We start from the raw sequence: 113926 nt of genomic DNA, 5'->3' as shown, positions 1-113926 counted from the left end.
CGGGAACCGCTTCAATGGTGCGGATCTCTATGCCATGCTTTTCAACGGCTCGGACGTAGCCCCGCATCTTGGAGATTGCCGCCGGATTCTGGCTGTCCTGAACATAGACAAGGTTTCGGCGGCCAAGACCCACGAGATGGTCGACTGCCATCTCAATGCCGGCAGCATCGTCGCTCAAGACGGAGTAGATGCGGTCACCGTCAACCTTTCCGTTAAGAATGGCGATGGGCGTCGTTTTCGCTGCCTTCTGCACATAAGGGTTGTCTCCCCGGGCAAATGCTGACCCGGCGAGAATAATGCCGTCAACCCGTTTCTCAACCAACGTCCGCAACCGGGCGGTCTGGTCCTTCTTGTCATCCCGGGCAAAGCCGACTTGGATGTCGTAACCGCGACGTCGTGCATAGCTTTCGATGCTTTGAACCGCTGCCGAGAAGTAGATATCTGAGATATCTACGGTGAGTACAGCCAGAACCTTCATCGAATTTGATTGAAGACTCCTCGCGAAAACGTTCGGCGTGAACCCCAAGTCGTTCATGACTGACTGCACGTGGATGACAGTCTCGGGTTTAACCTTCGGACTGCCGTTGATCACACGCGAAACCGTCGCCGAAGATACTCCCGCGACTTTTGCGACATCGTAAATGTTCACTGTGTTCTTTGCTCGTTTTGTATTCATTTGCGTGCGGTGGCCGGGTTCTCCCATCTGCGCTCCTCCGCTCTACTCGAAAGCGTAACTCACGCCGTGCAGCGGACAAGCTACACCACCGTGGCAGTCCGGGAGGGTGTTCCCAGCATGGAGGATGTCCCCTTTTCACTTCCCAGGAAGCTGTTTCGTAGCAGTTGCGTCAGCCTTTGATCCGACGGACAGTGTCGTTTGCGGCGGCACTGAGGATGGTTGCATCCGAGCCGATTGCGATCAGGGTGAATCCATCGTCGGCGTATTTGAGTGCCGCTTCGGGCGTGGATGCGAGGATCCCGGCCGCGATGCCGGCTGCGGTTGTCGTCTCTACTATGGTCCGAAGCGCTTGGACATAGTCTGGATGATCGAACTGGCCCGGCACGCCTAGTGCGGCCGTGAGGTCTCCTGGCCCTACAAACAAGGAGTCAACCCCGTCGGTGCGTGCTATCTTTTCCGCGTTCGCCAGTGCTGCCAAAGATTCGATCTGGACTATGCCGGCAATTCGGTCATTGGCCTCGCTGAATGAACGAGGAGGCTGTCCGAAACCTCGGGAGCGGTTGTAGGACGCCACTCCCCTGTCGCCGCGCGGAGGGTAGGCGAGGCCGGCGATAGCGGTTTCAACTTGCTCCAGGGTGTCGAGGCGGGGAAAAACGACAGCTTCTGCGCCGAGGTCAAGAACTCGCCCGGTCCGGATGCGGGCGGGTGTTTCCACCCTGACGGCCACGGGAATGTTGTGGGCCTGCCCGATCAGGAGGTGTTCGATGAGCTCCCGCTCTCCGCCTCCACCGTGCTCCAAATCCGCGAATAACCAGTCGAATCCTGCGTTGGCCATGATTTCAGCAGTAAAAGGGTTGGCCAGGCTGAGGAAAGTTCCGAAGATTGGTTGTCCAGCGACGAGCTTTTCTTTGAGTGTTGTGGTCATGGTGTTCCTTAGGTGCGTGTTTTCGGCGGCTACAGACTTGCCTTGACTCCGAGACCTTCCACAGCGTTCCTGGATACCCAGCCCTCATCCACTTCGACACCCAGTCCAGGAGCGGTGGGAATACTGACCACGCCGTTGAGCTGGCGGATGGGTTCTGCAAGGACACCTTCGCGCTGGGGGTTGTCCCCCCGGTCAAATTCAAAGATGTGGTGATGACCGCTAGCGGGTGATGCGGCAGCCAGCAATTGCAGGGTCGCAGCCTGCAGGATCCCGGTGCCCCAACAGTGGGGGGAAATGCCGACGTGCCAGGTGTTGGCCATGGTGAGAATCGCTTGGCCTTCGGTCAACCCACCGCAGGCGGCCAGGTCTGGTTGGATGATGTCCATCCTTTTGTTGACCACGAGATCCTTGAACGCAAAGCGAGTGCAGAGGGATTCGCCGCCTGTTAGGTTGTGTCCGCCGGAACGGAGAGCTTCCCAGCCTTTGACGTCTTCGGGCGGCAGTGGCTCCTCGATCCAGTAGGGGTTGAATTCACTGATGAGGTCCAGGGATCTGCGAATGGAGGCGAGAGTTCCACTGGTGTTGTAGTCGACCATGAGTTTCCGGTCAGGCCCGAGGATCTCCCGGGCAACTTTTACGCGGTCGTAGTCGTCTTGCGGGGACAAGCCGATGCGGATCTTCGCAGCATTGAAGCCATCGTTGACGGCAGACTCCAGTTCGCGGCGGAATTGGGCCGTTCCGCCCGTCTTCGTGACGTAGCCGGTGGACGCGTAGGCTTCGATGCTTTCGCGGACTGATCCGCCCATCATCTCGTATATGGGCACCCCAAGGGTCCGGCCGAAGGCGTCCCAGAGTGCCGTATCGATGCCGCTCATGGCAAAAACGTGGGCGCCTCCGTTGGTGAGGTGGTAGCTCGCGGACAGATGTCCCAGTATTCTGCTTTCCCGCACGGACACGGGCTGCCCGATAACGCTTTGGGCCTGCGCAGCCAGCGCAGGTGCTACCAGCCGGATCGGTCCAAACGCCTCCCCCCACCCAGCGACGCCGTCGGTTGTTGTTACCTTGACAAGCGTGGATGCTCGGCTGGAGGCGAGAAACTTGGCGCAACCGTATTCCTGCTCCGTTAACTGGTATTCCAGTGGGAAAGTCTCTACTGACGCTACTGCTGGGGTGCCCATTGCACTCCTTCTGCTGTTGGGGCCATGGCGCGGTGACGTTGGTGTGTCGTGGACGCCGCCAAGGTCTAGTGCTGTGGGTGGAATCCGGCGGCTGTTCCGTCGAAGTCAGGGATGCAGAAGGCTCCGCCCAGGAAATGTGAGCCGTAATGACCGTTTTGGACATTTGTCGGATCAAGGTTGCCGAGGACTTCTTCGGCATAGTCCTCTGCGTTGTCTACGGACTTGTAGCCAATGGACTCAGCCTCGTCCAAGCTCATCCATCGCCGGGTGTTATCCGAAACGCCCCACACGATCCTGTATCCCGGATCCACGGCGCTGAGTGCGGCTTCGACCAGCCCCAGACAGTCAGTTGGGGAAAGCCAGTGACCGAGTTGCCGATTATCTGAAGGAACCGGCTGGTATGAGGCAATGCGAAGGCAGATGACATCGAGGCCGTAGCGGTCGTGATACAGGCTTCCCAGCGCCTCTCCGGCCACCTTCGTAACACCGTAGAAGCTGTCGGGGCGCGGGTACATGTAGTCCGGAGCTGAGGCGCCTTCATACTTGGGGTGGAAACCCACAGCGTGATGGCTGCTGGCCAGCACGACGCGCCGGACACCGGAAAGCCTTGCAGCCTCAAGGACGGTGCGTGTGCCATTGATGTTTACCTCGAGATAGTTCTCCCACGTGTGGTTGTCCAGGAGACTGGCCATATGGATGACAGCGTCGGCACCGGCGCAGACGTCCTGCATGAAGGCACCGTCGGTGATGGAACCCTGGTGGATTTCCACGTTCTCATCGGCCTCGGCCGCAGGAAGGTCCTGAACGTCGACAAGCCGAAGGGTTCTGCCGTCGCGGGCGAGAGCGGTCCGGAGCATGCGTCCGATTTCGCCGGCGGCTCCCGTCAGCACGATGGTTTGAGCATTCACATTGACTCCTAGGAAGTCGGAAGTTGATTGGTTGGATCGCCGTGGACAAGGGATGCACGGCGTTGGATGTGTAAGGGGTGAATCCAGACCTGATAACCGGAGCCCTTGTCAAAAAGCGCCCGGCCGGTAATGCCTTCACCAGCTATCCATACATGGGAGCCATCCAAGGTGGCGTCTTCAACCACGCCCCTTCGAACAAACTCTCCGTCTTTTCTGACGTCTACGACCATGCCGATCAGGTTGATCCATTCGTCATGGCGGCGGGACCGGCTAATACCGTCATCGAAAAGAAGGACTGGACCCATCGCGGAGTCGTTCATAGCTCGGCCAGCTTTCCGTGCAGTTGGTCACGGTTGGAGGTTAACCGGTGGGATCAATCTTCAAGTTTCACTATGAAACAAATTACATGTGACGCAGATCAACGTCAAGGGACAAAGATTCGCGGCTACCAGATGGTTCTCTGAGCGCCGGCGCCATGTCTACCAGCCGCGCTCGGCGAGGCGGTGTGGCTGGGGGATTTCGTCGACGTTGATGCCGACCATGGCCTCACCCAGACCGCGGGAGGCCTTGGCGATGACGTCCGGGTCGTCGAAGAAGGTGGTGGCCTTCACGACGGCGGCCGCACGCTGGGCCGGGTTGCCGGACTTGAAGATGCCGGACCCGACGAACACGCCGTCAGCGCCGAGCTGCATCATCATCGCGGCGTCCGCCGGGGTGGCGATCCCGCCGGCGGTGAACAGCACCACCGGGAGCTTGCCGGTGGCGGCAACTTCCTTGACCAGTTCGTACGGGGCCTGCAGTTCCTTGGCCGCGACGTACAGCTCGTCCTCGGGCAGTGCCGCGAGCTTGGCGATCTCGGCGCGGATCTGGCGCATGTGCCCGGTGGCGTTGGAAACGTCGCCGGTGCCGGCCTCGCCCTTGGAGCGGATCATGGCCGCACCCTCGTTGATGCGGCGCAGCGCCTCACCGAGATTGGTGGAACCGCAGACAAAAGGAACGGTGAAGTTCCACTTGTCGATGTGGTTGACGTAGTCGGCCGGGGTCAGGACCTCGGACTCGTCGATGTAGTCGACGCCGAGGGACTGCAGGACCTGGGCCTCGACGAAGTGGCCGATGCGGGCCTTGGCCATGACCGGGATGGACACGGCATCGATGATCGCCTCGATCATGTCCGGATCGGACATGCGGGACACGCCGCCCTCGGCGCGGATGTCGGCCGGGACGCGCTCGAGCGCCATAACGGCAACGGCACCGGCATCTTCGGCGATGCGGGCCTGCTCGACGTTGACGACGTCCATGATGACGCCGCCCTTGAGCATCTCGGCCATGCCGCGCTTCACACGGCTGCTGCCCGTGAGGCTTTCATTTCTTTGGTTCATTGGTGTTTCCCTTTCCACAGCTTCGAGGCAGCTTCCACGGCACACTCCTGTGCCGCAATGCTCCAACGCTAAGTGACCACAGCAGAATTAGCTATTGACTTTGAGAAATTCCTCACTTCAAATGTTACTAGTTACATTCTGACGATCAGCCACTCACCCCACTCAGCAGGAGGCACTGCACTATGCCAGCCACACCCCCAATCACCGTTGATCTTTCGGGGAAGGTAGCCGTGGTCACCGGAGGCACGGGCGTTCTCGGCTCCGAGTTCTCCCGCGCCTTGGCTGCGAACGGTGCTGCCGTAGCCGTTATCGGGCGAAATCAGGCCAAAGCCGACGCTATCGCCAAGGACATCGCGAACGCCGGCGGCAGTGCGATCGCCATCAAGTGCGATGTGCTGGACAAGGAAGCCCTCCGGTCTGCACACGAACGCATCCGTTCCGAGCTCGGCCCGTGCGACATCCTCGTCAACGGCGCCGGCGGAAACCACCCGAAAGGCACCACATCGGGCGAGTACCTGACCGACATGGACCTGCAACCACACGGGCCCGAGCACGTAAGCTTCTTCGATCTTGAAGCCGACGGCATCCGCCACGTACTGGATTTGAACTTCCTCGGCGCGCTGCTGACGACCCAGGAGTTCGCCAAAGACATGGTTGATCGTCCCGGCGGATCGGTTCTGAACATCTCATCAATGAACGCATTCACCCCGCTGACCAAAATCCCGGCCTACAGCGCTGCCAAGGCCGCTGTCACCAACCTGACGCAGTGGCTGGCCGTGCACTTCGCCCCTGTCGGAGTCAGGGTCAATGCCATTGCACCGGGATTCTTCGCCACCGAACAGAACCAGAAACTTCTCTTCGAAGACGATGGCGAGCTCACTGCCAGATCCCGCAAGATCCTGTCGGCAACCCCGATGAGGCGGTTTGGTGAGCCCTCCGAACTCCTTGGAGCACTGCTGTTCCTGGCCTCTGACAACGCCGCCGGCTTTGTCAGCGGGGTAACCGTCCCCGTCGATGGCGCATTCTCCGCCTACTCCGGCGTATAGCACCACAAACATCACAAATGCCCTTACGGCATACACCCATCAGAAAGGGGAAGGACATGAGCAGGCTTGTTAAAGCCCGCCCTGACACCGGCTATCAGGATTTGGTTGGCGAGGACAACGGTTACACCAAATTCCTGCGTTTCGGCCTGATCAAGCTTGCGGCCGGCCAGACGCACACGGCCCGGACCGAAGGATTCGAGGCGGTCGCCGTCATTCTCACGGGGACCGCCACGGTCACCGTTGACAACCAGACCTGGGACAACCTTGGCGGTCGTCAGAGTGTCTTCGACGGCAGCCCCACCTCCGTATATGTTCCAGCGTTCGCCGGCTATGAGGTCGTCGCCGAGACTGATGTCGAGATCGCTCTCTGCATCGCGGCCACTGACGAGAAACGGACCCCGTTCGTTGTCAGCCCCGATGAGGTCCAGGTCGCAGAGCGCGGAGAGAAGAACTGGAAGCGCACGATCCGGGACATCCTCACCACCTCCGGCGAGGGCCGCGTCAGCGCCATCGTCATCGGTGAAACCATCAACGACCCCGGACACTGGTCCAGTTACCCGCCGCACAAGCACGATGGAGAGTTCGCCCCCCACGAGCCGAACTTCGAGGAGATCTACCACTACCGCGTCGATCCGGCCGGCGGCTTCGGGGTCCAGCTGCACTACACCAAATCCCGCGACATCGACGAGGCTCACACCGTCCGTGACGGCGACACCTACGTTATCGAACGCGGCTACCACCCCCTCGCCGCCGCGGGTGAGCACTCCCTCTATTACCTGTGGGTCATGGCCGGTGACACCGGCCGGAAGCTCAACCCTTACATCGACCCCGATTTCACCTGGCTCATCTAGGCCCAGGCCCCAGAACGCAAGCAGCGAAAGGCAAGCACCATGGCAATCCAGCCCTACGAGGATCTCCTCAACAAGCTCGAAGCGGACCAGTCAGTCACGCCCAAGAACCGTGAGGCACTGAACGACTTCCTCACCTACGAAACCCCCGGATCCTGCCTCTACACCAAGTGGACGAACCCGCCGATCATCGAATCCGGCAAAGGCAACAAGGTCACCGACGTCGACGGCCGCGAATACATCGACTGCATCACCGGCATGTCCAGCATGAACATCGGACACGGCGACGAGCGCGTCGCCCAGGTCATGCAGGAGCAGTACATGAAGCTCAGCCACTGGTTCGATTTCCCCACCCCCGAACGCCTGAAACTGGTCAAGCGGCTGTGCGAAATTACCCCCGGCGACTTCGACAAGCGCGTCTGGCTGGGCCTCAGCGGCGCAGACGCCATCGACGCGATCCTGCGCCTGGTCCGCGTCCACACCGGCAAGTCCCAGATCATCTCCTTCTATGGCGGCTACCACGGCCAGAACATCGGCACGATGAGCCTGACCACTAAGGCCGGCATGCACCGCTGGTACTCCCCCGTCCCGCCCGCCGACAACGGCGTCAACAGGTTCCCCTACCCGTACGCCTACCGCTGCGCCTACAACACCACCAGCGAAGCCGAAAGCGCCAAGGCCGCCGTCGAAGCTATCGACCGCATCCTCATGAGCGGCGAAAACACCATGGCCAATTACGCCGCCGGCATCAACAATGTCGCCGCCATCATCGTTGAACCCATGCAGTGCTCGGCCGGCTACATCAAGCCGCACAACGACTTCCTGCGCCGCCTGCGAGAACTCGCCGACAAGCACGGCATCCTGCTGGTCTTCGACGAGATCCAGACCGGCATGGGCCGCACCGGAAAAATGTGGGGCAGCGAGCACTCCGGGGTCGTCCCCGACCTGATGGCTGTCGGAAAGGCCCTCGGCGGCGGGGTGCCCATGAGCGCCGTCGTCGGCCGCGCCGAGATCTTCGAAAAGCTCGGCCCGGGCATGTCCTCGAACACCTACGCCGGCTACGCCCTCGGCTGCGCCGTGGCCAACAAGGTCCTGGACATCTTCGAAGAAGACAACTTGGTCGAGCGCTGCGCCCAGGTCGGTGAATACATGGCAGGTGTCCTGGCCGAGTACTTCGAGAAGCACCCCCTGGTCGGCAGCTACGACCAGACCGGAGTGTTCCTGGGCATCGAATACGTCAAGGACCGCGACACCAAGGAACCTGCCCTGCAGGAAACCATCGTGCTCTGCGATGCCCTGCGCGACGCAGGCCTGCTCGCCCAGCGCAACGGATACTACGGAAACCGGATGTCCTTCATCCCGCCCATCAACATCACCCGCGACGACGTCGACGAGATGTTCCGCATCCTTGACGAAGTCACAACCAAGGTCGAAGAGCAGTTCTCCATCGGCAAGCCCGAGGTCACCAGCGAGGTCGAGGCACAGGTCGCCGCCGAGCACCAGCCGGAACTTGTTCAGAGCTCCATGTAACGTCCGTTCACCGGTGGGGGCGGCAGCCTAAAATGCTGCCCCCACCTCCCATTTTTCGCCGTGGCCGCCCAACGCCGATGGCATCGACTAGACCAGGAATGAGGTACACCCGTGCATATCGGCGTGCCCAAGGAAGTAAAGAACAACGAAAACCGCGTCGGCCTCACGCCGGCCAGTGTCGTCGCCTACATTGCCGCCGGCCACAGGGTCAACGTTGAAACCGGCGCCGGCACCGGCAGCGGCTTCACTGACGCCGACTACGTGGCTGCAGGCGCTACCATCGTGGCCGACGCCGCCGATGCCTGGGCTGCGGACATGGTCATCAAGGTCAAAGAACCGCTCCCCCAGGAATACGGTCATTTCCGCAGGGGCCTGATCCTGTACACCTACCTCCACCTCGCGGCCGAGATCGGCCTGACCCAGGCGCTCCAAGACAGCGGGGTCACCGCCATCGCCTACGAAACCATGCAGGCGCCGGACCGGTCGCTGCCCCTGCTGACCCCCATGAGCGAAGTCGCCGGCCGCAAGGCACTGCAAATCGGCGCACAGTACCTGGAAAGCTTCTACGGCGGACGCGGTGTTCTCCTCGGCGGTGTCCCCGGCGTCCTGCCCGCCGAAGTCGTGATCATCGGCGGCGGTGTCGTGGGAACCAACGCTGCCAAGATGGCGGTCGGCGCAGGCGCCAGCGTCACGATCCTGGACATCAGCCCGGACCGGCTGCGCTACCTTGACGACATCTTCGGCGGACGCCTCAAAACCCAGATGTCCAACCCCTACAACATCGCCGATGCAGTACAGAAGGCTGACCTGCTCATCGGCGCCGTCCTCATCCCCGGCGCCCGAGCCCCCCAGCTGGTTTCCGAGACCATGGTCAAGTCAATGCAGCCCGGAAGCGTCATCGTCGACGTCGCCATCGACCAGGGCGGATCCATCGAAACGGTCGACCGGGTCACCACCCACGACAACCCGACCTACGTCCGCCACGACGTCCTGCACTACTCAGTCGCCAACATGCCAGGGGCCGTGCCGCGCACTTCAACCATCGCGCTGAACAACGCCACCCTTCCCTACGGCCTCCAGATCGCCGGACAGGGCTACCAGCGGGCGGCCATGAACAACACCACCATCGCCAACGGCATCAACATTCACTTGGGGGAAGTCACCTACGAGGCCGTCGCACGCGCCCACGGCATCGAACACCGCAAGCTGGACAAGGCCTTCGCCACCGTCTGAGTCGCAGAGGTGCCGGGCGCCGCCGTCCGGCACCCGCCCACACGTCATACCCCTGAGCAGTAAAGGAAAACCCATGAAAATCATTGCCGCGGAAGTCTTCGTGACCAGCCCGTCCCGTAACTTCGTGACGTTGAGGATCACCACCGAGGACGGCGTTACCGGCATCGGTGACGCCACCCTGAACGGTCGCGAGCTCGCCGTGGCCGCATACCTGAAGGAGCACGTGGCGCAGCTGCTGATCGGGAAGGACCCGCACCGGATCGAGGACACCTGGCAGTTCCTGTACCGGTCCTCGTACTGGCGCCGCGGCCCGGTGACCATGGCTGCGATCGCCGCGGTGGACATGGCCCTGTGGGACATCAAGGGCAAGCTGGCCGGCATGCCCGTGTACCAGCTGCTCGGCGGGGCATCCCGGAACGGGCTGCGCGCCTACGGCCACGCGTCCGGCTCCGACATCCCGTCCCTGTTCGATTCCGTCCGCGAACACCTGGAACTCGGCTACAAGTCCGTGCGGATCCAGACCGCAGTGCCCGGGATCAAGGCCGTGTACGGAGTGGCGGCCCAAGCGCAGGCGTCGGGGGAGCGGTACGACTACGAACCCGCCGGCCGAGGCGCGTTCCCGGTGGAGGAGGACTGGGACACCCGGGCCTACCTCCGCCACCTGCCCACGGTGTTCGAGGCGGTCCGGAGCGAGTTCGGCCCGGAACTGCCGCTGCTGCACGACGGGCACCACCGGATGACCCCGATCCAAGCCGCGAAGCTGGGCAAGGCCCTGGAGCCGTACGACCTGTTCTGGCTTGAGGACTGCACCCCGGCCGAGAACCAGGAAGCACTGCGACTGGTCCGCTCGCACACCACCACGCCGCTGGCCATCGGTGAAATCTTCAACACTGTGTATGACTACCAGACCATCATCAAGGAACAGCTGATCGACTACGTCCGCGCAGCCTCCACCCACTTCGGCGGCATCTCGCCGTTGAAGAAGGTCATGGACTTCGCCGCGCAGTACCAGATCAAGTCCGGCTTCCACGGACCCACCGATATCTCCCCGGTCGGGTTCGCCGCGCAGCTGCACGTGGGCCTGGCCATCCACAACTACGGCATCCAGGAATACATGCAGCACTCGGACAAGACCAACGAGGTCTTCGAACAGTCCATGACATTCACCGACGGTTACCTGCACCCCGGCGACAAGCCCGGCATCGGCGTCGAATTCAACGAGGAAGCCGCGGCCGCCTACCCCTACCAGCAGGCCTATCTGCCCTACAACCGCCTCGTCGACGGCACCGTCCATGACTGGTGAGGCAGCATTCGCCAGCAACACACGGCACCACATCGTACTGATGGGCGTGGCCGGCTGCGGTAAGAGCACCGTTGGTGATGCCCTCGCCCACAGCCTCGGCGCGGAATTCATCGACGGCGATGCCCTGCACCCCCAATCGAACATCGACAAGATGGCAGCAGGCACCCCGCTAATGACGACGACCGGGCGCCGTGGCTTGCTGAAATCGGCAGACGCTTCCAGACATCCGGCACGCCCCTGGTGATCGCATGCAGCGCACTTAGAAGCTCCTACCGTGACATCATCCGCACGGCCGATCCTTCCGTGGTGTTCGTCCATCTGCACGGAAGCCGCGCCGTGCTTCGTGACCGCATGAACGGGCGACCCGGCCACTTCATGCCGGCGTCGCTGCTTGATTCGCAACTGGCAACCCTGGAGCCACTGCAGGGTGGTGAAACCGGCTTCGTCGTAGATATCTCCCAACCGGTGGAAGACATCGTCGATGCAGTTCTGCGGCAGCTTTCCCCATCCGAAAAAGCTCCTCTTGTGACACTGGACACAGGCGCGTGATCGCGGTAACCTTCCTATAAGTTTCACTCTGAAACAAAAAATTCTTCTCTTGCATCATCCCCCACATCCCATTTCGAAAGCTTGCTCCATCAGCTGGAGCTGCACTGATCCAAAGGAGAGCAGCATGTTCCCCACCACCCGCAAAGCAGCGGTTGCGCTGGCCGTCGTTCTGTCCGCCGGTTTGGCCCTGACGGGCTGCAGCGGATCCGCGCCGGCCGCGCCGGCGGCAGGCCAATCGTCACAGGCGACCGTTGACCTGCTGCCCAAAGACGATGCCCTGGCCGCCCTGGTGCCCGACAGTGTCCGAAGCAAGGGAACCTTGGTGTTCGCCACCGACGCCACCGCCCCGCCGAACCAGTTCATCGACACCGACGGCAAGACCATCATCGGCAACGAGGTCGACTTCGCAAACCAGATCGGCTCCATCCTCGGCCTCAAGGTCGAATGGGTCAACACGAGCTTTGACTCGATCATCGCCGGACTTCAAGCAGGTCGCTACGACCTTTCGATTTCCGGATTCAGGGACACCAAGGAGCGCGAAAAGCTCGTCGACTTCGTCACGTACGCCAAGGCCGGTCCGCAGATCTTTACCAAGGCGGAGAACAAAGACAAGTTCAAAACCCTTGACGATGTCTGCGGCCACAGCTTCGCTGTCCAGTCAGCTACCGTCCAGGAATCGGTGGCTGAGGAACAGTCCAAGAAGTGCACCGCCGGTGGCAAGCAGGCCATCGACATCCGCGTTTTCAAAACCCAGACCGATCAGATCCAGGCGGTTTCGAGCGGCCAGGTCGAAGCCGGCGCACAGAACGCCCCGAACAATTCCTACCTCGCCACCCAGACCAACGGAGCGCTCATCGGCGTCGGCGACGCTTTCGCTGAAGGCCCCTGGGGCATGCCCATTCCCAAGGAAACCGGCCTGACCAAAGCAATCCATGGCGCGACCGAAAAACTTCTGGCCAGCCCGCAGTACAAGGACATCCTGAAGAAGTGGGGCGTAGAAGTACAGGCCATCGATAAATCCGTCATCAATGGCGCTATCAGCTAGGTAATTGCAATGTCTTCAACATCTACCCTCAACACAGATTCCAGACAGGATGACGTGCATCTTGGCGAAGCCAAAGTCGTCCGGCTAAAGCATCCCGGCCGGTGGCTGGCAGTGGCAGTGATTATGCTGATCATTGCCATGGTCGTCGAAACCATGCTCACCAATCCGCGGTTCCGGTGGGATATTGTTTTCAGCTTCTTTTTGGCCCCCCAGATTCTCGACGGACTCAGAGTTACCGTCACACTCACTGTGATCGCCATGATCATTGGCCTTGTTCTGGGCACGATCGTTGCCCTGATGCGGCTTTCGGCCAATCCCGTCCTGAAATCCGCCGGTTTTGCCTTCGTATGGCTGGTGCGGGGCGTCCCCCTCCTGGTCCAGCTGATCTTCTGGTACAACATCTCGGCCCTGTTCCCGGTTATCAATATCGGCATCCCGTTCGGTGGGCCGGTGTTCGCGAGCTTCAATGCCAACACCATTATGACCGCATACACTGCAGCCATCCTCGGGCTGGGCCTGAACCAGGCCGCCTACATGGCCGAGATCATCCGAGGAGGCATTGAATCGGTCGATGAAGGGCAACTCGAAGCGGCAGCCACATTGGGCCTCGGCCGGATCACCACGATCGGTCGGATTGTGCTTCCGCAAGCCATGAGGGTGATCATCCCGCCGACTGGCAACGAAACCATCACCATGTTCAAAACCACCTCGCTCGTCAGCGTCGTCGCCGTTGCTGATCTCCTGTACTCCACACAGCTGATCTACGCCCGGAACTTCCAGACGATACCGCTGCTGATCATGGCGAGCCTGTGGTACCTGATCCTGATCTCCGCCCTGAGCGTGGGACAGAGTTACCTGGAGCGCTACTACGCAAGGGGAACCAAACGGAACACTCCCCTGACGATGCGGCACCACATCGGCCGTCACTTCGGCAATGTCCGGCGCCTGCTGGTTCAGGGTCGAAGCTTCCCGGGAGAGCGGACATGACGACCATCCAGCCGCTCATCCGAGAAGATGCAGACGCCAGAAAAGAGAATGCCAACATGTCACAGACCGCCATGGTCCGGTTCAGCCGCGTCAGCAAGAGCTTCGGCGACCACCAGGTTCTCAAGGACATCACGTTCAATGTAGAGCCCAACAAGGTCCTGGTTCTCCTCGGCCCCTCGGGAAGCGGAAAATCGACCCTGCTGCGATGTGTCAACCAACTTGAGACCATCGACGGCGGCCGCATCGAAGTCAACGGCGAGCTCATCGGGTACAAGGAAAAGGCCGGCAAGCTCCACCAGCTGCACGAACGCGAGGTTCTCCGGCAGCGCATGCAGACAGGCATGGTGTTTCAGAACTTCAACCTCTTCCCCCACCTGACAGCTCTGGAAAACGTCTGCATCGGCCCGGTCAGGGCCAGGAAACAAGACAAGGCCATCGTCAAGCAGCGCGCGCAGGCTCTGCTTGAACGCGTGGGACTGGGGCACCGGACCTCGGCATACCCGCGGCAGATGTCAGGGGGCCAACAGCAGCGAGTGGCCATTGCCCGCGCACTCGCGATGGAACCGGAGCTGATGCTCTTTGACGAGCCGACCAGCGCCCTGGATCCCGAGTTGGTTGGTGAGGTCCTTGATGTCATGAAAGGCCTCGCGGCCGAAGGCATGACCATGATCGTGGTGACCCATGAGATCGGTTTCGCCCGGGAAGTGGCCGACAACGTCGTCTTCATGGACCAGGGCGTGATCGTGGAGTCGGGCTCACCGGACGAAGTGTTCAACAACACCCGCCACCAGCGCACCCGTGACTTCCTGGCGAAAGTCCTGTGAAAGAAGTAATGGAAAAGAAGACAGATCCACATACCACCCTCCTCACCGCCACCGACGAATTGACGGCAGAAGCTGCCAAGGACTTGCTGCAGAATGCCTACGGGCTCTCCTGCGAGTCCGCAAAGCGCCTCGCCGGTGAACGCGATGACAACTTCAAGATGGTCACAACGACAGGGACATACTTCCTGAAAGTTGCGCACTCCGCCGAGGACGCAGAAATAACATCCTTCCAAACCGACGTGCTCCGTCACCTGGAACTCCATGCCCCTGACCTGCCTGTTCCGCGTGTCATTCCCACACTGGCGGGGTTGCCTGAATTCACAATCACAGACTCCGGAACACTCCGGCGTGGCCGGCTGAGTACCTTCATGCCAGGCGAACCCTTTGATGGGCTGGACACCACCGCCAGTCTTCGCAGCAGTATCGGAGAATCGCTGGCAAAGCTGTCTCTGGCGCTGGCAACCTTCTCCCACCCGGCAGCAGAACATCAGGACCTCCTTTGGGACATCGGGCGGGCATCATCGCTGCGGGGCATCGTGGAAACTTTGCATGACCAAGCGATGAAGGGCACCCTGCTCGACGGAATCGATGACTTTGATTCCCGCGTCCTTCCCCGCCTTCAGCCCTTGCGCCAGCAAATCGTGCACGGCGACTTTACCGCCAACAACCTCATGCGGAATCCTGCCGGAGACAGCGTTACGGCCATACTCGACTTCGGCGACATGACCCGAAGCCAGACAGTCAATGATCTCGTGGTAGCAGCCGCCTACGAACTGAGACCATCAGGGAATCTCCTTGCCCCGGCCCTGGACGTCATCACCGGTTACCACAGGGTACGGCCCCTGCTGCCGGAAGAAATCGATGTTCTCTTCGATCTGATCGTCACCCGCACCGTGCTGCGGCTCGCCATCACCGAGTGGCGCGCCGAACGCTTCCCGGAGAACCGCGACTACGTGCTGCGCAACAACCCACGTACCTGGCAGGTCCTGGACCGGCTCCGGAATATCTCCAGAGAACAGGCCCAGGAAGAAATCTTCAACGCATGTAAGGCGGCTTAAAGTGGCAACAACGAAATCGCAGTTCATGGTCAACGCATTCGACGTCTCGACGACCGACGCCCTGGACCCGGCCATCCAGGCGATCGTCCGTCGCCGGGCGCGTGTCCTCGGACCCGGCTACAAGCTCTTCTACAAGACCCCGCTGGAGCTTGTCAGGGGCGAGGGCGTCTACATGTATGACGCCCAAGGAAACCGGTACCTGGACGCCTACAACAACGTCCCCTCCGCCGGGCATTGCCACCCCCATGTGGTCAAGGCCGTCTCCGACCAGATGGCCAAGCTCAACACCCACACCCGTTACGCGGCTGAACCAATTCTGGACTACTCCGAGCGTCTGCTGGCCACGTTCCCCGCAGAGATGGACAACGTCATGTTCACCTGCACCGGCAGCGAGGCAGTTGACCTGGCCCTTCGGATCAGCAGGTTTTACACACAGGGCACAGGCGTCATCGTCACTGCAAACGCCTACCACGGACTGACAACGGCCGCGGCAGAAATCTCCCCGCAACTCGGAGCCAACGTCCCGGTGGGCCAGCACGTCTGGACCGTCGCCGCGCCCCAACCCGACCGGACCGACGGGGTGGACCCCGGCGAAGCCTTCGCTGCCGGGGTAGCGGAGGCCATCGCGGATATGCAGCGCCATGGCGTCGGGTTCGCCGCCTTCATCGCTGATTCCCTGTTCTCAACCGATGGGATTCTGCCTGATCCGGCCGGGTTCCTGCAGCCAACAGTGAATGTCGTCCACGCCGCCGGAGGGCTGTACATTGCCGACGAAGTCCAGCCAGGTTTCGCCCGGACTGGCGACACGATGTGGGGCTTTCAACGCCACGGCATCGTTCCCGATATTGCCGTCATGGGCAAGCCCATGGGCAACGGCATGCCCATCGCCGGCGTGGTCGTGAAGTCCGCAATCCTGGACGAATTCGGCACCAAAGTACGCTACTTCAACACCTTCGGCGGGAACTCCGTCAGCATCGCCGCCGCAGCAGCTGTGCTGGACGTCATTGAAAACGAAGGACTTCAGGAAAACTCACAAAAAATCGGGCGCTACCTGAAAGAAGAACTCGAGCAACTGGCCTCCGGCAGTGACAACGTGTCCGCCGTCCGCGGGGCAGGGCTGTACCTGGCCGTCGATTTCGTCGACGAAGCCGGGCTTCCGGCCGCTGACGCAGCAAGCGACGTCATCAACGGCCTCCGGCAACGCGGGGTTCTGATCGGCGGCACCGGAATGTACGGCAACACCCTCAAAATCCGTCCGCTGCTGCCCTTTACGCACGCCCACGCCAATGAGTTCCTTCACGCCTTCGACGACACTCTTGCAGCCATGGGTAGAAACCGTCCGGCAAGCGTCGCCGCCCGAGGCCGGTAGGCTAGGTTTGGATCGATGGACACACACAATCTGCGCGATCGAAGCCGCGTCAACGTCTTGGAGACCGTCCTTCAGGACGCGCCGGTCACTCGCGACCGTGTCATTACGAAAACAGGCCTTAGCAAGGCAACTGTTTCCCGTGTAGTTGAGGAACTCCGCATCGACGGATACCTTTCAGACGGAACCGTGAGGGAGCATGCCGGAAGAGGCCGTCGCTCCACCTATCTGGATCTCGCGGAAGGCCTCGGCTATGTGGTGGGCATCGATCTCGGTGCGAACTCGACCCGGATGGTCGCCGGGGACTTAAGAGGCCGGCATCTGGGCACTCTGCGGACAACAACACCTGGTGGCCTGTCCACCGAGGAGGCCGTCCGGTGGGTAGCCGAACAATTGGCACGCCTCACCGGCGATCTCGACTTCCACGGAGACCTGACCGGTGTGGCCGTTGCGGTTCCAGGGCGGGTGATGGGCACTCAGCTCACCCGTCCGGCCCCTTCCGCGCATCAACTGGCGGGCACGGAGTTTCACTCGCTATTGGAGCGAAAACTGGGTGTTCGGGTGTACCTGGACAATGACGCCAACCTGGCACTCCTCTCAGAGATTACCGACGGCACAGTGGCTGGCAGGTCCGACGTTGCCTTGCTGAGTGTGAGCACCACTTTCGGTGCCTCCATCGCCGTCCAGGGAAGCATCCTGAAGGGGCGAAGCATTGCTCTCGGAGAACTGGGGGTCCTCGGTGCCGGTCCTAACGGAGCTCCGCTGGACCGGTTCCTCAGCGTCAACGGCCTTATGGAGACGGCTGCACAACGCGGGCTCCGTCTCGACGCGATCGAAGACCTCTGGGAAAAGCCAGCCACCGGCGGCCTCGCAGAGCTCATCAATGACTTCACCGCAGCCCTCACGTCCGCTTCCGCCGTGTTCTCTGTAACTTTCGATCCGGAAGCGATCGTCTACAACGGCCGGCTCCGCCCACTCATGCAGACCCAGATGGCCGAGGTGGAGTCCGGACTGGTTCGGCTTCTGGCCACCTCGCCCCAACTGCATGTCACCCCGCAGGACGGATACTCCGTCGCCAAGGGGGCCTTGGAAGCCGCTATCCAAGAGGGGCGCGCTGCCGCCCTGCAGCGCGTACTCGAACGCAGGGCTGAAACCGCCAGCTAGCTAGATCAACCAGACCCCTCTTATTACCGAATCACATACTTTTTTAGTTTCAAAGTGAAACAATTTTAGAAAGGCAAGAATATGAGTGAACAGACCGGCACGCTCCTAAGGACTCTTGGTCATTACGTTGACGGGGCGCCATTTGAAGGAAGCGGCGCGCAGGTTCAGCCCGTTTACAACCCGGCCACCGGCGAAATCAGCAAATACGTGGCACTGGCTGAGGAAAGCGACGTCAACGCCGCCGTCGCAGCCGCCAAGGAAGCCTTTGGCCGGTGGGGGCAGATATCCCTTGCGCGGCGGACGGCGATCCTTTTCTCCTTCCGGGAGCTACTTGCAGCCAATCTCGACGAACTTGCCGCCATCATCACCTCCGAGCACGGAAAAGTCCTCTCGGACGCGAAAGGTGAGCTCCAACGCGGTCTTGAGGTCGTGGAAATGGCATGCGGTATCGGCCAGCTACTCAAGGGCGAATTTTCGGACCAGGTCTCCACCGGGATAGATGTTCACTCCTTCCGGCAGCCGCTGGGCGTCGTTGCGGGCATCACCCCGTTCAATTTTCCGGCCATGGTTCCGCTGTGGATGGCTCCGATAGCCATTGCCACGGGCAACACCTTCGTGCTGAAGCCCTCCGAGCGTGACCCCTCCGCCGCCAACCGCATCGCCGAACTCTGGACCGAGGCCGGCCTGCCCAAGGGGGTCTTCAACGTGGTCCACGGCGGAAAGAGCGCGGTGGACACCCTGCTGACCCACCCCGATGTTAGCGCCGTATCATTCGTCGGTTCGACTCCCATCGCAAAATATGTCCACGCCACCGCGACGGCGCACGGTAAGCGTGTGCAGGCTCTCGGCGGTGCGAAGAACCATGCGGTGGTCCTGCCGGATGCGGACATTGACTATGTAGCCGAACACCTGGCCGCTGCGGCCTTCGGCTCCGCAGGCCAGCGATGCATGGCGATCTCCGCCGCCGTTGCCGTGGGTGACGCAGCCGACCGCCTGGTCCAAGCTGTAGCCGGCAAGGCACGGACCATCGTGGTGGGCAATGGTGCCGACCCGGCCAGTGAAATGGGGCCGGTTATCACCCCGGAATCACAGGACCGCATCATCAGCGCGATCAGCGGCGCCCAAGCCAATGGAGCAGACGTTGTGGTCGACGGGCGGGACCTCAAGGTCAGCGGTCACGAAGGCGGCTTCTTCGTCGGCCCAACGCTGATCGACAAGGTTGCCCTTGACGATCCTGCCTACACAACAGAACTCTTTGGCCCCGTGCTGGTCGTTATACGGGTCCCCGATCTGGAAGCCGCCATCGACCTGGTCAACTCCAGCCCCTTCGGCAACGGTACAGCTATCTTCACAGCATCCGGCGAGGCTGCACGAACGTTCCAGCGTGCGGTGACAGTCGGCATGATCGGAGTCAACGTTCCACTTCCCGTCCCGGTCGCGAACTACTCCTTCGGCGGATGGAAGGATTCGCTTTTCGGCGACAAGCACATCTACGGTCCCGAAGGCGTGTCGTTCTACACCCGGGCCAAAGTGGTTACCAGCCGCTGGCCGCACCAGGAAAAGTGGCAGGAACAAGGCTCAGGAGCCTCATACGACTTCCCGAGCTCGGAGTAACACCCCGTGGGAGCGCCGGGCTACCGCCGTGGTCCGGCGCCTCCCTACACACACTCATAGTCTTCAGTTTTGGATAACTCCTCAATGACGCAGGGAAGAGCCGGAAAGTGTTTATTGTCGCGCTCCTATGCGCCTGCCTGATCATCGCACCGCTCGGCGTTCTCTGTGTCGGATACTTCAGCCGACGGGCCGACGCATTCGAGCAGGTCCGCTACTCGCCGTGGCTGGCGAACTTCGAAGAATACTCCCGCCATGCCCTTGAAGAAGGCTTTCGTCCCATCAAACCGGATGAGGATCGCACCATATACATCCGATTCGTCGAACACCAGCGCGATCGGAACGCTGGCCCGCCCAGGTAAAGCTCTATTAAGTCGTCGCCTATGACGGTCCCCCAGCGCGACACCTCGGGCTGACTTCCCAATGCCAGGCTTCGGCGTAAATCGCCGGCTCTCGAAAAGGCGTATGCTCCGCCTGCAATTAAGCCACCTCACCATGCCCTAAGCGCGACAGCCTCGAGGCAGAAGCGAGTTGGCCTAAGTTTGCTCGTGCCCTCTCAGGAAGCGGCGACTACTGGCCTGGACATTGATGTACACCCCACCCTGACGTCGGGGCGTCTGGTCAGGGAGGATTCGCCTGCCCCGAGCTCGGTCTCTCGTTCTAGGACTCCGCTGAGGAGTAAGTAGGCCAGACGTGTCCTCATTAGTTCATGTTTCGTTGGTCTAGGTCGATGTTTATCGAGCCAACACACCGGTTCTCGTCCCTCCCTCTGTCAGGATGACATCTGTCAGCAAAACGGTGTTCGACGCTATTCTGACGGCGAAGAGTACGCCGAAATTTTCCTCCTGACGGTTTGCTCTGGAAGCCCTGCGAGGGCGTTTTTATCCCGTTGGCACCGCGACCTCGCTGGTCGCCCCTGCGTTGTCGAATCGTGTGCGGTTTTCTTGAATCTCATCGTGGTTGCTGCCGGCCCAGTCGATCAATGTGGTGATGGCGGTGAGCAGGGTGGCACCGAGATCGGTCAGCGCATACTCGACCCGTGGAGGCACCTCGGCATAGGCGGTTCGGGTGATGAGACCGTCGCGTTGCAGTTGGCGAAGGGTGTGGGTGAGCATGCGCTGGGAGATGCCAGGGATGGAGCGCAGCAGATCTGTGTAGCGCAGGGGTCCGCTCTGCAGCGAACTGACCACAAGCACGGCCCACTTGTTGCCTGCCCGTTCGATGATCTGCCGGATGGTTTCTCCGTGTTCCGCTGGCCACCGGGAGCAGGGTCCTGACAGGGCCTGGGCTTGCCCTGCGAGGGATTCAGGTTCCATGGGGCACATGTCCTTCCGGTTTCGCACACGCGTGTGCCTTTTGTAACGAATCCAATACTGCCTCATCGTGGGGTTACACACTATTAGTAACCAGAGGCGGGATTCCCGGCCTGCACGTCAGCAGCGCCGCCCGTCCCGGAAGGAAGATCATGTTCATGCGTGCCGTCACCGTTTCCCGCTTCGGCGGACCCGAGGCGATTGAAATCACAGAGGTTCCGGTGCCCAGGCCGGGCGTTGGACAGGTGCGGGTCAAGGTGGGGGCCGCTGCATTGAATCCGGTGGACGCGGCCATCCGTTCCGGAGTTTTCGGCGGCGAGGGAGAACGGCTCGGTTTGGGCTGGGACGTCGCAGGAACGATCGCTGCAGTAGGGGCCGGAGCGGACTGGGAGGTCGGCGTACGGGTGATAGGGCTGGCGACGGGCCACCGTGAGCCACTGGGTACGCATGCTGACTACGTCGTGCTCGACGCGGACAGTGTTGCCCCGGCCCCTGATTCGCTCGGCGATGTCTACGCCGCGACCCTGCCACTGAACACGTTGTCCGCCGTTCAGGCGCTGGAGATACTGGCGTTGCGTCCGGGGCAGAACCTGCTGGTCACAGGAGCGGCCGGCGCCGTCGGAGGGCATGCGGTGGAGTTGGCACACCGGCAGGGGCTGGAGATTACCGCAATGGCCTCCCCGGGCGACCAGCCCTTCCTTCTATCCCGAGGAACTGATCATTTCCTCTCCCGAGGGGCAAACCCCGCAGATGCCAGCTTCGACGGGGTGCTCGACGCTGCGGGTCTGGGGCACCGCGCGATCGCCGCGGTTCGTGACGGGGGCTCCTACGTCGGCCTATGGCCGGGACAGGAACCGGAGTCCGAACGCGGTATCCGTGTCGGTGCGCTGGATGTGCAAGCCAACGGCGCTCAGCTCACCGAGCTTTCACGCCTCGCCGACCAGGGTGAGCTCGTGGCACGTGTCGCACGGACCTACCCGCTCGAGGACGCAGCGGCAGCACACGCCCGGCTGGCCGAAGGCCGCCTGCGGGGCCGGCTCGTACTCGTCCCCTGACACAGCAAGCCTGCATCCAGCGGACCAGAAGGCGTCTTCGAATCGCGCTAGTCGCGTTTGTGGAACTGCCGGTGCAGTTGTTTGTCGGTCATCCGGTACCGCATATTCCCATCGAGCAGACGCGGTTCAACCCACACCTCATAGTTGTCGGCTGCCGAAAATAGCTCGCGTCCTTGCACGCCATCTGCCGCTACCCAGAGCAGACTGCGGTCCTGCATTGCGTCTTCAACGATGCCGGCACGGATGAGGGTGCCCCGCCTTGTTATTTCCACAGGGGCTCCGATCAGTAGGTTCCATTCCTTCATCAGGTACTTGACCGTTCGTCTCGTTGGCATGTATTCACGAAACCCGTCTTTTGTCCGCCCTGAATGGGCGGTTCGAGTGGATGTCTGGGCTATGCCCGGGATGCCTCGACGAACGCCAGCACGCGCGCTGGGCTAGCTGTGCCGCCCACAATCGGCAGCGGGGTGACGACGATGAAGGCGCCGGTTGCTGGCAGTTGGCTAACGTTTTTCAGCGACGTTACCCCGTATTTGTCGTTCCCGAGGAGGTAGTGATGCATCGGGAAAGGCGGCTCCAGACCGAATCCTGCTCCGGCATCAATGCCGACGGTCTCGACACCGAACCCCGCGATTTCCGTCTCTTCAGCCAGCCAGCGCGCGCAATCCGCTGAGACGCCAGGGGTGTGTGGCCCTGTTTCATCTGCGTTGAGGAACAGGGCTTCGTCGTGCCCATATTGGTCCCATCCTGTGCGGTAGAGCAGCCATGCACCCTTGGGTAGCTTCCCATGGGCGTCTTCCCACGCCTTAACATGGTGGATCTCGAGCAGGAAGTCCGGGTTTGCGGCGACTTCGGAGCTCACATCGATCACGACGGCGGGCCCGACGAGTCTTTCTACGGGCAGTTGGGATACGTCCCGGCCTGCCCGTCCGCTGATCCAGTGGATCGGAGCATCGACGTGGGTGCCGAAGTGCTCTCCGACATGGATGTTGTTATGAGCCCACATGGGACCGCGTTCATCGTAGGCGGCAACCTCCTCGAGGTTGAGATCGATCACATTGGCCAGCGGTTCGGGCAAGCGCAAAGCGGGAGTCAACGGCGTCAGCGGTGTGGTGAGGTCGATGACCTGGATGTGTCGCTGTGCCAGGCCTTCGAGCAGGCCCGCAAGCGTACCGGCTCCTGCGGTCGGTGCTGTCTCGGTCATGGTCGTTCTTGCCTCTCGTTCTCTGATGCATGCCGGATAGGTGTGTGTTGCAGGGGTTCGTTGGCCCTCCTAGTGGCCTTTGAACGCTTCCTCAAGCCACCATGAGGCAAAGCTGACGGTCTTCGCGTCGATCAGCAGGGGGGTGTCACGAGGTCCAGCGAGCCAGTGACGGACGGGATCGAGGTCTTCGGGTGTCCTGACGGTGGCGGCTGTGAACCCGTACCCACGGGCGATAGCCGCAAAGTCAGTGTCGGGGAACGTAATGAGCCCCATTGCGTGGTCGCTTTCACCGAAATGATGGACCTCGGCCCCATAGGCGGAGTCGTTGTAGACGATGACTACCATCGGAATGCCCAGACGGACGACCGACTCCATCTCGGCCGACGCCATCAGCGCACCGCCGTCGCCGGTACCAAGAACCGGAAGGCGGTCCGGCTGGGCGTACGCGGCGCCAATAGCACTAGCTAGGCCGAGGCCGACACACTGGAAAGCTTGGCTGAAGACGAGTCCGTTTTCGTCGGGGATATCGAGGAAAGCGCTCGGGTAGCCGAGAAAGTTACCCGAATCGACAGCGACCACGCGTTCCTTATCGAGCAGGCGGTCCAGGGCGATGGTCAGCGTGCGGGGGTCTATGCGCTCACCGTCACCGAGATCCTCGTACGGAACGTCCTGCCAGCGGCCCTCACACTTGATAGCCTCCGCCATTTCTTCCGTGCGGTAGCCAACCCTCGACAAACCACGCTTTTTCAACTCGTTTGTCACTGCGGCCGCCGTGGCAGCGGAGTCACCGAGTACGCCGAAGTTGATAGGACGGTGCTTACCAGGTGCCAGTGGATCTACATCGACCTGTACCACGGTAGCTTCGGGACCGATGAGTGTGCCGTGACGCATCGTCCACATATTCAGAGCTGAACCGAACGAGATGATCAGGTCAGCGCCCTGGATGCTGCGCGCCGCCAACGGCGTACTGAAGCCGCCGGAGATATCGAGGTAAAAAGGGTCATCGTTGAACAGTCCCCGGGCGACGGCGGAGGTTGCCAACAGAGCGCCCGACGCCCGGGCAAGTTCCCGCAATTCGGGACCGGCAGTGCGGCCGCCCCGGCCGGCAATAACAACCGGGCGTTCGGACCGCTCGATAAGGTCCGCCAAGCGGGTAACGTCTCCGGTTGCGGGTGCCACCGATGGGCTCAGGGCGGTCAAACCGGGCAGGGATGGCAGAAACTCTTCAGTGGTCTCAGCGCTTTGGACGTCAAGGGGCAGATTGACCAGCACAGGGATGCGCCGTGTGACGGCGGTCCGATAGGCAAGGGCAACATCGCGGGCTGCGGTTTCTCGGGTGATGCGGAAGCTGGCAGCCCCTACCGATTCGACCAGGCGGTCCTGCTCGATGCGGAAGTTGGAGTGAATCGCCGAAGCGGCAACCTCCGCTGTCAGAATCAGCATGGGAGAACCCGACTTTGCGGCCTCTGTTATGCCTGTTATCGCGTTTGTAAGGCCGCATCCCTGGTGCAGGGAGATGGCAGGAACGGAGTCACCAACCCGCGCGAAAGCATCAGCCATGGAAGCTGCACCACCCTCGTGGCGGGCTGCGACGTAGGTCGCCCCGCGCTCGACAAGGGCTTTCGTAATGTCATAGTTGCCGCTGCCAACGACGCCGAAGACCTGCCGAACGCCGAGGCCAATAAGGGTTTCGGCCACTTTCTCGAATACACGCATCTGAATTCTTACCTCGAATTATGGGTAGGGGTGGTTTGCCGCAGGGTTTTGATAAACATGCTTCCTTGCCGGGGACAGATATGGCTAATGCCTATTTGGGTCCCCTGGGTTCCCATTAGGGCATACCTGGGGTGCCCACGGGGCGGGTTTGTTTGCGGATAGCGGCAGGAAGTGTTTTGCGGATGTCGGTGGCCACCTTCTCGATGCATTGCAGCATCAGTGCGACGGCGGGGCTCGGCAGTCTGTCCGGCAAGGTCGTCACGCCAACGGTCTGTCCGATGCCCTTGATCCGTGCATCCACAATGCGCAGCAGCGGGTCGGCGGCGCCGATGGTGTGCGGTTGAAGAGCAAGGAAGTCGGTTTCCGCCACGATGGCACGAAGAGTCAACGTCGAGGAGCAGTCCACCTGCTGTTCGGGCAGTTCGAGGCCGTCACGCGCGAAAGCACGCTCCAGCTCTCCGCGTAGCGCGGTCTGCGCGATGGGCATGACCCAAGGGTAATTCCGCAGGTCGGCCAGAGTCGTGGGGCCGAGGTCAAGAACAGGGTGTCCAACCCGCGCAACTACCTCCATGGGCTCGTGGTAGAGAGCGGCCTGCTGCAGCTCCGGCTCGCCGTGCTGGGCCGTGAGGCGTCCTACAACCACATCAATTTCGCCGGTGACGAGTCCGTTGACTAACCGGTCGGGGGTTGCCTCGTGGACATGGATACTCACATGCGGGCGTTGCTGTTTGAGCAGTGCAATTGCTTTCGGTACCAGCAGGTTCCCGCCCGCTACGTAAGTGCCGATCGTAACCGATCCAGCAGTTGCGTCAGCAAGCTCGGCTATGTGCTGTGTCGCCTGCTTAAGGTGTCCCACGACAGCTCGGGCATGGTCGACGAAAACTTCGGCATAGGGTGTGAGGCGAACACCCCGCGCCCCCCTTTCAAAAAGCGGGGCTCCCAGAGCCTCTTCGACCTCGCGCAGTCCCCGACTGACCACTGGCTGGGTTATGTAGAGATGTCTCGCAGCACTGACGATGCTGCCCTGTTCCGCAATTGTCAGCACCAGGACGAGGTGGCGAATTTTAAGTGGCCCGTTCAGCAGCGATCTGATGTCCATGCCAAGATGATATGCCCATTTAGACATGGGCGGTTTGGGAATAAGCATTCGACGGACATGGATGTGGCGAGGAGACTGGGTGATGTAACCCACATCGACAACCCGGGAGAAGTGTCCACTATGGCGATTCCTACCCTGCGTAACTTCGTCGGCGGAGCCTTCATTGACGCGACCGCTGCCACGTTTGAAAAAATCAGCCCGGTGGACGGCAGCGTGGTCTCTTACGTTGCAGAAGCCGACCGCGGCACCATCGACATGGCAGTGAAGGCGGGCCGCGGTGCCCTGCAGGGCCGCTGGGGCCGTTCAACTGTCAATGAGCGGGCCGCGCTGCTGCGCCGCATCGCCGACCGTATTGAGGCACGTTTTGATGAGCTGCTGGCGGCGGAAATCGCGGACACCGGCAAGCCGGAGCCGCTGGCCCGGGACCTTGATGTCGCCCGTGCGGCCGCGAATTTTCGGGCCTTTGCCGACATTATTTCTGCCGAGGGCCTCGACTCCTTCCTGACCGAACTGCCCGATGGACGGCGTGCTCTTAATTACGCGCTTCGCCGGCCGCTGGGCGTCGTTGCCGTAGTGGTTCCGTGGAATCTGCCGCTGCTGTTGCTGACTTGGAAGGTTGCCCCGGCGATCGCGTGCGGGAACGTCGTCATTGTGAAGCCATCGGAGGAAACACCGTCTTCGGCCACGGTGCTTGCGGAGATCATGGCCGAGGCGGGCGTGCCCGATGGCGTGTTCAACTTGGTCCACGGCTTTGGGCCGAACTCCGCGGGAGAATTCCTCACCACGCATGAGGGCATCGATGGGATCACTTTCACAGGCGAATCGTCAACCGGTTCGGCCATCATGCATGCCGCCGCAGCCAACGTGCGTCCCGTTTCCTTTGAACTCGGCGGCAAAAACGCGGCACTCGTCTTCGCCGATACCGATATCGAACGCGCCATTGACGGACTCACCCGGTCCATCTTCACAAATACTGGCCAGGTGTGCCTTTGCACCGAACGTGTGTACATCCAGCGCCCCATTTTCGATGAGGTTGTCCAGGGGCTCGTCGAACGCGCGAAGGGCTTGACGCTGGGCAGGCCCCGGGACGCCAGCACCACGACGGGTCCGCTTATTTCGCTGAACCATCGGCAGAAAGTGCTTTCATACCTGGAACGGGCTCAGCAGCAGGGCGGGGAAGCCATTGTGGGTGGCGGCATCCCGAACCTTGGTCAGGAGCTCAGCGGCGGTGCCTGGATCGAACCGACGTTGTGGACCGGACTGAGCCACGACGCGCCCGTCATGCGTGAAGAGATTTTCGGTCCCGTCGCCGGTCTTATCCCCTTTGACGACGAGGAAGAAGCAATACGCCTGGCCAACGATACAAAGTACGGACTCGCCGCCTCCGTTTGGACCAGCGATCTGGACCGCGGTCACCGCGTGGCCGGACGCATGAATACGGGCATTACATGGGTCAACACATGGTTCCTGCGTGACCTTCGCTCCCCGTTCGGCGGCGCCGGGCTGTCCGGCATCGGCCGCGAAGGCGGCACCCACTCCCTGCATTTCTACACCGAGCCCACAAACGTGTGCGTGAACCTCAGCGAGGCCTGATCCTAATGACCACTACACAGTCAGCCACCCACGACGCCACGGCAATTGCCCGCCAGCTCGACCAAGCAGAGCGTGAGGGCAACGCCATCGCCCAATTCGGTGACATGCTCTCTCTTGAGCAGGCCTACCAGGTACAGTCCGAACTGCTCGCGCTTCGCTTAGCCCGGGGGGAGAGCATTGCCGGTGCCAAACTCGGCTTCACGAGCGAGGCAAAAATGGTGCAAATGGGCGTGCATGAAGTAATCGTCGGATTCCTGACCGCGGACATGCACGTGGACGGAGGCTCCGCCCTCAAGCTTGACGGGCTCGTTCACCCGCGCATTGAACCCGAGGTCGCCTTCCGCTTTGGGCAGGCTATACCGCCTGGGGCATCGGAGGAGCAGATCATTGCCAGCGTTGACGCTGTCGCTCCCGCACTTGAGGTCATTGATTCGCGCTATCGGGACTTCTCCTTCAGCCTCGCCGACGTCGTCGCGGACAATACGTCGGCAAGCCGCTATGTCTTGGGGGAATGGACCGAATTCACAGACGATCTTGCCGGCCGCGCCGTAACCCTGCTTGTCGACGGAACAATCACTGAAACGGGAAACACTTCAGCGATCCTCGGCGATCCCATGAATGCACTCAAAGCGTTCGCACGCATGAACTCGCGCTACGGGGCCGGGCTGCCTGCCGGCGCTGTGCTTCTGGCGGGCGCGGCGACCGCCGCGGTCGCTCTGGCCCCGGGACGGACAATCACGGCTATTGTCGCCGGCGTCGGCACTGTCGAACTGAAGACCGCCGGAGCTGCAGCATGACCGGCGCTAGGCTCATTGAGCACTTGGCAAAGCCCCGGGGCCGCTTTCCTCACGTCAAGGTCGCGGGTGACTTCATCTATGTGTCCGGAACCAGCAGCAGGCGCCCGGACAACACCTTCGCCGGCGTAGAAGCGGACGAACTGGGCACAACAAGCCTCGATATCCGCGCTCAGACTGAGGCGGTCATCGAGAACATCGGCGAAATCCTGCGCAACGTCGGCGCCTCCCTCGACGATCTCATCCAGGTCACGACGTTCCTGGTGAGCATGAACGACTTCGGCGGCTACAACGAAGTGTACGCACGGTACTTCGACGAAAACGGTCCCGCGCGTACTACCGTCGCAGTCCACCAGCTGCCCCACCCGCACCTCCTAATTGAGATTCAAGCCGTGGCACACAAGCGGTAACACTGACCACCACCATCACCACCAACGGAATAACAAGGAGCAAGGCAATGACCGAAAGCAAGAACAAGACAAATGTCCTGCCCGTCTTCAACTTCCAGCAATGGCTGGCCGAGAACGAGGCCTCACTGAAGCCCCCGGTAAACAACAAGGCCATGTGGACCCAGGTAGACGACTTCATCGTGCAGGTCGTGGGCGGCCCGAACCAGCGCACCGACTTCCACGTTGACCCCTATGAAGAATGGTTCTACCAGGTCAAAGGCAACATGCACGTCAACATCGTTACCGATGAAGGCGTAAAGCGCGTCGATATCCGCGAGGGCGAAATGTGGCTGCTCTCCGGGAACATCCCCCACTCGCCCCAGCGACCGGAAGCCGGCTCAATCGGCATCGTCATCGAACGGATCCGCGAGGAAGGCACCACCGAGAAATTCCAGTGGTACTGCCTCGAATGCTCACACCTCGTTCACGAGGTCGAACTGCAGGTCCGGGACATCGTCGCTGACCTGCCGCCGGTATTCGAGCAGTTCTACGCCAGCGACGCGGCCGCCCGCACCTGCAGCAACTGCGGCTCCGTTCACCCCGGCCGGGGCTGACCCTCACCCTCCGGCTCGACAAGACACGAGGAAAAGAACACGTGGACACCGTTCAAGCAACTATAGACATCCATACCCACTACGTGCCCAAGGGCTGGCCGGATCTCGAGAGGGAAACCGGCGGCAGCGGCCCCTGGCCCTGGCTGCGCAGCGATTCGGAGCGGGAGGCGATGCTTATGCTTGGCTCCACCGAGTACCGTCCCCTCCGGGCCGCGGCATGGGCCGCCGAAGAGCGGCTGGCTGCAATGGATGCTGACGGAGTTGACGTGCAGGTGGTCTCACCCACTCCACTGTTCTTCTCCTACGCCCGTGAAACCACGGAGGCCATAAAGGTCAGCCGCATCTTCAACGACCTCGCCCTGGAAGTCTGTGATCCAGCGCCTCAACGACTGATCCCGTTCTGCCAGGTCCCGTTACAGGACACAGACGCAGCCTGCAGGGAACTCGACCGCTGCCTGGAAAACGGACACGTCGGCGTTGAGATCGGGAACCATGTGGGGGACCGCGACCTCGATGACGAAGGCATCATCGCATTCCTTCAGCACTGCGCGGATCGCAATGCAGCCGTCTTTGTGCATCCCTGGGACATGCCCAGCTCGCCACGACTGGAGCGCTGGATGGCCCGCTGGCTAGTGGGCATGCCCGGGGAAACACACCTTTCGATTCTCTCGCTCATCCTGGGCGGCGGCTTCGACAGGCTCCCCCCACATTTGCGCCTGTGCTTCGCCCACGGCGGCGGGTCCTTTCCCTACTGGGTCGGCCGCATGGACAACGCCTGGCACCAGCGGCCCGACCTCATCGCAACATCCGAGTTTCCCCCGTCACACTATCTGAACCGGTTCAGCGTTGACTCCGCGGTTTTCAACCACGCCTCATTGCGGCTCCTTGTGGACGTAATGGGCAGCGACCACATCATGCTTGGTTCAGACTTCCCGTACCCCTTGGGCGAACGCCCAGCCGGACACCTCATCAGGCAAGCGGAATTCCTCACAAAGGAACAACAACAGCAGATGCTGGGCGGCAACGCCCAACAATTTCTCGGAACTGATTCCGGAGTCACCATGCTGGCGGAAGAACAGGCTGCCAGCTGATACCTCATCGGCACGATCCCCACTGTCGTGGATCCTCACCGAAAACCCTTTTCCAACAGGAGACGCTCATGTCACAGAAAGCACCTGGCGCTATTAGCGCCAAAAGTCCAGGAATCAGGCGTTACGTTATAGCTTCCCTCGTCGGGAATTCTTTGGAATGGTACGACTTCTTCCTATATGCAACGGCCGCGGCCATCGTATTCGGGAAACTTTTCTTCCCGGCCGGCACTGATCCCCTCGTGGGAACGCTGGGTGCCTTTGTAGGGTTTGCAGTCGGATTCGCGGCCCGCCCCTTGGGTGGTATTCTCTTCGGTCACATCGGTGACCGGGTTAGCCGGAAATCAGCCTTGGTTCTGACCCTGAGCATCATGGGTATCGCCACCTTCCTCATGGGGCTGCTCCCCACCTATCAGCAGGTAGGAATCTGGGCTCCTATCCTGCTGGTCATCCTGCGGATTTTTCAAGGCATTGCTGCCGGTGGTGAATGGGGCGGCGGAGTTCTGATCATCAGTGAGAACTCCTCCGATCAGCGCCGGGGACTATTCTCTGCGTTCAGTCAGGGAGGAGTCACCCTCGGGTTTGTCCTCGCTTCGGCGGCGTTCTATCTGGTCCAACTGCTCCCGGAGGATCAGTTCATGGCCTGGGGTTGGCGTTTGCCCTTCCTTCTGAGCGTGCTGCTCTTTGGCGTCGGCATGTACATCAGGTTCCGTTTACCGGAGACGAAAGAGTTCGAGCAGGTGAAAAAGACCGGCGAACGGGCATCGGTGCCGGTTTTGGCGGCACTTCGGACTCATCCCAAGGAAATTCTGGTCGCAATGGGCCTGAGGGTGGCGGAAAACGGCGGGTCCTACTTGTTGCTGTCATTCTCCCTGGTTTACGGTGTGCACGTCGGAGTCGAAAGAGGAACACTGCTCCTGGGCGTGATGCTTTCCATGCTGTTCGCCTTCTGCACCATCGTCTTTTTCGGACACCTGTCGGACAAAATCGGCCGGCGGAAGGTTTACGCTTTCGGCGCCTCAGCTCTGGCACTCATGGCATTCCCATTCTTTTGGCTCATCGATTCAAACTCGTCTGCCCTGATCATCCTTGCCTACTTCATCGGTAACGGAATCTGCCATGCGGCAATGATTGGGGCTCAGCCGGCATTTTTCCACGAACTGTTCAGCCCCGAAGTCCGCTACTCCGGTATGGCGTTGGGCCATGAGCTTGCCGCAGTTTTTGCCGGAGGACTGGCGCCCTTCATTGCCACCGCACTGCTGCTCACATACGACAGCTCCACGCCCGTATCGCTGTACGCCATTGGGCTGGCCGCGATTACCTTGACGGCGCTGGCCTTCTCTAAGAACCTGGGCCGGCAGCACAGCTCACCAACGGATGAGCAGACAGGTGTCTCTGCGCTCAAAACAGCACAGCACTAGAAGCTTCAGGTGCACATCCGTTAGTGGCAGGAACGCACTGGCAGTTCCTGCCACTGACGGCGGACAATACTGGAAGAGAAAAGAAATCAGTCATGGCAGTTTCCATCATCGGCGCCGGCGAGTCACCCTACACGCGACATCCTCAACCGGGAACCACCACATCACGCACGCTCGCTGACGCAATCGGCCGTGCCCTCAAGGATGCAGGGCTCACTCCGGGCGACGTCGACGGCTTCGCCGTCTCGAGCTTCACCCTGGAGCCGGACCACGCAATAGACCTGGCCTGGAAGATGGGATTTGAGCTGTCCTGGCTCATGCAGGACACCAACGGCGGTGCCAGCGCCGGAAACATGCTCCAGCACGCAGTCCATGCAATTACGGCCGGCGACGCCTCCGTGATCGTGATCGCAGCGGGAGACGTGATGGATCACACAGCCTTCGCCAAGCTGGTGGCCAGGTACAACAGCGCCACAGAGAACCACCTCACGCCGTTGCCCCTGGCCGGTCCCAACGCTCTGTTTGCCATGTTAACAAGCCGGCAGATGGAAAAGTTTGGCCTGGTGCGTGAGGATTACGGCCGGATCGCCGTGGCCCAGCGCCAGTGGGCAGCAGGAAACCCGGGGGCGGTCTACCGCACCCCGCTGACGCTGGACGACTATCTTGGTGCACCCATGGTTGCCGAACCCTTGGGCCGTTTCGACTGCGTTCCCCCGGTCACGGGTGCCGACGCGGTCGTCATAGTCGCTGATGAGAGAGCCGACGGGAAGCGGAGGGCCAAAGTACTCTCAGTTACCGCGTCCTACAACGCCGACAACCAGGTCGGGGACGGCCTCCAGACCGGACTGCGGAAGTGTGCGCCGCTGGCATGGGAGCGGGCGGGTGTCTCACCGGAAGATGTCGACATCATTAGCGTGTATGACGACTACCCGGCGATGGTGGTGGCGCAGTTGATGGACATCGGGGTCCTCGCCGACGGTGCAGACATCGCAGAATTTATTGATACCCGAATTCATTCCCGGGATCTGGCGCTTAACACCTCGGGGGGCCAGCTCTCAGCCGGTCAGGCAGGATCGGCCGGTGGCCTGCACGGTCTCGTCGAAGCGGCGCGGCAATTGCGCGGGCAGGCAGGAGACCGACAAGTGCACGCAAAGACTGCCGCGGTCAGCGGATACGGCATGGTGCTGTACCGGCACGGCTCTTGCGCAAACCTGACAGTGCTGGAGGCCGCCCGATGAGCGCACTTATCCAGACCTGCACCAACTGCTCGGCATCATATTTCCCGGCCCGACTCATCTGTTGCCGCTGCCATGGGACAGAGTTCGCGGACGACAAGGCCGACACAGGAGTAGTTGAGACAACAACCCGACTCTCCAATGGCTTTCAAATAGCCACAGTCACCTGCCCAGGTGACGTCTACTTCATCGCCCGCATCATTGGTGGAACTGCCGATGCCGGCGATCGGATCAGGCTGACCAACGATCCCAGCGACGATACCGAAGTGGCTGCATTTGTGCCTCTACACGGAACGGAACTTTAGGAAAATCATGAGAGAAATCGCCACTACCAATCCAGGACCCGGCGCGATGACCGTGTCCGGCATGTTGCTCAAAAGGGCACAGGAAGCACCCACCACGCCCCTCCTGCGCTGCGCTTCCATCCGCCGCAACGGACAACAGATGGTTCAAGCGGTTGCACGCGCTGGCGATGTCTTGCTCAAGCACGGAATCCGCGCAGGCGATCACGTTGCTTTGATGTCGGCCAACCGGATCGAACTGCTTGACTTCATCCTCGGCTGTGCCTGGATTGGAGCCGTTGCCGTTCCAATCAATACCGCGGCCCGCGGAGAGCAGCTCCATCACATTCTCTCCAACTCCAAGTCATCCCTTCTCATCACCGAGACCCCTCTGCTGGAGCATGTAATTCGCCTTCCCCAGCTTCCGGAACTTCGCCAAATCTGGGTCGTCGACGAGGCTGACGTCCCTGTCGAAACCGGTTATCCGGTTTCTGCCCTACCCACCTCAACTAAGGAAGCGGAACCCGTCGACGTTGCTCCCGGCGACACCGCAGCAATCCTCTACACCTCCGGCACGACCGGCGTATCAAAGGGCGTCCAATGCCCCCACGGACAGTTCTACTGGTGGGGAACAAATGTAAGCCGGCAGCTTGAAATCTCAGCTGAAGACGTCCTTTACACCTGCCTGCCGCTCTTCCACACGAACGCCCTCAACGCATTCACCCAGGCCCTCGTCAGCGGAGCCGAATATGTCCTTGGACCGCGCTTCTCCGCTTCACGTTTCTGGTCAGACGCCCAGGAAGCGGGAGCAACGTTTACCTACCTGCTCGGCGCCATGGTCAGTATCCTTGCCAGCAAGCCGCCTGCTCCCGGGGACCGAACTCACGGCATTACCGCTGCTTTGGCCCCTGCAACCCCCGCTGGATTGCTGGAAGACTTCCGGGACCGTTTCGGAGTGACGCTGATAGACGGCTACGGCTCCACCGAAACGAATTCGATCGTGGCTGCAAGCAGATCTGAGCAGCGCCCTGGCTACATGGGAAAGATCCAGCCCGGTTTCACTGCCCGCGTAGTGGATGAATACGGCTTGGAAGTCCCGGCGGGTGAACCCGGCGAACTATTGCTGCGCAGCGACCAGCCCCATGCGTTCGCAACCGGTTACTACCAGATGCCCGAAGCTACCGTCCAGGCATGGAAGGACCTTTGGTTCCACACCGGCGACCGCGTCGTGATAGAGCCCGACGGATGGCTGCGGTTCGTCGACAGAATCAAGGACGTCATCCGGCGCAGGGGCGAGAACATCTCCTCCGCTGAGGTCGAACAGGTCCTGCTGGAGCACCCCTCCATCAGCGAAGTAGCGGTGTACGCCGTGGACTCCGAACTCGGAGAAGACGAGGTTATGGCGGCCATTGTTCCCAAAGGCCCGGTAGATTTCAGCGAAATCACAGAATTCTGTGAACCGCGGCTCGCGAAGTACGCCATCCCCCGCTTCATGCTGGTCCGCGATACTCTGCCGCGCACCGAAAACGGGAAAGTGCGCAAGTCAGTCCTGAGGGACGAGGGTAAAGAAGCCGCTCAGTGGGACAGGGAACTGGACAAAACCCGCGAACAGACACCCGTACCCAGCACACCGGTACTCACATAAGAACGCAAGAGCTGGGCACCGTCTGCGCGATTCAAGCCAGACAAACGTACCGACGTGGAAGCATCTAAAGAAACAACCTCACAGGACTACCGGTTCTTGGGCGTTTCTTCACAGGCGGCTGCTCCTAAACCAAGCACAAGCCTTCTTCATCCAAAAATGCCATCGCTCGTCTTTCCACAATCAGTCCTACGCAACCGCACACCAACTGCCGGGTTACCCACCTTCGACCAAGTACGGGGGGTGACGGCAGGACCTGAACACAGATGGGAGCAAGAAATGCAGACCACTCATACCCCTTCCCGTGAAGCCATCCTGAATGGGTTTGCCGAGGAACTCATGACTGCCGGCTCAACACGCGTACCCGTGGCGCCACTGCGGGACCGGGTCACGGCCATGACCGTTCAGGACGCCTATGAGGTCCAGGAAGCCCAGCTGCGCCGGCACCTCAGTACCGGCCGTGTACTTGCCGGTAGGAAGGTTGGATTGACCTCTCTGGCCATGCAGTCCCAGCTCGGCGTCGATGCCCCGGACTTTGGATTCTTCTTCGAAGACATGGTCCACCACGAAGGTGCACGGATCCCCACGGATGGCTTTATCGCCCCGAAGGTCGAACCCGAGTTCGGATTCATGCTCAAGAATTCGCTGCAGGGCCCGGGCGTAACCTACCAGCAAGCTGCAGCCGCGATCGGAGCGGTCTACCCCGCGATCGAGATCATCGACTCCCGGATTGCGGACTGGGACATCCGTTTAGTGGACACAGTGGCGGACAACGCCTCCTGCGGAGCCATCGCGGTGGGGCAAAGCCCGCTGGACGTCCCTCTAGACCGGCTGACCGAGGTCGAATGCGTACTGCGCATCGATAACCACCCGGCCGAGACCGGCACCGGTAAAGCCGTGATGGGCGATCCCATCGAAGCGTTGGTTTGGCTGGCCAACGTCCTCGGAGAACAAGGAGTCGCTTTGGCAGCCGGCCAGCTCATCCTTCCGGGATCCTTCACGAAGGCTCTTCCGGTCGTGGCGGACAGCAGTGCAACAGCTGACTTTGGGGCCCTCGGGTCCCTGACCATCCACTTTATCTAGCCCGGCGGCACGTGCAGCCGGAAACAATCAAAGGAACCCAGATGGCTAAAAAGACTGCCGCGATCGTCGGCTCCGGCAACATCGGCACCGACCTGATGTTCAAGATCATGCGCCGTAGCACCAACCTCGAGATTAAGTACATGATCGGCGTGGATCCGGCCTCGGACGGGCTCGCCCGCGCGGCCCGTCTCGGCGTCACCACCTCGGCGGAGGGCGTTGACTGGCTCCTGGCCCAGGATGAACTGCCCGACTTCGTCTTTGAATGCACCTCGGCCAAGGCCCATGAAGCTAACGCCCCAAAGTACAAGGCCGCGGGGATCCATGCAATCGACCTGACTCCTGCCGCCGTCGGTCCTTACCTGTGCCCGGTGGTGAACCTGGACGCCCTCGAGGATGTCCTGAACGTCAACATGATCACCTGCGCCGGGCAGGCCACTACGCCGATTGTCGCCGCGATTTCCTCGGTGGTGCCCGTGGACTACGCCGAGATCGTCGCCTCCATCGCCTCCAAGTCGGCCGGTCCGGGAACCCGTGCCAACGTTGACGAGTTCACCGAAACCACCGCCAAAGCACTGGAAGAAGTGGGCGGGGCAAAGCGGGGCAAGGCCATCATCATCATCAACCCCGTGGAACCACCCATGATCATGCGCAACACCATCTACGCCGCGATCCCCGCCCAGGCGGCCGAACCCGGCGACCTGCAGGACAAGATCCGTGCCGCGATCAACGAAGCGGTGGCCAGGATCCAGGACTATGTTCCCGGATACTCGCTGCGGGTGGAGCCCCAGTTCGACGCCGCCCGCGACGACTGGAACGGCAACGGCCGCGTCGGCGTCTGGGTCCAGGTCAAGGGTGCCGCGGACTACCTGCCCGAGTACGCCGGCAACCTGGACATCATCACCGCCGCCGCCACCCGGACAGCGGACCTGCTGGCCGAACGCATGGACGCCGCCGTCCCTTCAACACCCGTAGGAGCATAACCATGACAGCAACCAACGACCTCAGTGTCCGGCTGACGGACACCACCCTGCGGGACGGCTCCCACGCCATGAGCCACAAGTTCACCGAAGAACACGTTCGCTCCGTGGTCCGTGCCCTCGACGACGCTAAAGTCGAAGTCATCGAGGTCACCCACGGCGACGGACTCGGCGGGTCCTCCTTCAACTACGGGTTCTCACTCACCCCGGAACTGGACCTGGTTCGCGCCGCCGTGGACGAAGCGAAAAACGCCCGGATCGCCGTTCTCTTGCTCCCAGGCCTGGGCACCATCCACGACCTGAACCAGGCCCACGACGCCGGCGCCTCAGTCGCCCGCATCGCCACTCATAGCACCGAAGCCGACGTCTCCATCCAGCACTTCCAGCACGCCCGCAAACTCGGCATGGAAACCGTCGGCTTCCTGATGCTCTCCCACCGCACCACCCCCGAGAACCTGGCCAAGCAGGCCCGAATCATGGCCGACGCCGGCTGCCAGTGCGTCTACGTCGTCGATTCAGCCGGAGCCCTGATCCTCGAAGACGTCTCCGACCGCGTCTCCGCCCTCGTCACCGAACTCGGGGATGACGCCCAGGTAGGCTTCCACGGCCATCAGAACCTAAGCTTCGGCGTCGCCAACTCCGTCTACGCAGCCCGCGCCGGCGCCAAACAGATCGACGGCACCCTCGTCGCCCTCGGCGCCGGAGCCGGCAACTCGCCCACCGAAGTGCTCGCCGCCGCGTTCGACCGCCTGGGTATCAAGACCGGCGTCGACGTCCAGGGACTCATGGCTGCAGCTGAAGACATCGTCAAGCCCATCATCACCCGCATGCCCGTCATGGACCGGGCCTCCATCATGCAGGGCTATGCAGGGGTCTACTCCTCCTTCCTCATCCACGCCGAACGTGCAGCGGAACGCTACGGCGTGCCAGCCTGGAAAATTCTGGAGGAAGTTGGAAAGGCGGGGTACGTCGGGGGCCAAGAAGACATGATCGTCGATGTCGCCGTAAACCTGATGGCCGGCAGCAGGTAAGACACCCAACAACAACCCTTTCCAGCAACACCAACGCTTCGTCGTTAGTCGAGTTCAACGAGGGCCCGTTCGGGCACCGGGCCCCCGAGGCAGGTGTGGCTGCGCCCTAACACCGTCGCCAGATTTTGCTGCTGCGAAATGAAAAGAAAGTTGCTTGCAGATGACACAGGAATTGGTCGAGCATTACCACCACCCTTCGGACCGAAAATTTGACCGGCTAACGCGTCAGGGGGCGCCGGCAGGTAATAAAGCCTTCATCGAAATGCACCAGGCCGCCTTCGATCCCGCGGGGGAGATCCCGCTGAAGTTCAAGGAGTTGATGTCTTTGGCCATCGCCCTCACCACGCAATGCGCCTGGTGCATCGAAGCCCATAGCAAGGGCGCCAAAACACAGGGCGCTACCCACGAGGAAATCGCCGAGACCATCACCTTGACGGCAACCATGCGCGCCTCCGCCGCAATGGCACACGGCAGGATGGCCTGGAAGTTCTTCACCTCAGAGGACTAAACAACATCACCCCGGAGGCTGCAGCGTCGGATACAGCTACACCCCAACCTGACGTCAGGCAACTGCCTAGAAGGGCGTCAGAGTAGAGTTCGGTTTCGTTTTAGCTGACGCATCCTGGCGAAGGTCTTAGATCTCAACCTGACACATCTAGTTGCGATGACTGCCTACAATGGCGGGATTTTTCGCAGCGCTAGATGTCGGCCCAGTACTCGAAACCGATTGCTTAGTGCTTCTGGACAGCTTGGCACATCGACACCTCACGCATGCTTGAACCGCGAGGCTATCGACTCGCGGATCCTCGCCACATCAACGTCGCCGGCTGTCTGCTCCACAAGCATTTTGGCCAGCCGTTTCGGCCAGAGCACGTGTACGCTGCGTGTCGAGAACGCGCCCCCGATCAGGGGCCAGTCTGCTTCGATGAAGCACAGCGCCCCGGTGACCGGAACATCCCCGACGAGGTCGCGCACGACGTCGACCTGGTTGAGCACCCCATCGACCAGTTTCGTGCAATCACGCCGCCCAACGAGGAGCTTCTCGGCGCGTGGGCGAAGGATCCCACCCTCGATCTTCAGTTCAGGCCGTCCCTTGTACCGCTTGGCATCGATCACCCAGATTCCACCGGGGGTGATAGCGATGTGGTCGATGTTGGCCTTCGAACCAGGGATGCGTCGGTCATGAAGGACAGCCAGGCCATCGGCGGCCAGGGCATTTAGCCGAGCGCCGAGGCGTTCCTCACCGATTGCGCCTCGATCCCAGGACTTGGTGTGCGGCCGCTCGTCAGAGAGGGCGACGGCGAGGCCGCCGAAAGGACCCCACTTCTCGCGGAGTTTTTCCTCGTCCTTCGCCTTGCGGCGTTCATATTCGCGTCGGGCGGACGACCCTGCAACTCCAGGCTCGGTAGTCAACGGTTCATCGGAAGCTGGTTCCAGGTCGGGGGATATGGATTCCGCAGCCTCGATGCCACACTCTAAGCAGCGGATGGTCTTCGTCTCGCTGTCATAGATCGCTTCTGTTCCGGCCGGAAGTGAGGAACCGCAGAGCCGACACGCTCCGGCGTAGCGGAGTCTCATCTGCTTCATGAGGATGCACTTTCGATCACTGCACGGACCTCGTCTGCTCATAGATAGATCACGGCGGTCAGGCCGCGGATGCGCTTTGCTATGACCCAATCCTCGCCCACGGCAGGAACTTTTGCGGGTGTGCCGCGCGTAGCGGCACCCAAAGCCCCTCGCGAACTGTCTGGGTGCAGGATCCTCCAACGCGTAGAACCCTGCGTTCTCATCAGGTGAATCGTTCCGGCAACCTGCGGACGAACCTGTCCGCCGTGTTTTTCCTCCTGATGGAGGAGTGCTCGTCGACTGGTGACTGCCCACTCGCCGGCGTGGCAGAACTTCTATCGGCTTGCGTGTGAGGTCATATATTCGCGCAGTCCCGGGATGGCGAAGTCGACGAGTCCGTATCCGGCCGGTTCTATGAGGCCGGCGTCCAAGAGACGCGTCCGATAGTTGCCTACGGCGTTTGGTCTCATCCCGGTGCGCCTGCCAATATCCATGGTGGAGGACGGGCCTGAATCTTCGGCCATCGCCCGGAGGAAGTCCTGGTCCCTTCCCGATGTTGTCGACAGGGCTGCCTCGATGACCACTCGTTCGTTTCTGCGGCGGGCGGCGGAGACGGCCCGTTCCACGGCGTCCGGATCCAAACTGTCGGGGTTCCGTTCCGCTTCCTGCCAAAGGAAGTAGCCGACGAGCTGAATCAGGAACGGGTATCCACCGGTGGCTTCCGCCGCGTCCCTTGCGAGCTCCCCGCTTAGGGGCACGCCGGCGCTGGCAAAGGTTTCCGTGAAGGAGCGTTCAACCTCGGTGATCGAAGCTGCGTGCAGGTCGATGCGGTCCGCCCGACGCAGGAAGGTGGCCACGCCTTCATTGAGGAGGTCCGAGACGGCGGCCGGCAGCCCAGCGAAGATGAGGCCGATGGGAAGCCCGTCACGGATGAAGTGCTGGACGTCCGCGGCGAGCTGGGCCAATTCACTCCGGTCAGCAGCATGGATTTCATCGACGGTGATGATCAGCCCGGTTCCCCGTTCAGCGAGGAGGCGCAGGAGGGCAACGCCGCGGGCACGCCAGTCGACCTGTTCCTCAGGCGCCAACTGCGTGGTGACGGAGAAGCCAGCCACGGACACCGCGGTCACACGGCGGCCGGTCGGCCCCTCCCCCAGATCGTTGGCCAGTCGGCGCATCGCTTCACCGATACGGCCTAGAAATCCTGGAGTCGCGGTCTCGGACACTACTGCCCACCCGTCTTGCAGGGCCAGGTCCTCTGCTGCGCCGAGCATGACGGTCTTGCCGATGCCTCTGGCGCCGGTGAAGATGGTGAGAAGGCCCGGTGCCCCTGAACCGATCCTTAGTCCATAGGCGAACTCGTCGAGCACTCCGCCGCGGCCAACCAGGTCAGGCGGTGTCGCTCCAGCGGTCGGGCGGAAGGGGTTCTCCATTGGACTCGGGCTCCTGTGAACGTCTGTGAATCTTGTGTATCTTGTGAATCTTCAGCTTAGCCCCCGGGCGAAGGAAGTGCGGGCGCCTTTAGAGACTCGAGGAACACCGACGCACCGGACAATTCGAGGCGAGAGTCGAGCGGCAGGGGCACGTACCGTCGGCTCCCTGGTGGGGCCGAAAGCTCGTGCTCCACTAAGTGTCGACCCAATCCTTGGCCTCAATAGAACCGGCTTGCAGGCTTTGTACCCGATTAAATTAAGAAACGTCCAGGGCCCGAATCTTTTGATTCCGACCCTTGTTTATCAGTCATTATGCCGTTGTACTGGTGGCCTTGTGGCCGCCGGCGTTTGGCGGGAATATTTAAAGCCGCTCAATTCAGACAATTGTCAGTGGGCAGCTTGGTACTGCTCAACAATCTCTGCCTGGATACGGCCACGGGCGTTGACTGTAAGCCCCTGATCCTGGGCCCACTTCCGGATGGCCTTCGAGTCGATGCCGCCGGACGGAGACCTGCGGCCAGCAGGTCGGCCACGTCCTCCGGAAGTCCTGCGTGCTGCGCCGGTAAACCTGGTGAGGGCCTGTCGGAGCTCACTTGCATGCGCTTCGCTGAGGTCAATCTCATACTCGGCACCATCGATAGCGAATTGCACGGTCTCGCTGGCTTCAGAACCGTCGAGATCATCTTCGAGAATAATTACTGTTTTGCGTGCCATATTGAAAACTTTATCACTGGAATACCAGTATTCCGTTCCGCTCGCCCGTCTCATGATTCCACTCAAATGGGAGAGACCATAGCGCACCGATTATCGGTGTGGAGGAAATTGACGCGGCCGACCGCAATGCGCTTGCTGATTGTCCAGGCGGCGTCTGGACAATTAGGCAAGTTGTGCCTCCTCCCGGGAACGGTATGGAAGCCTGGTCACCTGGGCGGCGCGCCGGTCGGCGACTGCATCAACGGCGTGCCGCGGCAACCGGCGGAATGTGCAGAACAGCCTGTTGGACGATTGCCGAGGCAAGAAGCGTTAGCGCTGGCGCCGTTCTTGTTTTCTGAGCACCCAGTACAGCGCCCGGGTTTGTCTTCCTCGCGCTGGCCGGTGCCTTGCTGGCCAGTGTTGCGCGGGAGGGTGGGTGCCTTCACTGCGTGCTGCTGCGAGCCTGCCGCTCACTTGATCCGCGGGGGCTGTGCCGACGGACCGCTTCGGATACGTCCCTGGCCACAGGCCCCGGCAGATTTTTTGGATCCCTGGGCATCAGGCGGTCCTTGCCTTGCCGACGCGTGCCGGGGGTATCCGTTTCGCTCACCGGAGCAGCCCATCCCCTGTAGCATCAGGCCCATGATCCCAGACCACGAGGACCAAGAGCACGAGGACTATGTCGAGTACCTGATTCAGAGTGGCCGCGAGCTGAACGACCTCAGCCTGGAGCAGCTGGGGTACCGGCCCCGGCCTGAAGATCTGGGCACCGATGATCGGCACGCCCTGGAGGCCGAGGATCGGCAATGGATGGAATCGGTGACCCCGGAGCAGCGGGACAAGAGCCTGTTCCAAGCAAAGCTGCTGGCCGGGGCGCATTGTGGGAGGCCTCGGCCGTCCTGATCGACCAGCTCTTCGAGGACCTCGCCGCGCTGCGCGACTTGGACGAAGTCACCAGGCAGGACATCGCCGAAACCTACGTCCTGTCCGGACTTCCGCCCGGCACGCCGACAAGTACGACGTCCCGTTCGCCCAGCGGTTCCTCGTCATCGCCGCAGACATGTCGGCGGCGCTGGTCCGCGGCTGGACCCACCCCTCCTGCGTGGCGCAGGAGCTGGCGGTGAGGTGCCTGCTGGACCAGGTGGAGGTGATCCAGGACCTGTACGGGCTCGATCTGGAAGACGGCTGGCGCGGCCAGGTCGAAGAACACCTTCTCGAAGATACCGACAGCGAATTGCTGTACCAGAACGCCTTGGACGGCTTCGAAGACGACGTCGAACTGAACATGCAGCTCGGCTTCGCGCCGATGAGCCTCAAAGACTGGTTCGAGCCCTTCAATCACTCCCGCGTGCCGGCCTTCGTTCGCTGATAACTTGCCGGCCAAGGACCCTTGCTGGCCGGGTCTTCCGTCCCTGGTGGCTCGCGGCCCAGGCTCCCCGTAGAGGCCACGCCCGCCTGTGCAGATACGTAGGCCAGCAGGAGCGAAGACAGGTAACCGCCCCCGTATACCGCGACGGCACAAGGGTGTTATCTGTAAGAGGGCGGTTGAATGTTGAGGCCCCCATGGCTCAGGTCACCGGCCGGATGTGGTTGTTTCGGGCGTGTGTGTTCCGTCCCGAGCGGGAGTGTGTCGGTGACCTGGGACCAAAGTCCGTGGTGACAGTGGGAAGCCTGCCAGCATTTGGCTGACAGGCTTCCTGGGTGTTTGGAAACGCCCTCTCGAACATGCGCCCGCACGAAGGGTCCGGCATGGCCTGACCGCCGCGTGTGCGACCGCGTGAGTCTCGAGGATAGAGACTAAAAAGGCTGCCCCGGGGGCTCGCAGTGCACTGTCCAGCGCACCGCTTCCGGAACAACCTTCCCACCTACCCTGGCAAAAGACGGCAGCATGGCAGCTGTCCTCCTGTGCCGCGGCTGCTGCTTTACCAGCCGATGCCGGGGCCGCGGTCCTGCCGGGGCGTGGGTTCGTCGGTGCGGCGGGTTTCGTCGCGGCGGGCTTGTTCCTGGGCGCGGCGGGCCTTGATCTGTTCCAGGGCTTCCTTGACGGCTTCCGGGCTCCTGGTGTCAATGTCAGACCTGTGGTTCCTGGCGCGGTTTTCGCGGACCTTGCGGGCCAGTGCGGCGATGCGTTCGGCGCGTTCCTGGGCCGGGCTGAGCTGCGTCTCGGTGCCGCGTGTTTCGCGGAGGTGGTCCACGACGTGCTCTGCCGGTGTCGGGGTTTCCTTCACGGCGGCCTCGACCCGGGCGGCTTCGGCCATGAGTGATGCGTCCGCGGGCGCCAAGGGTTCCTTCGCGGTCTGGGCGCTGTACTTGTGTATCGCCGTGACCCGGGAGGACAGGTCACCGCCGATGCCTTTGCCTTGGTGGGTTTCGGGGACAGGCCGGGTTTCGCTGGTGGGGATCCGGTAGGTGTCTCGGTAGGTGGAAATTTCAACGGCCAGCTGACGCCATTGTTCCTGCCGGGCAGTGTCGGACGGTACGGGTCCGAGTGCTGCTGCCCATGCCGGGGGTTCGGCTGCGAGCTGAGCTCCGAGACGTGTGGCTTCGGTGGCCATGAGTTCGCGGCGGGTTTGGAGTTCCTGCCGCCAGAGGGCAGGGGTGTCCGGGTGGGTGAGGACGTCGGCGGGTGCAAGCCATGCGGGCAGCTGGTCCGCTGCCGGTTGGGCGGCGACAGGCTGTGGCAGCTGTCGGCGGAGTTCGATTTCGGCGTGGATCCGTTGCTGGATCTGTTTGGCCCGCACCCGCGGAGCGCTGCTATTGCGGTTGTGGTTGCTGACGGCGCCGCGTTCGTAGGCTTCATCGGCCCCGGCCTCGGGGTGCATCAGGTCCCGCAGGGCCTTTTCCTTGTGCAGGGATGAGGCGAGCCAGCGGGCCTTCCGGAGGGCGGCGGGGTCGTTGATGGTCGTGTCGGTGCGGGTTTTCTGCTCTGCGGCGGTGATCCGTGCGGCGAGGTCGTCGTCGCTGAGGTGGCCGTGCAGGCGGCGCTGCCAGGGAGTGTCCTTCCTCTCGGCGCTCCATCCGCGCAGCAGGGTCTTCCGGTCCACGTCGTCGGTGGCAGCGGCCCGGGTCGTGTCCGCTTCGGCGCGCATGAGTTCGCCGATGGAGCGCTTCTCGAGCCGGGCGAGGGCTTCGTCGCTCAGTGCTTCCAGGGGCCGGTGCCCGGGATTGGCGGCGCGGGCCCGCCATTGGTTGAGCCGGTCTTCGATCCGCCAGGCGAGCACGGCGCCGGGATCGTTGGAGGCGTCGAAGTCTCCTTCGTCGATGCTGTCGCCCAGCAGGTTGAGGATGTTGTACCCGTCGTTTTCTGCGGCGCGGAGGTGGGTGGCGATGGCGCCCCAGGCGTTGGAGTTGATGAAGGGGCCGGCTGTGCCGTCGCCGAGTTCGCGGCGTGCGAGATTGGCCATGCGCAGTTCGTTGGCCTGGTGGTCGATGTCCCGGTAGGCCTCGGACATGTCCGGCAGGGATCGGGTCTGGGCGCGGGCTGCGTCCATCTGTTCGTGGGCGGTGAGGTTCCCGTCGTGGTTGGCTGCGACAGAGGTCAGGACGTCGTCCAGGGTTTCCCCGTCGTCGACGATGCCGTAGAGGTTGTTGGTTTCGCGGCCGCGGGAGGCTGCGACGTAGGTCAGGGAGCGGGAGAGCTTGGAGCTGATCAGGGCGTGGGTGGTGTCGCAGGTGACGCCCTGGGTGCGGTGGATGGTGGCCGCGTATCCGAGCATGGTCTTGGTCCGCACGTACTCTGCGGGGAGGGTGATGGTGCCGGCGTGGTTGTCGTGGCGGACGGTCAGGGACCCGTCGGTGTGGACTTCGCGGACGGTCCATACGTCGTTGTTTTTCACGAAGTCTTTGCCGCGGTTGGTGGCCAGTCGGCGGTTGTTTTCGCGGGTCACGATCACGTCCCCGGCGCGGGCGGTGAGGCCATCGCGAAGGGTCGCGGCCGGACCGTCGTGGAGACTGCCGTTGCCGAGCCGGTAGGCCTGGGCGCGGGCGTTCAGTTCGGTGACGGTGGCGTTGTCGGAGGCCATCATGACGGAGTGTTTGCCGTTTTCGGTGTCGCGCTGCCAGGCGGCGAAGACCTGGGAGGTCATGGTTTCGGCGTCCCCGCCGACGACGCGGCGGTTGTCCCGGTAGAAGCCCCAGGGGTCATCGACCCCGGTGGCGGGTGGTTCGCGCAGGGCCAGGGTGGCGTCCGCTTCGGCGTTGTTGGGTGTCCCGTCCGGGTTCCGGAAACGGTGCAGGTCCTCCAAATGAACAGCTCCGACGGTGTTCTTTAGCAGGCGCAGGGCGCCGCCGGAGCCGACGGCGGAGAGCTGCTGGTCATCGCCCAGGGCACGGACGACGGCGCCGTACTGGTCGGCGATGGTGACGGCGGCGGCGAACATCTGGGTGCCGACCATGCCGGCTTCGTCGATGATGATGACATCGCCCGGGGCGGGGGTGACCTTCTGTGGGGAGTCGGTCTGGTGGCCGAGTACGAAGGAGTCGATCGTGGTGGCCTTGGCTCCGAGTTCGGTGCCCATCACGGCGGCGGCGACGGCGGTGGGTGCCAGGCCGATGACGCGGCCGCCGGCTTCCCTGACGGTGTCCGCGGCGAGTTTGAGTGCTGTTGTTTTGCCGGCGCCGGCGGGGCCGACGCCGACCATGAGGAGCCGGTCGCTGCAGGCGAATTCCTTGGCCATGGCCAACTGGCCCGCGTCGAATGCTTTGTCCTGGTGAGCGAGGGCAGTGTCGAAGGACTCTGCTGTTGCGGCGGGGATGACGACGCGCTGCGCGGCGGTCAGGAGCCGGTCTTCGCTGTGCAGGATCCCGGAGGAGGTGTAGAGCGTGGAGTGGGCCTTGCCGTACTTGGACGCCCCGTTCTTCAGCCTCAGGGCGGCGATGTCGGGGGCGGGGGTTTCGGGGGTGATGCGGAGGGAGAACTGGTCGATGGCGCGGGCTTTGACCTGTTCGATCAGGGCGGGTGGGATGGGGAGTTCTCCGAAGCGGGAGCCGAGTCGGCGACGGGTTTCGGCGTCGATGTGGTGTTCTCCCCAGACTCCGCGGGAGCGTTCCAGGGTGTGGATGACGTCTTGGGCTTCCTGTGCGGGGTCGATCTCGTCGGCGTGTGCGACCATCCACAGGGGGTCGTCCTGGTCTGCTTTTTCGCGGGCGTCGTGGCGGTGTGCCCGGGCCTTCTGCACGGCTGCCGGTCCGGTTTCGACGCCGGGGATGGATCCGAGTTCTTCGGTCCACTCCCCCACCAGCACCGAGAGCTGGCGTGCCTGTTTTTTGGCGGGCCGGGTGTCCAGTGTTGCCTGCTGGGCGAGGGCGATCATGGCCTTGGTGTTAGGGGCGTAGCCGTGGTCTTCGGTGTAGTCGGCGACGAGCTGATCCAGTACCGGTTTAATCCCGTCGCGGCGGGACGAGGCGGCTTCGATGGCCGCGACGTCGACGCCGGCGATCTCGATCACCGGCCGGTCACCGCCGACTTTTCGTTCAATCAGACCCACGCCGAGGCGGGCGCAGATCTTCTCCATGACAGCCCGGTTGTAGTGTTCGGAGGCGGCGACGTTGAACTGGTACAGGAGCCGTCCGTCCAGGGACGACCATTTCCCGTCGGCGCCCAGGACCTTGTTGGATACGACCACGTGGTCGTGCAGCTGGGGGTCGCCGGTGCGTGAGTCGTAGTGCCGGAACGTGGTGTAGATCAGTCCGCCGTCCACGTCTTCCTGGCGGACGCCGTTGCGTCCCCGCCGGGTGAAGGTCGCCTCCCGTTCGAGGTATTGCATGGTCTCACGAATCGCTTCGTGGTGCGCCGCTTCGATCTGTTTCCGGGCTTCGTCACCGCCGATGGCCCACAGCACGGAGGCTGATTTGGCGGGGGCGAAGACGAGGTCGTAGCCGGCGACGGCCTGGGATCCTGGTTTGGTTTGGGCGGTGACGAAACGGCCGAGTTCTTCCTTGTCGGAGGCGTTGCGGCCGTTGAGTTCGCGGAAGTATTGGGCGCCTTCCTTCATGCGGATCTTCCGGCGGGTGTCGGCGTCCGGTTCGCGGTGGTTCATCCGCTGGTAGTCGCCCAGGGCACGGTCAACGCGTGCCCGTAGTTCGTTGTCTTTCTGCCCGTAGCGCGGGTAGCGGGCACCCAAACGCACGTCCGCGGCCGGGTTCGCGGCGAGCATGCCGTCCGCATTTGGGTGCAGGCCTTCACCGAAAAGTGCCGCCATCTGGGTCTCGGTGACTTCGCCGGTGACGCCCAGGTGGGCCACTCCCCCCGCCGCCCCATTGGCCGGGCGGGTTGCCGTCCACGGTGTAGTAATCGCCCAGGGAACGGTCCCCGGCGCGCAGCTCATCACCAGAGGCGACTTCACGTGTGTAGTACGTGTATCCGTCGCCGGCACTGAGCTTGTGCACGGTCATCACGGATGCCAGCCTACCCGCCCGGGAGCCTCACTTGTCGATGATGCATGAGGTGTGACAGATTTTGGCGTTTTTCGTTCTGCTAGGCGGTGGACACGACGGAGGAGGTAGCCGGGGAGCAGGGCGGGAGACGGTAGGATCGGGCCATCAAGTCTTTGATGCGGTTCTGCACATGAGAATGGGCGGTGGGTAACGCGCTTTTTGTTATCCACGGTGCGTTCGATTGTGTGGAACCGTCGCCCCCGGGTTATCCACGGGTGGGCAGCGGAGAGACCATCGTTTTCTCGGAGCTGTCCACGTGGGGGTAACCCGGGGCATGACCAGCCCGAGCGCAAGCGAGGACCGTTGCGGCGCACGCCGCCGGCCGTGGGCCTGGGACCGGTCGAATGGCCGTAGTTTCAGGCCCGCGGCTTACCCAAGGGGAGGGACCCACATCATGGCAGCACCACGTAAATCAGCGCAGCAGCTGGCGGCCCGGGAGAAGGCCAGGGCCGCCGCTGCGGCGTTGACGGAACGTCACGAGAAACTGATTGATCTGGCGGCGGAATTTTTCGAGCAGCAGGAACAGGCGGACTTCATCCGCACTGACGCGAGGCAGAAAGCCGACGCGCTGCTGGCGAAGGCTGAGGCGGATGCCGAGAGCGCCGTCCTGGGTGCCGCGGAAAAGGTCCGGGCGATGCTGGATGCCGGTGAAGGAAAAGCCGCTGTTGCCGCACGGCTGGGGTTGAGCGGCGCCGAGGTGAAGCGGATGGCCGACCTCGTCGCCCAGGCCGCCGCGGCCGCCACGGAACCAGCCGCAGAACCGGCCGAAGAACCCGCTGCAGACGAGGCTAAGGAACAGGCCGCCTAGCAACGGAGCCCGGTGTTTCACGAAGTGCACCGTGGGTATTTAGACAGAAGAGGACCGGCCCTGATGGGCCGGCCCTCTTCTGTTCCTCGGCAAAGGAACTAACAGGATTCAGCTTAGCCGAACCGGTGGCGCGCACGGCTGCAGGCAGTGGGGTGTGTCCCCTCTCCCTGGCGGCGCGGCACATGGGTGTGGATCCCGCGTGGTCGCGTGAACGGCGGTCCGCCGCTGGTGAGTGGGCACACTGGTTCGCACGGGGCGGCGGACCGCCCGATTTTTGAAAGGCGACTGGCCCGACTCTGGTGATTGGCGGGGGTGAGTGGCCGGGCGGGGAATGGGGGATACCCGCCCGGCACTCGTCCTACCTTAGTCGCTCGTTTCGGTACCTTCCTCGGTGTCGGTATCGGTGGTGTTGTCAGTGCCGCTGTCGAGAATAATCTGCTCAGTTTCGCTGGCGGTGTATCCCCACGCGACGAGCTGGTTCAGGTAGTTCCGGTGGGTCTGGGACGGGGACCGCCATGAGTCCTTGGCGATGGTCTTCTCATACCCTGCGCACACGAGCGCGATCAGGGAGAACTCGGCCCGGGTGCTGGTTTTGGCGACGTGGTCCCGCAACGGGTTCCACGCCCACCGGTCGCTCTCTTCGAACTTCGCGCCCACCATCTCAGCGGCCACTTTGCCGTCGTAACCGCTGGCGGTTTCGGGATGGTGGGTGATCGCGTGGACCGTGAAGTACTGCCAGCCCTTCGGGGCCTGCTTCCTGGCCAACAGGGACTTCACAAAGTCCCGGCGTACCGTGGTGGCCGAGAGCATGGCCTTATTGTTCTCGATCAGCGTTTTCCGCTCCGCCTTCTGCTCGTCCGTCATCGGGCCTTTCTGCCCGGCCGTGCCGCCGTCGTAGCGTTCGTACTTCGGGGTGAAGCCCAGGTCCTTCCAGCCCGTGATGACGGGGTGAGCGCGGTGCTGGCCCCGGTAGTCGGTGGTGATCAGACAGGCGTTGGCGTCCTCGTCGCTGGCCGGTTCCCCATCGGGCCTCTTGGCGGCCGTGACGTAGAGGTTGTCATCGTCGCCGTAGTGCCCGGCGTCCTCGACGATGGTCTTGCCCTGTGCGATCAGTTCCTCGCGGAGCGTTGCGAGGGCGGCGGCGCTTTCGCGCCGGTCGCGCAGCAGCTGGGCGACGTGCAACAGCTGGCCGGGTTCGTCCATGATGACTGACTCCAGCTCTTCGGTGGCGCCCTCGTCCCCTTCGAACTCGGCCATGATCAGCGCTTCCTCGATGGACCAGCCCTTGCCCAAGGCGGTCGCTCCGGCCTCGGATGCCTTGGCTCTCAGGGCGCCCTCGACGAGGGTCTTGGTTCGTCCGGTCTTTTTCGCGATCGCCGATGCCGGGACGCCGATCAGGGACAGCTGGTGGTAGGCCTCGGCTTCGTCCGCTTCGGTCAGCTCCGCGCGTTGGATGTTCTCCACCACCTGCGTCACGATCCGTTCGGCCTCATCCGGGCTATCGGTGACCATGACCGGGATGAGGGGCCGTGCCGCTTCCAGGGCTCCACGGGTGCGGCGCTGGCCCATCAGCACGTGTACCGTGCCGTCGTCCTTGCGGTGGGCGATCACCGGTTCCAGCACCCCGTGTTCGGCGATGCTGGCGACGAACTCCTTCGTCAGTGCGGCGTCCTTGCGGACGTTGGTGTCCACGGTCAGGGTGGCCGGGTCGAGCCATTCGAGGACGGGTGTTGCGTTCATTGGGTGTTGCTCCTTCTTTGCCGAGAAGTGGGGTGGGAGGGGCGGCCAAGGTGACCGGCCAGCTCCCCTCTCCCCCCGACGCTTCTATGTCTGTCAAGCGGGTGGAAACGGATGCGGGCCAAGACCCAGTTGTCTTGCCGGGGGCGGCTTAGGTGACCGGCCAGCTTCCCCTCTCCCCCCGTTGTTTTGGCTGCTGGCGGAGCTTGCGGAGCTGTGGCCGACGGAGGCCTGTCTACCCTTGGGCAAGGGGCGGGAAATTCCCGGAGGAATTCAGCGACGAAGGAGCGCCGCAGGGGAATTCGTGCGCCGCAGGCCCCGACGAAGGAGGGGCTAGACGGGCTGGAGCGGACACGTACAATCCGTCAGGACAGCAGCCAAAACGGTAATACTGGAACAGTCCTTGAGCCGGCGTGACCCAGCCAAAAACTGACGTACCAGGCGGCACTGTCTTCCCGACGATCTGTCCGCCGGCTCAAGGTCCGTTAGAAGGGGTGTCGAGCCAGGCGGACATGACCTCATAGGAGCCTGATACGACCAGTCCCATTACCGTTTTGTCTGCCCACCTGGCCCGCGCCCGATCAATCAGCATTCGACGCGACTGAGGGGCAATTTCCATCTTGGCAAACGAACCAACAAAAGTCATCGCGGGTATCGACACCCACGCCGACACACACCACGTAGCCGTGATCAACGAACACGGCAAACCCCTCGCTGACAAGGAATTCCTGGCCGTGGGCTCCGGATACCGCAAAATCATCGACTTCGTCACCTCCTATGGCGCAGTCATAGCCATTGGTGTCGAAGGAACAGGCTCCTACGGCGCCGAACTCGCCAGAATCCTGCGGGGTGAAGGGCTGACCGTTCTGGAGGTAAACCGCCCGAACCGCGCCGCGCGGCGGCTCAAGGGGAAATCTGACCCGCTGGATGCCTACCAGGCTGCCAAGTCGGTGCTCGAGGGACGTACCAAGGCGATCCCGAAGGCCAAGGACGGGCCCGTTGAATGCCTGCGGATCGTACGTTCCGGGCGCACATCAGCCATCAAAGCCCGGACCGCGGCGATCAACCAGATCAAGGCGCTCCTCGTATCCGCGCCGGACAAAATCCGGGCGAAATACAGGGCAATGGCCACCTCCGCGCTGATTCCTGCCCTGCAGCGCACGAGACCTTCAGGCCATATGGCTGACCCCGAGTACGTGACCCTGCTGACGCTCAAGGCCTTGGCCGCACGCTGTCAGGCGCTGGCAATAGAAATCGAGGCTGCTGACGCGGCGCTCAAGGAAATCCTCGATAGCTATGCTCCGATGCTTTGTGATCTGCCGGGAGTCGGGACCGAAGTGGCCAGCCAGCTGTTGATCACTTTCGGGGACAATCCGGACCGTCTGGGGAACGAAGCCCAGTTCGCTTCGCTCGTCGGGGTCGCCCCGGTACCAGCGTCATCTGGCAAAACAACCCGGCACCGGCTCAGTAGGGGCGGCGACCGCAGCGCCAATAACGCCTTGCATCAGGTAGTCCTAGTCCGCATGAGCTCGTGCCAACGGACCAAGGATTATGTGGCCAGACGTACTTCCGAGGGCAAGAGCAAACGCGAAATCATGCGCTGCCTCAAACGCTACGCAGCCCGGGAAATCTACCGCCAGATCACCAACCCCCAGCCGGCACCAGACAACTCCGACCTCCGCCAAATCCGCACGGCACTCGGTTGCACCATCACCACCGTCGCCCGCGAACTCGGCCAATGGACCTCTAAAATTTCCCTTCTGGAGCGCGGCCTCATCCGCAACGACGACCTTGCGAAGACTTATCGCCACTGGCTGACTGAACAAACAGCCCAAATCACCGATGAGACAAGGCTGCAAGCGGGGACTCAGTCTCCACCGGGTTCCCTGGCCTGCTGATGGTCATTGCCAGAATCGAGACGCACATATCTGCGGCGTAGACCGCGAAACCATCTGGCCGCAAAGGCCACTGCCCCATCACCGAGCCAAGTAAGCAGGGCGCCCAGGGCGGACGGCAGGTCGTTCATGGCACCCTCCTCAAGGTCCCCTCCTTTCTTACACGGATCTTCCTTAGCATAGGGGGACTCTTGTGCGGGGAAGGGGCCTGGCGGAAACCCAAGGAAACGCGACTTTTTCCTAGGCAGGAACTGACAGTCTCTGGCTGTCTGGCCGATGTAGGTCCGCGGATCCGGTCCAGACGGCCGGTCCCGGCCAACCAGTCCACCAGGGATCTGCCGGAACCCATGGCCGCGGCGAGCTGCCACTTTTATCTGTGGCCGGTACGGCAGGAGGCAACAATGAGTATTCAATGGCGGAACGACACGGTTCAAACCCGCGCGATGTCCTCGTTCTGGCGGTGGTGGTCAGCAGACGGTGTCAGGCTCCTCAGTGCCGCCGTCACGACAGGCGACTACGGTGACCTCCCGGACACGGTCGATGCCATGGTCAATGCGATCGGCCCGGGGCTCAGCTGGGAGACCGCACCGGGGGACCGTGCACGGCACCAGTTCTGCCTGTCAGGCAACGGGGACCCCGGGCTGCGGGTCCTGGCCGAACGGTGGCGGCGGAGCGCTCCCCCGCCCACACCGATATGGGAATACACTGCAGCCAGACAGCGGCAACCCGGCATGCTCGCCGTCACCATCGAAGCCGCCGGCAAAACAATCAATCTTTCCCGGAGCCGGGTCTCAGTGACCCTTGACGAGGACCGGGCACGGGCCAACGTCAGCTTCCACCACCCGGCCTTCACCGTACTAACCCCTGGCCACCGGCACCAGGTCTCCTGCCTCCTGCTGGACTGGCTACTCGGAGAAGACAATGTCCAACGATGGATCGGCACCATCAACGCCGCCGAGACCGAACCCTCGGACAGTCTCCCGGCAACAGACCTGCCCGACATCATCGAGGCCATGACCGCCCGACACATGCACATTGGCTGGACACTAAAGGACGCCGGATCCTCCAAGGGACCACGCACCATCATCAGAGCCCTGCATCCGCTACGGTGGATCGACCACCCCCTGCTGGACCTGCACACGGCCGTCCAGATCGGTTACCCGCAGACCCGGCCGGACGGACTACCCGATTACGACGAAGCGATAGACCTGCACCGGGTCGAAGAGACCCTGACAGCAGCCCTCGGAGCCCGAGGCCTGCTCGTCGCTACCAAGACATCAAATGGTCGACGCATCCTGCACTACTACACCGACTCCGAAGACCAGAACGGCCGGGACATCATCGACCGCTTCGCGCGCACCCGACCCCACGTCGAAGTGACCCACACCCACGACCCCGGATGGACCATGATCAGCCCATTCACCTAAAAAGCAGGACACGCACGCCGCTCCCTCCACCACTCATCCCCACGCGACCGCGCAAGACCGGACTCTCTTCTCGGTGCGCCCTGCTTCGGACCGGACATGCCAGCCAAGTTCACGATGTATCAGCATGTCCGCCTGACTACTCCGACAAGGGCACATTGGTCGCCGGCTCCACTGCGCAAGTCCGTTTGGGGAAGGTCTGCCTACCGCCGCCGGAAAGTTATACCGTTAGTTGCACGGGGAATAATTTCTCGGGCCAAGCAGCGGCCCATTCCAGCAGTCCCCGCCCCTGGCAAGGGAAACACCAAGGAGACCCTGTCCTGATGAACGGGTTCCAGCAGCAGTCAGCGCAGGCGGCTTACCTGCTTTCGGGGCTGGACTCGTTGCATGCGTGGCTCGCCTACTACGCGACCGGCGGCCAACTCAGCGAAACGGACATCGATGCTTATCTACACGGGATATGGACACTTCCCGTTTTGCAACGCGACCTGCTTGCCTCAGCGCTAAATGAATACCTTAGTACCCAGAGCCTTCCAGAACTCGCGTCCTATTCGGATTCTTCCAGCGAGTAATTTGCGGGACGCACGCATAAACAGCACGTAAGTTGGGTACTCACACCTTAGGTCAGCGCGCGCTGCGAAAACTGACAAATAGGTCACCACGCCAAGCCCCTCTCAACAAGGCTGCAGGTCGATTTGACGCCTATAGGAGCATCGTCGTAGACACAAAGGGCCAGGGATGGCCGGAGCTCTGCGACGGACAGCACTGGACCCAACAGCCGGCCACGGAGCCTGCGGAGTGGACGCCCGCATCGGGTGCGAGCTCTGCGAGCATGCACTTATGTCACGGCAGTGGAAAGGTGCCGTTAAGGTCTAGAGGTGTCTAAATCATCACCAGAAAATCCCGTCGCCTTCACCATGGGCTGGGGCGCCACAGTGCTGGGCCTATTCGGCGGTATCAGTTTGTTCTTGCCGGGTCCCTTCAAGGACTTCATGTTGGCTCATCCGTTATGGGCTTGGGCCGGGCTAATGCTTCTCCTGATCGTCTACCGCCAAATTGTGGCCTGGAATTTGCGCAGTTCGGAAGACCGGCAGTCCAAGCTCTGGGGAAGGAAGGTAACGGCACTCTCGAACCACTGGAGCCGCGAGGAGATCAGACTCGCTGCCGAGTTTAAGAAGAAGGAATCCGAGCTCTTCAGGATCAACCGTGAGAAGGACGATTCTCTGTTGAACGAGCGGTTGGAGAGCATGAAAATGAACGGCGGTTTCCACACCTATTTAGCGGAGGGCGTGGATCATAGGAACCTTAGTTATTCATTCATCGTCCAACTCGAAGAGCAGCTCACGAAGTGGCGCCGGGATTGGAGAGAGTTTTTCGATCCCGAGGTTGCAAGGGCTTGGGAAAGGTTCACGGCTGCCGCCGCGGCCTATCAGTCCAAGGTCAGCGAGTACATGTGGACAAAGGACATCGGCGATAACCTGCACGTACCGCCGGAGTGGAAAGACTCCGACCATGAGCAGTATCGGACCGCGTTCCAGGAGCTAGAGATGTGCAGGACTGCCCTGTACGTCGCCTTGAATGAGCTACATAGGATTCAGCATGCTAAGGGAATCACCGCTCCGTTGCAGGCCTCGGATACGTCAGCAACGCCGGCCGGAATGGCCCGCAATAATCTCATAGACCCGCCTCCCGTGCCCAAGCCAATGTAATGCGCGGTAGGCAACGGGAGGGCTTCTTACTCCTGTCTGACGCGTCAAGCTTCAGTCGTTCAGCCGGGCTCAATGGCAGGATGGTGCCGTGACCAGGTACGGTTCGGTTCCGAACGCGGAGTGGGTGCTGATGTACCGGGGCGGGCTGACCCGCGCCCGGATCGCCACACTGACCCGCGCGCCCGCCCAAACAGTGGGATACCACCTGTCCGCGGCCGTTAATGCGGATCCGGCCCTGCAGGCCGCCCACGACGAAGCCGCCGCAAAGGCACCACTCCGAGTGGGCCAGCAAGGACTGGCGCGGATGCGCGAACTCGTGGTCATGGTCCAGGAAACGGGCCGCTACCCTTCCCGCACCGCGAAGGATGCGGCCGAGCGGACGCTGGCGTCCTGGCTGGACAGGCGCCGCAACGACGCCGTGGCAGGGACACTGGCGCCTGCGTACCGGGACGGGCTGGCCGTCCTGCCCGACTGGCAGCGGCCCCCGCGGGCCGTGACCGACGAGGCCCGATGGCAGGACAGGCTCACAGCCCTGGCGGAGTACCGTGCGGCCGGGCATGACTGGCCCCTGCACCAAACCTCCGTGACCGGCGCGGAACACGACCTCGGAGTCTGGCTCCATTCCCAGCGCCAAAAGGCCCGCCGCGGCGAACTCGAGCCGGCAAGGACCGCGGCGCTGGATACGGCGGTGCCGGGCTGGCGCGCTGGCCGGCCGCGCGGCCGCAAACCCCGAAACAGCACCGCCAGCTAAGGCCACCGCAACCGCCTGAAAAGGGCCGCAGCGCCGGAGCGTTGATAGTCTGGCTGTCCGCACTCACGTGCAGAAAGGACACCGGGATGGGCCTCAGACGTCTCTTTCAGCGCAAGGCCGCTGCCCCCGGGCCGGCCGTCACTTCACAGGCACCCGAGACCGCCCAGGAAATGTCACCGTCCAGTGGGCGGGCGCCCCTGTCAGAAGAGCAGGCCGAAGATTTGCGTGATGCATGGGCCGAGCTCAGCGAGGCCGCCCAGCAGTCGAAAGTGCTCAACTTCCACGCCTGCTCACGGACCGGACATCCCTGGACCGAGGACCCGGCCAGCGTCCGGGCCCTGACCGCAATCCTCCGAGACCTCCCCAAGGACGGCCAGCAGACCACCTGACGGGGTGGACGGGTTGTGCCCACTGGGGGCAGGTGGAGCCCTCCGCACAGCTCAAAGCTGTCCCCATTGGCGTGCAACCCGTTCAGTGTCAGACCCCTCCCCCATCATGAACCTGGGCGGGATCATGCCTCAGATGCAGTACGGCATGGTCCCGCCTTTTACTGGCGTGTCGATTCGAATATGTGTTCTAAGGTTATGGTATGCATCCCGAGCAAGCTGCTGCACTGCAGGCGCAGTACGCCCGGCGCGCCGGCCCGATAGGGCTCACTGCCGAGGAACTCGATTTCGAGCACTTCCCCGCCCAGCACACCTACCCCGGGATCCCAGTGAAGGCGTGGATCCGGTTCCCGAACTGCGCGGAACTGGTGGACGGGGAGGTGTTCGCCTGGACAGCGAAGGCGGCCGAAGTGACATGGCAGGACGGGCCGGTGGCGTACCGGACCTGGGTGTGGAGCTCGGCCGTGACCCGCCGGAACGATTGGAACAAGAAGAATTTGGGAGAACGGACCAACCGTGACAGCAACAGTAAGTGAAACCACCCTCAACGTGCCGGTGCAGGTGCGCTTCACCGCCAAAGGCATGCCCCTGGCGGTCCGGCACGACGGGCGGGTGTGGGCGGTCGCCGCGCAACCGGTGCACTGGTTCAGCAGGGATTCCTGGTGGGACACCCGCCGCACAGCGCCGGTCGGGGTCGGAAACGTCGTAGACGTCGAACATTGGAGGGTCCAGGTGCGCCTTGGCAGTTCGATATCGGCGCTGCGGACCTTCGAACTGCGGCGAGAGCCACTGTCCGAGCAGTGGTTCCTGACCTCCATCACCGATAACTAAGGGTGAGTGGCTTCTCCGGCCCGGTCTCGGACGAGATGTGGACGGCACTGCGGAGCGAGTTCGGCCTGCCGCCCCTGGAACAGGTACAGGCCCGACTGAGCGGCCTGGCGGACCCGGAGCCGATACTGCAGAGCCTCGCCAGGGTATTCATCGACGACGGGACGTTCTGCCCAGGCTTCCAGTTCCGGCCCGACGGGCACCTCGATGCTCGCGTCACCGCCCTGTTCCAGACGGCGCTAAAGGCCAAAGTCCCCCATAACTACTTCACCCTATGGATAATGACCCCGATCCGGATACTCTCCGGAGCCCGGCCAGTGGACTGCTTGGACGAGACAGGCCTGCTCGTTCGGTTCCTGCCGGCCGCTGCCGCGCCTGCTCGTGCAGGCGCGCGGTGACCGTACCGAGAAGGGTTTCTTCGTGCCGTTCCGGGGGCACCTTCGGGGCACAGCCGCAGGTGGCATCCAACCTGAATAACTGAAGTCGGGCCCTGTCTACATGGCCCGACTTCAGTTATCAGTGATGGATATTACGACCAGCAGACCGCCGCGTCAGGCCCCCTCGGGCGAACGCTGACCGCTGGAAGCAGTCATGCAACCCCTCGGTTGCGCCGGGAGATTCTGAGAGTAGCTTCTGCAGAAGTCATTGCCTCGAAGTCCCTGTCCACGTCCGCGCGGAATTCCTCCACCAAATTCCTGCCGTGGTCCCGAAGATAAGCGACCGTCTGGGAACCGTTCAGTTTCTTGACTTCAGGATGCTGTTCCTTGAGCAGGCGCTTCGAGGGGACCATCTTCACGTGTCCCTGCTGAACGGTCTGTTCTTCCTGCAGCGTTTCCGTGGCTTTGCGGTTGTAAAACGAACGGCTGGCCATAAGCAGATTCCCTCGGGTCCACTCCACAGGGATCAGCACAAGCTGCTTTCCGTCCGCGTAGGGCAGGGTCACTTCCTGTGCGGTCCAGGCAATCGCCCGCGTGTCCCAGATGCGGACCGTTCTGCGCACAGCTCCCGCCGCGAGCGAGGGATAGGCCTGCATCATTTCCTGGGTGTACTGGATCAACTCGCCGAAAATGACGCGGGTCGTCATGTCAGAGGTTAGGTCCTTGCCGACGCCCGACACAAAGAGTGCGAGGTCCTCGAGCCGGGAAAGTGCAGCGCTTCTGCAGACGGGAGTCTGCAGCTCGTCCCAAAGAAGTTGGCCCATTTCGGGCCCAAAACCCTTACCGCGGCTTCCTTCTGCAGTCAGCCCCAGACGCGTTTCATTGGGTTCGTGAAGATCCTGGAGCAGTCGGAGTCCCCGCCGAAGTTCTGCCGGGGAGGAACTGTCCCGACACCGGAGGACTTCAGTGAAGAAGGAGTGGAGGCACTCCCGGGCCCTTACGGCTCGGGGGTGGCTGCTGTTACGGATGGCACTCGGGTCGAGGACCAGAGGATTGTCCGTGTCGATGTAGACATCGAGGAACGGAAGTGGGACGGGCAGGCCAAAGGCCGCAGATACAGGAATCAAGGGTTGCCTCAACTCTTTCTGGGGACGCATCCCCATGGATCGGTGCATCCGAGACTGGTGTCCGGCGCATGGTTTTGGACACAAATGTGTGTCCGAAGACCAGATCCGATGTAGAGTTGATGCATATTCGCCCGCTAAAACGAATACATCAGCCCCGCTCGGACTACTCTTTCGTCGAAAAAAGAGATGTCTCCAGAGCGGGGTTTTTCGTGTCCCAACTCTTACTTAACACTCTACAGCATGTCGGGGGCCACCTTGCGGAAACATGGCCTGAATAGCCCCTGCTTTGCCCCACAAGGCCCTATCGCTGCCTGTGGGTAGAAACTACCCCTCCGCGCGGAGAGAGTGGCTTAGAGGGGCCTCGAGAGCCCTAAGAAGGCAGCTTCAGGCGCTTGACAAATGGGAGTGAACATGGTCACAGCCGATTCGGACGACATACTTACATCCTTGTTATTCCGGGGTTTTTGAGCCTTTACCACTCCATTTCGGGACGCGCTTACGGACGGCAAAGCGTCTGGTCCGCGAGTTTCCCATGCAAACCGGAAGCCGCTGCCCGCATGGCCCAGCATCCTGGTTTGCCTGTGGATAACTCGGGAAAGGAAATTTTTCCGAGAACCACCTCTTTGACGGAAATCCGTCAAAATACTGTCAACTCCCTCATCCTCTGGGAGAGAGTTGGCACGTCTGCATCCTTGGCGTGGCACGAGGCCCCCATGTGTGGGCGTTGCAGACATAGTCGACGATCTCTCCGGACAAGATCATGTTTAATTCGCCTGGTTGATCGTTCAGTGGTACGACGAACCCACTCCGATGGGTCATACTTTCGCCCCTTTGTATCGATCTGGGTGATGTCGAGGCGTTCGGTCTGAAAGTCCTGACCGGTCAAGGGTGCGGCCATCGACACCACCACTGCCTCCGGCAAACTCGTCTTCGGGATCTTCGCCGCCCTGGCCGAGTTCGAGCGTGAGCTGATCTCCGAACGCACTATCGCCGGGCTCGCCTCCGCACGCGCCCGCGGCCGGAAAGGTGGACGTCCCTACAAGATGACTCCGGCGAAACTCCGGCTCGCCATGGCATCCATGGGCAAGCCCGGCACCAAGGTAAGCGACCTCTGCACCGAGCTCGGGATCACCCGCCAAACCCTCTACCGTCACGTCTCCCCCACCGGTGAGCTCCGGCCTGACGGCGAGAAGCTCCTGAAACGGAAATAGGAACAGGACAGGACGTTCCTTGCTTTCCGGTGCGGACTGGCGCGACACGCGTTGGAATGGCGCGGGGGCCTATAGGGCCGGGTCCGGTGTCCCCGTTACTGGCGTCCGATCGTAGGCCGCATCGGCCACTAGGTCATGGCTTAGCCGTCCTCATTCCGGTGCTGCAGTTCGTCGCGTTTCCGGCGCCCTGGCCGGAGCTCCCCGGCGGGAACGCCTGGCCATTTCTTGCCGCCGTTGTACTTGCGCTGCAGCCGCTTTAGTTCCCTCAAGGTGGCTCCCTCGATGAGGTCGGTAATCGACGCGTACCCCTCGAGGTGACCGACGGCTTTGACGGCCGCGCGGATCTGCTCTGCGTCGGTTTCCGTGAAGTACGGAGAGAGGGACTTCTTCTTACTCACTGGGCGGTTTCGATTCCGAGTGGATCGCGAAAGCCCGCTTGTAGATCTCCACTTCGGATAGCTTTCCACCGGTTAATTCGCGCACCAATTTGGCGGTCGCCAGGTATTTCCGGAAGTCACGTGCATCCAGCCACTTCTCGACAAGCCAGACCAGCATCAACAAGATGAGCAGCGCGACCGTGAAAATAGGCATGAGGGCCAGGATTCTGTCTCCCATGCCTTCCAAGTCTGGCGGTCCTGCGTTCATTGCGATCATCGATAGCTTCCTTCTCTGTTTTCCGTCGTACGGTCAAGATGCGACTGCGGTGCCTGGTGTGGGGTCCTGTTTTGGAGATGTCGGGGCCCAGCGTATTGGCCGGCCCCGACGTTGAGGGAATTGTTTAGAACGGGGGTTCGGAGTCCGTGCCGTTGCCCCAGCCGCCGGCGCTGCTGGTTTGAGGAGTGGCCCACGGGTCGTCCTGGGGGAAGGACTGGCCGGGCTGGCTGCCCGCGCCCTGGCTGCCGAAGCCGGCGGCTGTTCCCTGTCCTGCCTGGTTGCTGCGCTGGGTGCGGTTGACTTTGGCGTTGGCGTACCGGAGGGAGGGGCCGATTTCGTCTACTTCGAGTTCGATCACGGTACGCTTCTCGCCTTCCTTGGTCTCGTAGGAGCGGGACTTGAGCCTGCCGGAGACGATGACGCGGGTGCCCTTGGTGAGGGATTCGGCGACGTTCTCGGCGGCTTCGCGCCAGACGGAGGCCCGGAGGAAGAGGGTTTCGCCGTCCTTCCATTCGTTGGCCTGCCGGTCGAAGGTCCTGGGGGTTGAGGCGACGGTGAAGTTGGCCACGGCGGATCCTGATGGGGTGAAGCGGAGTTCGGGGTCGTTGGTGAGGTTTCCAATGATGGTGATGGTGGTTTCGCCTGACATGGTGACTGCCTTTCCTGTGGAATGGTGCGCTGTCTGGATGGTGTCTGGTTCGGTGTAGTGCCATGGGGCCGCGGGGGTCCGGGAGCACCTGGTAGTGGTCGGTGACGGGGACATTGATGGTGCCGGCAGGGTTGGCATGGAGGCCAAACCATGCCTCGTCGTCGGTGTACTGACGGGGGCTGATGGTGAAGTCGCCCGGCGTGGGGGTGTTCATGCCCGTACCCGGTTCATGTGCGCCTGGACGAGCTTGTCCCTGCGGAGGCCGGCCCAGTGGTCCTGGTCATCGGAGTTGTTCACGACGACGGGCGCCTGGGTGTAGCCGAGCTCTTCGGTGATGTAGGCCAGCGCGGCGGGCACTTCGGTGATGTCTACGGCCGTGTAGGTGATGCCCTTGGAGTCGAAGTACTCCTTGGTCTTATCGCACTGGGAGCACTGGGGCTTGGTGTAGACGGTGTAATCGGTTGAAGCAGTCATTTTGAGTCCTCGGTTTCGTATCACTTTGGTTAGGTTCGTCTAGCTGAACTGCTACCTCTATTCTAACGTTTATTAAACTGAAAAAACAGGGGTTTTGCTACGTATTCTAGCGGTTTTCTGACTACAAATTTTTCCGTGAATTGGGCGCCCTTTTGGTGAGTCCGTCAGCTGCCGGCGAATAGCCACCGCATCCTTGGTCCTCGGAATAGAGCCTTCGGTAAAAGCCAGTGGAAGCGTTCTGGTGACATTCTTGCCCTGGGAGTCCTTGCCCTCGATTCCATTCGTCCTGGGCCCATGCTTTTCTTGGCGGCGGGGACGCCCCCCGCTACCGTGAGCTTCCGTGTAGGGACTACGCTGTGCCCACGATGGTTGAGGGTGTGCCGCTGGCCCTGCATCCTCCTGTGGAGCTCGCTCTGGCGAAGGCTGTGGAGTCGATCCCGGGTGTCGACGCCCTGCCCGGCGGGAGTGTCTATGAGATGAAATGGGACGGCTTTAGGATGGCGTGCCTGGTTGAGCCGGACGGGGTGTCCTCATGGTCGAGGCAAGGCAAGAACATCGGGAGGTACTTCCCGGACCTCGTACAGGCCGTCGCGGACCAGGTTCCGCCGGGTTGCGTTGTCGATGGTGAAGCGGTCCTCTGGTCCGGGGACCGGCTGGACTTCGAAGCGCTGCAGCAGCGCATGGTGACAGCCCGGGCGGCGCTGCCTGCGCTGGTGCGGGAGCGACCTGCTTCCTTCGTGGCGTTCGATGTATTGGCCGTGGCCGGTCACGACACCCGGTCGCTGCCGTTCATGGAACGGCGGGCACTGCTCGAGGAGCTGGCCCGTGCGTGGACGCCGCCGTTGCAGCTCTCTCCAGTGACAAGGGACCGGACCGTGGCGGAAACCTGGTTCGAGGAGATGCCCGCCACCGGAGTGGAAGGCCTCATCGTCAAGGGCGCCGGCCAGACCTATGACCCCCAAAGGATCTGGTTGAAGGTTAAGAATCGTTCCTCTATTGACGTAGTTTGCGGCGCCGTCGTTGGCCCGATCACCCAGCCCAGGGCGGTGGTTGTCGGTCTTCCGATGCAAGGGCGATTGAGGATTGTTGGCCGCTCCGCTCCCCTATCGGCCCGGATCGGCCGGGATCTGGCCAGGCATCTGAGCCCGCCACAGGAGGGGCATCCATGGCCGGAGGAAATCAGCGAAAGGGTCCTGGACAGGTTCACGGGGAACAGCGGTCCGCTGCGCCTGACTCTCGTGGAGCCGCTGGTCGTGGAAGTCTCAGCCGACGTGGCCTGGTCCGGACGCGCTTTTCGACATTCGGTGCGACTGCTGAGGGCACGCCCGGAGCTTGCCCCGGATGACATTTCGTCCCCCTTTGACAGCCAACAACAGTAGCCAGGAACAGACCGGTCATTAGGGCAATGTGGCTTCGGCAGCTACCTCATGGCGTACCGGGAGGTCTTGATCGGCGTGTGGCATGCTTCCAGCCACGGACGATCAGGAAGGAACACCCCGAGCTATGGATGACTCGCAGGTCTGGGAGAAGCTTCGCGCGGCCCACGCTGCTTATATGGCGGCTACCTCGCCGGCTTACGACGAGGTGCTCAATGAAGTCGCTGAGCGGATTCGCGCGGAAGGAAGCATTGGCAAGACCGATATCGGCGCCTTGCTGTTCTGGAAGCGACTCCGTGCGGATACGCCCTGGGTCAGCGAGCTGATGACCTGGCCAGAAGGAAGAGTGCGGGAGGTGACGAATGGTGCAGTGACTGCCGTGAACGAGGGATCGCTGTCCGTGCCTGACGCGGCTGCTGCCGGCAGGGGCGCGCTGTCGCCGTTGCCTGGCTTCGATACAGGAGACGCCTTCGCGTCAGCCCTTCTTCTAGCAGCGGCGCCAAGCCGGATGGCGGTGTACGACCGACGTGCCCAGACCGGCTTGGAGGCGTTGGGTTGTACTCTGTCCCCGGCGCGCGGCAGGTACGGACGCTACATGGCGTTGGTAGAAGAACTGCGGCTGTTGGCACATCGGAACGGGCACGCTTGGCTGGCGAGAGATGTCGACGTCGCGCTCTACTGGCTCGGCGGCCCGAACCAGCAGCCCGCATAGACCGAGGCCCAGGAAGCGCCCGTAGGGGGCAACACACCGCCGGCGTTTTCTGTGGAGGATACCGGCCGCGGTTTCTGGGGTTTCGAGACGTCAGGGGCTCGTTCTCAGCTGAGTTGCTCTCCGCTGCAGGTCCAGCGGCCACCGCGTGCGCGTGAATGCCGCTCACCGATTACCGAGACCCAGAACCGGTGCTAGCAAAGCGAACAGTCGTCAGTCGATTCGCCTCTGAAACGAAACCATGACCAGGGCTGACGCGACATAGCGTGTGACTTGGACATTCTCATGACCAATGACCCCGATGGGTCGTCGTTCCGTGAACGGCACGGGAGTGACCGTATGCGACGCAGGCTCCGCCGTCCACAGCTGGTCGCCGGCCTCATGGAACACGGTCACTAGGTCTTTGAGGTTCTTATCCAAGCGCTGGGCGAGCTGCCTGACCGAATCCTCGACGGTGGGCTGCGGATCACTCACGACATACACAGTTTCAACGTGACTCAATTTTTCTTCCTTCTCAGCAGCCGTGGGCGCCTGATACCGAAAAGGCTTCCGAGGTAGATCAGAACCGCCCAGTTCACTAATCCAGTGGCAAAGGAAACGGCGGCATCGCCCAGAAATGACACGTTCGCTCCTGTCACCGCCTTCCCTATTGCCTGCCCGGTCAGGAGCAGGTAAATCGCCGCGCAAGCCCAGCCCGAGAGTGCCAGGATCAGCCCGATCATCATTCGCCTCATCACCACCCCCTCTGTTCGCATCTTTCGTCGGGCGCCAGCTATGGGTTCGCGCCTTGTCCTTCTCCTGCTGATCGCGGACGAGAAGGTCTGCGTTCCCTTGCCTGCGCTTCACGGGCTTGAGCTATTTCATTGCGCAGTTGGTCGATTTGTCGGTCGTAGGTGTCGTGAAGGTCCTTGACGCGCTGCTCCCCGTGGGAGCGTTCGAGCTCCACGTTTGCTCGGGCGGCGTCGCGCTCGGCTGTCAGCGTTGCCACGTTGCCGCGGAGGCCCGCAGCGTCCTCACGGGCCCGGTCCAGGCTGTCCCGGGCAGTTGCGAGCTGGCCTTGGATTTCCTCCAGCGCGGCCTCGGCCCGGGTGGCGCGCTCCGCCTCTGCCTGGGCGCGGCTTTCGGCTGCGCCGGCGCGTCGTTCTGCCTCGGCACGGGCGTGCTCCTCGGCCTCCGCCCGTTTCGCCACTGCATCACGTTCCTGCTGGAGCTGCCGCACCTGTCCTCGTGCGGACTCAAGGTCGGCCCGCAGTTCCGCGGCTACAGCCTGGGCCTTCTCCCGGTCGGCCGCGGCGTCCGCCTGAACCTGGGAGAGCTCCGAAGCAAGCTGTTCCCCACTTTGGCGTGCGGCCTCCAGTTCGGCTTGGATGACGGCTAGCTCCTCGGCCAGCTCTTCGCTCTTCCGTGTTGATTCTTCGGCTGCGGCGTCCGCCTCGTCCTTGTCGGCTTCGGCCCGGCGCTGTGCCTGCTCTGCGCGGGTGGCCCGCGCATTCGCGCCTGCGACCTGTTCGGCGGCCTCGCTTGCCACCGACTCGATCTGGGCCTCGGCGGCTTCCGGATCCCCGACGGTCCGCAGCTCGTCGACGAGCGTCGTCAGCTGCTGTCCGAGGTGCTCGATCATCCCGGTCACCTGCCCGGCAATCTCGCTGGCCCGCTGGCGTGCAGCATCCACAGGGCGGGTGTCAGCAGCGTGCACCGTCTCGCTAAGCCTCTGCCGTGCCCGCCAGGCCGCAGCCCGGTTGTGAGAGGGATCGTCACAGTACTCCGGAGGTCGGCCGGTACCACCCTCCGACGGCATGGCGGGGCGTTGGCAGCCGGGGTACCGGCATGTACGGTCCTCGACGAGATTCTCGATCATTCCGCCATACTATCGTATTTCGTTTTGATACGAAATACGTAATGTAACGGAATACGAAAAACGGAAGACGAAACAAAAGATGATTTCCCGGATCTGGAGCTGTTGTTCGCGATCTTGAATGCCACGGATTTGGCGGCGCTTTTTGGCACTCCACGACCCATGCTCGGATTATGGGCGCGATCGCGCGGAAGCCGGGTCTGCGCACGTTGGCTGGAGTTGAGCGAGGACCAAGCGGCGCCGAGCCATGACGCGCTGGGAAGTATTGGCCCCGCACTTGCATGAGGGCGTGCCCGTCGCCCGCGCGGCTGCCGCCGCCGGTGTGCCGTTACGGACAGCGCGGCGATGGCTCTCGGCCTACCGGGCCAGGGGCCTTGAAGGCCTGGCGCCACGCTGTGAACTTGACCGCGCCGTCGTCGTTGCAGACCGCGCTGGCGTTCCGACAGGCGATCCGGCGCAAGACCGCCCCTACCTGGCACGCCTGCGGCATCCCCGGCATCTTGTACTCTGACCACGGCTCGGACTTCACCAGCCGCCATCTGGAACAGGTCTGTGCCGACCTGCACATTCAGCTCGTCCACCCCACTCCGGGGATGCCCCGCGGTCGGGGCAAGATCGAACGGTTTTTTGGCAGCGTGAACGTGCTGTTCCTGCCGGGGCTGCCCGGCCATCTGGTCCGAGGCGTAGCCGCCTCGCCGCCGAAGCTGACCCTGGCCGAGCTCGACGCCGCGCTGGGCACTTTCATCGTCAACGACTAACACAGGAACCGGGTCCGCACCCAGCCAAGGACAATGGTCATGAGCTGGCCGATGGCACACGCGAGCCTGCTGCAGTTCCCGCCGGCCCAGGTTTCCCGGAAACCCTAATATCAAATTGCTATCAAATAGCTATCAAACTGGATTATCCGAGTCTGATTCGTTCTGCCCTCACCTCAGACCAGCAATTTTCACTGGTAGCCTTCGCGCACGCGCTCGAGCCCAATCCTCAAAGCCCTCAAGGCCATTGGGTGCTTTTTTCGCCCTTCCAAGCTCGCCACCTCGGCAAGCAGATCAACCAGTTCGCGATCTTCGTCGAACCGTAGCAACATCGTCCGCGGATTGGTCTTATCCCTGGCATCTCCTAGCTGCGGAGTTACGCTGGGACGCGCCAAGGCCGCCTTCGCCACACTAACCGCCGGTGGGGCCAACAACGGCTCTGCGCCATTGCCAAACGCCTCAATGGCTTCCTCCCGTGCCCTGTCCACGGGGCGCTTTCTGATCGCCACTAGTCCATCAGCTCCGCTACCAGCCCGCGAATCTCGCCGGCCGCCTTAGGATTCTTCCACTCGACAACACCGAGCCCCTCCCCCACGACGTCGCGATATGCCTTCCGCTCGTACAACACAGTCCTGAGTGGCTCAATGCTCGGGAAGTCGGAAAGGTATTCACGGGCATCCGCACTCTCAGACTCAAAGGCGTTCGTCGACACCCTGGTAAGTGCACCGCGAACACGCAAGTCCGGGTTGAAATCCCTAGCCGTTTCTATCAGCCGGTCCACCGTTTCCAGGGTGTCCAAGTCGAACTGGCTGGACTGAGTAAGAACGAGTAATTGATGTGCGGCCGTCATGGCGGTACGCATTTCTTTGCTGTCCTTGCCGGCCACGTCAACCAACACCACGTCATAACTGTCGTTAAGCTCTCGCAGGGTTTCGTGAAGGCTGCCGAGCTTCTCGACAACGAAGATGCGCGGCTGATGCCCTGCCTCTTCTCGGTCCCCCGCCCATCGCGCCGTAGACCGTTGCCGATCGCCGTCCACCACGGCAACGCGAAGTCCACGCTTCGCAAGTTCTACGGCGGCATTGGTAACGACAGTGGACTTGCCGACTCCGCCCTTTTCGCTTCCAACAACAATGATCATGACTGTCACTCTAGGGGGGCTATCAATATTAAAGCGCTAGCGACACGCTACTGGTTTGATATCACTTGCAAAGAGCTAGTGAGTTGGTATCAAATCCTGCGGTCATCACTGCAGGTTGGCTGGCAAGCTTCCCGGACCAGAGCTAGCAAAGGCTAGTCATTTGATATCAGTATCAAACTGATATCAAATGGAGAGAGTTTGTACTTTTCAGCCCAACTCGATCGAGGCTTCCGCTCTATGGTGCCGGTCATGGAAAGTATCCGATTACTAGCAATGCGCTACTAGTTTGATATCAGTTTCAATTTCAAACTGCTATCAAATCGATATCAAGCCGTGGCTATCGGTTCCAACTTTGCGGTTGCGCAACGCACTTTTCAACCTGATGCCACGAAGTCTTTCCGCTTGCGGTCAGGACAAAAGATATCAAATCACTAGCATAGTGCTACTGGTTTGAAACCAATTTCAAACCAGTAGCAAATTACTATCATAACGCCACCATGCTTTCAGGGACTGGCAGCAGTCAAGTGAAGCTCCTCCGCAATTGCTGGCGTCAACATCCGAAAACCAATAGGGCGCCCTAACGGTAACCGCCCGGGAGACTTACCGGATCTGCAAATCCATAGACGGCTACCAACTAGGAGAGTTTCGAAACGTTCTCCTGAAGACACCCAAATTGGATCGACACCAGTCAAGACCATCCTGGGGGACTGCATCATCTGACATCCTCGTCACGGCTTCTACCTAACATCACTAGCAACACGCTATCAATTTGATATCGCTCGCAGGACGCAATTAGAAAGTGGAGTGCAAAGCCAGCCCAGCTTTCTGCCCCTTCGGTATGCCGTCCCAGTACACGGGCCGCCCTCCGCGGCATCACTCGCTCATTCGAGAGGCCTATGTCTAAGGAATACCCGGTCCGAACACGTCCAAAGCACCTTCGACAAACTTTCAGCGACCATGACGTTCCCGTTAATTCGACAACGAAGAGGCTCGGCTTCCCTAGCCTTCCTACGCAGCCGCCCACAATGGGTAATCGTCGTCGGTAGGTGGCAGCCAATATTCGTCCCTCTCGGCGTCGTACATATCGTCCTCGGCGATGGCTCCTGGCGTTAGGTGCCGGTCGAGCCATGCGTGCCATGCTGCGCGTTCTTTACGGTTCCTGCTGATGTGCGCTTGGACGTCGTCCATGACACCGAGGCGAATGGCGAGGCGGGTGAGGCTGGTGGTTGCGCTGATTTTCCATTGCCGGCCGTCTCGGCGGATCATGCCGAGGCTTGCCATATCTGCCAAGGCGTTGTCTATGGCATTGCGGCTGATGCCTGTGGCGCGGATGATTTCGGCTGTGGTGGGGGAGTGCCGGCCGCGTTCGATGACCTCATAGGCAAGTGCTGCGGGATCTCCGAGGGTGCGAAAGACGGGCCGTATGCCATGGATTTTGCCTTTGCGCCAGGTCAGTTCGCGTGCGAGCTGTTGGAAGTGTTCGGGCAGTTGGATCACATAGACGTCCGCAGCTTTGTGCCTGGCATCTTCCATTTTGGTGAGAATGCCATCGGAGTTGGCGGCGAGGATCGGCAGGAGCCGGGCCACCGTTGCGTGGTGTTTACCGACTGCCACAGCCAGAGTGCGGCATCCTACGTCGAGGACATTCGTGTTTTTGGCCCTCATGTAGCTCAGTAATGCACGGAGCAGGAGGCGAAGGCTGTGGCCTTCTCGCCCTCGGTCTTTGAGGCGTTGGTCCAGGACCGAGTAGAGGACATTTTCCAAATCGTTTACCAGTTGGTGGATCGCAGCATTGCTGGGTTTGGGTGCCCCCCCTGTGGGTTTAGTAGGGCTTGTGTCGTTAATAAGTGCATGTCGTTCCCCTTGTCTTCTGGGGTCGCGTTCTTTTACGTAGGCTGTGGCTTTTTCCCACTCTTTGGGTAGGAGCCTGTGCTGCTTGGTGCGGGTGCCGTAGAGGGCGGCCAGTCCTGTGAACTGTCCGGTGAGCTCGTGTTCGACCTGTGACAGAGTCCAGCCGGAGCCCACGAAATGGTTCAGGACGGCAAGGCGTGCTTCGGAAGGGGAGGGGTAGCGGTTCGCGTCGAACAGGCCGGTCTGGGCAATCCTGCGCAGCGGTGATTCAGTTCCGGCCAGCAGGGGCGCAGCGGCCGGGGCCGGGTTGGGGAGTGCAGCAGCCCTGCGGAGCCGTTCTTTGAGTTCCTGTCGCCGGCGCAGTTCAGGTGCGAGTTTTCTGCGGAGCGTCTCTACGGCGGCGGCCGGGTTCCGGTGCCGCAGGATCTCGTATGCGGTCGACAATGGGGTTACCAGGACTTGGTGGCCGCCGGACTTGTGCGGGGAGCCGGGGACACGGATGCAGCCGTCACCGAGGTTTTGATGGGGCCCTGGGTCGAGGCTGGGAGCCCGAAGGGTCATGGCTTCAACTAGTTCCCGCGCAGTTGCCCCATCCATGCGCTGCTTTAGCGGTACGTACAGGTGAACACCGCCGCTGGGGGAGAAGTCTTGAACGAATCGCAGGCCGCATTCGGCCAATAGGCTTCCCAAGCCAGCGGCGTCGGAGTCAACTACGTGCTTGGCGGCCTTGGAGGTATCCAGGTCAAGGCACAGGGTCGCCACGGAACCATCGGGGCCGTGGACCATGACCGCTGCGGGCGTGTCCGGCAGAGCGTCCGTAATTCGCGGGGGAATATCTGGCCTCGGATACCCAAACCGCTGGCCACGCCAGCGGCCAACCCGATACAGGGGCTGACCGGCGATCAGCGGAGCCAGTTTCCACGCCTGCTTGGGCGTGGATTGACATGAAAAACGCGGCCGCGCCTTTGTTGACGCGGATGTGTAGGGCTGTACCATAGACAGCAGTTAGTCCTCTCCGGAGGGTACGAAAAATCCACCCACTGGGTGGGTGTTTGAAAAGTTCAGATCGCGTCCCGCCAAGAACTGGATCTGAACTACATACTTTGGAAGGCCCGCCTAGTGCGGGCCTTCTTCCTTTAAGATGCTTGCGGTATGGGCAGCGCTCCTTGGTTCTTGAGCATCCAGGAGGGCAGTCCGACGGTAGGAATGTCCGGCTGGATGTGGTCGATGATGGCTTCCAGCACGACCGCGCTGGATACGCCAGCCCGCTTTGCCAAATCGTCGATTACGTCCTTGCGCGGTTCTTCGATTGCCCAGCCAAGACGGACGGGATTGACCCGTGTACCTTTGGGAAGTCTGCGAGCTGCCATGAGACCCACTTAACTATGTATGTGTGTGTGAGCTTGGGAGTGACACGCCCAACGGTGCGCAGTTTAAGCATGCGCTTCCAGTTGGCGGTGAGTTAGTCCACGAGTTTCAGGGCACGTCCAAGCTCTTTATAGTGCTTGGCGAGCTCTTCGTGTACCACCGAATACCTGACTCTCTTACCGACCCTGTCTTCAACCGGAAGGCCCACTGGTGGGTCAGCGGTGACCGCTCCGGCATCTGCCAGTTGATAGAGGTGCGCCTTAACCGTCGGCCGGCCCAGGCCAGTCCCTTCCGCGACTTCAGCGGATGTCGCCGGCCCATGCTCCGCAAGGAACCCGAGGACAGCAATCTTTGCGTGATTACCTCCGAACGCGTCAATGGCTGCCTCCAGAGAGGCGGGCACACTGGGTCGGACGTAGCGGGGCATGGGTCCTATCATGCCCCAACTTCTGGATGGTGATCATGCCTAAACCATAGTGCATAGTTAAAGTATGCGCTATCCTTAAGGCGATTTCCATTGACTCATTCGGTCACTGATATGTGAATACCGCCACGAATTTGTGACTTGACATGCAAATGCTTGTCAAAACCGGGAGAATCGCCCCTTGGTCCAGTCGATGGAGTTCTGTCGGTGCCTCTTGGTACCGCTGGAGGAGAGGTGTTTGTAAGTTGCGGGGCTCGTTTGGGTCCTGCGTGGGGAATCTAGGAAGGTGGGACCTTTCCATGACTGAGGTGAATTTTCCGGGCGCACGGCGTTCGGGCATGTATGTAGAAACAGAGGAACGGCCTGAGCCCGATCCGGTCACCCGTGAGGCTCTTGAAGGGCCCGCGGATCCCTTCGTTGAACCGGTTGACGCCGAGGACGTCCGGGCGGCCCGGGAAGAAAAGAAGGGCACTAACGTTGGCGCGCCTGTAAAGGTGCCGGCTAGGGAAGCGGACGCTGAAGCAGATGACGAGGAGGAGCCGGCTGTCCCGGCCAAGGAAGGGTTTCGGGGTTTCCTGAACCGCGCATCGGGTGGGCTGCTGAAGCTCGCGCCCTCCCAGACTGAAACGGCTGCACGCCTCTTGGTCGTGGACCAAGGCCGTTTTGAGGCTTTGATCCGGCAGTCGAGCTGGACTCGTGCCGTGGGCCTGCTGGTGGCCAACAAGAAGGGCACCGCCGGGAAGACGCCGCTCTCGATCCTGCTGGGCGGAGTCCTTGCCGCGATCCGTGGCGGGTCGGTGGCCATCCTGGAAACCTCCGACGACAAAGGTCAACTGGCATACCGAGCTGAGGGAGACCCCCAGCTGGGCATGGGGGAGCTGGTCGCGAACATCTCCAATGTCCGTACGCAGTCCCAGTTGCGCGGGTACACGGTGACGCAGACGAGCTTTGCCTCGGTGATTGGTTCCACGCCCCAGTGGCGCCCGCCCTTGACGCGGCAAAACGTGCTGGATGTGGCCTCGATCGTGGACGAACACTTCACGATCCGCGTGATGGACACTGGCAACCAGTACAGCTCGGGGCCGTTCGGGGCCGCTGTGGACGTTGCCGACGTTCTGGTGATCCCGACGATGCTCGCCCAGGACGCCGTCTCAGAGGCACTGGAGCTGCTGGAGTTCCTGGAGCACCAGGGCCCTGAAGCGGCACGGCTGGCACGGACGGCCATCGTGGTGATGATGTCCGACGGCCGCCCGGAGTTCAAACCCTCGAAGCTCAAGAAGCAGTTCATGGACAAGGGCATCGCTGAGGATCACATCTACGCCGTTCCCTATGACGCGCACGTGGCCGAACGCGGGGCGCTCACGCTGAACAAGCTGGCCCCGGCCACCCGTCAGGCACTGACAGCCATCGCCGCCGGTGTCGTCGCCCAAACCAACCAGAACGTCTTCGCAAAGGACCAGAACCGATGAGCGCCATTCTTTCCGCCCTCGTAGAGCTCTCAACGAACCTTGACCCTTCCACCGTCGCGCAGGCCGGCCCTGTGCCAATGATTGCTAACCCCTTTCCCGGCATCCCCGACTTCACTTCCTTGGGGGAAGGTTCACCGAGTGGTGGCAGAAACTTTTCGCTGCGGCCTGGGGCATCGCGATCATCGTGGCGGGCGTCTACCTGATCATCGGTTTGACCGCAATGGCAAAAGCCGACTCGAACAACCCGCATGCACACGCAGAGGGCAAGAAGAAGGCCGTGGGGGCGGGTATCGGTCTGGGCTGCCTGGCCGGGTTTGGCGTCATCGCCGGGGCGATCCTCGCGGTGGCCGGTTAATGGTGCGCCGGAGCTCCGCCGACAGCGGCCGCCGCGGGCTCCCACGCTGGGCGTGGATCGTGACCGGCCTCGTCGTGGTGCTCGCGCTGGTTGGCGGCGTGAGCGCCTGGTATCAGGGAAACCCGCGAACCGGCCAACCCGTCCCCAACACGAATGAACCGGCTGCTACGGCTGCAGCCGTACCCAACGGCTGCATGGCCGGCGCATCGAACGACGCTGCAGGACTTTTGCAAGCCCAGAAAGACGCCCCGCACAGCCAAGCCGGTGCAGTCGGCTTTGCCGCCGCCGTCCTCCGCTGGATAGCACAGTATCCACGGCCTAGCGCTCAGGACGGGTCCACTGTTGCGGCCGCAATCCTAGCGAAGGGCGCCACGGGCACGATTTCAAATTTGGCAGCCAACATGGCCTCAGCCAAGGCCCTACCTGGCGTCAACTCCGGCTCGTTGAACTTCTCTAGCGGGCGGTACATCGTCGAGGAGGCAACTCCGGATATGGTGCGGGTCACCGTCGGAGGTGCCGAAGTTCAAAACGGCAAACCAACTGATCAGAACATTGCCTCCACGTTCACGATGGTTTGGGAATCCGGCGTCTGGAAAGTCCGCAGTGATGGAAGCGAGCGGAGTCTTGATGAGCTCTTCGCCAACGGAGCCGCGTTTACAGGGGGATGCTAATTCATGATGTTGCTGGTTCCCATGGAGGACAAGCCCAAACCAGGAGGCCTCGTCGGCGGCCTGGTGGACGCTGCTGTTGGGGTCGTCAAGGCTACGAAGCCTGCTGCGGATGCCGTTGGCGGGGTCGTGAATTTTGCTTCTGATCCGTTGGGGGCGATTTTCAAGGCGACTCGTGATGGTGCCCGTGGGTTGGCGAATGATCTGCTGCCGGCTTTGTCCAAGGCGACGGAGCCGGATTTGTCGGTGGACTGGTTCATCAAGGCGTATGCGATCAGTTTCGCCCTGGCGATTGTGGTGTGGGGTTTCCTGCTGCTGTTCCAGTTCATCGCTGTTGCCCGGGGCGCTCTGGCGGGTCAGGAGTTCGTCGAGGTGTTGACGACGAAGACGGCGTTGTTCTTCGGCGGCGCGCTGTTCGGTCCCCTGATCGGCGTGATGCTGGTGAAGGCACTGGGGGGCTTGTCCGAGAGCCTGATCTCGTGGGGGATTGTTTCCTCGTCGGAACGGATGCTGGCGACGATGGACTCGATGCTTAAGACCGACGCGGCAGCTTTCCCGGGCGGCGTGATCGTGGGCATCGGCCTGATGGTCTGCATGATCGTTGGCCTGTTCGTCGTGGTGATCATGCTGGCCGTGATGCTGGTGACGCTCTACTTTTCCGGGGTCATGGCCCCGCTGGGCATGGTCTGGTTCACCTCGGCCAAACACGGCTCTTTCGGTCGGAAGATCCCTTTGCTGTGGTTTGGCATTCTCGCCTGCCATCCGCTGCTGTTTTTCATGCTGGGCATCGCGTACAACATGATCGCCGCGTCGGCGTCGTGGATGAAGTGGAGCGACGGGCTCGGGACGCTGATGAACATCATCGCGTCCTTCATCGCGTTGATGATCGCCGGCCTGGCTCCGATGATGCTCATGAAGTTCGCCCCGGTCATCCCCTCGGGGGCAGGCGGGCAGAACGGCCCCTCACTGACTCCACCGCAAAAGGAATACGGGCCTCAGAACATGCGGGACGTCAAAGACATGAACCGGGCAGACTCCACCGGTGATTCCGGAACGCAGGGTGACTCCAGTTCACAGGAATCCGGCCTGGCATCGCAGGATACGGCCGCGTCCGGGGAGGACGGATCTTTGGTCCGCAAGCTCCGGGAGCTGAACGGCGGATCCCAGGCCGATGCTGCGTCCAGCCCTGATGCCGCTCCGGTGACACCCACAACGCCCATCGGTCCCGGCCCGAAGGCCGGTGTCGGCGCTGGCGCGGAGGCTGGTGCCGGGGGAGCCGCGTCCGGTGTCGGTGCTGCGGGGGCTGGTGCTGGTGGGGTTGCGGCCGGTGGTGCGGAGACGATGGCGGTCGCCGGGGCCGCCGAATCAGCGACCGGGGCAGGGGCGGCGATCGGGATTCCTACCCTGCTGGCTGCGGGCGCGATGGCAGCGGCGGAGAAGGCCAAGGACATGGGCGAGACAGCGGCACGGCTGGGCGCGGCCGGCGGGGAGTACGCCGCCGGCGGCATGGACGACGAAGCGGAACGGTACGGGGGATAAGACGATGGCGACACGGTTCATTGGCGGGGAATCGGGGCACCGGAGTTTCTTCGGCGGTATCAAATCCAAAGCACAGCTGATCGGCCTGGGCGGGTGCCTGGTGATCGGGTTCTTCGGCACGATGTTCACCGGCTGGCCCGGCCTGGTGGCCGGGGTGCTCGCCGGGGTGGTCGTGTACCTTCTCACGGCCTCCACACACCGGGGCTCCTACTGGGAGCGCCGGAAGCGCCGGATCCGGTGGAAGGCACGCCAGAAGTCCGGAACTGACCGGTTCATCCCGTACAGTCCGGCCGCGTGGGACGAGGCCACCGCCCTGGCCGACCTGGCCGGCAGCAGCGCCGAGAAAGCGCGGATCATGGCCGCGGTCCGGTCACGTCCGGACGGGGCCGACGGGATGGGCTGGCTCGACGCCCGCACCGGCAAACCGGGGATCGCCTGGCACGCACCGGCCGGGGAACAGCCCTACCTGTCGGTCGCATTCGAAGTGTCAGGGCAGCTGCGCGGCGCGGAGTCCGCCCGTAAGCAGGAGCAGGCGCAGGCCGGTTTCGGGGCGCTGCTGGCAGGCTTCGCGCCCGCGTCCAAACTGGTCAGCGGGATCCAGTCCATCACCCGGGTGCTGCCGCCGGACCTGGCCTTGAACGAGGCCTGGGTCCAGGACCACCTGGCGGCCGACGCGAACCCTGCCGCCGTCCGCTCCTACCAGGAGGTGCTGGAACGGACCGGACGCGACACCTTCGTCCAGCGGCACCTGATCGTGGGCCGCTGGCCCCTGACACCGGACTTCTACGCCACCGCCGCCCGGTACGGTGCCGGCCGGGACGGGTGGCGGCTGCTGATGGCCGCGGAGATCTCCTCCCTGGCCCGGTCCCTGCGGGCCGCGAAGCTCGGGGAGGTGCGGCCGCTGACCGCCCGCGCGGTCGTGGCCATGATGCTGCACCAGCAGAATCCGTCCCGGCCGCCCCTGATGGTCGCCGGCGTCAAAGCCGACCGGATGGGCCTGCCGTCGAAGGATGAGTGGAACTCCACCTGGGTTACGGGAACGGACCCGATCACCGGCCAGGAGGTGGTGTGGGGCCACCGGACGGCGATGATCAGCGCCGAGAACATGGAAACGGGGGAGCGGACCCCGTACTGGCTGCTGGCCCTGCTGCACAACGCCGGGTCCGGGGCGCGGACGCTCAGCTTCCAGCTCGAGACCGTCCCGGCCGACCAGGCCCGGCTTCTGGCCTCCAAGGACGTCGTCCGGGACATGGCCGCGGTGATCTCCAAGCAGAAGAAGGGCCAGCTCGTCGACCCCGCCACGGACGTGAACCTGCGCTCGGCCCGCGCCCGGGGCGCTGACCTGATGCCCGGCACGGGCCAGCACGGCGTGAACTGGGTCGGGTTCATCACCATTTCCGCCCGCACCCAGGCCGGCCTGACCGACGCCGCCCGGCGGCTGGAAGAGTCGGCCGGAACCGCGGCCGGCATCGGCAAACTCGAATGGCTGGACACCTACCAGTCCGCCGCCTCCGGCACCACCTGGCCGATCTACCGCGGCACGAAACCGGCAACACCAACACTGGGAGCCAAGATGATGGACCAGCTGGCAGGACGCGGCGAGAAGGAAGAGAAGGTCGCCTGATGCGCTCAGCCGAAGAACTCACCCACGACGCCATCACCGAACCAAACGACGACGCTGATATTCCCCTGATCCCGGAAGCACACCAGACACTGGCCGTGGGGGATCCGGGGGCGAAGGGCTCCTGGGTGCGCGGGATCCCGCTGCTGAGGATTTTCGCCGCCCCGGACATCGAACCGGCCCAAACGCTGCTGGAGTCGGGGGAGTGGCCACCCTACGCCGAGCAGGGAACCCGGCTGCGGGTCAGCGAACGGGCAGCACGGAACGGGTTCTACGCCCCCGCGTTCCAGGGCGCCCCGACCACCACCCGGCAGGCCGAAATCCTCAACACCGCCCTGATCGCCGCCCCCACGGGTGTGGAAGGCGTCGCGGCCGGCAGGGACGTGCTGTCCCAGACGGCCATCAGCAAAGACCCGATCACCGACTACAACTCCACACCCCGGCGCATCACCTCGACCAACGTCCTGGTCGTCGGCGACGTCGGTGCGGGAAAGTCCGCCTACACCAAAACCGTGTACGTCATGCGGCCGCTGATCCTGCGGCACCGCCGCGCTGTTGTCTTTGACAAGAAGAACGAGAAGGGCGAGGGCGAGTACTCGCCGATTGTCCGGGAGTTCAAGGGCGACCACATCAAATTCGCCATGGACGGCACCGGGGTTATTTTCAACATCCTGGACCCGGCCATTTCCGGGGTGAACGATGACGGGCTGAACAACCAGCTCGTGTACCTGAACACCATCCCGGCGCTCATGCGCGACGGCCACGGCCCCGACGAGTGGGAGCGGAAGGCGTTGCGCCTGGCGTACCGGGCGATGATGAAGAAATTCGAGGGGACCCGCACGCCCACGACGGCGGACCTGCACGACCTGCTGGGCGTCATCGACCGGCACGATCCCAGCTTGGTCGGCATGAGCGGCGAGACGCTGGAGCTGCTGCACCGGTCCGGGATCTCCATGAGGTTCTGCTTCAACGAACTGCTGGAAACCTACGGGGCGATCTTCGACGGCGAAACCTCGGCTGATGTCCGCCTGAACCGGAAGCTGACCTCGTTCGACATCTCCCAGCTTCCCGACACCGGCCCGGCCATTCCCATGGTCATGGGCCTGGCAAACCTGTGGCTGCTCGGCACCGTGCGCCGCCCCGAAAACCGGGGCATCCGCACCAACGTGATCAACGAAGAGGCCGGGCACATCCTCGCAGGTCCCCTGGCCGTCCAGCAGCGCTCGAACATCAAGCTCTCCCGCGGCCTGGGCCTGTCCAACATCTACAACATCCACAAGGGCGCCACCGACGTCCCGGCCGGGTCCCCGGGCATGGCCGTCATCGAAGAAGCCCAGACCGTGCACATCTTCCGGCAGGACAAACCCGAAGCGGCGCAGTGGTGCGTTAGGACGTTCGGCCTCAACCCGGACTCCGCCGCGGACATCATGGTCCTCCGCAACGGCCACCACCTCCTCAAATCCGGTGCCGACGCACCTGAAGTGGAGATCGAGCACGTCCGCTCCGCCTGGGAAGTGGCCATGACCGACACCGACTCGGCACTGCGCGAAACCGACTCCGCCTACGCGGACCTGGCCTAAAGGGGGACAATGCATGACCGAGAACATCACCGTCGACAAGCACAACCCGTCCGGCTCCACGGTCAAAAAGACCGAACGGGAACTCGCCGTCCTCGGCATCCTGGCCGCCGGGCTCTGGCACGTCGCCCTCGTCTGGACCACGGGCCTGCCCTTCCGGGACTGGCCGGCGACATGGAAAGCGCTCATCGACTCAGTCATCGGACTGATCGCCCCGCCCAGCGCCCTAGCAGGCACCTCAACAACCCGTGCACTGTCGCCGGTTGCCGTGAACGGCCACCCCGCCGACCAGTGGGGATGGCCCGTCACCGTCTGGGCGATTCTGGTGGTCCTGCTGATCGCCTCGTACATCGGTGCGCTGTTCGGGCTGAAGGCGCTGCGGACCCGGTGGCGGAGGGCCAGGACGGGGGAGAAGGGCATGAGCACGGCCAAGGGCATCAGGACCCGCATTGAAGGCGCGGACGGTTCCTCCCTCGCCCCGGCCGTGTACGTCCTGGACGGGCACGAGATCGCGATCCGGCTCGAAGACACCGCCTGCACGGTCGCCCCGCCGAAATGGGGAAAGACCACGTACATGGTCGCCGGGATGGTCGCCGACGCCTCCGGCGCCGTGATCACCACGTCCACCCGGCCCGACGTGCTGCGCCTGACCGTCGGTGTGCGCAAAGACGCAGGGAAGGTCTACGTCGCCGACTTCGACGGGCTCAGCCAGTACCCGGACAAGCTGCGCTGGGACATGGTGGCCGGCTGCGCCGATCCGCAGATCGCCTCCGAACGGGCCTCGGCCATGGTCAACGCGATGCCCCGCACCGGCGCCCCGTCCTCCGCTGACCGGTACTTCGACTCCGGCTGCGTGATGATCCTCGAAGCACTCCTGCACGCCGCCGCGCTCAAGGAGGGCGGGTCGATGCGGGACGTGCTGCGCTGGTCGCAGAACTTCTCCGAGCACGAACCGGCCAACATCCTCCGGCAACAATCCCCGACAGTGAAGACCTGGGCCGGAAACCTGGACGAGTGGTGCCGGCAGAACAACCCGGACACGATCGGCAACACCAAGACCACCCTGGGCAAGATCACCGGGCCCATGAAAAACGAAGACGTCCTCTCGATGCTCTGCGCCACCGAGGATGATCCGGGCATCAACATCGACACGTTCACCGACGCCCCGAACACCCTGTACTGCCTGACCCGTGTCTCGATGAACGCCTCCACCGCCCCGATCGTCACCGCCCTGGTCGAATCCCTCGTCCAGGGCGCCATCCGGAAATCAGGGACCATGGCCTCGGGCAAGCTCGCCGTGCCGTTGTCGGTGATCCTGGACGAAGCGGCGAACACCTGTGCCCTGCCGTCCCTGCCCTCGCTGATGTCCGAAGGTGGCGGCAACGGCATCCACACATCCGTGTTCGTCCAGACCTACTCGCAGCTGGTGAACCGGTGGGGCGAGGAAGGCGCAGAAACGATCTTCGACTCCGCGGCCGCCAAGACAATCTTCGGTGGCATCTCCGACGTGAAGTTCCTGACCAAGATCTCCGACCTGATCGGCCGGCACTGGGTGGAACACACCTCCACCTCATCCTCGACCGGCAAAGACGGGGTGCCGTTGGTGAACATCTCCAAGTCCAAGCAACTCGACCAGAAGATGCGCGTCGATGAGATCCGCAAACTTCCCCAGGGCAAGGTCCTGCTGATGTACCGCGAGATCGAGGCCGTCGTCGACGTCGTGCCCTGGTGGGAACGCCCCGATCGGGCCAAGTTCAAAGCCTCCCGGGTTTGGTGCCTGGAACAGGAAGGCATCACGTCCGAGAACGCCGCCCGCGCCGCCGAGGCCGAAACCGCAGCGGAAGCCACCACCCTCGCAGGCGCCTCATGAACCAGAACATGCAGGAACCGCCACCCGAAGACGACACCATGCCCGACGACGCATGGATACCGCCCCAGCAGTCATCAACTCAGGACGCGGCAACACCGACAACGCCGGCCCCTGCCCGCGCCGCCGGGGCGGACACCGGGACGGGTGGCCCGACGGCCGCCGGGCCCGGGGTTGAGGCGATTCCGGAGATCCTGGACCGGCTCGGCGGCGTCGAAGAGCTCGCCGCAGGATTGTTCGAGGAACTCTCCGCTTACCCGGACAGCGGACCGTGGTTCTGGGCCGACCTCAAACCCGCGCAGCGCAAGGAACTCTGGGTGGAGCTGGACGGGTTTGTCGTCTGGCTGCAGAACAGGATCCTGCGGCACTCGTCCAACTCCCTGGGCTGGATCCCCGAGTGCTGGTACCGCCACCCGGACGCCGTCGAGCTGCTGACCGCCCTGATGGTGGCCCACACGTCCGCCTACCGGGGAAAGTCCCGGAAGCCGGGCTTCGAGCTCACCGAATGGTTCAGCCGCGGGCTGTGGCCGACCATGGAAGCCCTGGAACGGCGCATGACCTTCAAAAACTGCATGGAAGGCCAGGGACACTTCGACGCCACCAGCCCGGGCCTTGAACTCACCGCCGCCAACCCGGACTTCACGGCCTTCGTCGAGCAGGAAACCGCCGCGTCCGGGACTGCCGAGACCGGCACCGAGGACAGGGCTGGCGCCGGAGACACAGTGCGGGTGCCTGCCGATGCGTAAGGCCGGGCTTCTGCTGCTGATCCCGGCGCTTCCGATCCTCATCGTGCTGTGCCTGCTGCTGATCGCCATCCTCTCGGTGGGCGGCGGCACGGCCCCTGCCCAGGCCGCCTGCACCAGCGGCAACGGCTCGGCGTTCAACCAGGAGGACATTCCCAACGGCTGGGGCGACGCCGTGGCGAAGGCGGCCAAGGTCGCCGGGGTGCCAGCGTCCGTGCTGGCCGCGCAGCTGGAAGCCGAAAGCGGCTGGAACCCGAACGCCAAATCCCCGGTGGGAGCAGCAGGCCTCGCCCAGTTCATGCCCGGCACCTGGGCGACCTATGGCGAGGGCGGCGACGTCCTGAACCCGGACCACGCCATCGCCGCCCAGGGCCGGTACATGGGTGCCCTCGTCAGGCAGCTGCAGCCGGTTGCCAAGAGCAGCGGCCAGGACATCATCCGTCTGGCCCTCGCCGGCTACAACGCCGGCCCCGGCGCCGTGCAGGACGCCAAGGGCATCCCGCCCTTTGCCGAGACCCGCGATTACGTGGACAAAATCATGGACACCGCCCAGTCCGAGTACGGCGAATCATGCCCGGCCAGCGGGTTCGAGATCGGCGCGCTCACCGGCAAATGGTCCAACCCGCTGCCCGGGTCAAGCTTCACCTCCGGGTACGGGCCGCGGCCCACGCCAGCCGGGACACTGAACATCGGCGGGAACTTCCACTACGGTATCGACTTCGCCACCCCCGGGACGGCCGGGACGGTCGTGGCCGTGATGGACATGAAGATCGTCGTCGCCCACGAACTGCAGGCCAGCAGCGGCACCTGGGTGGCCGGGGTGAGCCTTGACGGCAAACTCACCGCCACCTACTCCCACATGGAAGCCGGATCCCTGCGCGTGAAGGAAGGCGACACGGTCTCCGCCGGCACCCCGCTCGGGACCGAAGGCGCCACCGGGAACGTCACCGGCAGGCACCTGCACTTCGAAATGTACAAAGGCGCACCGAAGGACCCGCGGCTGGGCGCAGTTGACACCAAGCTCGGAGAAGTGAAACCGATTGATCCGACACCCATCCTGAAAGGCAAAGGCGTTCTATGAGGCTCACCAAAATACTGGCCGGCGTTGTTCTGGCCGCGGCGCTGCCACTGGCCGGCTGCGGGCAGGCCGGAACCGCGGAACAACCCTCACCGGCCCCCTCCGTCACGGTGACTCCGAAACCGGCGGCTTTCGACGCCACGGTGAAGCAGCTCCTCGAGGTGGACCGCGCACATCCGGACAAGGTAGCTACCGCGTTCGCGACACTGATCACCAGCTGGGACGTCGCGGCAGACAGGACCGAAACGGCGGCCGCGGTCCGTGCCCGCCAGCTGATGACCCCGGCGCTGGCGGCCCGCACCGTCGAACCGCAGCGCAACGCCTCCCAGGCCCTGTGGCTGGAACTCGGCCCGCTCGGAGCCTTCTCCGCACCCACCATCGGACCGGGCGCGCCGATCGACGGCGACGAAGGAACCGACACCGAAGACATCGCCTACCGGAACTTCACCGCTACCTGGACCTGGCGCGACGCCGACGGCAAACACCTGAAAGCCGATGAGCGGAAACGGAACATCTTCCTGGTCCTGACCAAGGCCAACGGGGCATGGTCCGTGGCCGACTACGTCACCGAAGACCTCCCCGCCTAAAACGAAGGGTCTCACCGCGAGGCTGCCCATAGTCCTGGAGGGCCGGCAACCATCCCACCTTCTTGCCGGTCCTCCGTTCACCTCCAGCAGCTGGGGGAGAGGCCATCGTGCCGGCTGGCGCAGCTGCTCCAGGCGGCTTTGACCTTCTCGGCGGCTCTGGGCTTTGCATAGGTTAGACAATCGCCGTGAATTAACCAGGCCCGCCAATTACAACTGCAATGGGTGGATCACGACACGGTGATGACGTTCTCATGCAGCAGCGAAACGAGACTGAAAGCTAATGCGAGAGCGGTTTTGGCTCCGTCACTGCTTACATGCTGGTAGGTCTCCGAGCCATGGCGTTCCCCGCCGGCCCACAGTTTTCGCATCATGCTTACAATGAGGTCCCTGTCCGGCACGTTGCCGTCGAGCAGCGGGAGAGCCACGTTCTTCTGACCGAGATGGGCGATGACGGAACCGAGAGTAGCTCGTGTGTTTGTGGGCAAGTATTTGGGGCAGGCAAGAGTTTCCACAAGCTTTAACGCTTAGCCCATAGGCGCTGTCCGAATTTGGATTGGCGCCGTACACGGCGTTGAATGCCTCAACCAGCAGCTGTCCAGCAGCTGCCGTCTTGCTGATGATGTCTCTGTAGGAGCTTTCTACTCCGGTTGGGATCCTGCGCGTGATCCGAGGGCCAGCACCGTCTATGTCGGTCGCAGTCCATTCGCTGCGTCCGAAGTCGAGGATGAACCCGACCTCTTTGGCACCCTGCCTGGAGCCATTCACGTCGTGATACAAAAACCAGTCGACGACGGATACAAGAAGGTCGTCGGTAAGCCGAGTAAGGAAGCCCTGGTACTCCCCTAAGGAAGTCGGAAACCTGATCTTAAAGGCGAGGGACAGGAAGTTCGGTACATCTTCATCCATGTACCCTCCGGCTCGCCGTGACCGGACCATCAACCATGCAACGACCTGCGGCCTCATGTAACCAGGAATGCCACCCTCAATAGCGAGGAGCTTCTCGTGCTCTACCTGTGCCAATGCGGGCGACACCCATTCCGTCACTTACTCTCCCCCAAGTAGTTGTAGTAGCTTCCGGCGATTTTACAGGGAGTAGTGGCAAGCCCCGCAGCCGCGGACCCGACTTCCCGAGGCGCTGTTGGCGAGCCGCATACAACACCCCGTGAGCGCTATCAAGGGCTGGCGAACGGCCAGTGTGCGGCGACCTATTAGCTCAAGTTGCCTCTGCTCGTAAGCCTGTTTGTTAGCTCAACGGTGGCTAGATACATCCAGAAAACCCAGTCCTGAAACTCATCTCCCAGATCTGAATACTGCTTTCCGTCCCGGTGCCTTACATCGAACTCGTTGGCAATCTGAAAGAGCATTCCCTCGTCCTTCTTAAGGAGCGAGGTCTTCAATAGCCGCCTGCGATCTTCGAGCACCAGGGCGAGTGCCGCACACGCACTTCGCTTGTCCTCTCGGGTGGCTCCACGCTTTCGGAACAAGGCGATTGCGTGCTCCGTAGACGCTTTGGTGGGGCCATCTTCCGATTTGATCACTTCAACGATAAGTTCTGCACGTGGGTCAGTAAGGTGACGGACTAGGCGTCCAACGTCTTCACCTTCATCAGCCAGACGCAGATCATAATTGTGCCGCTGCAGTAGGTCATTGACCTTCCATCTGTATAGGGACCTGCCTGCCTTCTTGGCTGGGTCATGGTGGTGCCAGCCGCACTGTCCAAATTCATGAAATGTGCGTCTACGAGGGCGCGCAGCCAAATCGTGCAGAACTTCGACGAGAGTTAAGAGTAGATCCTCGTTACCGCCGTTGGCTTCGTTTGGAAATGGCCAAAGGTCAGGGATGCCGGTACGGCGCTCCACTTGACGGGAAAGATTCTCGGCAACATCGACTTCCGACAGGCCGTCAACACAGGCCTCCTCGGCGGCTAGTGCAAAGTATCCGGCGGATATTAGGTCCGCGACCACGCGCAGCCAGTCTTCACGGAAGCTGGACCGCGGTGCCCGCTGCGGCGCGATACTTCCTGGCTTCTTCTGAATCCAGTAAGGGCGGGCGGCCGCAACCTTCGGAAGCGAATCCGCATTCCTAGCGAGCTCGAGAAAGAACGCTTTGCCGGTTGGCTCGACAGCCGGCGAGGTACCCCAACCTTGCCACATCGTTCTCTGGCGAAATTCCTCTACCGGAGCGCTCTCAATGAAAGCTTCTGTGAGTAAAAGGTCAGCAAACTCATCGAACTGCGTTGCGGACACAGCGGCGATTGCCTCGGCTTCTTCTTTGAAAAGAGCCGGGGGCCACTCCAACTCGTACTCTTCTCCGAAGTCATTTGTATTCAGCACCAGTCAAGAGTATCTGCAGGTTCCGACGGTTGAACGGAGAGCAGGACCGCACATAGCCGGTGTTAATCGCCCGCGCGGTGAGACTGCTGCATATCTGCATGTGCCACCCTCACAACTGCTCGGCAGCTTCGCTCTGGGGTTGGTCCTCAGTTACTTCCGGCGCTTCACCCTTCCTGAGTGTGTTCCGGTTTTCCCAGACCCAGTCCTTGACCTGATCTCTGGAGATCAACCATGTCTTCTCGACTTGGTAAGCAGGAATCACTCCGGTTTGGAGCCAGCGGTACACGGTGTTCCGGGAGAGCCCGAAGATTTCTTCGAGGTGCTGAGGCGTCAATCGCTCGGGGTACTTGGCGAAGAGAGCTTCAAGGTACTTGGGGTCCACGCTCAGTCCGTCCCACCGCATGAACGCATCTCAGACCACAAATTGGTACTTTGCTGTACTGAGAAAGATTCAGAGTTCTTATTGCTGTTGTTCGGGGTCATCTTTGCCCTTTCGTGTCGGAGGGTACCGATACGATCTTTGCGGACGTTCCCAGGGGATGTGAAATGCCGGTCGCAAGAATCGCTCGGGGACGCTCGGCATGGCTGTCTCGGAACACTAGGGATTCGAGGCACAGGGGTTTGAGGCACCGAATCAGCCTCCGGACCGACATTTATTTCTACCGCTTGGGCTCGGGGTATCCAGTTCCACGCCTCCTCAGCCGCGGTGAGTCCCGTGCGAGGGAAGTCCTTGGTACTTGGGTTGAAGTCACCACTGGATCCAGGTCCGCCACTCGTGAATGACCTTCGCAGCTTCACCTGGGCTTAGCAGAGAGATCCACAGCGTCACCAAGGCAAGGATCGCTGAGCCGATTGCGATCCATATGGCATACCGCTGAACTTTGTACGCGTCGATAGATGCCCCCAACGAAGCGACTGTTGCGAGTATTTCCCGGTAGCTGCGGTCGAAGGACACGAGGTCCCTCGCCGCCTTGTTCTGCTGCTTTCTGAGTTCTTTATTGACCTGAATAGGTTTGAAGGGTTTCCTGCCTGCCTCCGCGTCCTGTTTGCGGAGCCAAGGTGTGTAGTCGAGAACGAACCACGCCTCCCGATCGCGCCACCGGCGGTTGTTGTACTGCTTGAGGTCGCGTTCGATGCTTGAGAAATCAAGGCTTGCGGTAAGGAACCGTTGGCGCAGGCGTTTTAAGTCTCTACGTCCAAATTTGCCGTGATGGGATCGAGCGCTATCCCGCATCATGGCACTTTCTGCCCTAAGCAGTTCCAGGAGGTCGGACAGACCTAGGCGAACAACGAAATCGCCCATTCGCCCGTCGACATAATTGGCAAGTGCGAAGATTGGATCCGTGCCATAGCCACGGAGATCCACGCCCTGAGCAATGGACGCGTTCCGATTTCCCCAGAGCGCCCATGTGCGTTCCTCTATGCCCGGGGTGAGCCCGTGGCGTGACTGCTCAAGCAGAAGACCCGGAAGTTCGCCTGACGTCCGCCACGTCACCCGCGATTCTGTCAAGCCTAAGGCTCGCATCCAATCATCCGTTTGCCTGTCTGACCTTTCGCCTGACGACGGATCGAACTGGTCCAGCAGCACGAGGTCCATTGCCGGCTGATGCTCTTTCGACTTCACGAACGCACCCGGGCAATGCAGCGACATCCAATCACGAGCGGCGGCGTGAAGCTTGTCGCGGGCCGCCTGAGTCTGCCGAAATGCCGTCCACTTCTCGCCCTCGGCGACAACTAAGCGGCCCTTAGTTCTGGCCAGAGCTGGCCGGTGCTCAGCATGCCAAACTTCGTCCACCGAGGCAGAGCCCCACTCGCTCAGGTGGAAGTAAGCGACCACCGCGGTGAGTCCCTCACCGATCGGCACGCCCTTTAGTTCAATGGCTCTGAACTCCTTTGGCAGCCTTTCCTGGTATCCATCGGGGAACCCAAATCCCGCTTCGCGCGTGGAGATATCTGCAATCCTCCACCAGGACGGTCCCGAACTGTTGACGCCAGCCGAAAATAGGGCCAAATACGCCAACTGAAAATGAGGCCACTGACCATTATGGAAGGTGATCACATTGGATGTTTGGGCGCAGATACGCCACCGATACGCGACGGAGAAAATCTCCAAGAGGGAGCTGGCTAAACAGCTCGGGGTTTCCCGGGGAACGGTGGACCGAGCGTTGGAGGCGGAGCGGCCGCCGAAGTATGAGCGGAAGCCGACTGGTTCGAGCTTCGATGCTTACGCGCCGCAGGTGCGGGCCTTGTTGGTGCAGACGCCGACGATACCGGCCTCGGTACTGGCCGAACGCGTCGGCTGGACGGGCTCTGCGTCCTTGTTTCGGGACAAGGTCCGTGGACTCCGGCCCGAGTATATGCCGGCGGATCCGGTGGACCGGCTGGTCCATGAACCGGGCCAGGCGATGCAGTGCGATTTGTGGTTTCCCCATGAGCCGTTGCCGCTGGGTCACGGGCAGGAGGGCAAGCCCCCGGTGTTGGTGATGACGAGCGCGTTCTCCGGATACATCCAGGCCAGGATGCTGCCGACCCGCACGACCTTTGATCTGCTGGGCGGGATGTGGTCGCTGCTGCAGGAGGCCGGTGCAGTGCCCAAGCAGCTGGTCTGGGACAACGAATCAGGGATCGGCCAGGGGCGGCTGACCGAGCCGGCGGCGGCGTTCGCCGGCGTGCTGGGCTGCGAGATCCGGCAGTTGCCGCCACGGGATCCAGAATCCAAGGGCATCGTGGAGCGGATGAACCGTTACTTCCGCCAGGGCTTCATGCCCGGCCGGACGTTCGCGTCCCCGCTGGATTTCAACGACCAGCTCGCGGACTGGCTGCCGCGGGCGAACGCCCGATACTCCCGGACCCGGCACGGCCGCCCGGCCGAGCTCATGGTCCGCGACAGGGAAGCGATGCGCCCGTTGACGCCGGTGGCGCCCGAGTTCGCTTTCCGCAGCAGCGTCCGGCTGCCACGGGACTACTACGTGCGGGTCTTCTCCAACGACTATTCCGTGGACCCGGGAGCGATCGGGCGGATCGTGGACGTCGAAGCAGACCTGGAAAAGGTGACGGTGAGCGCCGACGGCCGGTTGCTTGCCAGCCACGAGCGGCGGTGGGCCAGACACCAGATCTTCACTGACCCCGGGCACGTGGACAAGGCCGCCTACCTCCGACGGATCCACCGCAGCGTCAAGGCCGGACGGTCCACGGTGGTGGAGGAACGGGACCTGTCGATCTATGACGAACTTTTTGGCGTCGCCATCCCCGACGACGCCCGCGAGCTCTCCGGGGCAGGACGGTGAACGGGGCGGTGAAGGACATCGACTACTACGCCCGTGCACTGCGCGCCCCACGAATCGCCGACGGCTACCGATCCCTCGGCGACCGGGCACGGGAAGCAGGCTGGTCACACGAGGAATACCTCGCCGCCGTCCTCTCCCGCGAGGTCGCCGAACGCGAAGCCTCCGGGGCCGCCCTGCGGATCAGGGCCGCGAGGTTCCCCGGACACAAATTGCTGGAAGAGTTCAACTTCGACCACCAGCCTGCCGCGGACCGGAACCTCGTCGCTCATCTGGGCACTGGGGTCTTTCTGGAAGAAGCAAAGAACGTAGTCCTACTCGGCCCGCCCGGCACCGGGAAAACCCATCTGGCCGTCGGGATCGGAATCCGGGCCGCACGCGCCGGGCATCGCGTCCTGTTCGACACAGCGACCGGGTGGGTATCGAGACTGGCCGAAGCCCACGACCGCGGACGGCTACCCCAGGAACTGGCCAAGTTGCGCCGTTACAAGCTGCTCATCGTTGACGAAGTCGGTTACATCCCTTTCGACCAAGACTCGGCCAACCTGTTCTTCCAGCTGGTCTCATCCCGCTATGAACACGCCTCCCTGGTGCTTACCAGCAACCTCGCCTTCAGTAGGTGGGGTGAGGTCTTCAGCGACGCGACAGTGGCCTCGGCGATGATCGACCGGATCGTTCACCACGCAGAAGTCCTGAACCTCACCGGTAGCAGCTACCGGCTCCGGAACAAGACAAGAACCCAGCTCAAGGCACAATAGAACAGCAACCCGTGGCCCTGTTTTCAGTTGGCAAAACTGGCCCTATTTTCGGTTGGCGTTAACACCGAACCTTGTCTGGAGTCCTTGAGAGCTTCTGCGCTGGATTGGCCCATACCCAAATGAGGGCGGCTGTCCCACCGGTTGGCCCTGATGGCCCTGTCCAACTCATCAATCAAGCTGGGTGGAAAATAATCGACAACCCAAATGCCTGGGATGGATACGTGTTCCTCGTCCGGCAAATTGAGCGGCTCATCCCATGCGCGCCCTCCTACGGCGATCATGCGCTTAACTTCGTTGAGTTGGACCAGATAGTTGCTCATGTAATAGAAGCGCCGCCGCCAGCTGGCCGGCAGTCTCTTCCCAAGCCATGAGTACTGAAAGAACCGCAGGAGATTGTAGGCCGGGTCGTACCAACGTCGTCCGTGGCCCACGGACTTGAATGACTGCTGAACCTCTTCATCGCTTTCGCCGGAAGCGATGCCGGTGTCCGGTCCGGGAGTCTCTGCCGGAGATGGGGGCATTCGCTGATCAGCGAAGCTGTCGGGATTGTCGCTGTCCGACACTTGGGGCCTGCTCTCGATAATTCGTGGGGTCCCTAATGCGGTCCCGTGACATTCCCATCCTTCCAGTCGGGGAGGCTTGCTTAGATAAAGGCCGATACCCGGATGGGGTTTGCCCCCTTGAAGGGTGCCACAACTTCTAGGCTCGTCCGGTCTCGTAACCCTTGAGATACGAGACGTCGCACGGAGCAGGCGACAGCCTTTTACGGCACTGGTCCAACCTCGCGGCGATGGGCAAGTTGAACCACAGACGGGATTCTTATAACTGCGTCGCATATCCTTCTGGTTGAATCGTCGGCGAGTTCATCCTTAGTTATGAGACGGAGCAGCTCGCGGCGAAGCTGATTGGCGAGCACGCATGTCCACTCAGCATCAGTCGAGCGGGCGCCAGGCGCCGGACCTCTGACCCGGCGTGATCAGATCAGTGAAGATTTTGTATTCGAGTCGCTACCTCTTGACGAGGCGAACATCAGAGGGGCTTTGGGTTAGCTCCACTCCTCTTTGATGTCCATAACGGTCCCGTCTCCGTCTATTTCACCCGTGCCGAATTGGCAGAATGAGCGCGGCGACGTGACGACCCTGATGGGTACTTCACCATCACCTTTGCCTGTGATCAAGTACAAGCCTTCTACCGGGCACGCAACCTTCCTGGTCCACCTGTGGGGTCCCCAGGACAGCTGTATTGAATATTCGGTACCAGCGTCCTGAGGTGTGGGCTTCACCCTTATCCAGACAGGTCCTCGGTACTCCTCCGCCCAGGAGTGGAAGTGTTCAGTCGCGGGCCAATCGGCATCCCAAGGCGACCATGTGCGCTGCCGTAGTGCCACTACTGACATATGGATCCAGGACTCCCCGCCGTATAGCTGGTCCAGCTTCTCGCTCGTAGCTTCATCGGGGAGTTTCTTGCCAGTTTCGAATTTGGAAAGAAGAGATTTCGACGCAATATGCGTGCACGCATGTTCTTGGAGGGCTTCCATGTCTCGGAGGGTCCATCCTCGACTTTTCCTCATCTTCCGCATTGCCTGGCCAAGTTCCGTGGCGGATGAAGCCAAGGGACCGTCTCGTGATTCGCGCACAGCTTCCTCCGTCTTCACATTGTCTTCGTTTTGTCTCCATTTCAAGTGTAGAGCCGTCGACATCGGAAGCTTGAGAGGACCGATGCACGCTCGCCCCAGAAAGAAGGGAATGACATACATGAAGCTAGGAAAAATAGCGGCAGTGGCAGTTTCAGTGGGAGCAACAACAGCCGTATTGGCGATGGCTGGAGCTCCTGTTGCTTCGGCCTCGGCATCGACGACCATAGCCGACCAGCTTGCTGGAAGTGACCCAAGGGACGCTACAAACTGTGGGGAGTACACCTGCACGACCTACTACAACCGGACAAGCACGAGAGTCTGGGCTGAGGACCTTCCGCCGATCCTGGAAACGACAGATGCACTGTCCGGTATTTTCTGTGGTGCTCTGACGGGGCGATTCCACTGGCTCGCTGGAATAGCTGCCGGCCTAGGTTGCGATCTTGCTTCGAAGACGGACCTTCATGAGGTCGCTTTCCAAGCACAACTCGCTCAGGCAGCGAATGGCTGTCTGGAGATCGAAAAGGCGGATGGCAAGATCATTCGCATCGGCTACACCACGCATGACGATTGGTGCGGAGGCAGTTAAGGCCATCGACCAGGTAATCAGATAAAGCAGGGCGGAGAGTGCGTCGCACTCTCCGCCCTGCTCGTTGGCGAAATTTTAACATCAATGCCCCACAGGCAGGGCGCGTTGCGTCCCGACTGAGCCAAGTATGTGAGTCGTAGCGACGGTATGTGTCACACCACAGTCTGCAAGGGGGTGTCAGGTTGGGGTCTTAGAGTTTCTCAGGCCATTGTCAAAGAAGGAAGAATCAAACTCTATTCTGACGAATCTTGGCCACTAACCTGACGTCAGGTTGGGGTGTAGTTCAACCTATCAGTGTCCGCTGACTAATTGCCGCGGAAGTCGTGGGACCAGCTTCGTCTGACCGACGCCACAGGGATTTCCTTGTGATGGCGCGACCACGCCGACCACACATACGCGTCTCATCACCAAAGCCCCTTCTGCTTGCAGAACCGCCATGGAATGAAAACGCTGAGGATCCCTCGATGTCCCGTCTACGCTTTTCGGTGCTGGCGCGCTTGCTCCACAAGTTCGGCCATCCATGGCCGGTGCCCCTTTTGCAGTTGTATCCTTTGAGGCAGTCCTTGGACGGAGGGGACGGAATTGGCAATATCGATGGTGATCCTGCCATCGGCCAGAGGTGCGTTGGTGATGTGCAGGTCTCCGTAGGACTCCGGGAGTACGGGATCCATCCAAATGCCACCGCGGGAAACATGGGTGTCATAGCGCATCAGGCTCGTCACCAAGTGGATGGGTGTGGTCGCTGCCCACGCTTGAGGCGAGCAGGCAGTCGGATACGGGACGGGCTCGGGGAATTGATTCCGGCTAAACCCGCAGAAAAGTTCCGGCAGGCGGCCGTCAGAATATTCGGCGGCCTCTAGCAGAGCGGTGGAGATCCTCTGCGCTTCGGGCACGAAGCCGTAGCGCAACAGTCCCGCCATGATGATCGCGTTGTCATGGGGCCAGACGGAACCGTTGTGGTAGCTCGCCGGGTTGTAGGCACCCATGTTGCTGGCCAAGGTGCGCACCCCCCAGCCGCTAAACATCTCCGGCGACATCAAGCGTTCGGCCACCTGCGGTGCCTTGTCCTCGTCCACAAGCCCGGTCCATAGGCAGTGGCCCATATTCGAGGCGCATGCGTCGACTTGCCGCTTCCTTCCATCTAGGGCGACAGCGTAGTATCCCCGTTCGGGGATCCAGAACTGCTCGTTGAACTGTTTTTTCAACTGCCCCGCCTGGTCAGCGAGTTCCTCTGCTAAAAGCGCGTCACCGGCATCGTATGCCATCCATGCCCGAGCCATGTAAGCGTGATAGACATACGCTTGTACCTCACAGAGCGCTATGGGCGGCTCGGCCAGGGTTCCGTCGGCAAAGTTGATCGCGTCCCAGGAGTCCTTCCAGCCTTGGTTGATGAGCCCCTGAGGATTGAGACGCTGGTACTCTACGAAGCCGTCGCCGTCCTTGTCGCCGTAATCCCGGATCCACTCCAGTGCGCGGTCCGCATGAGGCAGCAGCGCAGCGATGGTCTCCTTAGCGAATCCCCACCGGCTGACCGATGCGAGCACCAGCACGAACAGAGGGGACGCATCGACGCTTCCGTAGTACGTTGACTTGCCGCCTAGGGACAACCCGGTGGTGACATCGAGCCTTACCTCATGCAGGATCTTGCCCGGTTCCTCCTCGCTCATCGGATCCACCACGCTTCCCTGACGGTCCGCCAGCGTTTGCAGGGTGCCCAACGCCAAGGAGGGGTCCACGGGAAGTGCCATTTCGGAGGCCAGCAGCGAGTCTCGGCCGAACAGAGTCATGAACCAAGGTGCGCCCGCGGCAACCACCACGCGGTCGGGGTGGTTTGGATCCTCGATACGAAGTGCCCCAAGGTCGTCGTAGCTGCGGCGCAGGGTCCGTTCGATGGACCGGTTTCCCATACGCAACACCGGAATTTTGGCCACCCATTCCCGCCGGCGTCGGTCCATGGGGGACAATCCGTCTCCGGCAGGATGGACGAACGAGCCGTCCGGGTTGGCTCCCTCGGTGCTTGGGACCACAGTCAGGGCGGCGCTCCAGTGACCGTGCGGCTGGACGGCGAAACGGTAGACGAGGGCGTCTGGCCTAATCTCCGCTCCGAGGGCTTGGACGGTAACCCCCTTCCGGACGTTCCGCCAGCGGGCCCAGATGGTGAGTGAATCGCTGTCGACATGGCGGGTTTCGTCCCAACGTCGCTGGATTCGTGCTTCTTTCACTTCGAAGAGGTCCGCGAAATCTGCCTCGACTTTCACGGCAATCACGCAGTCGACAGTGTTAGGGGAGTAATTGCGGACAGTGATTTGTTCCTGGATGCCTGTGCCAACTTCGCGCAGCCGCTCTACGATCCGTGGGCTGTCCGCATACCCGTCCATCCGCGATAGTCGCCCAGCAAAAAGTGCCCGGTACGGCTCCTTCGTCTGGGCCGCCAGCGCCTCAAGCGCCTGACCGTTAATCGTGAGACTCCACCCTGAGAGGATGCGGGTGTCGTGTACGAAGACCCCATGGGGATGTTCTGGCCGGATATCCCCGTTCTGCAAGGAGATGCAGAATGATGACCCCTCCACCAACGTGACAGCCCCAGCTCCAATCGAGCCAGCCGCGGTATCAGCATTCCATCCAGCCATACCCGGCTCCTCCACAATTCTGACCAACGCACTTGGCCAAATTGCGGACCCAAGCGCTAGCCACCCCACCGCCCTTTCCTCCCGACGCTACGCCGGTCCCTTCCCGGGCACCAGAGGAAGCTTCTGTTGGTGATTGGCCGAACAGCACGTCGACTCAGAAAGGCAGAAGATAGAAGGAAGTGGCAGCCAGGCCTCGGTGCGGACTGATCGAAATGGGTCGGGCACACTCATGTAGCCTGCTTCAAGCAGTCGACTTTCAATGAGAATCATCAGATGAAGACTCATCGCGACTGGTAGGCGCGCGTTTTTCACCAGCAATTTGGCAGAACAGTTGGTTGTGGCTGGCCCAGGTGGTTCTCGGTTCATCGAGCTGCCGTCGACGGCTGGACCTGCGCGCGAAGATTCTCCCGTCACCGAAACCCGCGTCCTTGCCCGTCTCGAGCTTTCCTTCGCACTGCAAGCACCTGTCTAACTCATCTTCGATGGTGCGGGGGGCCGTAGCGATCACTGCCATTACCGTCATGGGCAGGACTAAGAGGATGAGGAAGATGAGCGGCGCCTCCCAGCCGCCTGACACATCATGCAAAACACCGACCATGAAGGGCCCCGGGGCGGCCAGGAGGTAGCCCGCGCCCTGGGCGAAGCCGGAGAGGATGGACACTCCGTGCGTTGTTCGGCAGCGGAGGGCAATCAGTGTCGTAATCACTGGAAAGTTCACTGTGCTCAGAGAGAGGAGCACGGCCCAGAGCCAGGGCAACGTTTCAGGAACGAGCAACAGGCCGAGATAGCCAGCAATCATGCCAGAACCCGTGACGATCATGAGTCCCACTGGACGTCGTCTACGTGCCGCCAGAGCAGGAAAAAGGAAAGCCAAGGGAATACCGACAATGGTTGTCAGACCCAGCAACAACCCGGCATCGAAAGCGGACAGACCCGCGCTCACGAACACACTCGGCAGCCATCCAAAAATTGCATACGCATGAATTGACTGCAGTCCCAGGAACACGGCCATGATCCAGCCCAGCCGTGTTCGCAGTAATTGCCTGACCCCGGCGGCCGGCCCTTGCCGGCCACCTCCCTTAATGCTGGAGTCCGCGTCCTTGGCGATCGCCCGGTGGACAATCAGCCAAGGAATGACGGCCAGGCCGGCTGTTAGTCCCCATATCCCCAGCCCAAAACGCCAACCTTGATCGACCGTGAAGAGTGCGGCGACCGGCGCCGTCACTACGCCGGCAGCCGCGACTCCAATCGTCAGGCTAACTCCGTATGCCGCATTGAGCAGCCCTAGCCGATGCGGGAAATGGTGCTTCACCAAGGTCGGCAGCAGAACATTGGCGGCCGCTACGCCGCCAAGCGCGCCGACACTGGCGAGGACGAAAACTAGGCCAGAATCCGTCAGGGCACGCGCCGCTTGGCCGGCCGTCATGATGAAAAGGCTGGCAAGCAACGTCCTGTGTAACCCAAACCTTCTTGCGACCCAGGGAGATGCCAGGCCAACGAGGGCGAAGCACAGCAATGGCAGCGTGGTCATGAAGCTGGCCGCAGGGCCCGATAGATGCAGCGAAACCCTGACCGCCCCCAGCTCCGCGCCCAAGGCAACGGCAGCCGGCCTCAGGTTGAACGCAGCACAAAGGATGGCCGCAATCAGAACGGAGGCATTGACTTGCACGGGGGTCGGTGTACGAGATTCCGCCGGTGGCTTTGCTGGCTCCACAACAGTGATTGCGTGCTCGCCCATCGTTGACATGTCTAGTTGTTTGTCGGGAAGCCCAGGTTAATTCCCCCGTGGGAGGGATCCAGCCACCGCTGAGTGACCGCTTTGGCCCGCGTGAAGAATCGGACACCTTCTTCGCCGTAAGCGTGTGTGTCACCGAACAGCGATGCCTTCCATCCCCCGAAGGAGTGATATGCCACAGGCACGGGAATGGGCACATTGATGCCGACCATGCCCACCTCCACCTCCTGCTGGAAGCGGCGCGCAGCACCACCGTCATTGGTGAAGATCGCCGTGCCGTTACCGTAGGGGTTTGAGTTGATCAGGTCCAGGCCCTCTTCATACGTCTCGACCCGGACGATGGACAGGATGGGACCAAAGACTTCGTCGTCATAAACCGGCATGCCCGGGCGAACCCGGTCAAAGAGCGTGGGCCCCAGCCAAAAGCCGTTTTCCGTGCTCTGGCCGTCCGGCGTTTGCTGAGCAACCGGATGCTCACGGCCGTCCACCGCCAAATCTGCCCCGGCTGCAACACCTGCCGGAATATAGGAGGTGACCTTGTCGCGGTGTGCACTCGTGACCAGGGGCCCCATATCGGAAGTAGCGGAGTTTCCAGGCCCGACGGAAATATCGGCCATCCGCTGCTGGATCTTCTTACTGAGTTCGTCACCTACCGGTTCAACGGCCACCAGGGCGGAGATTGCCATGCACCGCTCACCGGCCGATCCGAAGCCAGCATTGATGGCAGCGTCCGCTGCAAGGTCAAGGTCGGCGTCTGGCAGGACGAGCATGTGGTTCTTCGCACCACCAAGTGCCTGGACGCGCTTTCCGTGCCTGGTCCCCGTTTCGTAGACGTACTGGGCGATGGGAGTGGAGCCAACGAAGGAGACTGACTTGATGTCGGGATGTTCGAGGAGCCTGTCGACCGCAACCTTATCGCCCTGAACGACGTTGAAAACGCCGTCCGGAAGCCCGGCTTTCTTCCAAAGTTCAGCCATGAAGAGGGCTGCGGAAGGGTCCTTTTCGCTGGGCTTGAGTACAACGGTATTTCCGGTCGCAATGGCTATGGGGAAGAACCACAGCGGAACCATTGCGGGGAAGTTGAATGGTGAGATGATCGCGACAGGGCCAAGGGGCTGCCGAATCGAGTAGACGTCGATACCGGTGGAAACCTGGTTGTTGTAGCCGCCCTTTAGGGCCTGCGGGATACCGCACGCGTATTCGACGACCTCAATCCCACGTGCAACCTCGCCGAGCGCATCAGAGTGCACCTTTCCATGCTCGGACACGATCATCGCCGCCAGGTCATCGCGGTGGGCTTCGAGAAGCTCGCGGAAGGCAAAAAGTACTCTTACTCTCCGGGAGATGGAAACGTCCCGCCACTGCTTGAACGCAGCAACGGCCGAGTCCACGGCAACGTCCACTTCTGCAGCCGATGCGAAATCCACCTTTCCCGTTACTTGGCCGGTAGAAGGATCAGTTACATGCCCCTGCCGTTCAGAGGGACCCCGCCAGAGACGTCCGCCGATCCAGTGCGTGAGGTGCTTGCCCATGTGTGCGCTTCTTTCCTTGGAATCCGGGAGGTTGAACGACACTCCCTCGAATGATTATTGCTGATTGACGACAATTAGCAATGCCGATATTGTAGGGGGACATAAGCAGAAAGGGCTACCCCCTAATGACGAAGATGTTGATCAAGCCTGTCGCCCAGCAATCGGTAGAAGGCCAGACGCTCAACTCACTGCGCGAGTTCATACTTTCCGGTGCCCTGGCTCCCGGAACGCGGCTTACCGAAGTTGCACTGGCCGAAAGCATCGGCGTCGCCAGGGCGACGCTGAGGACCGGGCTCGCACGGCTGGCCGATGAAGGGCTAGTGGTCAGGACCCCTTACAGTGGCTGGCACGTGGCGGAGCTGACGGCTGACGACGTGCGTGAGCTTTGGACTCTGCGCGGCGGACTTGAGAGCGTGGCGGCGCGCATCGTGGCGGAACAGTCCGACCCCGATGCAAGGCAGCTAATAACGGATGCCTACCAGGATCTGCTGGATGCGTGCGAAAGCGGGGACGTGGAGCGGATGAGCGAAAGCGATTTCAGGTTCCACGTTGCTGTCATCGATGCTACGGGCCACTCCCGACTCAAGCGCCACTACGACCTGGTAGCCCAACAAGTGCGGCTTTATATCCGGACAAGCAACGCAAGCGTGGCCACCGGCCCTCAGGACATCCTTGATCAGCATGCCCCGATCTACGAGTCGCTCATGACAGGGAGCCCGGCCGAGGCGGCACACCACGCGTGGCTTCACAACGCCAGCGAAGGGCAGCGGCTCCTCGACTGGATGGCGAACCAGCAGGAAGACACTACCGCCGACGGCAGAAAGGCGCCCTGATGCAGCCCGCAAATGTCTCCCTTGAGCAGCTTGGACTCAGTACTGAGTCAGGCGGTTTGGCAGCAGACTACATAAAAATGGACGAGCACGAGGCCGTGCGTCATGTGCGACAGCTCTGGGGACTGCATACGAAGGCCCGGCGGCTAGCCACTGAGAAAGACGACACTTTTGCTCTCGAAGACGAAGCCGGGTCCAAGTTCGTCGTCAAGGTCTCAAACCCGTCAGAGGATGAAAGCGAGATAGGTTTCGAGGTCAGCCTTCTCCAGCATGTTGCCGCAGAAGGATCCGTCCCGGTGCCGGCGTTACTGCCATCGTGGGACGGTGAAACTCTTGTAACTTTCCTGGACGACGCTGGCCAGCTGCGCCGTGCACGCATCATGAGCCTGATCCCGGGGATTGCCCTGGACTCCACAGACTCCAGCCCGGTCGAGCGGGAAAAGGTCGGAGAGGTCCTTGCCCGACTGCGAGGAGCAACCGCTTCCTTCAGCCACCCCGCCGAGCACCGGCTCTTGGTGTGGGATGTTCGGCATGCAGGCGCACTGAACCCCCTTTTGGATGAGGTCCGCATTCCATGGCAGAGGGAGCTGCTGGAAGAAGGACTTGGCCGGTTCGCGGACATCGCCGGGCGACTGGAAGGCCTCCGCAGCCAGGTCCTGCACAATGACTTCAGCAAATCGAACATCTTTGTTGAGCACGGCCACCCGGACTTCGTACGGGGCATTATCGACTTCGGCGACGCCGTGCATACAGCCATCGCCGTTGATGTCTCCACTGCCCTCTTAAACCAGCTACCGCGGTTTGCAACAGATGAGCCTGCTTTTGACCTGTTCGGCCCTGGCCGGGACTTGCTGCGCGGCTACCTCAGGCACGCTGACCTGACGCCTGAGGAATTCAGCATCATTCCCCATCTCGTCATGGGACGGGTGGTGTCCAGAGCCCTGATCACCCTTCACCGGGCCGCCCTCTTCCCGGGGAACTCCACCTACATTCTGCGAAACACCGAGCAGGGCTGGAACCAGCTCAAATGGTTCCTGGCGAGATCGCCCGAACAGGTATCGCAAACACTTATGGGAAACGCCTAACCGACCATCAGTAAGGACCAGCATGACAACGTCACCAACCCGCCCACGCGGCAAGATGAACAACTCGTTCAGTCCCGAAAGCCTCATGAACCTGCCGGAGGATGCACGTGAACTGGTTGAGCGCCGGGAACGACTGCTCGGCCCGGCATACCGCCTCTTCTATAACGAGCCGGTACATTTCAGCAGGGGCAAGGGCGCCCGCCTGTGGGATGCCCACGGCACCGAGTACCTGGACGCTTACAACAACGTGGTATCCGTCGGCCATGCCAACCCCAGGGTCAACGCTGCTGTAGCAGAACAAATGGAAACGCTGTGCACGCACACCCGATACCTGTCTGAAGGAGTCCTCAACTACGCCGAGAACCTTCTCGGAACCATGGGCGGGCACGGGCGCCACATGATGTTCACCTGCACCGGGTCCGAGGCCAATGACCTGGCTCTCCGGATCGCCCAGCACCACACGGGAAACCGCGGCATCATCGTCACCTCAGAGGCCTATCACGGAAACTCCCACCTGACGGCAGGGTTTTCTCCCTCCCTGGGTGAATACTCACCCTTGGGTGAATGGGTCCGCACGGTTCCTACTCCCGATTCCTACCGCATCCCAAGCGAGGAACTCGGTGAGGCATTCGTTGAACATGTCCGAGAACAGATCAGGGACCTCCAAAGGCACGGCCAAGGCCTGGCAGCGTTCGTCGTCGATTCGCTCTTCACCTCCGACGGAATCTACTCACAGCCCACCAACTTTCTGGCCAAGGCCGCCGAGGTCGTGCGCGAAGCCGGAGGCCTCTTCGTCGCAGACGAGGTCCAGTGCGGCTTCGGCCGCACCGGCGAGGCAATGTGGGGCTACCAGCGCCACGGATTCGAGCCTGACATCATCACCCTGGGCAAGCCCATGGGAAACGGGTACCCGGTGGCCGGCATCGCTGTGGACCACAACGTGGTCAGCACGTTCGGCTACGACATGCGCTATTTCAATACTTTTGGCGGCAATAACGTGGCGATGGCCGCCGCGCAGGCAACCCTGGACGTCATTCAGGATGACGGCCTCGTCGACAACAGCTTGCGCGTGGGCAACATCATCCGGGAGGGCCTGGAAGATCTGGCGGAACGTTTCGAGTGCATCGGTGATGTGCGCGGATCCGGCCTCTACCTGGGTGCAGAGATTGTCAGCAACCGCGACACCAAAACTCCCGACGGTCCCACCGCCACCGCCATCGTCAATGGCCTCAGGGAACGCAAGGTACTGATTTCCGCGACGGGCGTGAACGCGAACGTACTCAAAATCCGTCCCCCCGCTGGTCTTCTCCAACGACGACGCAGCCCGGCTCCTGTCGACGCTGCAACAAGTACTGGCCGACAATTCCTCCGGACGCAGCACCAACTGATTCAAAAAGCCCAACCTGCCCACAAGACTCATCATCAGTCACCCCTCAACGAGAAAGACGGTGCCAAATGCGCTGGAACAAAACGCTCACAGTTGTTGATTGTCATGCCGGGGGAGAAAGCGGCCAGGTCGTCACCGGCGGGGTGATCGACGTTCCCGGCAAGACCGCGTTCGACAAGCGGGTCTACCTCCAGGACCACATGGATGATCTGCGAAAAATGATCCTCTTTGAACCCCGAGGCGCCGCCCACCACAACGCCAACATCATCCTGCCGTCGAACAACCCCGAAGCGCAGATGGCATATGTAATCCTCGAATCAACCGAATACCCGGCCATGTCCGGATCGAACACCATGTGCGTAGCAACCGTACTCCTGGAAACAGGCATCATTCCGATGCAGGAACCAGTTACCCGGCTGGTCCTCGAGTCGCCCGCCGGGCTCATCAGTGTCGAGTGCCGCTGTAAAGATGGAAAAGTCGAAGAGGTCCGGTTCATCAACCAGCCGGCCTTCGCCTACCACCTCGACCAAAAGATCACGGTGGAAGGAATCGGCGAAATCAGCATCGACGTCGCCTACGGCGGAATGACCTACGCCCTCGTGGACGCCCACTCCCTGGGCTTCAAACTGGATCCTGCGGAAGCACGTGATCTTTGCACACTCGGAATGAAGATCAAGCGTGCAGCCGCCGAGCAGCTCCCCGTCGTGCACCCCGAAAACCCCGCCATCCCCGGCATCACCCAGACACAGTTCACCGGCCCCCTCGAAAGGAACGGCGCCACCCTCACCTCACGCAACGCAGTCATCTGCTCCCCGGGCCGGACAGACCGCTCCCCATGTGGGACCGGAACGTCCGCCCGCCTGGCAGTCCTGCATGCCAAAGGCCTGATCAAGCCCGGGGAGGAGTTCACCCATGAATCCATCATCGGCAGCAAGTTCAGCAGCTCGATTGTCAAGACGGCAAGGGTGGGCGACTACAACGCAGTGATCCCGACCGTAGCCGGAACCGCATGGATCACCGGCGTCTACCAAATGGGCATGGACCCGTCCGATCCGTTCCCCCAGGGATTCACCCTGGGCGACACCTGGCTCGGCATCGCAGGCGACCCCGTACTGACTGCAGCCGACAGCTGAACCCGCTAGGTGATAAGCCTATGGTTCAGGGCTCCTCCCCTTGGAATGATCTTCCAAGGCGGAGGAGCCCTACGCTATGCCTGAACCCGTCACTGCCCGGATCCAGAAAGGGGGCCTGCAGACGTTCCAGCCCCCTCGCACCCTGACTGGCAGTCCCATTGGAACGCTCCGTGCGTTCCGTACCCGCCGGGACCTTCAATGAGCAGCCCAGCTAACCGAGAAGCGGGAGACCCGGACATCGTCCGCTCTGGCGAGGGTTTCTGCCCGAGCCTGCGGGCGCAGGTGAGCCGGCCCGGACTTGCGAGGGCCAAGTTGCGCGGAAGGGTACGGCGGCACTTGCCTCACCGGCCCCGCGACACCTTCCTGACAGAGAGGGTAGTGCTGACGAAAAAGGTCAGCACTGCGGCGAGGATGACCAGCAGCGCGGGCCTCCACGATCCTGACACGTCATGGACGAACCCCACCAGCGGCGGGGCAGCCGCGGCGAGGCAATATCCCAGGCCCTGCACGGTCGCGGACACCCGCCCGGCTGAGGCCTGGTTCTGGGCGAGCTTGATGACCGCGATAAAGATGATTGTGATGCCGCCGCCCTGGGCAATGCCTCCGAACACCGACCACAGCCACCACAGCTGCGGCAACAGCAGCAGCCCGGCCGGAACGGCCGTCCACAACAGGCCCAGGGTGACAGCCACTGTCGTCGTACTTCTGTATTTGGCTGCGAACGGCACACCAAGACCGCCCACGATTGCCAGGATCTGGAAGATGGACGAGCCCGCACCCGCCTCCGCGGCTGACATGCCGAGCTCATCGTGCAGGTAGGTGGGCAGCCAGGCGGTCACGCCATAGTACGAGAAGGCCTGGCCGCCGAATCCTGCCGTCAGACCAAAGATGATCCAGCCAGAACCCGCCACCGGGGTGAGTTTGGCGCCGCCGGGTTCCTCGGCACATACCGTGAAAGCGTGGCGGGGACCCACCGCAAGAGTCCAGGCCACAATGGCGGCCACGGCCAGGACGGCAATCGAAGCCAGGGCTGCCCGCCATCCTGCCCAATCGGCCAACGGCGCCATGGTGACTGAGGCCAGGAACGAGCCGATGTTCAGCGCGGCGGTATAGATGCCCATGGCCGTGCCCTGCCGCAGCGGGGAAAAGTCCCGGCGGATGATCAGCGGCACGGCGATATTTCCTACCGTGATGGCCACTCCGATGACCACCGTCCCCAAAACCACCAGGGCCGGTCCGCCGGCCGACCGCACCAGGACCCCCGCAAGCACCCCGAGGATGGTGAGGGTTACCGCGAACTCGGCCCCTAACCTCCGGGCTGCCAGTGCCGCAAGCGGCGAAGCCAGCGAGAAGCACAGCACAGGGATGCTGGTGAGCAAGCCCAGCAGCACCGGCGAGAAGGACAGCTCCTGTTGCATCGGTCCCACCACGGGCGCCACAGCAACGAACGGGCCGCGCAGGTTCAGTGCCAGCAGGCCGATGCAGACGAGCAGGATCCAGCTGCCGGGAATTCTGGACATTATCGGCCTACTCATCGGCAACAACAGGAAGGAGGAACGTTTCGTCATTTCATTGCTATCTCGCGCCGCTCCCGACGGGTTTCGGGCGTCACGCCCTGGCTTACTGTGGACCGGATCCGGCCGCATAACACCACTGAGGACCGGGTCGTGAGGATGTACAGAGCCTTCTATGAAGTCCCGTCAAACAGCCGATAAATCATACCGGTCTCTGCCCCTTCAATGGACCGTACGTACGCGTTGGCTACCCGCTTGGCTGTTACGGGCTCGACACCCGGAAACATATGGCCTGCCTTGCCAACGGACTCCGCAAGCAACGTCGGGCTGACAGCATTTATCCGCAACGGAGGCACCTCGAGAGCGGCGGCACGCACAAAGGCCTCCACCGCACCGTTGGCCGCTGCAGCAGCAGACGCCGTCACCACGGGGTAGGTGGCAAGGACTCCGGTGATGAGTGTGAAGGAGCCTCTTCCGGTCACATACTGCAAACCCCTTCGGACCAACTCGATCTGCCCTAAGGCCTTGTCACCCAGGCTCGACCGGTAGTCGCCATAGGAAAGGGAACTGAGCGTTCCATACTTAACATGCCCGCCGGCGCAGGCGACAGCATCCACGGCGCCCACATCTTGGAACAGCCGCTCAATGGAATCGGCATCGGTGATGTCCACCGGGTGACTAGGGTCCTTTCGGCTCGCGCCAACCACCTCATGGCCACGTCCTCGAAGCGTCGCCTTTACAGCCGAACCGATTGTTCCCTTATCTCCAATGAGAAGAACCTTCATCGGGGACCACCGCCCAGCTGAAAGGCTGACGGCTGCAGTGAGCCACTCCCTTTATGGGTCAGTGCCGGCGAGGACATCTCCGTGGTTGCAAGAGCATCCTTCGAAGTTCCCCGCATGCGACGAACGCTGGTGAACTGCGGGCCGCCATGGTCGATATGGGACATGCGTAGGCTCCTTTCTCAAGCGCTGCGGGCGGCGCAGCGCGGCGCAGGGGTGGGGGCTTTCCACCGTCAGGGGGAGGCAAGTAACCGGTAAATGTTTTTTGGTGCGACCCATTGACATTGCTTCGGCCCAGTCCTAACTTTGAGTCCACAGACGCTTTTTGTCAAACAAACGACAATCAGCAATCAGGGACTCCACTGCTCATGATTCTCATCGAGCGACCTGATGTTGGAGGAAGAATGGCAATGACCAAACCCACCAAATATTCCCTCGCTGCAATTGGCCTGGTGATTCTCGCCCTGCTCAGCGGCTATTTTGGCGCCGGTATGCGGGGACAGAGTGCCTCGGCCAGCGGAAGCGCCCAGGGCGCCTGGATTGACACCATCAAGAAGAACGGGGAGCTGCGCGTTGGTGTTGCAACGTCGCCGCCGATGACCGTGGAGAAGGACGGCAAGCTTGGCGGCCCGAACCTGATCCCGTTGCAGCGCCTCGCCGACGAACTCGGAGTAAAGCTGACCACCGTGCCCGCCTCATGGGGCAACATCGTCTCCGGTCTCCAAGCGAACCGTTACGACGTCGCAGCGAACCTGAATTCGACCCTTCAGCGGGCTGTCGCCATCCAGTTCAGCGAACCCGTCTACCAATACCCCGCAGTCTTCCTGGTAGCGGCGAACTCGCCGTTCAAGACGGCCGAGGACGTTCTTGCAAAGAAGCAGCCAGTGGCCAGCCCGGCAGGAACCGCAGAAGGGGCAGCCGCCAAGAAAGCCGGCGCCGAAGTCCTGGAGGTTCCCGACTGGACCAATGCCTTCCAGTCACTGCAGGCCGGCCGGGTCTCCGCAGTGTTCGCTGACCTCGGCACAGCCCAGTCTCAGGCCCAGAAGGACAAGGCGTTCAAGATCATCGTTCCGGAACACTCGATCTACCAAGGCGCCGCGGCCTACGGCCTCCCGGCCAACATCGACCCCCGTTCCCTGGACCTGGTCAATCTCGCAATCTTCAACGCCCAGCTCAGCGGCGACCTGGACCGGGCCTACGAGGAAGTCGGCTACCTGACCGTTGACAAGCTCGGCAGCCTCAGGAAGTAACGGAGAAAACCGTGAACAATTACAACTTCGACTGGGGGCTTGTGTGGGGATCGCTGCCGGACCTCTTGGGAGGCCTGGCCACGACAATCCAGCTGGCGGTTCTCACCATCGTCCTGTCGATGATCCTGGCAATCCCGCTCGCACTGGCACGCATGGCGAAGATCGAAATCGTCAGATGGGTAGCCCAGGGCTACATCGAGATCTTCCGCTGCACCCCCATGCTCGTCCAGCTTTTCTGGATCTTCTATGCACTCCCGGCGCTGACAGGCATAACCATCCCCGGTTACTGGTCAGCTCTGATCGCACTGACAGCAAACCTGACCGCCTTCATGGCCGAGGCCTACCGCAGCGGATTCCAATCCGTACCCGTGGAGCAGGTCGAAGCCGCCCAAATGCTCCGCCTGAGCCGTGTGCAGCAACTCCGCTACATCATTGTTCCCCAGGCCCTGCGTCAGCAGACACCGGTGATCCTGTCCCTGAACATCTCGATGTTCAAAGATACGGCCCTTGTTTCAACCATCGCCGTAGCTGATCTGATGTTCCGGTCCAACGTCATCGCCACTCAGTCCTACAAGGCGCTTGAAGTGTTTACCACTGCAGCCATCATCTACTTTGTGATCGCTTTCCCCGTTTCGCTGATAACCAGCCATCTGGAGCGGCGAAGCCTGCAGCCACCCAAACCAAAGCCCTTCAAGTCAGGTACTGCGTCACCCTCTAATCCGATCGTCCCCGAAGGAGTCCGCTGATGACTGCCACTGCAGGCCACCAATCCATGGCCAGTATGTGCGAGGCCCAGACCGCCGGGCAGCATCACCTTGTCTCGGCCAGGGGACTGCGCAAGACCTTCCACGAAAACAAGGTGCTCGACAACGTCGACTTTGATGTGGACTCCGGCGAGGTTGTAACGATCATCGGCCGAAGCGGTTCTGGCAAATCCACTCTGCTTCGAGTCATTGCCGGCCTCACGGAACCCGATGACGGCGACGTGTGCCTCGACGGGCGGCTGGTGCGCAGCAAGGGACAGCGGACCGACGAATGGAATGCCGGGGCGTCCCTGGTTGGCATGGTTTTCCAGAGCTACACGCTCTGGCCGCACATGAACGTCTACGACAACCTCACCCTTGCCCCGCGCAAGGTGCTCAACATGTCCAAGTCCGAGGCCACAGACCGTGCCGACATTGCCCTCAAGGAAGTCGGCATGCAGGAATTCATGAAGGCCAACGTGAGTCAGCTGTCAGGTGGCCAGCGTCAGCGTGTCGCGATCGCCCGGGCACTCATGATGCGCCCGCGGCTGATTCTCTGCGACGAAATCACGTCGGCGCTCGACCCACCCGTGGCGGCAGAGGTCCTTGGGGTCCTCACCCGGCTGAAGAACGAAGAAGGCCTTGCCATCTGTCTTGTTACGCACGACATGGCCTTCGCTGCCAAGGCAGCGGACCGCGTCGTTTTCTTCTCCGAAGGAGTCATCAAGGTCAACGCCACACCCCACGAGGCATTCGAAGAATGCGGCAACGCGGAACTGAAGTCCTTCGTGGACGCCGTGCGATTCGGATGAGCCACAAAACCACACAAGCCAAAAATCACCTAAACAAACAGTTCAACAAAGGGAGAACACACACATGACCACCGCAACTGAACTCCGAGGAATGCTCGTTGCACTCGTAACGCCCTTCACCCCGGACGCATCCGAAATCGACTACCCGGCACTGACAACCCACATCAACAACCTCATCGAAGCCGGCATCCACGGCCTCGTCCCCAACGGAAGCACAGGCGAATTTACAGCCCTGACCTTCGATGAGCGTCTGGCCGTCGTTGAAGCCTGCGTCAAGGCCGCCGACGGCCGGGTTCCGGTCATCGCCGGAACCGGAGCGCTCACGACCCAGGAAACACTCCAGTACAGCAAGCATGCAGCTGAAGTGGGCGCTGCCGGTGTAATGATCGTCCCCCCGTTCTACGATTCGGTAAATGTTGACGAGCTTCGCACGCTCCTGAAGGAAGTTCATGATGTCAGCGGCTTGCCCATCATGTACTACAACATCCCTTCAGCCAGCGGGCTCACCCTCACCGCCCAGGAGCTGGCTGACCTTTCCGAGGTTCCCGGTGTGGAGTACATCAAGGACACATCCGGCAACGCCGATGCCCTGACTGAACTCCTCGTCAAGCATTCCGACCGCATCACTACGTTCAATGGCTGGGACACGCTGACCTTCGTTGGCATCGCGAGCGGAGCCAAGGGTTCAGTGTGGGGCGCCATCAACATCTTCCCCGAGCTCGCCGTGGACCTGTGGAACGCCATCGCTGTCCGCAAAGATCTCGATGAAGGCAGGGCTATCTGGGCCAAGCTATGGCCAATTGTGGATTACATCGACAACTTCAACTACGCCGCCGGAATCAAGGCCGGCATGAACCTTGTTGGTCGACCTGCCGGCCCCGTTCGCGCACCTTTCAAGCCTCTGGCTGAAAATGACCTGAAGCCTCTCGCGGAACTGCTGAAGCAAGCAGGCCTGTCCGTCCACTAGTCCGGGCGACCAAAGCGACTGCGGGTTCCCGGCGCGGCGGTCCTGATTGGGAGAGAATAATCCCAACAGGACCGCCGCAGCACTCGAAAATTTCATGTGATTGCCCGGCGGTAATGCCGAGAACGTATGCAGGCAAAGGGACTGATGACATGACAAATGATCCATGGCTGTTGACTCAAGAACCGGCGAAGCTCGACGGCCTCGTCCCGGTAACAACATCTACTCGAAGTGACGAAGCGACCCGAACGATCAGACAAGCGCTCCTAACCGGCAAACTTGCGCCCGGTCAGAGGGTCAAGGAAGTCGACTTGGCTGCAGTTCTGAACGTAAGCCGGCAAACAGCCCGGGAAGCTATGGGCGAACTTATCCATGAAGGCACACTCGTCCGTGTCCCATACAAAGGTGTGCGGGTCGCAGAAATCACGCCACAGGATGTTTTGGATGTTTCCGAGATCCGCCTTTACCTTGAGACCTTGGCGGCGCTCCGCATCGCAGCACAACCGGACCGGTCCGGCCTGCAACGGCTGAAGGAAGCTCTCGAGATTCACTTGTCCGCTTTGGACAGCGGCGACGTCGTCAGTGCCGACCTCACGCACTTGGATTTTCACCGCACCATGTATGAAGCCGCAGGGAACCCGCTCCTGGTAAAGATCTGGCCACTTGTCGCTGCCAGAATCCAGATGGCGATAAGCCTCGACCAGTCCGTCAGACAGGACGCTGAACGTGACCGCGAGCTGCACCAGCGTCTTTACGACACGATTGCTGCAGGTGACCCGGAAGCCATCAGAGCAGAGGTTAAGTACCACGTGCAGGACGCGGCGACGGAAATCGCCCCCAGCATGGACAAGTCGAAGGGTAAACCTCCGGCCTGACCACCAGATTATGGAGCAACCAGGAGACGGATCCATTGAAAAGGCCGCACACACGATACGAGGACTACAACATTCGGTGCGATGAATGGTTCGGGCTAGTGGGCCTGGAGGTCATGGTCTGCCGCCCCGGCAGGGAGACCCTGTGGGGGATGCTTGACTCCGCGACCTATGACTCCTCGATCGCTTGGGTAACCACTACTGAATACGGCCGGGTCCTGATCGACAAGTCCCTGAGCGACGAAGTCCGGCTCGACGAAAGGGACCACATGCTGCTCCTGATTTCAGGGCTGCTGCCGGTATGGACCAGGGTTTAGAGAGGGACGGCACGCATCCGGGCCCTTATCGGACCAACGCCAACAGCGGTCGGTGGCCTTGGAGCGGGGCCAGCACGGCCGATCACGTAGACTCTTTGGAGCTTCGCTCGAAAGGATCACCATGGAAACTGATCGACTAGTGATCCCAGGATCGAAAAGCATCACCAACCGGGCTTTGCTTTTGGCTGCCGCAGCGAAGGGCACGTCGGTCCTGGTGAGACCATTGGTCAGCGCCGATACCTCAGCATTCAAAACTGCAATTCAGGCCCTCGGTGCCAACGTCTCAGCCGACGGTGACAATTGGGTCGTTGAAGGCCTGGGTCAGGCACCCCACCTCGACGCCGACATCTGGTGCGAGGATGCAGGTACCGTGGCCCGGTTCCTCCCTCCATTCGTCGCCGCAGGACAGGGGAAGTTCACCGTCGACGGAAGCGAGCAGCTGCGGCGGCGCCCGCTTCGGCCCCTGGTCGACGGCATCCGCCACCTGGGCGCCCGCGTCTCCTCCGAGCAGCTGCCCCTAACAATTGAAGCGAGCGGGCTGGCAGGCGGGGAGTACGAAATTGAAGCCCATCAGAGCAGCCAGTTCGCCTCCGGCCTGATCATGGCCGCCCCGTACGCGCGACAAGGCCTGCGTGTGCGGATACCAAATCCCGTGAGCCAGCCCTACCTCACGATGACACTGCGGATGATGAGGGACTTCGGCCTTGAGACCAGCACCGACGGAGCCACCGTCAGCGTCCCTCCCGGGCGCTACACAGCCCGGCGGTATGAAATTGAACCGGACGCGTCAACTGCGTCGTACTTCGCCGCCGCTTCCGCCGTCTCTGGCCGAAGCTTCGAATTCCAGGGCCTTGGCACAGACAGCATCCAAGGCGACACGTCATTCTTCAATGTACTTGGGCGGCTCGGTGCAGAGGTCCACTGGGCACCCAACTCGGTCACCATATCCGGACCGGAAAGGCTGAACGGCGACATTGAAGTGGATATGGGCGAGATATCGGACACCTTCATGACACTCGCGGCGATTGCCCCTCTAGCCGATGGACCCATCACGATAACCAACATTGGCCATGCACGGTTGAAGGAATCCGACCGCATCTCGGCGATGGAAACCAACCTGCGAACGCTCGGTGTACAAACCGACGTCGGACACGACTGGATGCGAATCTACCCCTCTACCCCGCACGGCGGCAGAGTCAATTGCCACCGGGACCACAGGATCGCCATGGCGTTTTCAATCCTGGGACTGCGAGTGGACGGGATTACCCTCGACGACCCTCAATGTGTCGGGAAGACCTTTCCTGGCTTCTTCGACTACCTTGGACGCCTTTTCCCCGAAAAGGCGCTTACGCTCCCCGGCTAGTGACTTCCTCTCCGGCGGACGCTAGGCATCGGAAAACGAATCCTGACATGACCGACCTCCTCGCGTCACGGCGTGTCTGCCGGTACCCAAGCATTCTGCCTTAGCCGCTTCCGCGGCCCCTTATGCTTTCTGGTTGTCCAGATTTTCATCCGGGATGTTGCCTGACCTTGAGCAGGGCAATCAGCTGTTCAGCACTGTCAATGGTGTGGGCCCTGAAGGCGGCTTCGATGGCTGCCACGTCGGCGGCTCTCATCGCTGTCACGACACGCAGATGCGCTTCATAGGCACGTTCAGGATCCGCCCTCGTCGCCTGATCCTGAGCCAAGGCAATAGTTAGATGTGCCTCCGTTGGCGGCCAGAGCCGAAGCAATAAGGAGTTTTCCGAGGCCACCCAGATTCCCCGGTGGAAGGCGATATGGGCTTCATGCTGAACTATGGGGTCCGGATGGAAAGTGACCTTTTCATACTCTGCCCAGACCGCTTCAACCAACTGCATCCGGCGGCCGGTCGAATCGTCAAGAATCGACCCGACCGCCAGCATGTCCAATGCCATCCGTGTCCGGGCGATGTCCATGATCGCCGCGGGCTCCAGGCTGGCCACCCTCAGCCCGCGGTAGGGCACCTGTAGCAGTAAGCCCTCCTGCGCAAGCTGGGCCAAGGCTTCACGGATGGTCGGCCGGCTGACACTCAACATCGAAGACAGTTCGACCTCAGTCAGCTTGTCGCCCGGCCTGATGGATCCAGCCACCACGGCGCGACGTATCTCATTCATGACAGCGTCCCGCCGTGAGACTGAAGCGACGGGGGAAAGACCCCGCGCGCCCCAAAGAGTTGGGTCAGCTTCCTGCATATGCCGCACCGCCTGCGTGTTCGATCGTGATTGCCTGTGTTAACGCCAACCGAAAATAGGGCCAGTTTTGCCAACTGAAAACAGGGCCACGGGTTGCTGTTCTATTGTGCCTTGAGCTGGGTTCTTGTCTTGTTCCGGAGCCGGTAGCTGCTACCGGTGAGGTTCAGGACTTCTGCGTGGTGAACGATCCGGTCGATCATCGCCGAGGCCACTGTCGCGTCGCTGAAGACCTCACCCCACCTACTGAAGGCGAGGTTGCTGGTAAGCACCAGGGAGGCGTGTTCATAGCGGGATGAGACCAGCTGGAAGAACAGGTTGGCCGAGTCTTGGTCGAAAGGGATGTAACCGACTTCGTCAACGATGAGCAGCTTGTAACGGCGCAACTTGGCCAGTTCCTGGGGTAGCCGTCCGCGGTCGTGGGCTTCGGCCAGTCTCGATACCCACCCGGTCGCTGTGTCGAACAGGACGCGATGCCCGGCGCGTGCGGCCCGGATTCCGATCCCGACGGCCAGATGGGTTTTCCCGGTGCCGGGCGGGCCGAGTAGGACTACGTTCTTTGCTTCTTCCAGAAAGACCCCAGTGCCCAGATGAGCGACGAGGTTCCGGTCCGCGGCAGGCTGGTGGTCGAAGTTGAACTCTTCCAGCAATTTGTGTCCGGGGAACCTCGCGGCCCTGATCCGCAGGGCGGCCCCGGAGGCTTCGCGTTCGGCGACCTCGCGGGAGAGGACGGCGGCGAGGTATTCCTCGTGTGACCAGCCTGCTTCCCGTGCCCGGTCGCCGAGGGATCGGTAGCCGTCGGCGATTCGTGGGGCGCGCAGTGCACGGGCGTAGTAGTCGATGTCCTTCACCGCCCCGTTCACCGTCCTGCCCCGGAGAGCTCGCGGGCGTCGTCGGGGATGGCGACGCCAAAAAGTTCGTCATAGATCGACAGGTCCCGTTCCTCCACCACCGTGGACCGTCCGGCCTTGACGCTGCGGTGGATCCGTCGGAGGTAGGCGGCCTTGTCCACGTGCCCGGGGTCAGTGAAGATCTGGTGTCTGGCCCACCGCCGCTCGTGGCTGGCAAGCAACCGGCCGTCGGCGCTCACCGTCACCTTTTCCAGGTCTGCTTCGACGTCCACGATCCGCCCGATCGCTCCCGGGTCCACGGAATAGTCGTTGGAGAAGACCCGCACGTAGTAGTCCCGTGGCAGCCGGACGCTGCTGCGGAAAGCGAACTCGGGCGCCACCGGCGTCAACGGGCGCATCGCTTCCCTGTCGCGGACCATGAGCTCGGCCGGGCGGCCGTGCCGGGTCCGGGAGTATCGGGCGTTCGCCCGCGGCAGCCAGTCCGCGAGCTGGTCGTTGAAATCCAGCGGGGACGCGAACGTCCGGCCGGGCATGAAGCCCTGGCGGAAGTAACGGTTCATCCGCTCCACGATGCCCTTGGATTCTGGATCCCGTGGCGGCAACTGCCGGATCTCGCAGCCCAGCACGCCGGCGAACGCCGCCGCCGGCTCGGTCAGCCGCCCCTGGCCGATCCCTGATTCGTTGTCCCAGACCAGCTGCTTGGGCACTGCACCGGCCTCCTGCAGCAGCGACCACATCCCGCCCAGCAGATCAAAGGTCGTGCGGGTCGGCAGCATCCTGGCCTGGATGTATCCGGAGAACGCGCTCGTCATCACCAACACCGGGGGCTTGCCCTCCTGCCCGTGACCCAGCGGCAACGGCTCATGGGGAAACCACAAATCGCACTGCATCGCCTGGCCCGGTTCATGGACCAGCCGGTCCACCGGATCCGCCGGCATATACTCGGGCCGGAGTCCACGGACCTTGTCCCGAAACAAGGACGCAGAGCCCGTCCAGCCGACGCGTTCGGCCAGTACCGAGGCCGGTATCGTCGGCGTCTGCACCAACAAGGCCCGCACCTGCGGCGCGTAAGCATCGAAGCTCGAACCAGTCGGCTTCCGCTCATACTTCGGCGGCCGCTCCGCCTCCAACGCTCGGTCCACCGTTCCCCGGGAAACCCCGAGCTGTTTAGCCAGCTCCCTCTTGGAGATTTTCTCCGTCGCGTATCGGTGGCGTATCTGCGCCCAAACATCCAATGTGATCACCTTCCATAATGGTCAGTGGCCTCATTTTCAGTTGGCGTATTTGGCCCTATTTTCGGCTGGCGTCAACAGCCTGACACATTACAGCCTTCGGCTTGGCGAAATTTCACCCAAAGAAGGCAAGAATCCAAGGAGAGGA

The 113926-nt window shown here is 62.0% G+C and carries 108 protein-coding genes and 4 pseudogenes (1 of these 112 cut by a window edge); 68 read left to right on the top strand and 44 right to left on the bottom strand.

Annotated elements, in window-relative coordinates:
- From ACHMXB_RS21745 to pdxS, 6 genes are all read right to left on the bottom strand, one after another.
- A protein-coding gene (locus tag ACHMXB_RS21745; RefSeq protein ID WP_395405500.1) for a LacI family DNA-binding transcriptional regulator crosses the window boundary here: on the bottom strand, positions 1–703 show its 5' portion. Its footprint begins 338 nt before the window's first position; only the first 703 of its 1041 coding nucleotides appear in the window; its start codon is at positions 701–703; its stop codon lies beyond the left edge, outside the window.
- A gap of 142 nt (positions 704–845) precedes the next feature.
- Positions 846–1601, bottom strand: a complete 756-nt coding sequence (locus ACHMXB_RS21740; RefSeq protein ID WP_395405498.1) for an HpcH/HpaI aldolase/citrate lyase family protein — start codon at positions 1599–1601, stop codon at positions 846–848.
- A 29-nt stretch (positions 1602–1630) separates the two neighbouring features.
- Positions 1631–2779 (bottom strand): mandelate racemase/muconate lactonizing enzyme family protein, encoded by a 1149-nt coding sequence (locus tag ACHMXB_RS21735; RefSeq protein ID WP_395405496.1) that lies wholly within the window; start codon positions 2777–2779, stop codon positions 1631–1633.
- 65 nt (positions 2780–2844) lie between these two features.
- On the bottom strand, positions 2845–3687 hold the full coding sequence (locus ACHMXB_RS21730) for an NAD-dependent epimerase/dehydratase family protein (RefSeq protein ID WP_395405494.1): 843 nt from the start codon (positions 3685–3687) through the stop codon (positions 2845–2847).
- Positions 3688–3695: 8 nt separating this feature from the next.
- Complete coding sequence (locus ACHMXB_RS21725) at positions 3696–4007, bottom strand: hypothetical protein (protein ID WP_395405492.1); 312 nt, start codon at positions 4005–4007, stop codon at positions 3696–3698.
- Positions 4008–4166: 159 nt separating this feature from the next.
- Positions 4167–5066 (bottom strand): pyridoxal 5'-phosphate synthase lyase subunit PdxS, encoded by a 900-nt coding sequence (gene pdxS, locus ACHMXB_RS21720; RefSeq protein ID WP_395405490.1) that lies wholly within the window; start codon positions 5064–5066, stop codon positions 4167–4169.
- 182 nt (positions 5067–5248) lie between these two features.
- Between pdxS and ACHMXB_RS21715 the strand changes: the two genes are divergently transcribed.
- The 13 genes and pseudogenes from ACHMXB_RS21715 (at position 5249) to ACHMXB_RS21655 (ending at position 19633) form a co-directional block, all read left to right on the top strand.
- A complete protein-coding gene (locus tag ACHMXB_RS21715) occupies positions 5249–6112 on the top strand; it encodes an SDR family oxidoreductase (RefSeq protein WP_395405488.1) in 864 nt (287 codons plus the stop codon).
- A gap of 56 nt (positions 6113–6168) precedes the next feature.
- The gene (gene iolB / locus ACHMXB_RS21710; RefSeq protein ID WP_395405486.1) at positions 6169–6963 is read left to right on the top strand and encodes a 5-deoxy-glucuronate isomerase; all 795 of its coding nucleotides are present in this window, start codon (positions 6169–6171) and stop codon (positions 6961–6963) included.
- 39 nt (positions 6964–7002) lie between these two features.
- The gene (locus ACHMXB_RS21705) at positions 7003–8490 is read left to right on the top strand and encodes an aspartate aminotransferase family protein (protein ID WP_395405484.1); all 1488 of its coding nucleotides are present in this window, start codon (positions 7003–7005) and stop codon (positions 8488–8490) included.
- Positions 8491–8601: 111 nt separating this feature from the next.
- A complete protein-coding gene (ald, locus tag ACHMXB_RS21700; RefSeq protein ID WP_395405482.1) occupies positions 8602–9723 on the top strand; it encodes an alanine dehydrogenase in 1122 nt (373 codons plus the stop codon).
- A 73-nt stretch (positions 9724–9796) separates the two neighbouring features.
- Positions 9797–11026, top strand: coding sequence for a D-mannonate dehydratase ManD (gene manD / locus ACHMXB_RS21695; RefSeq protein ID WP_395405480.1), 1230 nt, complete (start codon positions 9797–9799; stop codon positions 11024–11026).
- Positions 11016–11575, top strand: a pseudogene (locus tag ACHMXB_RS21690) (gluconokinase). Before manD ends, ACHMXB_RS21690 begins: the two are co-directional and overlap by 11 nt.
- Positions 11576–11699: 124 nt before the next feature.
- A complete protein-coding gene (locus ACHMXB_RS21685) occupies positions 11700–12620 on the top strand; it encodes an ABC transporter substrate-binding protein (protein ID WP_395405478.1) in 921 nt (306 codons plus the stop codon).
- Between the two features lie 9 nt (positions 12621–12629).
- Positions 12630–13607, top strand: a complete 978-nt coding sequence (locus tag ACHMXB_RS21680) for an amino acid ABC transporter permease (RefSeq protein ID WP_395405476.1) — start codon at positions 12630–12632, stop codon at positions 13605–13607.
- Between the two features lie 56 nt (positions 13608–13663).
- Positions 13664–14431, top strand: a complete 768-nt coding sequence (locus tag ACHMXB_RS21675; RefSeq protein WP_395405474.1) for an amino acid ABC transporter ATP-binding protein — start codon at positions 13664–13666, stop codon at positions 14429–14431.
- A gap of 8 nt (positions 14432–14439) precedes the next feature.
- The gene (locus tag ACHMXB_RS21670) at positions 14440–15489 is read left to right on the top strand and encodes a phosphotransferase (protein WP_395405472.1); all 1050 of its coding nucleotides are present in this window, start codon (positions 14440–14442) and stop codon (positions 15487–15489) included.
- Between the two features lie 25 nt (positions 15490–15514).
- Positions 15515–16858: an aspartate aminotransferase family protein gene (locus ACHMXB_RS21665; protein WP_395405640.1), complete on the top strand. Its 1344-nt coding sequence runs from the start codon at positions 15515–15517 to the stop codon at positions 16856–16858.
- A 15-nt stretch (positions 16859–16873) separates the two neighbouring features.
- Positions 16874–18019 carry an ROK family protein gene (locus ACHMXB_RS21660; RefSeq protein WP_395405470.1) on the top strand — a complete coding sequence of 382 codons (1146 nt, stop codon included), beginning with the start codon at positions 16874–16876 and terminating at the stop codon, positions 18017–18019.
- Between the two features lie 81 nt (positions 18020–18100).
- Entirely contained in the window at positions 18101–19633 is a 1533-nt protein-coding gene (locus ACHMXB_RS21655; protein ID WP_395405468.1) for a CoA-acylating methylmalonate-semialdehyde dehydrogenase, read from the top strand.
- Positions 19634–19758: 125 nt separating this feature from the next.
- Here ACHMXB_RS21655 and ACHMXB_RS21650 read toward each other — a convergent pair whose 3' ends face one another.
- Together ACHMXB_RS21650 and ACHMXB_RS21645 are read right to left on the bottom strand one after the other, a co-directional pair.
- Positions 19759–19959 carry a hypothetical protein gene (locus tag ACHMXB_RS21650; protein WP_395405466.1) on the bottom strand — a complete coding sequence of 67 codons (201 nt, stop codon included), beginning with the start codon at positions 19957–19959 and terminating at the stop codon, positions 19759–19761.
- 552 nt (positions 19960–20511) lie between these two features.
- Positions 20512–20946: a winged helix-turn-helix transcriptional regulator gene (locus ACHMXB_RS21645; RefSeq protein ID WP_395405464.1), complete on the bottom strand. Its 435-nt coding sequence runs from the start codon at positions 20944–20946 to the stop codon at positions 20512–20514.
- Between the two features lie 155 nt (positions 20947–21101).
- Here ACHMXB_RS21645 and ACHMXB_RS21640 point away from each other — a divergent pair, with 155 nt between their 5' ends.
- Complete coding sequence (locus ACHMXB_RS21640; RefSeq protein ID WP_395405638.1) at positions 21102–21998, top strand: NADP-dependent oxidoreductase; 897 nt, start codon at positions 21102–21104, stop codon at positions 21996–21998.
- A gap of 47 nt (positions 21999–22045) precedes the next feature.
- Here the strand turns inward: ACHMXB_RS21640 and ACHMXB_RS21635 are convergent, their stop codons facing one another.
- The 4 genes from ACHMXB_RS21635 to ACHMXB_RS21620 all read right to left on the bottom strand — a co-directional run bounded on the left by ACHMXB_RS21635 (position 22046) and on the right by ACHMXB_RS21620 (position 26017).
- The gene (locus tag ACHMXB_RS21635) at positions 22046–22303 is read right to left on the bottom strand and encodes a hypothetical protein (protein WP_395405462.1); all 258 of its coding nucleotides are present in this window, start codon (positions 22301–22303) and stop codon (positions 22046–22048) included.
- Positions 22304–22392: 89 nt separating this feature from the next.
- Positions 22393–23202: a cyclase family protein gene (locus ACHMXB_RS21630; protein ID WP_395405460.1), complete on the bottom strand. Its 810-nt coding sequence runs from the start codon at positions 23200–23202 to the stop codon at positions 22393–22395.
- Positions 23203–23271: 69 nt separating this feature from the next.
- A complete protein-coding gene (locus tag ACHMXB_RS21625; protein WP_395405458.1) occupies positions 23272–24918 on the bottom strand; it encodes a thiamine pyrophosphate-binding protein in 1647 nt (548 codons plus the stop codon).
- 115 nt (positions 24919–25033) lie between these two features.
- Positions 25034–26017 (bottom strand): LysR substrate-binding domain-containing protein, encoded by a 984-nt coding sequence (locus ACHMXB_RS21620; protein WP_395405456.1) that lies wholly within the window; start codon positions 26015–26017, stop codon positions 25034–25036.
- A gap of 120 nt (positions 26018–26137) precedes the next feature.
- Between ACHMXB_RS21620 and ACHMXB_RS21615 the strand changes: the two genes are divergently transcribed.
- The 13 genes from ACHMXB_RS21615 (at position 26138) to ACHMXB_RS21555 (ending at position 38670) form a co-directional block, all read left to right on the top strand.
- The gene (locus tag ACHMXB_RS21615; RefSeq protein ID WP_395405454.1) at positions 26138–27610 is read left to right on the top strand and encodes a 2-hydroxymuconic semialdehyde dehydrogenase; all 1473 of its coding nucleotides are present in this window, start codon (positions 26138–26140) and stop codon (positions 27608–27610) included.
- A gap of 5 nt (positions 27611–27615) precedes the next feature.
- A complete protein-coding gene (locus tag ACHMXB_RS21610) occupies positions 27616–28407 on the top strand; it encodes a 2-keto-4-pentenoate hydratase (protein ID WP_395405452.1) in 792 nt (263 codons plus the stop codon).
- A complete protein-coding gene (locus ACHMXB_RS21605; protein WP_395405450.1) occupies positions 28404–28814 on the top strand; it encodes a RidA family protein in 411 nt (136 codons plus the stop codon). Before ACHMXB_RS21610 ends, ACHMXB_RS21605 begins: the two co-directional genes overlap by 4 nt.
- 47 nt (positions 28815–28861) lie before the next feature.
- Positions 28862–29407, top strand: a complete 546-nt coding sequence (locus tag ACHMXB_RS21600) for a 3-hydroxyanthranilate 3,4-dioxygenase (RefSeq protein WP_376044981.1) — start codon at positions 28862–28864, stop codon at positions 29405–29407.
- A gap of 41 nt (positions 29408–29448) precedes the next feature.
- A complete protein-coding gene (locus tag ACHMXB_RS21595) occupies positions 29449–30498 on the top strand; it encodes an amidohydrolase family protein (RefSeq protein WP_395405448.1) in 1050 nt (349 codons plus the stop codon).
- A 68-nt stretch (positions 30499–30566) separates the two neighbouring features.
- Positions 30567–31916, top strand: a complete 1350-nt coding sequence (locus ACHMXB_RS21590) for an MFS transporter (RefSeq protein WP_395405446.1) — start codon at positions 30567–30569, stop codon at positions 31914–31916.
- Positions 31917–32008: 92 nt separating this feature from the next.
- Positions 32009–33151, top strand: a complete 1143-nt coding sequence (locus ACHMXB_RS21585) for a thiolase family protein (RefSeq protein WP_395405444.1) — start codon at positions 32009–32011, stop codon at positions 33149–33151.
- Positions 33148–33453 carry a zinc ribbon domain-containing protein gene (locus ACHMXB_RS21580; protein WP_395405442.1) on the top strand — a complete coding sequence of 102 codons (306 nt, stop codon included), beginning with the start codon at positions 33148–33150 and terminating at the stop codon, positions 33451–33453. The genes ACHMXB_RS21585 and ACHMXB_RS21580 overlap by 4 nt, the downstream gene beginning before the upstream one ends.
- Before the next feature lie 7 nt (positions 33454–33460).
- Positions 33461–35074, top strand: coding sequence for an ATP-dependent acyl-CoA ligase (locus ACHMXB_RS21575; RefSeq protein WP_395405440.1), 1614 nt, complete (start codon positions 33461–33463; stop codon positions 35072–35074).
- Between the two features lie 276 nt (positions 35075–35350).
- Positions 35351–36154, top strand: coding sequence for a 2-keto-4-pentenoate hydratase (locus tag ACHMXB_RS21570; RefSeq protein WP_395405438.1), 804 nt, complete (start codon positions 35351–35353; stop codon positions 36152–36154).
- 41 nt (positions 36155–36195) lie between these two features.
- Positions 36196–37134, top strand: a complete 939-nt coding sequence (locus ACHMXB_RS21565) for an acetaldehyde dehydrogenase (acetylating) (protein ID WP_395405436.1) — start codon at positions 36196–36198, stop codon at positions 37132–37134.
- A 2-nt stretch (positions 37135–37136) separates the two neighbouring features.
- On the top strand, positions 37137–38162 hold the full coding sequence (gene dmpG / locus ACHMXB_RS21560) for a 4-hydroxy-2-oxovalerate aldolase (RefSeq protein ID WP_395405434.1): 1026 nt from the start codon (positions 37137–37139) through the stop codon (positions 38160–38162).
- 160 nt (positions 38163–38322) lie between these two features.
- A complete protein-coding gene (locus ACHMXB_RS21555) occupies positions 38323–38670 on the top strand; it encodes a carboxymuconolactone decarboxylase family protein (RefSeq protein ID WP_395405636.1) in 348 nt (115 codons plus the stop codon).
- A gap of 257 nt (positions 38671–38927) precedes the next feature.
- On the opposite strand, the gene ACHMXB_RS21550 is transcribed toward ACHMXB_RS21555, so the two are convergent.
- The 3 genes from ACHMXB_RS21550 to ACHMXB_RS21540 form a co-directional block, all read right to left on the bottom strand.
- On the bottom strand, positions 38928–39575 hold the full coding sequence (locus ACHMXB_RS21550; RefSeq protein ID WP_395405432.1) for a nuclease-related domain-containing protein: 648 nt from the start codon (positions 39573–39575) through the stop codon (positions 38928–38930).
- Positions 39576–40063: 488 nt separating this feature from the next.
- Complete coding sequence (locus ACHMXB_RS21545; protein WP_395405430.1) at positions 40064–41161, bottom strand: ATP-binding protein; 1098 nt, start codon at positions 41159–41161, stop codon at positions 40064–40066.
- A gap of 387 nt (positions 41162–41548) precedes the next feature.
- Positions 41549–41929 carry an Lsr2 family protein gene (locus ACHMXB_RS21540; RefSeq protein WP_395405428.1) on the bottom strand — a complete coding sequence of 127 codons (381 nt, stop codon included), beginning with the start codon at positions 41927–41929 and terminating at the stop codon, positions 41549–41551.
- Positions 41930–42496: 567 nt separating this feature from the next.
- Here ACHMXB_RS21540 and ACHMXB_RS21535 point away from each other — a divergent pair.
- Positions 42497–42757 carry a hypothetical protein gene (locus ACHMXB_RS21535; RefSeq protein ID WP_395405426.1) on the top strand — a complete coding sequence of 87 codons (261 nt, stop codon included), beginning with the start codon at positions 42497–42499 and terminating at the stop codon, positions 42755–42757.
- Positions 42758–42914: 157 nt separating this feature from the next.
- A complete protein-coding gene (locus ACHMXB_RS21530) occupies positions 42915–43223 on the top strand; it encodes a hypothetical protein (RefSeq protein WP_395405424.1) in 309 nt (102 codons plus the stop codon).
- 553 nt (positions 43224–43776) lie between these two features.
- On the opposite strand, the gene mobF is transcribed toward ACHMXB_RS21530, so the two are convergent.
- A complete protein-coding gene (gene mobF, locus ACHMXB_RS21525) occupies positions 43777–48054 on the bottom strand; it encodes a MobF family relaxase (RefSeq protein WP_395405634.1) in 4278 nt (1425 codons plus the stop codon).
- Positions 48035–48247 carry a relaxase domain-containing protein gene (locus ACHMXB_RS21520; protein WP_395405632.1) on the bottom strand — a complete coding sequence of 71 codons (213 nt, stop codon included), beginning with the start codon at positions 48245–48247 and terminating at the stop codon, positions 48035–48037. The genes mobF and ACHMXB_RS21520 overlap by 20 nt, the downstream gene beginning before the upstream one ends.
- A 436-nt stretch (positions 48248–48683) precedes the next feature.
- On the opposite strand from ACHMXB_RS21520, the gene ACHMXB_RS21515 reads away from it, so the two are divergent.
- The gene (locus ACHMXB_RS21515) at positions 48684–49097 is read left to right on the top strand and encodes a hypothetical protein (protein ID WP_395405624.1); all 414 of its coding nucleotides are present in this window, start codon (positions 48684–48686) and stop codon (positions 49095–49097) included.
- Between the two features lie 363 nt (positions 49098–49460).
- On the opposite strand, the gene ACHMXB_RS21510 is transcribed toward ACHMXB_RS21515, so the two are convergent.
- Positions 49461–50837: a ParB/RepB/Spo0J family partition protein gene (locus ACHMXB_RS21510; protein ID WP_395405622.1), complete on the bottom strand. Its 1377-nt coding sequence runs from the start codon at positions 50835–50837 to the stop codon at positions 49461–49463.
- A gap of 617 nt (positions 50838–51454) precedes the next feature.
- Here ACHMXB_RS21510 and ACHMXB_RS21505 point away from each other — a divergent pair.
- The 9 genes from ACHMXB_RS21505 to ACHMXB_RS21465 all read left to right on the top strand — a co-directional run bounded on the left by ACHMXB_RS21505 (position 51455) and on the right by ACHMXB_RS21465 (position 58225).
- Positions 51455–52732 carry an IS110 family transposase gene (locus tag ACHMXB_RS21505; RefSeq protein ID WP_395405620.1) on the top strand — a complete coding sequence of 426 codons (1278 nt, stop codon included), beginning with the start codon at positions 51455–51457 and terminating at the stop codon, positions 52730–52732.
- Between the two features lie 398 nt (positions 52733–53130).
- Positions 53131–54156 carry a DUF695 domain-containing protein gene (locus ACHMXB_RS21500; RefSeq protein ID WP_395405618.1) on the top strand — a complete coding sequence of 342 codons (1026 nt, stop codon included), beginning with the start codon at positions 53131–53133 and terminating at the stop codon, positions 54154–54156.
- A 320-nt stretch (positions 54157–54476) separates the two neighbouring features.
- Positions 54477–54725, top strand: a complete 249-nt coding sequence (locus tag ACHMXB_RS21495; RefSeq protein WP_395405616.1) for a hypothetical protein — start codon at positions 54477–54479, stop codon at positions 54723–54725.
- A gap of 306 nt (positions 54726–55031) precedes the next feature.
- Positions 55032–55862, top strand: a complete 831-nt coding sequence (locus ACHMXB_RS21490) for a hypothetical protein (RefSeq protein WP_395405614.1) — start codon at positions 55032–55034, stop codon at positions 55860–55862.
- An 88-nt stretch (positions 55863–55950) separates the two neighbouring features.
- Positions 55951–56613: a helicase associated domain-containing protein gene (locus ACHMXB_RS21485; RefSeq protein WP_395405612.1), complete on the top strand. Its 663-nt coding sequence runs from the start codon at positions 55951–55953 to the stop codon at positions 56611–56613.
- Between the two features lie 86 nt (positions 56614–56699).
- Positions 56700–57002 carry a hypothetical protein gene (locus tag ACHMXB_RS21480; protein ID WP_395405610.1) on the top strand — a complete coding sequence of 101 codons (303 nt, stop codon included), beginning with the start codon at positions 56700–56702 and terminating at the stop codon, positions 57000–57002.
- A gap of 200 nt (positions 57003–57202) precedes the next feature.
- A complete protein-coding gene (locus ACHMXB_RS21475) occupies positions 57203–57535 on the top strand; it encodes a hypothetical protein (RefSeq protein ID WP_395405609.1) in 333 nt (110 codons plus the stop codon).
- Positions 57536–57554: 19 nt separating this feature from the next.
- The gene (locus ACHMXB_RS21470; protein WP_395405630.1) at positions 57555–57830 is read left to right on the top strand and encodes a hypothetical protein; all 276 of its coding nucleotides are present in this window, start codon (positions 57555–57557) and stop codon (positions 57828–57830) included.
- 2 nt (positions 57831–57832) lie between these two features.
- Positions 57833–58225, top strand: a complete 393-nt coding sequence (locus ACHMXB_RS21465; protein ID WP_395405607.1) for a hypothetical protein — start codon at positions 57833–57835, stop codon at positions 58223–58225.
- A 191-nt stretch (positions 58226–58416) separates the two neighbouring features.
- Here the strand turns inward: ACHMXB_RS21465 and ACHMXB_RS21460 are convergent, their stop codons facing one another.
- Positions 58417–58911 carry a hypothetical protein gene (locus tag ACHMXB_RS21460; RefSeq protein WP_395405605.1) on the bottom strand — a complete coding sequence of 165 codons (495 nt, stop codon included), beginning with the start codon at positions 58909–58911 and terminating at the stop codon, positions 58417–58419.
- A 1282-nt stretch (positions 58912–60193) separates the two neighbouring features.
- Here ACHMXB_RS21460 and ACHMXB_RS21455 point away from each other — a divergent pair.
- Positions 60194–60542: pseudogene (locus ACHMXB_RS21455) on the top strand (recombinase family protein); the annotation flags it as partial.
- 140 nt (positions 60543–60682) lie between these two features.
- On the opposite strand, the gene ACHMXB_RS21450 reads toward ACHMXB_RS21455, so the two are convergent.
- From ACHMXB_RS21450 to ACHMXB_RS21435, 4 genes are all read right to left on the bottom strand, one after another.
- On the bottom strand, positions 60683–60940 hold the full coding sequence (locus ACHMXB_RS21450) for a hypothetical protein (RefSeq protein WP_395405604.1): 258 nt from the start codon (positions 60938–60940) through the stop codon (positions 60683–60685).
- Positions 60933–61196 carry a hypothetical protein gene (locus ACHMXB_RS21445; protein WP_395405602.1) on the bottom strand — a complete coding sequence of 88 codons (264 nt, stop codon included), beginning with the start codon at positions 61194–61196 and terminating at the stop codon, positions 60933–60935. The genes ACHMXB_RS21450 and ACHMXB_RS21445 overlap by 8 nt, the downstream gene beginning before the upstream one ends.
- Positions 61197–61320: 124 nt before the next feature.
- Positions 61321–61845, bottom strand: coding sequence for a single-stranded DNA-binding protein (locus ACHMXB_RS21440; RefSeq protein WP_395405600.1), 525 nt, complete (start codon positions 61843–61845; stop codon positions 61321–61323).
- 210 nt (positions 61846–62055) lie between these two features.
- Positions 62056–62319 carry a glutaredoxin family protein gene (locus ACHMXB_RS21435; protein WP_395405598.1) on the bottom strand — a complete coding sequence of 88 codons (264 nt, stop codon included), beginning with the start codon at positions 62317–62319 and terminating at the stop codon, positions 62056–62058.
- 365 nt (positions 62320–62684) lie between these two features.
- Here ACHMXB_RS21435 and ACHMXB_RS21430 point away from each other — a divergent pair, with 365 nt between their 5' ends.
- Entirely contained in the window at positions 62685–63698 is a 1014-nt protein-coding gene (locus tag ACHMXB_RS21430; RefSeq protein WP_395405628.1) for an ATP-dependent DNA ligase, read from the top strand.
- A 124-nt stretch (positions 63699–63822) separates the two neighbouring features.
- A complete protein-coding gene (locus tag ACHMXB_RS21425; RefSeq protein WP_395405596.1) occupies positions 63823–64407 on the top strand; it encodes a hypothetical protein in 585 nt (194 codons plus the stop codon).
- Positions 64408–64617: 210 nt separating this feature from the next.
- Here ACHMXB_RS21425 and ACHMXB_RS21420 read toward each other — a convergent pair whose 3' ends face one another.
- From ACHMXB_RS21420 to ACHMXB_RS21410, 3 genes are read right to left on the bottom strand one after another with little or no spacing between them, the layout of a single operon-like run.
- A complete protein-coding gene (locus ACHMXB_RS21420) occupies positions 64618–64905 on the bottom strand; it encodes a hypothetical protein (RefSeq protein ID WP_395405594.1) in 288 nt (95 codons plus the stop codon).
- Complete coding sequence (locus tag ACHMXB_RS21415; RefSeq protein ID WP_395405592.1) at positions 64902–65129, bottom strand: hypothetical protein; 228 nt, start codon at positions 65127–65129, stop codon at positions 64902–64904. The genes ACHMXB_RS21420 and ACHMXB_RS21415 overlap by 4 nt, the downstream gene beginning before the upstream one ends.
- 47 nt (positions 65130–65176) lie before the next feature.
- A complete protein-coding gene (locus tag ACHMXB_RS21410; protein ID WP_395405590.1) occupies positions 65177–66076 on the bottom strand; it encodes a hypothetical protein in 900 nt (299 codons plus the stop codon).
- A gap of 430 nt (positions 66077–66506) precedes the next feature.
- Between ACHMXB_RS21410 and ACHMXB_RS21405 the strand changes: the two genes are divergently transcribed.
- Both ACHMXB_RS21405 and ACHMXB_RS21400 read left to right on the top strand, forming a co-directional pair.
- On the top strand, positions 66507–66770 hold the full coding sequence (locus ACHMXB_RS21405) for a helix-turn-helix domain-containing protein (RefSeq protein ID WP_395405588.1): 264 nt from the start codon (positions 66507–66509) through the stop codon (positions 66768–66770).
- Positions 66661–67017 (top strand): hypothetical protein, encoded by a 357-nt coding sequence (locus ACHMXB_RS21400; protein WP_395405644.1) that lies wholly within the window; start codon positions 66661–66663, stop codon positions 67015–67017. Before ACHMXB_RS21405 ends, ACHMXB_RS21400 begins: the two co-directional genes overlap by 110 nt.
- Positions 67018–67205: 188 nt before the next feature.
- Here the strand turns inward: ACHMXB_RS21400 and ACHMXB_RS21395 are convergent, their stop codons facing one another.
- From ACHMXB_RS21395 to ACHMXB_RS21375, 5 genes are all read right to left on the bottom strand, one after another.
- The gene (locus tag ACHMXB_RS21395) at positions 67206–67502 is read right to left on the bottom strand and encodes a hypothetical protein (protein ID WP_395405587.1); all 297 of its coding nucleotides are present in this window, start codon (positions 67500–67502) and stop codon (positions 67206–67208) included.
- Positions 67503–67522: 20 nt separating this feature from the next.
- Complete coding sequence (locus ACHMXB_RS21390) at positions 67523–68155, bottom strand: division plane positioning ATPase MipZ (RefSeq protein WP_395405585.1); 633 nt, start codon at positions 68153–68155, stop codon at positions 67523–67525.
- Positions 68156–69163: 1008 nt separating this feature from the next.
- Positions 69164–71002 (bottom strand): hypothetical protein, encoded by a 1839-nt coding sequence (locus ACHMXB_RS21385; RefSeq protein ID WP_395405583.1) that lies wholly within the window; start codon positions 71000–71002, stop codon positions 69164–69166.
- A gap of 140 nt (positions 71003–71142) precedes the next feature.
- The gene (locus ACHMXB_RS21380; RefSeq protein ID WP_395405581.1) at positions 71143–71385 is read right to left on the bottom strand and encodes a hypothetical protein; all 243 of its coding nucleotides are present in this window, start codon (positions 71383–71385) and stop codon (positions 71143–71145) included.
- Positions 71386–71468: 83 nt separating this feature from the next.
- Positions 71469–71801 carry an ArsR/SmtB family transcription factor gene (locus ACHMXB_RS21375; protein ID WP_395405579.1) on the bottom strand — a complete coding sequence of 111 codons (333 nt, stop codon included), beginning with the start codon at positions 71799–71801 and terminating at the stop codon, positions 71469–71471.
- Positions 71802–72097: 296 nt separating this feature from the next.
- Between ACHMXB_RS21375 and ACHMXB_RS21370 the strand changes: the two genes are divergently transcribed.
- From ACHMXB_RS21370 to ACHMXB_RS21325, 10 genes and pseudogenes are all read left to right on the top strand, one after another.
- A complete protein-coding gene (locus ACHMXB_RS21370) occupies positions 72098–73267 on the top strand; it encodes a MinD/ParA family protein (RefSeq protein WP_395405577.1) in 1170 nt (389 codons plus the stop codon).
- A gap of 142 nt (positions 73268–73409) precedes the next feature.
- Positions 73410–73622 (top strand): annotated as a pseudogene (locus ACHMXB_RS21365) (hypothetical protein); the annotation flags it as partial.
- 59 nt (positions 73623–73681) lie between these two features.
- Positions 73682–74293: a hypothetical protein gene (locus tag ACHMXB_RS21360; RefSeq protein ID WP_395405576.1), complete on the top strand. Its 612-nt coding sequence runs from the start codon at positions 73682–73684 to the stop codon at positions 74291–74293.
- Between the two features lie 3 nt (positions 74294–74296).
- Positions 74297–75829, top strand: coding sequence for a hypothetical protein (locus ACHMXB_RS21355; protein WP_395405574.1), 1533 nt, complete (start codon positions 74297–74299; stop codon positions 75827–75829).
- A 4-nt stretch (positions 75830–75833) separates the two neighbouring features.
- Positions 75834–77453 carry an SCO6880 family protein gene (locus ACHMXB_RS21350; protein WP_395405572.1) on the top strand — a complete coding sequence of 540 codons (1620 nt, stop codon included), beginning with the start codon at positions 75834–75836 and terminating at the stop codon, positions 77451–77453.
- Entirely contained in the window at positions 77453–79030 is a 1578-nt protein-coding gene (locus tag ACHMXB_RS21345; RefSeq protein WP_395405570.1) for an ATP/GTP-binding protein, read from the top strand. Before ACHMXB_RS21350 ends, ACHMXB_RS21345 begins: the two co-directional genes overlap by 1 nt.
- 13 nt (positions 79031–79043) lie before the next feature.
- Positions 79044–80897, top strand: coding sequence for a TraM recognition domain-containing protein (locus ACHMXB_RS21340; RefSeq protein ID WP_395405568.1), 1854 nt, complete (start codon positions 79044–79046; stop codon positions 80895–80897).
- Positions 80894–81640, top strand: coding sequence for a hypothetical protein (locus ACHMXB_RS21335; protein WP_395405566.1), 747 nt, complete (start codon positions 80894–80896; stop codon positions 81638–81640). Before ACHMXB_RS21340 ends, ACHMXB_RS21335 begins: the two co-directional genes overlap by 4 nt.
- Entirely contained in the window at positions 81633–82718 is a 1086-nt protein-coding gene (locus ACHMXB_RS21330; RefSeq protein WP_395405564.1) for a peptidoglycan DD-metalloendopeptidase family protein, read from the top strand. Before ACHMXB_RS21335 ends, ACHMXB_RS21330 begins: the two co-directional genes overlap by 8 nt.
- Positions 82715–83302 carry a hypothetical protein gene (locus tag ACHMXB_RS21325; RefSeq protein WP_395405562.1) on the top strand — a complete coding sequence of 196 codons (588 nt, stop codon included), beginning with the start codon at positions 82715–82717 and terminating at the stop codon, positions 83300–83302. The genes ACHMXB_RS21330 and ACHMXB_RS21325 overlap by 4 nt, the downstream gene beginning before the upstream one ends.
- A gap of 1208 nt (positions 83303–84510) precedes the next feature.
- Here ACHMXB_RS21325 and ACHMXB_RS21320 read toward each other — a convergent pair.
- The 3 genes from ACHMXB_RS21320 to ACHMXB_RS21310 all read right to left on the bottom strand — a co-directional run bounded on the left by ACHMXB_RS21320 (position 84511) and on the right by ACHMXB_RS21310 (position 87694).
- Positions 84511–85635 (bottom strand): hypothetical protein, encoded by a 1125-nt coding sequence (locus ACHMXB_RS21320; protein ID WP_395405561.1) that lies wholly within the window; start codon positions 85633–85635, stop codon positions 84511–84513.
- Between the two features lie 109 nt (positions 85636–85744).
- Positions 85745–86038 carry a helix-turn-helix domain-containing protein gene (locus ACHMXB_RS21315; protein ID WP_395405559.1) on the bottom strand — a complete coding sequence of 98 codons (294 nt, stop codon included), beginning with the start codon at positions 86036–86038 and terminating at the stop codon, positions 85745–85747.
- A 345-nt stretch (positions 86039–86383) separates the two neighbouring features.
- Entirely contained in the window at positions 86384–87694 is a 1311-nt protein-coding gene (locus ACHMXB_RS21310) for a hypothetical protein (protein WP_395405557.1), read from the bottom strand.
- On the opposite strand from ACHMXB_RS21310, the gene istA (ACHMXB_RS21305) reads away from it, so the two are divergent.
- Complete coding sequence (gene istA, locus ACHMXB_RS21305; RefSeq protein WP_395405521.1) at positions 87687–88922, top strand: IS21 family transposase; 1236 nt, start codon at positions 87687–87689, stop codon at positions 88920–88922. The two genes, ACHMXB_RS21310 and istA (ACHMXB_RS21305), sit on opposite strands and share 8 nt — an antisense overlap.
- Positions 88919–89677, top strand: coding sequence for an IS21-like element helper ATPase IstB (gene istB, locus ACHMXB_RS21300; protein ID WP_395405523.1), 759 nt, complete (start codon positions 88919–88921; stop codon positions 89675–89677). Before istA (ACHMXB_RS21305) ends, istB (ACHMXB_RS21300) begins: the two co-directional genes overlap by 4 nt.
- A gap of 23 nt (positions 89678–89700) precedes the next feature.
- Here the strand turns inward: istB (ACHMXB_RS21300) and ACHMXB_RS21295 are convergent, their stop codons facing one another.
- Both ACHMXB_RS21295 and ACHMXB_RS21290 read right to left on the bottom strand, forming a co-directional pair.
- Positions 89701–90240, bottom strand: a complete 540-nt coding sequence (locus ACHMXB_RS21295; protein ID WP_395405556.1) for a hypothetical protein — start codon at positions 90238–90240, stop codon at positions 89701–89703.
- 482 nt (positions 90241–90722) lie between these two features.
- Entirely contained in the window at positions 90723–91376 is a 654-nt protein-coding gene (locus ACHMXB_RS21290; RefSeq protein WP_395405626.1) for a helix-turn-helix domain-containing protein, read from the bottom strand.
- Between the two features lie 46 nt (positions 91377–91422).
- On the opposite strand from ACHMXB_RS21290, the gene ACHMXB_RS21285 reads away from it, so the two are divergent.
- Positions 91423–91899: a hypothetical protein gene (locus ACHMXB_RS21285; RefSeq protein ID WP_395405642.1), complete on the top strand. Its 477-nt coding sequence runs from the start codon at positions 91423–91425 to the stop codon at positions 91897–91899.
- Positions 91900–92372: 473 nt separating this feature from the next.
- Here the strand turns inward: ACHMXB_RS21285 and ACHMXB_RS21280 are convergent, their stop codons facing one another.
- The 3 genes from ACHMXB_RS21280 to ACHMXB_RS21270 all read right to left on the bottom strand — a co-directional run bounded on the left by ACHMXB_RS21280 (position 92373) and on the right by ACHMXB_RS21270 (position 97796).
- The gene (locus tag ACHMXB_RS21280; RefSeq protein WP_395405554.1) at positions 92373–94529 is read right to left on the bottom strand and encodes a glycogen debranching N-terminal domain-containing protein; all 2157 of its coding nucleotides are present in this window, start codon (positions 94527–94529) and stop codon (positions 92373–92375) included.
- Positions 94530–94785: 256 nt separating this feature from the next.
- Positions 94786–96267 carry a CynX/NimT family MFS transporter gene (locus ACHMXB_RS21275; protein WP_395405552.1) on the bottom strand — a complete coding sequence of 494 codons (1482 nt, stop codon included), beginning with the start codon at positions 96265–96267 and terminating at the stop codon, positions 94786–94788.
- An 11-nt stretch (positions 96268–96278) separates the two neighbouring features.
- Positions 96279–97796 carry a CoA-acylating methylmalonate-semialdehyde dehydrogenase gene (locus tag ACHMXB_RS21270; RefSeq protein WP_395405550.1) on the bottom strand — a complete coding sequence of 506 codons (1518 nt, stop codon included), beginning with the start codon at positions 97794–97796 and terminating at the stop codon, positions 96279–96281.
- Positions 97797–97921: 125 nt separating this feature from the next.
- On the opposite strand from ACHMXB_RS21270, the gene ACHMXB_RS21265 reads away from it, so the two are divergent.
- From ACHMXB_RS21265 to ACHMXB_RS21250, 4 genes and pseudogenes are all read left to right on the top strand, one after another.
- Positions 97922–98629, top strand: a complete 708-nt coding sequence (locus tag ACHMXB_RS21265) for a GntR family transcriptional regulator (RefSeq protein ID WP_395405548.1) — start codon at positions 97922–97924, stop codon at positions 98627–98629.
- A gap of 77 nt (positions 98630–98706) precedes the next feature.
- Positions 98707–99711 carry a phosphotransferase gene (locus ACHMXB_RS21260; protein ID WP_395405546.1) on the top strand — a complete coding sequence of 335 codons (1005 nt, stop codon included), beginning with the start codon at positions 98707–98709 and terminating at the stop codon, positions 99709–99711.
- 22 nt (positions 99712–99733) lie between these two features.
- Positions 99734–101099: pseudogene (locus ACHMXB_RS21255) on the top strand (aspartate aminotransferase family protein).
- A 67-nt stretch (positions 101100–101166) separates the two neighbouring features.
- Positions 101167–102231, top strand: coding sequence for a proline racemase family protein (locus tag ACHMXB_RS21250; RefSeq protein ID WP_395405545.1), 1065 nt, complete (start codon positions 101167–101169; stop codon positions 102229–102231).
- A gap of 341 nt (positions 102232–102572) precedes the next feature.
- Here ACHMXB_RS21250 and ACHMXB_RS21245 read toward each other — a convergent pair whose 3' ends face one another.
- Together ACHMXB_RS21245 and ACHMXB_RS21240 are read right to left on the bottom strand one after the other, a co-directional pair.
- Entirely contained in the window at positions 102573–103751 is a 1179-nt protein-coding gene (locus ACHMXB_RS21245) for a CynX/NimT family MFS transporter (RefSeq protein WP_395405543.1), read from the bottom strand.
- 167 nt (positions 103752–103918) lie between these two features.
- On the bottom strand, positions 103919–104530 hold the full coding sequence (locus ACHMXB_RS21240) for a short chain dehydrogenase (RefSeq protein WP_395405541.1): 612 nt from the start codon (positions 104528–104530) through the stop codon (positions 103919–103921).
- Positions 104531–104937: 407 nt separating this feature from the next.
- On the opposite strand from ACHMXB_RS21240, the gene ACHMXB_RS21235 reads away from it, so the two are divergent.
- The 7 genes from ACHMXB_RS21235 to aroA all read left to right on the top strand — a co-directional run bounded on the left by ACHMXB_RS21235 (position 104938) and on the right by aroA (position 110848).
- Positions 104938–105777 carry a transporter substrate-binding domain-containing protein gene (locus ACHMXB_RS21235; protein WP_395405539.1) on the top strand — a complete coding sequence of 280 codons (840 nt, stop codon included), beginning with the start codon at positions 104938–104940 and terminating at the stop codon, positions 105775–105777.
- An 11-nt stretch (positions 105778–105788) separates the two neighbouring features.
- On the top strand, positions 105789–106523 hold the full coding sequence (locus ACHMXB_RS21230) for an amino acid ABC transporter permease (protein WP_395405537.1): 735 nt from the start codon (positions 105789–105791) through the stop codon (positions 106521–106523).
- Positions 106523–107332, top strand: coding sequence for an amino acid ABC transporter ATP-binding protein (locus tag ACHMXB_RS21225; RefSeq protein ID WP_395405535.1), 810 nt, complete (start codon positions 106523–106525; stop codon positions 107330–107332). Before ACHMXB_RS21230 ends, ACHMXB_RS21225 begins: the two co-directional genes overlap by 1 nt.
- Positions 107333–107396: 64 nt before the next feature.
- On the top strand, positions 107397–108299 hold the full coding sequence (locus ACHMXB_RS21220; protein ID WP_395405533.1) for a dihydrodipicolinate synthase family protein: 903 nt from the start codon (positions 107397–107399) through the stop codon (positions 108297–108299).
- 149 nt (positions 108300–108448) lie between these two features.
- The gene (locus ACHMXB_RS21215; protein WP_395405531.1) at positions 108449–109171 is read left to right on the top strand and encodes a GntR family transcriptional regulator; all 723 of its coding nucleotides are present in this window, start codon (positions 108449–108451) and stop codon (positions 109169–109171) included.
- Between the two features lie 35 nt (positions 109172–109206).
- Entirely contained in the window at positions 109207–109485 is a 279-nt protein-coding gene (locus ACHMXB_RS21210) for a hypothetical protein (protein ID WP_395405529.1), read from the top strand.
- Between the two features lie 121 nt (positions 109486–109606).
- The gene (gene aroA, locus ACHMXB_RS21205; protein ID WP_395405527.1) at positions 109607–110848 is read left to right on the top strand and encodes a 3-phosphoshikimate 1-carboxyvinyltransferase; all 1242 of its coding nucleotides are present in this window, start codon (positions 109607–109609) and stop codon (positions 110846–110848) included.
- A gap of 145 nt (positions 110849–110993) precedes the next feature.
- On the opposite strand, the gene ACHMXB_RS21200 is transcribed toward aroA, so the two are convergent.
- From ACHMXB_RS21200 to istA (ACHMXB_RS21190), 3 genes are all read right to left on the bottom strand, one after another.
- On the bottom strand, positions 110994–111620 hold the full coding sequence (locus tag ACHMXB_RS21200) for a GntR family transcriptional regulator (RefSeq protein ID WP_395405525.1): 627 nt from the start codon (positions 111618–111620) through the stop codon (positions 110994–110996).
- 179 nt (positions 111621–111799) lie between these two features.
- Positions 111800–112558, bottom strand: a complete 759-nt coding sequence (gene istB / locus ACHMXB_RS21195; protein ID WP_395405523.1) for an IS21-like element helper ATPase IstB — start codon at positions 112556–112558, stop codon at positions 111800–111802.
- Positions 112555–113790: an IS21 family transposase gene (gene istA, locus ACHMXB_RS21190; protein ID WP_395405521.1), complete on the bottom strand. Its 1236-nt coding sequence runs from the start codon at positions 113788–113790 to the stop codon at positions 112555–112557. Before istA (ACHMXB_RS21190) ends, istB (ACHMXB_RS21195) begins: the two co-directional genes overlap by 4 nt.
- Positions 113791–113926: the final 136 nt, after the last annotated feature.

Source organism: Arthrobacter sp. UC242_113 (assembly GCF_044054585.1).
Classification (GTDB): Bacteria; Actinomycetota; Actinomycetes; order Actinomycetales; family Micrococcaceae; genus Arthrobacter.
This window is presented reverse-complemented; position numbering and strand designations above follow the sequence as displayed.

What these genes read in the sequence shown, in the direction of transcription:
- ACHMXB_RS21460 (WP_395405605.1), bottom strand. Translation starts at nt 58,911, where the DNA reads ATGACGACCCGCGTCATTTTCGGCGAGTTGATCCAGTACACCCAGGAA.
- ACHMXB_RS21445 (WP_395405602.1), bottom strand. Translation starts at nt 61,196, where the DNA reads ATGATCGCAATGAACGCAGGACCGCCAGACTTGGAAGGCATGGGAGAC.
- ACHMXB_RS21665 (WP_395405640.1), top strand. Translation starts at nt 15,515, where the DNA reads ATGGTCAACGCATTCGACGTCTCGACGACCGACGCCCTGGACCCGGCC.
- ACHMXB_RS21440 (WP_395405600.1), bottom strand. Translation starts at nt 61,845, where the DNA reads ATGTCAGGCGAAACCACCATCACCATCATTGGAAACCTCACCAACGAC.
- ACHMXB_RS21250 (WP_395405545.1), top strand. Translation starts at nt 101,167, where the DNA reads ATGCGCTGGAACAAAACGCTCACAGTTGTTGATTGTCATGCCGGGGGA.
- ACHMXB_RS21235 (WP_395405539.1), top strand. Translation starts at nt 104,938, where the DNA reads ATGACCAAACCCACCAAATATTCCCTCGCTGCAATTGGCCTGGTGATT.
- ACHMXB_RS21515 (WP_395405624.1), top strand. Translation starts at nt 48,684, where the DNA reads ATGGCAGCACCACGTAAATCAGCGCAGCAGCTGGCGGCCCGGGAGAAG.
- ACHMXB_RS21510 (WP_395405622.1), bottom strand. Translation starts at nt 50,837, where the DNA reads ATGAACGCAACACCCGTCCTCGAATGGCTCGACCCGGCCACCCTGACC.
- ACHMXB_RS21330 (WP_395405564.1), top strand. Translation starts at nt 81,633, where the DNA reads ATGCGTAAGGCCGGGCTTCTGCTGCTGATCCCGGCGCTTCCGATCCTC.
- ACHMXB_RS21605 (WP_395405450.1), top strand. Translation starts at nt 28,404, where the DNA reads ATGACCGGCGCTAGGCTCATTGAGCACTTGGCAAAGCCCCGGGGCCGC.
- ACHMXB_RS21215 (WP_395405531.1), top strand. Translation starts at nt 108,449, where the DNA reads ATGACAAATGATCCATGGCTGTTGACTCAAGAACCGGCGAAGCTCGAC.
- ACHMXB_RS21275 (WP_395405552.1), bottom strand. Translation starts at nt 96,267, where the DNA reads ATGGGCGAGCACGCAATCACTGTTGTGGAGCCAGCAAAGCCACCGGCG.
- ACHMXB_RS21430 (WP_395405628.1), top strand. Translation starts at nt 62,685, where the DNA reads ATGGTTGAGGGTGTGCCGCTGGCCCTGCATCCTCCTGTGGAGCTCGCT.
- ACHMXB_RS21200 (WP_395405525.1), bottom strand. Translation starts at nt 111,620, where the DNA reads ATGAATGAGATACGTCGCGCCGTGGTGGCTGGATCCATCAGGCCGGGC.
- ACHMXB_RS21585 (WP_395405444.1), top strand. Translation starts at nt 32,009, where the DNA reads ATGGCAGTTTCCATCATCGGCGCCGGCGAGTCACCCTACACGCGACAT.
- ACHMXB_RS21530 (WP_395405424.1), top strand. Translation starts at nt 42,915, where the DNA reads ATGTCGGCGGCGCTGGTCCGCGGCTGGACCCACCCCTCCTGCGTGGCG.
- ACHMXB_RS21740 (WP_395405498.1), bottom strand. Translation starts at nt 1,601, where the DNA reads ATGACCACAACACTCAAAGAAAAGCTCGTCGCTGGACAACCAATCTTC.
- ACHMXB_RS21725 (WP_395405492.1), bottom strand. Translation starts at nt 4,007, where the DNA reads ATGAACGACTCCGCGATGGGTCCAGTCCTTCTTTTCGATGACGGTATT.
- ACHMXB_RS21350 (WP_395405572.1), top strand. Translation starts at nt 75,834, where the DNA reads ATGGCGACACGGTTCATTGGCGGGGAATCGGGGCACCGGAGTTTCTTC.
- ACHMXB_RS21610 (WP_395405452.1), top strand. Translation starts at nt 27,616, where the DNA reads ATGACCACTACACAGTCAGCCACCCACGACGCCACGGCAATTGCCCGC.
- ACHMXB_RS21270 (WP_395405550.1), bottom strand. Translation starts at nt 97,796, where the DNA reads ATGGGCAAGCACCTCACGCACTGGATCGGCGGACGTCTCTGGCGGGGT.
- ACHMXB_RS21325 (WP_395405562.1), top strand. Translation starts at nt 82,715, where the DNA reads ATGAGGCTCACCAAAATACTGGCCGGCGTTGTTCTGGCCGCGGCGCTG.
- ACHMXB_RS21385 (WP_395405583.1), bottom strand. Translation starts at nt 71,002, where the DNA reads ATGGTACAGCCCTACACATCCGCGTCAACAAAGGCGCGGCCGCGTTTT.
- ACHMXB_RS21220 (WP_395405533.1), top strand. Translation starts at nt 107,397, where the DNA reads ATGACCACCGCAACTGAACTCCGAGGAATGCTCGTTGCACTCGTAACG.
- dmpG (WP_395405434.1), top strand. Translation starts at nt 37,137, where the DNA reads ATGACAGCAACCAACGACCTCAGTGTCCGGCTGACGGACACCACCCTG.
- ACHMXB_RS21685 (WP_395405478.1), top strand. Translation starts at nt 11,700, where the DNA reads ATGTTCCCCACCACCCGCAAAGCAGCGGTTGCGCTGGCCGTCGTTCTG.
- ACHMXB_RS21675 (WP_395405474.1), top strand. Translation starts at nt 13,664, where the DNA reads ATGTCACAGACCGCCATGGTCCGGTTCAGCCGCGTCAGCAAGAGCTTC.
- ACHMXB_RS21575 (WP_395405440.1), top strand. Translation starts at nt 33,461, where the DNA reads ATGAGAGAAATCGCCACTACCAATCCAGGACCCGGCGCGATGACCGTG.
- ACHMXB_RS21355 (WP_395405574.1), top strand. Translation starts at nt 74,297, where the DNA reads ATGATGTTGCTGGTTCCCATGGAGGACAAGCCCAAACCAGGAGGCCTC.
- ACHMXB_RS21565 (WP_395405436.1), top strand. Translation starts at nt 36,196, where the DNA reads ATGGCTAAAAAGACTGCCGCGATCGTCGGCTCCGGCAACATCGGCACC.
- ACHMXB_RS21415 (WP_395405592.1), bottom strand. Translation starts at nt 65,129, where the DNA reads ATGATGATCGGGCTGATCCTGGCACTCTCGGGCTGGGCTTGCGCGGCG.
- ACHMXB_RS21390 (WP_395405585.1), bottom strand. Translation starts at nt 68,155, where the DNA reads ATGATCATTGTTGTTGGAAGCGAAAAGGGCGGAGTCGGCAAGTCCACT.
- ACHMXB_RS21625 (WP_395405458.1), bottom strand. Translation starts at nt 24,918, where the DNA reads ATGCGTGTATTCGAGAAAGTGGCCGAAACCCTTATTGGCCTCGGCGTT.
- manD (WP_395405480.1), top strand. Translation starts at nt 9,797, where the DNA reads ATGAAAATCATTGCCGCGGAAGTCTTCGTGACCAGCCCGTCCCGTAAC.
- ACHMXB_RS21345 (WP_395405570.1), top strand. Translation starts at nt 77,453, where the DNA reads ATGCGCTCAGCCGAAGAACTCACCCACGACGCCATCACCGAACCAAAC.
- ACHMXB_RS21280 (WP_395405554.1), bottom strand. Translation starts at nt 94,529, where the DNA reads ATGGCTGGATGGAATGCTGATACCGCGGCTGGCTCGATTGGAGCTGGG.
- mobF (WP_395405634.1), bottom strand. Translation starts at nt 48,054, where the DNA reads ATGGCGGCACTTTTCGGTGAAGGCCTGCACCCAAATGCGGACGGCATG.
- ACHMXB_RS21260 (WP_395405546.1), top strand. Translation starts at nt 98,707, where the DNA reads ATGGACGAGCACGAGGCCGTGCGTCATGTGCGACAGCTCTGGGGACTG.
- ACHMXB_RS21555 (WP_395405636.1), top strand. Translation starts at nt 38,323, where the DNA reads ATGACACAGGAATTGGTCGAGCATTACCACCACCCTTCGGACCGAAAA.
- ACHMXB_RS21670 (WP_395405472.1), top strand. Translation starts at nt 14,440, where the DNA reads ATGGAAAAGAAGACAGATCCACATACCACCCTCCTCACCGCCACCGAC.
- ACHMXB_RS21655 (WP_395405468.1), top strand. Translation starts at nt 18,101, where the DNA reads ATGAGTGAACAGACCGGCACGCTCCTAAGGACTCTTGGTCATTACGTT.
- ACHMXB_RS21265 (WP_395405548.1), top strand. Translation starts at nt 97,922, where the DNA reads ATGACGAAGATGTTGATCAAGCCTGTCGCCCAGCAATCGGTAGAAGGC.
- ACHMXB_RS21480 (WP_395405610.1), top strand. Translation starts at nt 56,700, where the DNA reads ATGGGCCTCAGACGTCTCTTTCAGCGCAAGGCCGCTGCCCCCGGGCCG.
- ACHMXB_RS21630 (WP_395405460.1), bottom strand. Translation starts at nt 23,202, where the DNA reads ATGACCGAGACAGCACCGACCGCAGGAGCCGGTACGCTTGCGGGCCTG.
- ACHMXB_RS21645 (WP_395405464.1), bottom strand. Translation starts at nt 20,946, where the DNA reads ATGGAACCTGAATCCCTCGCAGGGCAAGCCCAGGCCCTGTCAGGACCC.
- ACHMXB_RS21285 (WP_395405642.1), top strand. Translation starts at nt 91,423, where the DNA reads ATGACATACATGAAGCTAGGAAAAATAGCGGCAGTGGCAGTTTCAGTG.
- ACHMXB_RS21340 (WP_395405568.1), top strand. Translation starts at nt 79,044, where the DNA reads ATGACCGAGAACATCACCGTCGACAAGCACAACCCGTCCGGCTCCACG.
- ACHMXB_RS21635 (WP_395405462.1), bottom strand. Translation starts at nt 22,303, where the DNA reads ATGAAGGAATGGAACCTACTGATCGGAGCCCCTGTGGAAATAACAAGG.
- ACHMXB_RS21225 (WP_395405535.1), top strand. Translation starts at nt 106,523, where the DNA reads ATGACTGCCACTGCAGGCCACCAATCCATGGCCAGTATGTGCGAGGCC.
- ACHMXB_RS21620 (WP_395405456.1), bottom strand. Translation starts at nt 26,017, where the DNA reads ATGGACATCAGATCGCTGCTGAACGGGCCACTTAAAATTCGCCACCTC.
- ACHMXB_RS21660 (WP_395405470.1), top strand. Translation starts at nt 16,874, where the DNA reads ATGGACACACACAATCTGCGCGATCGAAGCCGCGTCAACGTCTTGGAG.
- ACHMXB_RS21570 (WP_395405438.1), top strand. Translation starts at nt 35,351, where the DNA reads ATGCAGACCACTCATACCCCTTCCCGTGAAGCCATCCTGAATGGGTTT.
- ACHMXB_RS21315 (WP_395405559.1), bottom strand. Translation starts at nt 86,038, where the DNA reads ATGCGGTGGGACGGACTGAGCGTGGACCCCAAGTACCTTGAAGCTCTC.
- ACHMXB_RS21495 (WP_395405616.1), top strand. Translation starts at nt 54,477, where the DNA reads ATGAACGGGTTCCAGCAGCAGTCAGCGCAGGCGGCTTACCTGCTTTCG.
- ACHMXB_RS21615 (WP_395405454.1), top strand. Translation starts at nt 26,138, where the DNA reads ATGGCGATTCCTACCCTGCGTAACTTCGTCGGCGGAGCCTTCATTGAC.
- aroA (WP_395405527.1), top strand. Translation starts at nt 109,607, where the DNA reads ATGGAAACTGATCGACTAGTGATCCCAGGATCGAAAAGCATCACCAAC.
- iolB (WP_395405486.1), top strand. Translation starts at nt 6,169, where the DNA reads ATGAGCAGGCTTGTTAAAGCCCGCCCTGACACCGGCTATCAGGATTTG.
- ACHMXB_RS21435 (WP_395405598.1), bottom strand. Translation starts at nt 62,319, where the DNA reads ATGACTGCTTCAACCGATTACACCGTCTACACCAAGCCCCAGTGCTCC.
- ACHMXB_RS21245 (WP_395405543.1), bottom strand. Translation starts at nt 103,751, where the DNA reads ATGTCCAGAATTCCCGGCAGCTGGATCCTGCTCGTCTGCATCGGCCTG.
- ACHMXB_RS21405 (WP_395405588.1), top strand. Translation starts at nt 66,507, where the DNA reads ATGACGCGCTGGGAAGTATTGGCCCCGCACTTGCATGAGGGCGTGCCC.
- ACHMXB_RS21240 (WP_395405541.1), bottom strand. Translation starts at nt 104,530, where the DNA reads ATGAAGGTTCTTCTCATTGGAGATAAGGGAACAATCGGTTCGGCTGTA.
- ACHMXB_RS21475 (WP_395405609.1), top strand. Translation starts at nt 57,203, where the DNA reads ATGCATCCCGAGCAAGCTGCTGCACTGCAGGCGCAGTACGCCCGGCGC.
- ACHMXB_RS21580 (WP_395405442.1), top strand. Translation starts at nt 33,148, where the DNA reads ATGAGCGCACTTATCCAGACCTGCACCAACTGCTCGGCATCATATTTC.
- ACHMXB_RS21735 (WP_395405496.1), bottom strand. Translation starts at nt 2,779, where the DNA reads ATGGGCACCCCAGCAGTAGCGTCAGTAGAGACTTTCCCACTGGAATAC.
- ACHMXB_RS21370 (WP_395405577.1), top strand. Translation starts at nt 72,098, where the DNA reads ATGACTGAGGTGAATTTTCCGGGCGCACGGCGTTCGGGCATGTATGTA.
- ACHMXB_RS21290 (WP_395405626.1), bottom strand. Translation starts at nt 91,376, where the DNA reads ATGTCGACGGCTCTACACTTGAAATGGAGACAAAACGAAGACAATGTG.
- ACHMXB_RS21520 (WP_395405632.1), bottom strand. Translation starts at nt 48,247, where the DNA reads ATGACCGTGCACAAGCTCAGTGCCGGCGACGGATACACGTACTACACA.
- ACHMXB_RS21535 (WP_395405426.1), top strand. Translation starts at nt 42,497, where the DNA reads ATGATCCCAGACCACGAGGACCAAGAGCACGAGGACTATGTCGAGTAC.
- ACHMXB_RS21425 (WP_395405596.1), top strand. Translation starts at nt 63,823, where the DNA reads ATGGATGACTCGCAGGTCTGGGAGAAGCTTCGCGCGGCCCACGCTGCT.
- ACHMXB_RS21540 (WP_395405428.1), bottom strand. Translation starts at nt 41,929, where the DNA reads ATGAGACGGGCGAGCGGAACGGAATACTGGTATTCCAGTGATAAAGTT.
- ACHMXB_RS21590 (WP_395405446.1), top strand. Translation starts at nt 30,567, where the DNA reads ATGTCACAGAAAGCACCTGGCGCTATTAGCGCCAAAAGTCCAGGAATC.
- ACHMXB_RS21640 (WP_395405638.1), top strand. Translation starts at nt 21,102, where the DNA reads ATGCGTGCCGTCACCGTTTCCCGCTTCGGCGGACCCGAGGCGATTGAA.
- ACHMXB_RS21600 (WP_376044981.1), top strand. Translation starts at nt 28,862, where the DNA reads ATGACCGAAAGCAAGAACAAGACAAATGTCCTGCCCGTCTTCAACTTC.
- ACHMXB_RS21715 (WP_395405488.1), top strand. Translation starts at nt 5,249, where the DNA reads ATGCCAGCCACACCCCCAATCACCGTTGATCTTTCGGGGAAGGTAGCC.
- pdxS (WP_395405490.1), bottom strand. Translation starts at nt 5,066, where the DNA reads ATGAACCAAAGAAATGAAAGCCTCACGGGCAGCAGCCGTGTGAAGCGC.
- ACHMXB_RS21705 (WP_395405484.1), top strand. Translation starts at nt 7,003, where the DNA reads ATGGCAATCCAGCCCTACGAGGATCTCCTCAACAAGCTCGAAGCGGAC.
- ACHMXB_RS21545 (WP_395405430.1), bottom strand. Translation starts at nt 41,161, where the DNA reads ATGGAGAACCCCTTCCGCCCGACCGCTGGAGCGACACCGCCTGACCTG.
- ACHMXB_RS21335 (WP_395405566.1), top strand. Translation starts at nt 80,894, where the DNA reads ATGAACCAGAACATGCAGGAACCGCCACCCGAAGACGACACCATGCCC.
- ACHMXB_RS21500 (WP_395405618.1), top strand. Translation starts at nt 53,131, where the DNA reads ATGAGTATTCAATGGCGGAACGACACGGTTCAAACCCGCGCGATGTCC.
- ACHMXB_RS21680 (WP_395405476.1), top strand. Translation starts at nt 12,630, where the DNA reads ATGTCTTCAACATCTACCCTCAACACAGATTCCAGACAGGATGACGTG.
- ACHMXB_RS21375 (WP_395405579.1), bottom strand. Translation starts at nt 71,801, where the DNA reads ATGCCCCGCTACGTCCGACCCAGTGTGCCCGCCTCTCTGGAGGCAGCC.